Consider the following 89,335-nt stretch of genomic DNA (forward strand, 5'->3'; position numbering starts at 1 on the left):
ATTCCATTGTACTAAAGCCAGCTAGCCAAACGCCGTTATCCTCGTTGTTCATAGCAGAACTATTGCAGGAAGCAGGATTGCCGGCAGGAGCATTGAATGTGGTCACGGGTGGAGGAAGAGTGGTTGGAGACAAGTTGGTCAATGATTCTAGAGTAAGTATGATTACCTTTACTGGTAGTCCAAGAGTGGGGATAGGTATCCGCAATAAAGCAGGATTGAAACGAGTGACGTTGGAGCTAGGATCGAATGCGGCAGTTATTATTGACCGGGATGTAGACATCGATAAGATTATTTCTCGCTGTGTGACTGGAGCATTTTCAAACCAGGGACAGGTATGTATTTCTTTGCAAAGAGTTTATGCTCATGAAGAAGTCTATGATCGTTTTGTTGAAAAATTTATAGAAGCAACAAAACGATTAAGAATAGGTGATCCTCTTGATCCAGAAACAGATGTTTCAGCTTTAATTTCTCCGAATGATGTTGAAAGAACCGTCGATTGGATTCTGGAGGCAAAACAGGCCGGCGCCATTATAGCGACAGGCGGAAAATCAGAAGGTAATGTTCTTCACCCGACCGTCATATTAGACGCAGATACTCATTTAAAGGTATCTTGCCAAGAAGTGTTCGCGCCAATTGTTTTAATTAACAAGATTCAATCTATTGAAGAAGCAATTAATTTGGTCAATGATTCCAATTACGGTTTGCAAGCAGGAATTTATACTAACGATGTACGCACAGCACTGGATGCTGCAGAAAATTTACAAGTTGGTGGAGTTATGATCAATGATATTCCAACATTCCGCGTAGATAATATGCCGTACGGTGGAGTTAAAGAAAGTGGAACAGGCCGTGAAGGATTAAAATATGCGGTTGAAGAAATGACAGAAATGAAGCTAGTTGTATGGAACCGAAACTAGGTGCCCATAGTTTGAATGTAAAATAAGTTTGGTGGAGTACCCATTAAAGTATAAAAATAGAAGGCCCATTCCTGACAAATCAGAATAATGAAATTTTATTAGAATCACGAGTGGTCAGTCTGAAGGGGTCCATTGATATTGGAATGAGAATTTCTTAAAAAATATTAATGAAAAGAGGAGTTATGATGTCAAAAGAAAAAAAACAAAACTTATTTAAAGAAGTGATGGGTAATTATCCAACCGGAGTTACGATTTTGACAACTACTGACCGAGGGGGAAATCCTGTAGGGTTAACCGTGAATTCATTTGCTTCCGTCTCTCTAGACCCTCTCCTTGTTCTATGGTCAATAGATCACAAAGTATCTACAATCGAAGCCTTCACAGCTGGAGAAAAATTTGCTGTACATGTGCTAGCAGGAGATCAACAAGAATTATGTAAAACATTTTCTAGTAAAAATATCGACCGATTTAGTACATGTAAATGGAGCTTATCAAAGCATAAACTCCCAATTATTGATGGAGTGTTCGCTGTGCTTCAGTGCAAAACTTTTAATAAGATAGAGGCTGGTGATCATACTCTTTTAATTGGGGAAGTGATAGATATACAGATTGAAAAGAAAGATCCGATGTTATATCATAGAAGACATTTTGATTTCATTCCATCTGAATTTTATAAAGTTTCAAACTAAGAAAAAATAATAACTAGATTCCAAATTTATAAAGGTAATATCTGCCCCAGGAATAGTCTCTGTACGAGCTCCTTTTTATATGATTATGGAAAAGATTTTATCTATCATCGCATAACAGACTATCGAACTACGAGATTCTTCAAAAAATACAAGTGTTACGACCCTGTTTGGAGATTATCCTTTGTAGTTAACTTTCAACCATCCTTGGTTTTCCCCAGTAATGATAGGGAAGATATTTGGTGGATTTATGCTATTGTAATAGCCTATCGTTTGTCAGTACCGAAATCGCTTTGAGTTCGATAAGCTTGAGCAAGACTTAGAAGACAAAAATGTTAATTTTTGATAAGGATAAATAGACTTTTGAGGTGTAATTTGGTTAATACCAACAAATTGAAAATAAATATTTTGTTGCCATTTAATGATAATGCTAAATTATGCAAGGGAGAAGTTCGTCGGGTTATATAGTCAGAATTTTCTGGTATTTTGTAATTCCTGGGCAGAAGATTGGGCGAACTTCGCTAAAATTGCACTAATTAAAATAACAGGATTTTCATATAAGTTCTAGGAGGTAAATGTATGTCTAACGTAAATAAAGCATCTTCTTTTTCACCAGAAAAATTAAAAACTATGTTATACGACATGATGGTAATTAGAAGTTTTGAAGAAACAGTCGAAAAATTATTTCAACAAGGAAAAATTCATGGAACGATGCATTTATGTATTGGACAAGAAGCTACAGCGGTGGGAGCGTGTGTACCATTAACAGACAAAGATAAAATCACAAGTACTCACCGTGGACATGGTCATAGTCTTGCAAAAGGAACGAAAGTTAAGGGAATGATGGCTGAATTACTCGGAAAAGAAACAGGATATTGTAAAGGTAAGGGTGGCTCAATGCACATTGCTGACTTAGATGTTGGTAATTTAGGTGCGAATGGTATTGTTGCAGCTGGTTTACCTTTAGGAACAGGCGCAGCCTTAACGTCAAAAATGAAAGATTTAGGCTATGTCGTTGTATGTTTTTTCGGAGACGGTGCAACAAATGAAGGCGCATTCCATGAATCACTAAACTTAGCATCAATTTGGGACTTACCCATTGTTTTCTTCTGTGAAAATAATTTATACGGAATGTCAGGATCGATAAAAGAAATGACAAATATTGAAAACATCGCAGACCGTGGCATGGCATACGGTATTCCAAGTGAAACGATTAATGGCAACGATGTATTAGAAGTTGTGAATTCAACAGAAAAAGCAGTCGAAAGAGCAAGAAAAGGCGAAGGTCCAACTTTGATTGAAGCACACACGTATAGATGGAGAGGACATTCAAGAAGTGATGCGAGAAAGTATAGAACAAGAGACGAAGAAAAAGAATGGAAGAAAATGCGAGATCCAATCGCCCTATTTAAAAAACAACTAATTGAAGAAAACGTGATAACAGAAGAAGAATTTACCGAGTTGGATAAAAAAGTTCAAGCTGAAATGGATGAAGCAGTCGAATTTGCTGAGAATAGCAAGTCGCCAGGTTTAGAAACTTTAGAAACAGACATTTACGCATAGTGGAAAGGTGATGAATAAAGTGAGAGAAATTACTTATTTAGAAGCGATTAGAGAATCCATGAGTCAAGAGATGCGCAAAGATAATGATGTTTTTATTATGGGAGAAGATATCGGTATTTATGGAGGAGCTTTCGGATTAACAAATGGCATGATTGAAGAATTTGGTTCAGAACGAATAAGAATTACCCCTATTTCTGAGGCAGCTATCAGTGGATGTGCAGTCGGTGCAGCCATGACAGGTATGAGACCTATTTTAGAACTTCAGTTTTCGGATTTCGTTATGATTGCTACCGATAATATCGTTAATCAAGCTGCAAAAATGCGATATATGTTTGGGGGGAAAACGAGTGTTCCTGTTGTTATTAGGCTCCCAGGTGGTTCGGGTGCAGGATTTGCCGCACAGCATTCACAAAGTTTAGAAGCGTGGATGACGCATGTTCCTGGCTTGAAAGTGGTGCAGCCTTCAAATGCTTATGATGCAAAAGGTTTGATGAAAGCAGCGATTAAAGATGATAATCCTGTTTTGTTTTATGAGCATAAACTTCTTTACAATATTAAAGGAGAAGTGCCAGAAGAAGACTATGAAATTCCACTTGGTCAAGCAGATGTCAAAAAAGAAGGTACTGATATCACAATCGTAGCGACGGCTATCATGGTAAATAGAGCGCTTGAAGCAGCTGAAGAACTTGAAAAAGATGGTATTAACGTGGAAGTAATTGATCCTCGCACTTTAGTGCCATTAGATACAGAAACAATTTTAGAATCTGTTAAAAAAACAAGTCGAGTATTAGTTGTTTATGAAGCGGTTAAAAGGGGCGGATATGGCGCAGAAATTGCGAGTATGATTGTGGAAAGCGATGTCTTTGATTACTTAGATGCTCCAATTAGACGCCTTGGTGGAGTAGCTACGCCAATTCCATATAATCCAGAATTAGAAAAAGCAGCTGTACCACAGGTTAATGACATTGTTCAAGAGTGTAGAAAATTAATGAATAAGTAGGGAGGTGGCATAATGGCATCCGTAGTAGTAATGCCTAAATTGGGCGCAACAATGGAAGAAGGGACAATTGTCTCTTGGTTAGTTCAAATTGGAGAAATAGTAGAAGAAGGAGACCCTATTGCTGAAATTCAAACGGATAAAATAGTAATGGAGATTGAAGCAGAGACAACGGGTGTTTTACTAAAATCATTATACGATTCAGGCACAGTAGTAAGGGTGCATGAGGTAATTGCCTATTTAGGTGAAGAAGGAGAAAGTATAGAAGGCTTAGAAAAACAGTCACCAAGTGATTCTCATAAACCTGTTGAAGGGCAGAAACAAACGCAGACTGAAGATGAAACTATTTTAGAAGGATCGACAGTTAATGGTAATAATAAAATCAGAAGAACACCGGCTGCAAGAAAGCTTGCTGAAGATAATCAAATTAATTTAAGAGATGTTGAGGGATCAGGCCCGCTTAGGCGTATTCAAAAAATTGATGTTGAAAATTATTTAGAAAAGCAGGCTAAGAAAATCACACCATTAGCGAAGAAAATTGCTGATGATCAAGGTATCGAATATAACAATATTACGGGAACAGGTTCTCATGGGAAAATCGTTAAAGACGATCTTGTTCCATCAACTCCTGTAAGTGAAAAAGAGGAGAATTCAATAAGCAATCAAGTAATCAAACGAGTTCCATTTAAAGGCATGCGCAAAGTCATAGCGGAAAGAATTTCTAAGAGTGCCTATACATCTCCACATGTAACACTCTTATCAGAAATTGATATGACTAATTGTGTGTCTCTTCGTCAAGATTTATTGCCTGTTATTGAAAAAGCGGAAGGTTTAAGAATTTCTTTCAATGAAATTTTGATTAAAGCAACATCATTTGCTTTAAAGCAAAATCCAAGCATCAATATTTCAATAGAGGAAAAAGAGATTGTCTATCATTCGAATATAAATATCGGTATGGCTGTGGCAGTACGAGATGGCTTAGTCGTTCCAGTACTTAGAGATGTAGATCAAAAAGGGCTAGCTGCAATTACAAAGGAAGCTAAAAGGATTGGAAAACTTGCCCGCGAGGGAAAACTTTCTCCTGATGATATGCAGGGAAGCACATTTACAATCAGCAATTTAGGTATGTATGCCGTTGATGGATTCACACCGATTATTAATAGTCCAAATGCCGCTATTTTAGGCGTAGGACGTATACAAAAAAAACCAGTCATCGTGAATGACGAAGTAGCTGTTCGATCTATGATGAGCTTAAGCTTATCATTTGACCACCGAATTATTGACGGGGCCCCTGCAGCAGCATTCTTAACGGATTTAAAGGATGTACTAGAAAATCCATTCAAATTATTGATATAAGGTGGTGACGGTATGACATCGTATGATGTGGTAATTGTCGGTGGCGGTCCAGGAGGATATGTTGCCGCGCTTAAAGCTACGAAAAATGGTAAGCGAACAGCGCTTGTGGAAGCAGATTATTTAGGTGGTACATGTTTAAATAGAGGCTGTATTCCTTCCAAAACTTTATTGAAACATGCGGAAATTATCGAAGAAATTGAAAAAGCGAAAAACTGGGGAATCAAAACAGATAATCTGAGCTTTTCATTGAAAGACATGTTTGCACGAAAAGATAAAGTAATTAATACCCTGCGAAGTGGCATTGAACATTTATTAAGTACTGGGAAAATCGATGTCTACAATGGAGATGGCACCATTCATGCTGATAAAAAAGTAACTGTTCACACCGGAAAAGAGACGAAACAAATTACGGGTGAAAAGATTATTATTGCGACAGGCAGCCAACCTGTCGTGCCGCCAATTGATGGTCTTGATTCTGTGAGTTATCATACAACAGATACTATTTTTGATATCTCAGAGATACCTCAATCAATTGTAATTGTTGGTGGAGGTGTCATAGGAGTAGAATTTGCTAACATTTTTGCTAGTTTAAAAACAGAAGTCACTATTGTTGAACTTGGTGACAGAATTATCCCAACAGAAGATGAAGACGCTTCGAAAGCTTTACTCAAAAGTTTAAAGAAAAAAGGAATTAAAGTTTTAACGAAATACCAAGTGACATCTATTAAAGAAAGTAATAATGAAAAAACATTAAGTATTGTCTCCGGGCATGGTAAAACAGATACCCTCATAGCAGATGAAATTCTGCTATCTGTTGGCCGGAAACCTAATCTCTCTGCTGTTTCTGAACTGGATCTGAAAATGAACGGGAGACATATCGCAGTAAATGATTATCTAGAAACGAGCAAAAAAGATTATTTTGCTGTAGGTGATGTTATTGGGGGGCTGCAATTAGCACATGTTGCTAGCGCTGAAGGTTTAACAGCTGTTGAAAATTTAGATGAAGAAAAAGAAAAGATGAATTATAAAGTGATGCCTCGCTGCATTTATACAAATCCACAAGTCGCTAGTGTGGGGATGAGTGAAGCGGAACTGAAAGAAAAAGAAATTAAATATAAGGTAAATAAATATTCTTTTTCAGGTAATGGAAAAGCTTTGACAATGGGTGAAACAGAAGGATTTTCTAAAGTAATGATTGATGAGAAATATGGAGAAATATTAGGTGTTGTTATGGTAGGCGCTCATGTTACTGAAATGATTGGTCAATCCTCAGCTTATATGTATTTGGAAGGAACTGTTGATGAGCTTGCACAAATGGTACAACCTCATCCATCCCTCTCTGAGGTATTAATGGAATCTGCAAATGGACTTCTTGGAAAGGGGATTCATTCTTAACAAAGTTGAAATTACAGTTGTGGCTTTGAAAAAAATACATGATGTTTTGATGAATTAAGTAGCAATGAAATACTTGTCTCAACGATATTTTGATTAAACTATCTTATAAAAAGCAGACTTTCTAACGCCTCTTTGTCAGCTTATTTTCTTGCTGGAGTAGTGACAGGGTTCTTGTTCTAGGCGGAAATTTAAGTACAAAGCCATATAGAAGCAACCCTATAGTTTCGGTTCTTATGCTTCCCTATTAACTATATAAAATTCTTTCCAGCGGATTAAAGAAGGGAGGGAATCCTTTGAGGCAAAATGAATGCACGATTAAAGGAGTAGTTAGCAAGGGAAGACAAGTGGGGCGAACCCTAGGATTCCCAACAGCCAATCTTTACCTACAATCATGTTTTCCAATTCTTGATCTTGGTGTGTATGGAGTAAAAGTGTTCTGGAGGGGGAATCAGTATTATGGAGCCATGAACGTCGGATTTAGACCGACATTTGAGTATGGACATCACGTTAGTTATGAAATTCATCTCCTTGATTTCCATGAAGACCTTTATGATGAAGAATTAATCGTTGATGTCTGCTTTTATGTTCGACAAGAAAAGAAATTTTCCCACCTTAATGAATTGAAAGGGCAGCTTTATAATGATGTTGCTTATGTAAAAAAGCAATTTGGATTGATAGAAACGACTGATTTAAAGAATAATTTTGGAGGTAGGGTTGATACAGTTGAATGGCCGATACCGATTGGTCTTGATTGGCGTAAAAGATGAGATGGGACGTTTTGATAAGGTTGAAGGAGATGGCTCTATAAATAAAGAGCATTCTATTTATGTGAATAAATTTGACGAAGGCAGCGATACACGGAATACAAAAGGTCCTTCTTCTGGAACAAAGACGTAATCAAAACCACTTCGGTACCATTACTGAAACTTTGCTTTTTATGTTTTTGTTTTTTTAAATGACACTTGTTGCATTGATTTGTATTATAACCAATGGTCACTTCAGCAGATTCAACTCTAAGAGGAGGTAGCGCGGTCTACAGGTATAAAAATCTTACGTTAAGGTGATTTCAGACTCCCTTCAAACGGAATTCGAACGGGACAAAAATACCACTCAGATTGTTTAGCATGATATTTGCTAAATCAATTGAATGGACAACACTTTGTTGTTGTCGAATAAACTCTCGAGTATAGATAGGGGTTAGTATAATGTCAAAAACAGTAATCATGCCCAATCAAGGAAAAGACTATCGTGGAATAGGAGGGTTGGTGAAGCGTCTAGTACATCCAAGTACAGTGGGTTCTGAAAATCTTGCTGTATCGATTTGTTATTTAAATCCAGGGGAAGAAATTACCCGTCACAGCCATACTTATGAAGAAGCCTATTTTGTTCTTCAGGGAACAGGAAAAATGATTCTGGGTGAGGAGGAATTCAAGCTTGAACCTAACATGAGTGTTTATATCCCATCTGGTAAGGAGCACGCTCAGATCAACGATGGATCAGAGCCGCTTGTTGTTCTTTGCTCTTTAAGTCCAGCTCCAGATGTTTGGTAGTATAATAACTCCCATTTAGAGTTAATGGATAAAGATGAGAAAATCGCAATTGATTCAAGTAGAAACACGATCAGTCTGACATGAATTTGTTAACATTAAGATGATATCTGGAACTTGAGAATTAGTAAAGTAGTGAAGATGATGAAAGAAGATGGTTTAAATCAGGATGTTAATGTGTTGGCAGCTACTTATAGATATCTCCACGGTTTCCTATAGCCTGTATGTATATAATTTTCTCATCATGATTCAATATTGATGTTACAAAAAATGGGGATCGACCTCCAAATTGAGGTCGATCTCTTTAAATAAAATATACTTCTATTCGAGCAAAGTAGGTAGAAGCCTAACAATAAGTACTATGATTACCGAGGTAGCCATTCTGGAGGACTAGAACCGATTGGAACCAGAACGGTTTGATATTCCCCAGGAGTTTCTGACATTTCAACCTGATCGGTCACCTCCGAAATAAACGGCATGGAGTCTCAGAAGTAAATAAATCTGGTGCGATAAACTCAAGCTCCTCTGATGGTCCAGCATTTTTCTTTGCATTTAGCTTACCAAAAATACCTAATGTAAGAATCCGTAAGGATACATGATCTAAAGAAACTCGTACACGATAACTACCGCCTTCTTTTTTTTCCTTCCCTTTCTAATGCCATAAAGCCCCTACTTTATGTAACCGAGAGACAGCATAATCATTCACAATGGAAATAGGAGGTAATTTCGGATTAGCAGGTGAACCTTCAAGCGCGATTACACCTGTTACAAATCCAGCTCATATAAATCCACTAAAATGTAGGAGCATGTGGAGTGTTCCATCGTTGACAAAATAGGATTAAAACTAGTAAATTAGATTTATAAATCCAACTATATCATTCGGAATAGAGGTAATTTATAATGCTTCGTGTTGCAAATTCAGTTGCTGACTTAGTCGGTCAAACACCAATTGTTAAGTTAAATAGATTAGTAGATGAAACCAGTGCTGAGGTTTATTTAAAGCTTGAATATTTTAATCCTAGTAGCAGTGTAAAGGATCGTATCGCATTAGCAATGATTAAAGATGCAGAAGAAAAAGGTTTAATTACGCCTGGCGTAGATACAATTATTGAACCAACTAGTGGCAACACTGGAATCGGCCTTGCAATGATTGCGGCAGCAGAAGGTTACAAGGTGGTCATTGTTATGCCTGACACTATGAGTTCAGAAAGACGCAGACTTCTTAGTGCTTATGGTGCTGAACTTGTCTTAACTCCAGGGAAAGAAGGCATGAAAGGTGCTATTGCCAAAGCGGAAGAGCTTGTAAAAGAATACGGCTATTTCTTGCCCCAACAATTTAAAAACGAAGCTAATCCAGATATTCATAGTCGGACAACTGGCAAAGAAATTGTTGAACAAATGGACCAGTTAGACGCATTTGTTTCTGGAATCGGGTCGGGCGGTACAATTTCAGGTACAGGCAGTGTTCTCCGTGAAAAATATCCAAATATTAAAATTCTTGCCGTTGAACCAAAGGATTCACCAGTACTTTCAGGTGGGAAGCCAGGACTGCATAAACTTCAAGGGCTCGGTCCAGGTTTTATTCCTGATACCCTAAATACAAATATCTATGATGAAATTATTCAAGTAAGTACAAAACAAGCATATGAAGCTGCACGCCGGGCAGCAAGAGAAGAAGGTGTTTTTGGAGGAACTTCCTCTGGTGCAGCCATTCATGCTGCTATAGAAGTTGCGAAAAAGTTAGGGAAAGGTAAAAAGGTACTTGCAATCGTTCCAGATAATGGCGAACGTTATTTAAGCACATCCCTTTATCAATATGATGCTGAATAAACTCGCTCGAGGTATCGTCACCTAGGCGATGCCTTTTTTTTAATGTTTCATGTAGTAACGTAAAAAAAAGAGATATCCAGTTATGAGTTTACAATGATGAAATCTGTAGCATTTTCCATTAACGAAGAGTCTATTGCTAAACAAATTGCAGATGAATGTGGAGGTAATATTGTAGTCCGAAATGCTAAGTTTGAGGAAAATATTTGTCAAGTAGAAAGGTGAAGTCATTATATAAATCGCAAAAAGAAAAACTTATGGAAAATCTATTCCTTTAAGTAAACGATAAAATACTTCAGTTAAAAACACTTTAATATTTGAATAGCATGTAGAAAAAAACTTGTCGTCAGTAAGAGTAAAGAGTAAAGAGTAAAACATAAATTTTTGATAGTTAGTTTTTATCTTTTCTCTAATCTATAAAATAGGTTATTGATCTATCCCAATACAATTTTGTCTTTATTGTAGTTATATTTTTTTACCTAAGTATACAATAACGATTTAACGGGAAATGGGAGTATAAACATACATATTGCATATTATTCTATGCCTCACTTTATATATCAACCTCGCATGAAAAGAGTGAAAAAGTAGAATATTGTTTGCAAAAGAGAAATAGTGAAGGGGTTGATGTTTTATGCAAAATAATGTATATACCGAAATTAACTTAGTTAAAACAAACATATCTGATGAGATATTGGTTAAATTGTTTTTGGTTCAAATTCCTGAATGAAGTCAAAAAAGTAAAATCATTAAGAACATTGATCAGTCTTTACAAAAGAGTGATAAAGCAGCTTTTTTACGTTTAACAGAGGTACTTAAATCTGTACCTTAAGAAGAACTTTAATAATAGAAGAAACTCGTCAAAAAGAAGCCTTGGTATATAAGAATAAAGGATGCTTTTCCGTCTCATACATCTCCTACAAATGGGGGAAAGATACCTAATAGCACCTAATATGTAGTCAAACAAATACATAGAATAATATTCAAATAGATATTAGTCGGCAGAATAAAAAAAAAATAAAAGGAAGCCATTAACTACATGTTTGGCTTCCTTTTATTTTTTTCACTATTTTTCCTATTTTTTCTCTAAGTAATTATAAACAGGTTGTGCAATATTTAAAGTTAAATCCGTAAGGATATGGGATGCACCCACTACTTCTAAAACTGGTAAATCAGCAAGTGGAGCAAGAGCATGTTCAAACAATTGTAACCTTGCTGGCCCTGTCCATGCACCTTTAACTGTTACATCTGTGATTTGTGTTCTCACTAAGTCACAGACTCGAAATTGCCGGTCATACCCCATTACAGTCTTTACCATGAAATTTGGGCGACATATTTCTTCTAATGCCGTTTCTTTCGGTAACTCAATCTGTTTGTATCCCATCGTTGCCGTAGCAACACGAAGAGTTCCATAATCTAACGTTCCCACTAAAGTTTCATTGTCTTGATAAAGTTTAGGGTTTCCCCATTTCTTTGGATAGCTACTTAATTCGCGCCCACTTGCTATAGCAGGGAAGTTATTTACATACATTGAATGAATATAATCCCCATCTTCGTTGTTAAAACTCACCGGAATGACCTGCCCAGCTTCTGTGTATCCGCCTAATCCTGTTACATCATGCATATACATAAGCTCAAAACGGACAATCGGATTCTCTTCATCAATCTCCAATGGTTCTGGAACAGCCTCACGCAGTGCCTTTGGATCTGTACGATAATAAATGTTCAGATATTCCCGATCATTAAATTTGTAAAGAGGTGGTGATGGATAAGCAGGTGCTGTTAAAGGCGTATTTAGATTTTTGGATATGTTATTTACATCTATCTTCATGACTTTCTCCTCTAGTTCTATTTTAAAAAGTTTAATTAAGGTGAGAGAAATATAATAAAACCTCAATATCTCATAAATGCAGGTCCGGTTAAATCAGGCATCTTTATTATATAAAACCTTAAAAAGCTGATCTATAACATCCAAGGGTACGTTTCAGCATCCAACAAAGTTAATACCAAAGGAATCCCGACATATAGTAAACGGCTTCCTTTGGCTAATAGCATGTGAATTCACTTATTTGTGTAATTAAAATTTACTGATTCAAATTAGTGACCCATTCAGCTTTACCACTGCCACGAGGGACAAGAACAGTTTGATATTCTCCAGGAGTTTCTGACATTTCGACTTGCTCTGTGAGCCCTTGATATAAACCTAGTGGAGTCTCAGCTGTAAATAAATCCGGAGCGATGAACTCATGTTCCTCTGACGAACCAGCTGTTTCATTTACAAATCGCTTATCAAAGATCCCCATTGAAAGAAGCCATAAGGATATACGATCTAATGAAACGCGTACCCGATAACTACCACCTTCTTTTGCTCTTCTTTTAAGTGCTACTAAAGCACCAACTTCTAGTAACCAAGAGGCAGCATAGTCATTCACAACTCCAATCACAGGTAATTTAGGCTGTTCCGGTGAACCCTCCAGAGCCATTATACCTGTTACAGATCCAGCTGTTTGATCAAACCCATTACGGTTTGCCCAAGGACCTTCTGTACCATGTAAATTTACAGAACAATGAATAATGCCGGGGCGGATTTTAGCACAGTCTTCCGCTGATAATCCATAACGCTCAAGGAATCCCTCACGACGGTTTGCAAAGAAGATATCTGCTCCTTCCAATAATTCTTCCATTTTTTGTTTGCCTTCTACTTTGTCTAAGTCAAGCATAGTAGAACGCATGCCTACATTTGATGTCGCATAAATTAAATCATGCTCCCAATCTGTTGGGCGCCAAACGTTTAAAACATCTGTACCATGTAAAGCAAGAGAACGCCCAAATCCTGCTCCTGCAATAACATGACCAATTCCAAGAGCACGAATGCCTTCTAAAGGAGTCGATACATTTTTAGATAGGGGATGAAGATCACTCTCCCCAATTTTCTCAATTTGAATAAGAGGAAGTCTTGCTACATGTTCGTAAGCAGGTTCTTTCATAAATTCTTCAATTGTGCGAACCATTGGCATAACAATTCCCCGTTCAGCAGCAGCTTTTTCTAATTCTTCTGCATTCCACTGACGAATTGCGTTGGCGACAGCTTCACGATCTTCCGTACAATTCAAAAATTTTAATGTTTCATGCTTAACTCTTGGATAAGGATTAAGGGGCATTACCCATTTCCCATCTTTTGTTTGATAAAAGGTAAAATCAAACGGGTTATAAGGGTCGCTAGCTGCTCCAAGTGCAAATCCATTTATCTTTTCCCATTTTCTATCAAAAAAGGGAGATAGTCTTCGAAGTGCTTTACGTAAATCCATATGGATATCTTGCCCTTTTCCTCCACGCAATCTCCAAATATCGGCAACTGCAATTGACTTTGCTACTAGGGCTATTCCTGCCATTGATGCAAGATGTAATGGACTTGGGGCAATAGGATCTTGTCCATAAAAAGTCACTTTCCCTCCACTGTCTTCTATGGATAACCCAACATCTTTTAAAACTTGATTTAATTCATCATAGATATCAAAATTATCAAGACCTGCTAATCTATTCTTATTTGCTTTTAGGATAGATTCGGTAATGTTTTTTTCATTTGTATTTGTTGACATTGTAATCCCTTCCTTTGTTAACAGGTGTACAAGATTATTATTTAGTACTTTCACTTAGTGTACGAAGGATAGATAATTGTCGATGATCACGCTCTTTTTCAAGATTTTCTACTGATTTATTACCATAAGATGATATCGACAATTCAGATAAAGATTGAACCGTAGCCTCGTCTAAATGTGGCTTACCTAGGTCACCCCAAATTGCTTCCAATCCTGGGCCCAAATGTTTAAGGAAAGCTGGGAATCCTCCTTTTCCTCCTCCTAAGTGGAAAGTCAAGAATGGACCACCTGCTGCCCATCGGAGACCAATCGAACTTGTTACAATTTCGTCAAGATCCTTCATAGAAACAATGCCTTCTGATACTAAATGGATAGCCTCACGAATTAATGCTGATTGAAGACGGTTGGCTACAAATCCGGGGGTTTCCTTCTTCAATACAAGTGGGTTTTTCCCTAATGCTTTATAAAAATCAACAGCGTGCTCAATCGCATCAGCCGATGTATTTGTTCCAGGTACAATCTCGACGAGTGGGACAAGATGCGGTGGATTAAATGGATGTCCAATCAACATACGTTCTGGATGTACCATTTTTTTTGATATATCACTTGCTTTTAAACCAGAAGAAGATGAAAGTAACAATGCATCTTTACTCACAAATTTTTCAATTTGAGTATATAATTCTTGTTTAAATTCAATACGTTCAGGACCGTTTTCTTGTACCACTACAGCGCCATTCAGTGCACGTTCAAGGTCTTTTTCAATAATTAGCCGATCTGTAATACCCTCTGTTGGGAGTCCCAGATCACGTAACGTTGGGATAATTTGTTCTATTCCAGTAAGGACGACTTCTTCCAAATCAGGACGAACATCATTCACTTTAACCTCTAACCCTTTTGCAAGAAAATAAGCTGTCCAGGAAATACCAATAAGACCAGCTCCAATTACTGTAACTGAGTTGAATCTACGAGGATTCTCTATTAGTTGAGAACGTTTTGTTTGATTATTCATATTTTAAATCATTCCTTTCTTAACAAAAAGATTTGAGAATTATGTTGCTAAAACAACATATATCGTAAATAATTTTAGTAAGAAAGCATAGAAAGAACAAGAATCAAAAAAGCGTAATATGTTGCTTACACAACACCTTACTAAAAAACTGTTGCAAAACTGTAAATTTAATTTATGGAGGCTTATATGTTAAATAAGAAGGTTGATCCTCGGGTACAACGTACTCAAAATTTGTTGCGTGACGCTTTAATTGAGTTAATAGACGAGAAGGAGTATGAAAAAATTACGATACAAGATATTACTACTCGGGCAGTTGTTAACCGTGCAACTTTTTATCGTCACTATTTAGATAAAGATGATTTATTAAGTAAAAGTATAGATACGGTTCTTAAAAATATGTTTGGTGAGGCATCGAAATTTTTTAGTGTTAGCAAAGATGTTGATGAATTACAAAAATATGTGGCCTCCCATATTTTTGAGCATGTTGCAAGACATAAAAAATTTTTTCAGGTTATGCTACTTGGAAAAGGGATCCCTAATTTCATACAATATTTTAAAGGTTTTTTGTTTGAATTTTATGTTCATGCAATATCAGAAGCAAAATTAGAAGAGAATAAGCTCCCTGTTCCCAAAGAGATGGTTGTTAGTTATATTTCTGCTTCATATATCGGTGTTATTATTTGGTGGTTAGAAGGTGATATGGTAGATACTCCCTCCTTTATGACTAAACAAATGATTCACATTAATAAACAAGGTCCTATTCAATTGTTAAAAAAATTTCGAAATACCGAAGTTTAAAGATAGTCTCAACATTTAAGTGAATTTGTATTTACCTAAATATAATTGGAAGTCTTACTCTTATCCTTCTTTTGTTAGTGTATGTTAAGACAAAAATATTCAAAGTCTTATCTGCTTTTCAGGGATGGTAGGTCTTGTTCCCCGATTAAATACACAATTTATGTATTGTTGGATAGGCTCTTTCTATTCAAATATACGTAAAACTTGTCAAAAGAGCCTTTGCTTGTTAAAGCAAAGGCTCTGAGCTTTATTATTCTATATTCATTGCATAAACAGGGGAATGTTAGAATATTTAGCATGAATAGATCACATACAATTAGCTTATATTTTTTGCATTAGAACTTTCATGTAAATATTTACGTTTCTTTTGTCCGCTTATAGAAATCTTAGCAAGCAATAAGAAATGTGCAGAAATCAAAATTGCAATCAAAACAAAGTTTAAACTGAAACTATTTGTTGCCTCCATTATTTTGCTCGCAGCTGCTGGTCCAAATGCCATACCGACAAAATTCAATAGGTTATACAACCCAAGACCAACTCCAATTTTAGCTGGATTTAATGTTTTAGGTATAAAAGTGTTTATTGATACTTGAATCGCAGAATAGCTCATAAATGTTAAAATGACGGCGACTAAAATAATGATTAAATTTGTATTTGGTAGCAACCCTAAAGTCAGGAATCCAATGATCATGATGATGGACGCTACATAAATCATTTTGATATTCCCAAATGTCGGCACAATTTTCCCTGTGAAAAAGCTAGATACAATGCCAAACAAAGAAGCGACGAACAGTGCAATCCCTACTATAAAAGGGGATAGCTCATATTTTCTTCCTAATAACAGAGGAAGAAGCAACAGATTCGCACATAATGCAACATTAATAATAAAACCAACTGTTATTAAGCGAAGAAAGGGCTTGTTTTTAAATAATTCAATATCAATCAATGGATAGTTAGCTTTCGTTATTCGAGTCTTAAATAATAATAAGAAAACGAAGGAAAGAACAAAGAGCCAACTGTTAATATTTACTCCTAGTAAAATTGTCGCAATTAATGCAAATAATAAGACAGTCCCCATAAAGTCAAAGTGAAAAGGTTTATTTGAATGATGGATTTCTTCTTTTGGCATAAATTTTATCAATAAGCCTATCCCAATAACAGAAATAACCATGCTTAGAAATAAATAAGGCCAACCAAGTGTATTCGTAATGGCACCGCCAACTAGAGGTCCAATCCCAACAGCCAATGCGATGGAAGAACTAATCATCGCTAACGCACCAGGCTTTTTCTCTGGTGGAAATAATTTGGCTACTGCGATCATACCAAGTGCAATAAAGGCAGCTCCTCCACTTGCCTGTAAAAGTCTTGCGGAAATAACAATAGCATATGATTGATTGCTAAATCCGAGGATGGAACCGAGTATAAACAAAAGGATAGCAACGATTAAAAGTTTTTTGATACTAAAACGATCAGCTAGTTTTCCATACACCATTGAACCGATTCCAACAACCAGGGAATACCCCACTACAATCCAACTGACTTTTGAAGGGCTGATTGATAAATCTTTCGAAATGTCTGCGAGTGCTACATTAAATAAGACAGCATTCATGGGACCCAACAAAACGATAAAACACAATGTGATAATTAACCATTTAGAATGATTAACGTTTTCTTTATTCATAATTAACACCCCTAAAGTAAAATAGTTTTATGACTTTCAAACTATTGGTTAAAATTTAAGGTTTTTTGGCACTTATAATGTAGCCAAAAAACCAGGTAAGAATTCTTTAAACGTTTCCTCCTTTATACTAATTAACTTATGTTGACCGTCACGACCTACGTCGACTAAGTCAGCTTCAGCCAAAATTTTAAGATGATATGATGCATTAGATTTATTTGTTCCAATGGATTCTCCAATGTCACCACAAGAATTTCTATCTTTATTTTTTTGATGTTGAAGATAACGAATAATTTCTATTCGTTTCACTTCTGCCAGTGCTTTAAATATTTTTACACGTTTTTCATCTGATTGTACTTGTTTGATAGTCATGTGACTATCTTAATCTTGAGGTGTAGATTTGTCAAGCTTTAGAAAAATACATCTCGTTAATTAGTTGTACGAACTCAATCGAATGAGAGTCTGTTCAATCAAAAAGTTGGAAGCACGAATTAAATCGTATGAGATAACTTTAAAGATAATTAAAGACGAAAGACGCCTAGTGGGCACAGTACCAGCGTTCGTGTTACCAGGGCAAAGTAAACAGCAGAAAAGTAAGATAACATTATGCTAAGGACATTTGGTAATGCTTTCAGCAATATTTTACGGTAAACCTCAAAGTCAATGGTATCAATGAACATTATAGTTTTACAGTATCATTACAATAACTGTGGTTTTTGGAACAAAGTTATTATTTTACAGGATTTAAAGAGGTTACTATGCGGTTCATAGCAAGAACCCTGTCACTACCCGTAATTGGCGTATTTATATAGTTATACCCTGTTAAGAGGTCCGTTATCAAAAAGAGGAAGTGGATCGATTAGTTTATGAAAAACAATCTTTCCCTACTGGCATGAGTCCTAATGAGGTTGCAAAGAAATTGGGGTTATCTGTACAAAGTGTTTATAAGTATATACAAGATGGTTCAATAAAAGCTGAGGCTGTCCCTTATGGTGATAAGAGGACGATCTATGTCATATCTGAAACAGCATATGAGGAAGCCGCGGAATTACTGAAGCCATCTGAATCCCAACGCCCAAAACGATTTGAGTATTATCATCCTAGTCAAGATATCGTCTTATTTCAGAAATTCCATTCAAGCAAGGTGCCTGAAGCACGTGTTATACGGAATAAGGATAATGAATGGGGTTTTTACTTAGCCAATATTCAAAAATGGTTGCCATTTGATGAAGGGATAAGGGAGTATCAGTTAAAGCCAGTCTATCCTATTCATCAATCCACTTTTGAGTATAAAGGCTATGTAGAGCTGGAAATTCCGAAGGATACGGTTGTCCTTTATCCATTCCTGGACTATTTATATGAAACATGGGGAATGGAAAACATACGATTGAGGGAACAGGATAACACGATCCTACTCTTCATTCGAGCAGGGGAAAGACCATTAACGACAAAGGGTTTCTTTGCAGCTGATATCCTGCCATTTTTAATAAAAGGAGACATCTACAATGAAGAGGGTCACCTGATTTTTCGAAGTTCCTATCGAAAAACTAGTTTGGAATTACCTATTGATCTATTAGAAAGTATGACAGAGTTAGCTGAACAAGAAGGAATCAGTATGAGTAAGTGGGTAGAGCAAAAATTATCATCACTACTAAAGTGATTTTGATTGAGGAAAGCAGTTATTGGCTTCATTCAAATAACTATATATTATCGGAACTTAAGTTTTTTGTAATAACTCAAAGTCCGAGATGTAGATTTACGAGATATACAATAGGATATCTCTTAAAAGAAGTTAGTAGTCTATTATTAAAGGATGTTGAAATCTTTAAGAAAGGAGTAAAAAAGGGGAAAGGCGGTTCTCAGATATAAAAAGCAAAAGGAAAGAGAGCAAGGTATATGGGATCAGGAGAGTCAATAATACTCTACAAGTGGACAAGCTTTGTAATTTTGTATGTCGGAAAATTCATTATAATATAAGGGAATGTTTGGGAAATGGGAGTTTTTTATTTTTATGTCGTTGAAATTAAATTTTGCGATTGAGTAAAAGGGTTCAGATAAAATTGGGGTAAAAATATGTTTACGGAAAACGAAAGTCATGTTGCTTATTTTATGGTTTCTCACATTATCGTAAGGTTTTCTCTATTTTTCGTTTGATAACGTGCTATAATGTTATTGTCTTTTTTTTACATAGCTAAGGAGGACTTGGTATGGTTATAAGCTATGATAAGTTGTGGAAACTCTTGATTGACAAGAAAATGAATAAAACGGAGTTGAAGGAGCAGGCTGGGATTACTTACAATATATTAGCTCGCCTTGGAAAATGCCAACCTGTAAATCTAGAAAGCTTATATAAAATTTGCAAGTGCCTCGACTGCAACATTGGAGACATTATGGAATTTGAAATAGAATAAGCGATTTTGCGAAAAATAGGGTGAAGGGGCTGAGCTAATGGGAAAGAGAAATTTATCTGAAGAAGATATCAAAGCTAGATATATTACACCGGCAATCACTGGTGCAGGGTGGGACATAAATAAGCAAGTTCGACTTGAATACGCCTTTACGGCTGGTAGAATTATCCTTCGTGGAAATGTAACTGCCAGAGGAAAAAAGAAGAGAGCGGACTATGTACTTTTTTATAAAAATAACTTTCCTTTAGCAGTCATAGAAGCCAAAGATAATAATCATCCCGTAGGAGCAGGTTTGCAGCAAGGGATCGAATATGCGAAAGCACTGGACATATCCTATGTCTACGCTTCTAATGGAGATGCCTTTGTCGAGCAGAACTTGATTACTGGTGAAGTAAAAGAACTGAGACTTGAAGAATTTCCATCGCCAGAAGAATTATACCAAAGATATTTAATTGATAAAAATGTCAATGAGGCTGAAGAAAAGGTTATCTTAGAGCCTTATTATTATGTGCCTAATTATAAATCACCTAGATATTATCAAAGAGTCGCAATCAATCGAACAGTCGATGCGGTTGCCAAAGGACAAGACCGTGTGCTTCTAGTGAGTGCCACAGGTACCGGTAAGACCTATATGACTTTCCAAATTATATATAGGTTGTGGAAATCTGGTTTAAAGAAAAGGATCCTTTACTTAGCAGACCGCAATGTACTGGTTGATCAGACTATTTCCGGAGACTTCAAGCCTTTTAGCGGGAAGATGACAAAGGTGAAGAATAAAGATCTTGATAGTTCCTACGAGATTTATTTAGCTCTGTATCAGCAGCTTACTGGTGACGATGGAGAAGAGACGTTCCGTCAGTTCCAGCCGAACTTTTTTGATTTAATTGTGATCGATGAGTGCCACAGAGGGAGTGCAAAAGAAGAATCAGCATGGAGAAAGGTTCTAGATTATTTTTCATCGGCTACTCATATTGGTTGTACAGCAACACCAATCGAAACAAAAGAAGCTTCAAGCCAGACATACTTTGGTGAGCCTATTTATGAGTACTCTTTAAAACAAGGAATCAATGATGGCTTCTTGGCGCCTTATAAAGTCATCAGAATTGGTCTTGATAAAGATTTAGAAGGTTATCGACCGGAAGCAGGAAAGGTTGATAAATATGGCTATGAAATTGAGGATCGAGAGTACAATGCAAAAGATTTTGAACGATCTCTTGTGATTGATGATCGCACACGAGTTATAGCATCTAAAATTACAGAGTTCTTAAAGAAAACTGATCGCTTTAGTAAAACCATCGTATTCTGTGTGGACATTGAACACGCCGAGCGTATGAGACAAGCACTTATCAATGAGAATAAAGACTTGTATGCGGAAAATCATAAATACATCATGCGTATTACGGGGGATAATGATGAAGGAAAAGCCCAACTGGAACATTTTATTGATGAAGAAAGCCCTTATCCGGTTATAGCAGTAACCAGTAAGCTCATGACGACCGGTGTGGATGCGAAAATGTGTAAGTTGATTGTTTTGGAAAATAACATCAATAGCATGACCGAATTTAAGCAGATTATTGGTCGTGGCACAAGACTTCTTGAAGAATACGGTAAGACCTACTTTACCATTATGGACTTTCGTAACTCCAGCCGCCTCTTTGCTGACCCTGCCTTTGATGGCAGACCAGAAGTGGTTATTGACCTTGATGGGAATGATCCGGTGGATGAACCAGACCCACCGACAGATGGAGGAGAAGAAGGCACTGGAGAAGATACTGGGAATGATGGTGTCAAAGAAGATAATGGTGAGTATGGAACTGGAGACACACCACCTTTTAATGATGAGGGTGAGGATAAACCTCGCAAATATTATATAGGCGATGTTACTGTTCGAGTTCTTTCAGAGAGAGTCCAATATGTCGATAAGGATGGGAAGCTCATCACTGAAAGTCTGACTGACTACACAAAGAAAAATATCCTAGAGCAATATGCAAGGCTGGATGATTTCTTGAGAACTTGGACAGAAGCGGAGAAAAAACAAGCCATCATTGATGAATTACAAGACAGTGGTGTACTGCTAGATGCGGTCAGAGAAGAATTGGGCAAAACGGAGCTAGATGATTTTGATCTCATTTGTCACTTGGCTTACGATAAACCACCGCTGACAAAAAAAGAGAGAGCGGAGAATGTGAAGAAACGTCACTATCTGTACAATTACTCCGATGTTGCCCAGCAAGTCATTGAAGCACTGCTTGATAAGTATGCCAATGATGGTATTAAAGAGATCGAAGATACAAAAGTACTTCAACTAAAGGAATTTGCTAAGATTGGTAGTCCAATGAAAATAGTCAAAGCCTTTGGTGGAAAAGAAGCCTATCTAAAGGCAGTAAAAGAACTAGAGAATGAAATTTATTACGCATAAGTAAAACAAACAATAGTAGACAAGGCAGGTATAATTTATGGCGATTAGTAATTTTGTAAAGAGAATTCAAGATGTTATGCGAAATGACTCGGGTGTTAATGGAGATGCCCAGAGAATTGAGCAAATCGTGTGGATTCTTTTCTTGAAAATATATGATGCAAAGGAAGAAGCATGGGAGCTCTATGATGACAATTATAAGTCCATCATTCCGGAAGGTTTAAAATGGAGAGATTGGGCGGTTGATCTAAAAGACGGTGAGGCACTGACCGGTGATTCTTTACTGGATTTTGTAAATAACAAACTGTTTCCTACCCTTAAGAATTTAGAAATTGATGAAGAAACACCGATGAGTCAAATCATCGTAAAATCAGCTTTTGAAGATGCCAACAACTATCAAAAAGATGGAGTACTACTTCGTCAAGTAGTTAATATAATTGATGAGATCGACTTTACAGAATATAAAGAGCGCCATGAATTCGGTACAATCTATGAATCGTTTCTTAAAGACTTACAAAGTGCAGGAAATGCCGGTGAGTTCTATACGCCTAGAGCTGTCACAGACTTTATGGTAGAAGTGGTTAAACCGGTATTAGGAGAAAAAATCGGAGACTTCGCCTGTGGTACCGGGGGCTTCTTGACATCTGCTTTATCTGCACTGGATAAACAAGTTGGTAACTCTCTTGAAAATAGACAAATCTATAACAAGTCTGTGTATGGAATTGAAAAGAAAGCATTGCCACATATGCTATGTGTGACCAATATGCTGATTCATGATATAGATGATCCGAATATCCTTCATGGCAATGCTCTAGAGATAGATTATAAAGAACTTCGTAAAATGGAGCCGTTTGATGTAGTTTTGATGAATCCACCTTATGGGGGAAGTGAGAAAGAAAGCGTCAAAGTCAACTTTCCAATGGAATTGAGAAGTTCTGAAACAGCTGATTTATTTATGAATGTGATCATGTATCGACTTAAGAAAAATGGCCGAGCAGCAGTTATCATTCCAGAAGGCTTCCTCTTTGGAACTGATAATGCCAAATTCAATATCAAGAAGAAATTATTCAGTGAATTTAATCTTCACACTGTTGTAAGGATGCCAAATAGTGTATTCGCACCATATACATCTATTAGAACGAATATCTTGTTCTTCGACAATACAGAACCGACAAAAGAAACATGGTTCTATCGTGTGGATATGCCTGAAGGTTATAAAAACTTCTCCAAGACTAGACCGATGAAGTTGGAACACTTCAATGAAGCTCTCGCTTGGTGGAATAACAGAGAAGAAATTGAAGTTGATGGTTTCCCTAAAGCGAAGAAATATCCAATCAGTGAGATTGAAGAAAAAAGCTACAACATTGATTTATGTGGCTTTCCTCAAGAGGAAGAAGTAATCTTGGATCCAATGGACTTAATTCAAGAGTATCAAGAAAAGAGAGCTTCTCTTAATGCTGAAATTGACTATGTTCTTGAACAGATTACTTCTAAGCTTGGAGGTAATTAAATGAATGCACAAGACTTAAAGAATAGTATACTTCAATTGGCAATACAGGGAAAACTCGTCCAACAGAGAGAAAAAGAAGGTGCTGCCAAGGAACTTATTAAGATGATTAAGGTAGAAAAAGAGCAGCTGATAAATGAAGGAAAGATAAGAAGAGAAAAGCCATTTCCTAAAATTAATGAAGACGAAATTCCTTTTGATGTTCCAGAAAATTGGGAGTGGGTAAGATTTGGGGACTTAGGAAGTTATAAAAAAGGACCTTTTGGGAGTGCTTTAACTAAGTCAATGTTTGTTCCAAAGGGAACTGATACTGTAAAAGTATATGAGCAAAAAAATGCTATTCAAAAAAGTGTTGATTTAGGTGATTATTATATAACTCGTGAATATTTTGAATCTAAAATGAAAGGATTTGAATTATTACCGGGTGATATAATAGTCAGTTGTGCTGGTACGATTGGGGAAACTTATGTAATGCCCACTGATTTTGAGCAAGGCATTATTAATCAAGCTCTTATGCAGATGAAATTAATGCCTAGTGTATATGTAGAATATTTTTTGTTATATTTTGATTTTATATTAAAAAAGACGGCTAGAAAAAGCAGTAAAGGTTCAGCTATAAAAAACATACCTCCATTTCAGGAGTTAAAGAATTATGTAGTTCCCCTTCCGCCTCTTGAAGAACAAAAACGTATCGTAGCAAAGATAGAAGAACTAATGCCTTATGTGGAGAAATACGATAAAGCCTATTTTGAGGTCGAGGAGCTGAATAAGAAGTTCCCGGAGGATATGCAAAAATCTATTTTGCAATATGCGATCCAAGGTAAGCTAGTAGAACAGCGAAAAGAAGAGGGTACTGCTGAAGAACTTTATCAGCAGATTCAAGAACAAAAAGAAAAGCTGATAAAAGAAGGCAAGATAAAGAAGACAAAGAATCTTCCTGAAATCACAGAGGATGAGATCCTATTTGATATACCAGAGAATTGGAAATGGGCAAGGTTTTCTGAAGTGATAGATGTTCGAGACGGAACCCATGACACCCCAGCCTATGTATCAAATGGTTACCCATTAATTACTGGAAAAGATTTTTATAATGGTTATTTTGAATTATCAAAAACCCAGTATGTTTCAGAGAATGATTATAAAGAAATAAGTAAACGATCAAATGTTGAAGTAGGAGACATTCTTTTTTCAATGATTGGTGGGAATATTGGAAGTATGATTTTAATTGAACCTCAGAACTATTTTGAGATGGCAATTAAGAATGTCGCTTTATTCAAACAGTATACTCCTAATATGATTATGTCGAAATATCTGATGTATTATCTTAAAAGTCAAGTTTCAAGAATGAAAGCCAATGCAAGTGGTGGTGCACAAGCTTTCGTTTCATTGACTGTATTGCGAAGTTATCTACTTCCACTTCCACCACTGGATGAACAAAAACGAATTGTGGAGAAGATTGAAGAACTACTACCTTACACTGAAAAACTGGTCAAATAGAACAATTGTGTTACCCTAGGGGAGGTCTAATCTTTACACTTTTCAATATGACGACCGCGTCCGGCCAACCACGCGAAAAATCGCATAATTCGATAGGGGGGTACCCCTAAAACGCCTAAATAAAGCCGCATAGCCGTGTAAACCTTGATATTAAAGGGTTTACGGGTTATGTGGTATTTTTATTTCTTCAAAAAGTATAGGTTTTAGCTAAAAAAATGTCGGTTAAAGTCTTGATTTAAGACTGTTTTTAGCCAATATGAAACTAGAAGGCAATAGTTGTTAATGACTCTTTGAATTTTAATACTAGAAAAGCACTTTAAAAAATTACTTAAGGAAATAGTGTAGTTTTGTGGTTGCAAAGGAGAAAAATTTAGTATAATTGTGGAAAATTCGAGAATAACAGAGGGATGGGTTTATGGATGCTGCAGAGAAAATATATATAAAAATTACTAATGAAATAAGTAATCATGCAGATAGATTCAATATTAATTTGGCAAAGGGTGAGCTTTGGTATAGAGGGGAAGCAAGAATGTATGATACCACGCCTTCCACGTTTATGAGGCAACTTCCTATGGGTGGCCCAGAGAGTAGTGAATTAATGATTGGTACATACATAATGATGTATGAAAGCTGGATTTACGAAAAATTTAGCAAGGAACTGTTAGATAAGTTCCCAACATTACACGAAAGCTTAACAAAAAATGGTTGGGATATTGTATATTACATGCAACATTATGGGATTCCAACTAGATTTATTGATTGGACTGAAGACCTAAACACTGCATTGTTTTTCGCTACTGAAAAGGCCAATACAACAAATGATGATTCAGTCCTTTGGTTATTTACTCCATACGAAATGAACAAATTAATGTACGGTGAAGAATGGTTAAAGCATCCTGCCGAGGATAAAACTTATCGAGATTTCGTATATGCAAAAATGCATGGTTTAGAACAAAAGATAGGTGCAGCAATTAGCCCACATGGACTGAAAAGTTTTGCCACAAGGGACATTGAAAGGTTATATAGTCAGTACGGACATTTTGTATTTATCCCAAAAGATTATAGAGATATGCGTGCTTATATTGATAAGATAAGCTTAGAGTTTCCCTCTTCAAAGGATAAACTTCTGTCCAAAATCATAATTCCAAATTCAAAAGCTAGGTTAGTTAACGATTATTTAACAAGTATAGGATGTGATAAAAGCAATTATAAACTGGATAAAGAACCATTTATCAACCCATCTGACTATACTTTCGAAAGTCTTTTGGAGACAATGAATAAGAAGTAATCAGATTTGATCAAGGATCTAGGATTAATGCAATTTAAAAAATGGAGTAACATTACAAAGAGAGTATGGAGAATATCACGGTCAAGTAATTCAAATGGATAATAAGTTCGTAATAAGCATTATTTGGAATGAAGAAACAAGGGTAACTGTAAGAGAAATAGAAATTATCGATTGGCGTAAGGAATTTAGTGGGGACAGTAATGATAATCATTTGGAAGTGTTAAAACAACTATTAGCAAAGAAGTAAGCAACGATGAATTGAAATAATAAAGTATCCTGCTGCAGAGAGCAGTGAACGAAAAAGCATCTACCTGTTTTGTGAAAATATACGAGAGAGTAGGTGCTTTTAATTTATGTAAAATAGGGATTTAACAAAAGTTTAAAATATCCTGTAGATTGGAAAAGGAGGTAAATATGAAGGGAGAAAACTTAAGTAAATTATCTGATCATAAATTTAAGAAAGGAATAATTGTTTCTCCGGCCAACGATTCTTTTGGAGATACTCTAAAATTTAATTCATGGACTAAAGAAAGGCTTCCAGAATATTTATGGTTAGGATTAATTTTAAATTATTATGGAAGAGATAAAGGATTAAAAAAAGGAGAAAGCATTCTTTATCATATTGCAAATATTAACGTGGACATTACACAGCCAAAATTATCAATGATATTTAGCTTGTCGAAAGAGAAACAGGATGAGATATATAAAATTATATGTAACTTCATTAATCCTAGTATTTTGTCCCCTCTGACTATATTATATCGAGGAGAACAACATAAAGTCTTTAATCATTACTTTTATGATAACAGTCAAACAGTAGAGGATAGAATTTCAACGTTAAGAAGTTCAGTAAAGATGTTTTATAATCACCAATCTAACGATACAACGGATCTAAGATACTTATCTATTTGCCTGCCCCTTTTTAAAGGAATGGTTCGTTTATCAGAAGGAGTTGGCATGACTATAGAATCTATTAAGAACTATAGTAAAACGGATCACGAAGATGAAAGAATGAGGTTTTATAGGCCATCAATAAGGAGTTTCGAAGTTATTGATATGGAAGAGAATGACGATGAATTTATTTCTTATTTTTGGAGAGAACTTGGTCTATGTACTGATTGTTCCCCACTGTATATTGATCACCCTGAACATGTGTATGATATACAGGAGTTTTTTTATGATACAAAGAAAGTATTTGAAAATATTACCCTACTTAATAAAGAGAAACTAATTGAAGATCCAAAATTTAATGTGCTAATGGGTTCTACATGCTATATTCTTAAATTGACTGGTGAAGTAATAAACAATGAGCTAAAGGACTCAATTTTAGGACGCCTTGCATTTAGAACTATACTAGAGGTTTTTATTATGATGAAATATCTTATCATAAAAGAAGCTAGTCAAGATGATATATTTCAAGGATATCAATTATATGGAATTGGAAAATATAAACACATTCTACTTCGTGTTCGTGAAAGTAGTATTGAGAGAGAAAGCCATATAGCAGTACCAATTGTAGAAACAATAGTTAATGAACCTATGTGGGAGGAATTTGTGAATATTGATGTTCGTTTTTTTGATCAGCAAAATATTAAGAAGAAGTTTGAAGAAGTAAATGAAAAGGAATTATACGAAATATATTATGAATACACGACAAATTACGCTCATGGTTTTTGGGGGGCTATTAGAGAAAGCTCTATGTTAATTTGCGATAACCCACTACATAAATACCATACGGTTGCAGATTTTAATTTTTATCAGAAATTACCAAGTGTGATTTACGATATATTAAAAATATTAAAAAAACACATTGAGCTCTTATCTGAAGTCTATGAATTTCCAAAATGGTATAAAGTAAAATATAAGGATTTAGTATATGGCAAATGATGTATTAAAAATAATACAAATAGAATATAACCAATTATTAAATAAATTACTACCAGACATCGATAATAATGCACCAGTGGAACCAAGTAAAATACTAAGAATAATTGATGAAGTGAAACTTTTTTGGTATAAAAGGTTACCATTAGTTGAGTTTGAGATTGAGAATTGGGCTCGAGCAAAAGAGTGTTTATTACTTTCAGGTGCAATTTATCTGAATGTTAAAGATAATGAGCATTATTTTTTCACTCTTTTTGGTGATTACCATGTTGTTGATGACCCATTAATAAAATTGGAAGGTTTTTTTAGATATTCAGATGTTAAGCTTTTAGATAAAAATTTAATAGATATCTTTAAAAGAGCTTACTTTGATACTCTTGAAGTAACCAAAAACCATTCAAATTTAATACACATCCTTCCTATTAAAGAACTGGTATTAAAATATTACAATGACAATAATGAGTTAATAAATAAGTTCTATTGGAAGTTTGTTTCCATTATTCTAAATTCCGAAGTGAAAAATACATCAGAGTTTTTTGATAAATTTAGGGCGTTATCGGATATTGAGAAAGAACTTGATGAATTTATATTGAGCAATTTAATTTTTATAGATACAAATGATTCGAAGTTAAGTTTAGAAGATAGATGTAATAGATATAAAAAAGAATATCAACAATTTGAAGAGTTAACAAACCTCGAAATTTTTAATGTAGCAACTTATTCATATGTTGCTCAAACTATAGACATATTATTAATCTCTTCTTTTTTAGGATTTACACCATACATAAGAAACGATATAGCCTTTAGATACTTTTTATTATTGAAGGATACATTTATTGGAGACGATGAAATTAGGAAAGTTGTAGAAAAGAGTATCGTTTTATACATTGCATATAAATCGGTACATTTAACAAGACTAACAAAATATAATTTTGATGAATTTATTGATCGAGTAAAGAATGAGAACCTTATGTTTAGTATTTTTGAAAGATTAAAAAGTAATGAAATTGAAGTGATTTACAGTGAAGTAGAACCAACAAGGAAAATAATAGATGAAGAGATAAATAAGTTACTTTAAGAAATATTATGTGTTTATAAAAATGAACCATCGTCGGTAAAAAGGAGCTTTTTCGTGGGTATAGAGTATTCAATCCAATCGAAGCTCCTTCTGTATATGTTATCCAGCGTTAAGGTGAATCGAATCATGAATGGAAAGGATTTTATAGATCTAGAAGGCTAACAGAATGAGAAACTTGTGTAAATAAACAACAAATTTTAATATTTGAAAAAGGTTATCTTAATGAATCACCTTGGCAAGATGGCAAGTAGTGCGAGTATGTCCTTCAGTATTTGTCCTCGGGCTTGTCCTCGTCATTATTAAAATTTATTTAAATGTATTTCAGGTGAAATTTTAAAATGGTTGATATGCAGGGGTTTTAAAAACCCTATTTACTTCTATTATAAATCCAAATGAATGGGCGGCATGATGTAATCATCGCCTAGAACCCTTGGTATATATGGGTTTGTAAGGTGGAGATTAGTGAAATGCTAACTTTTTGCTAACTTTTAGTTTTTGAAACAACTTTATTTCAACAATTAGAGGAGACCTTTCGTAAGTTCACTGAACTTATGGGAGGTCTTTTCTTTGATATTTTTTGTCATATGAGAGTAAATGTTCATCGTCGTGTTTATATCGGAATGCCCCAATCTTTCTTGAATCTCTTTTACGCCTGCCCCAGCTTCAATGAGAAGTGATGTATGAGTATGTCTAAACTGTGGGGGGTAATATGCTTGTCTACGTCCATATGCTTCAATAGACGCTGTAAACGCAATACCATTTGCTTCATAACCCGTGGATTACCGATATTTTCAGAAAAATGAAATCTTGATCCTCATATACTAACCGTTGTTTCATTTTCAATTCCATCTGCTCACGCTTGTTTGCTTTGAATAAGGCGACAAGTCCATCGTCAATCATGATTGTACGGATTGACTTTTTTGTTTTTGGGGTTAGGAGTTGATAACCTGTACTTTTGTTATTTGGATTATAGTATGTTTTGATATTCTTATTGTTTTCTTAGTAAGGTCCAGGTCTGTCCATTTTAATGTTAACATTTCTCCTAAACGAATACCGGTATATGCCAAAGTAGCAAAACATAGATAGTCTAGATATAATCCATGTTCTTTTGTGATACGTAGAAAGGTTTTCAGTTCATTTAGCTCAAGAAACTTTTCCTTAACCTCGTCTCTTCGATATCCTCAACAATCAAATGCTTTTTTGGCATGACAAAGCCATAGGTTGGATTTGTCTTTATCAAGTCTTGCCTGATAGCATGCTTGAAGATTATGTTTCCCGTCGTATGGATACTATCAATATAGTTATGGCTAAATTCCTTATTTAGTTCGTTGATTCGTCATTGATACATATGCTTTGTAATCTTAAGAAGGGGTAGGTGCCCCCATGTTGATACAAGATGCTTCATAGCTATCCTACGAGAGTCTATTCGGTAATCGCGATAATCTCTAAAAAAGGATTCCACTTTTTCTTCCGGAGTTTCAATACTTTCAATTAATTTTATGAGTTCTTGTTTATTCATTATGTTCCCCCTTATTTAATTTTAGCACCTTATTTGTTAGTGAAATCAATCTTTTGAATGTGCGTTCCTTAAGATATACCTCTTATAACTAAAGATCAAACAGATACTATAATTACAAACAATAGTATTCCTGTACCAAGTGATATTTGGAGTAGTTTTGGATGCCTATCGCGAGGTTTTGGAAGGCTCAGTGACACTAGCAAACCTTCATCTATCTACCGATAAGTGGCTCGTATTCAATCCGATAGGTCTATCATTGGACCTCCGGATGCACCCACCAACAATATCAAACGTATGTAATATATATTGGGACAAATGTCGTGCTTTGGAGAATAGTTGTCAACAAGCAGAAACTGACTTTGACTCATACCACAGACCCTAAACTAAAAGATTTAGCAAAGGTGAACGGGAGCATTATAAAAGCCAGTTAGATATAGCTAATCAGGATTGGATTGTCAGAGATTGCAAGGCAGGAAAGGAAATAGCTGCAATTACCGAAAGTTCCTTAAATGATAAGTACACCGAGTCAGTAGATAGGATGATCAAACAACTTTAGTAACTCGTAGCCTTAAATTTGATAACTCATTCACCCGGATGCCGCTTCCTATGAAGATAAAGATACATTCCTAAACAGTTTGGATCCGTTTTTTGATAACCGAGACTGATCCCGTTTGAATTAGTAGCATCAGAAGACAAGATCTCTGTAAACAATCATATTAAGCAGAAAAATTATAATTTATAGAATTTTCAAAAAAATAAATTGACGTTTTTCTGTTAACTATCTACAATATAATTAAAACTTGTATGGTACATGGTAGAAGTCTTTTATTTTTTGTGGTTTCAAAGCTAGAAATAAATGATCATTATAGTTTCAGGCTATACGGTTAGGAATTTTTAGTGAAATCTACCATGGTACATGGTAGATAAAGGAGGGAACATGTGTAACAAAACCAACTGAAAAAGAATTAAAGAGTTGTTTACTGTAAAGAAAGTTATGGAAGGCCTTACGGCAGGTTTACTAGCGGATAAAGGAATGTTAAGGAAATTAACGAAATTCAGAAAGTAGTAGCATCTATAGAGATAGCCGTCCAAACATCAAATCACAGGCTATATGTCGAAGTAAATAATATATTCATAAAGCCACACTTGAAAGGCCTGACAACTCTGAATTTTACACTATTTGCTTAATTTACTCCTTAAGCAGATACCATATAGCGGGTATGTTTATACAAGCATTGAGGTACCTAATCGCCTTGAAATTCACTTAAGGAACACCATGCAATCTTAGCATCTATGTAAAAGGGGACCGTGATGAAGCCGAGAAGGCCATGGGTGAGCATGTAAGAGCAAATAGAAGGAAACTTAAAACATGAATTGCCAAAAAGCTTTACCAAAAATCACAGAATGAGGAAAGGGTTAATAATTTTCTATAAATTGTCAGGTGTATTGAAGAATTTTACAAAATTTGAGAAGAAATCCTTCGAACTAACCAAAATTGTAATTGTGTACGACAAGATAGGGGACGGAGGACCTGACCACCTCCAGGTCACGGTTAGCGGCACTAATGAATCACTTGAACATGGATAAAAGCCATCTGGTTGACTTTTTCTTTGGGTGGAATGGTGGCCTAGGCATTTACGTTAAAATATACAGAAAAATTGGAAGCGTTAACAATTCTGAATACAGTTGCTAATCGGAGCTGTAGAGAAAGTTACAGATAAGAAATATTCAGATTATAAATCTTTATAACATTCAGCTTTAATAGGGAGGGTTTTAAATGAGTGTAGAAATTTTGTCAATAATAGTTCTTATAGTTATGTTTATTATTGCCTCGATTTTTCCAATTAATCTTGGAATATTTGGATTCGTCGCAGCTTTTATTGTGGGTAACCTTATCAGCGGACTTGAAATAGAAGAAATCTTTAGTGGCTTTCCAGCAAGCCTGTTCGTTATTCTTGCAGGGGTTACTTATTTGTTCTCAATAGCTCAGACCAACGGGACTATTGACTTGATTACTCAATCAGGTCTACGTTTGGTCAGAGGTAACATTGGTCTTGTTCCATGGATAATGTTTATTCTAAGTACTTTACTGACTAGTGTTGGTGCACATGGAGTTGCTTCTGTCGCGGTTTTCGCTCCGATTGCGTTAAGATTGGCAGCTCAAAACAACATTAATCCCCTAATGATGGGAATAATGGTTACTCAGGGAGCATTTGCAGGTTCTTATTCACCTATAAATCCTGTAGGGGTTGTAGTTAACGGTGTTTTGCAATCACGGGACTTGCCTACCGCACCAGGGTTACTCTACCTAAATGCTCTTATCTTTAGTGTAGTGTTTGCGGGGATTATATTTGTTATTTTTGGTGGAGTTCGATTATTGAAAAAACAGCTCAATCGTGATGTACCGCATACTTCAGAAATAGCAACTACATTGGAAGAGAATACAGATATACAGGAAGTAACCAAGATTACCTGGTATAAAGGAGCTACGCTTGCAGGTATAGTTCTTATGGTCATCTTTACACTTGTGTTCGACGCAAACATTGGTTTTGCTGCGTTTACAGTAGGTTTAGTGTTGGCCTTATTTTCTCCTAGAGAGCAATCTGGAGTACTTGCGCGTATGCCATGGGCTGTTATCCTAATGATATCGGGAATCGTGACTTATGTGGGAGTAATGGAAAAGATCGGTACCACTGAATACTTAACTCATTTAATAGAAAAAGTAGGTAACCCTATGATCGCGGCACTCGCAGCGTCATATATAGGTGGAGTAATCTCGGCCTTTGCCTCGACTACAGGTATCTTAGCGGCTATACTTCCGATGGCGGCTCCTATCCTACAAGATCCTACAATATCGGCTATTGGCGTAATTACAGCAATCTGCATTGCTTCTGCCATTGTTGATTTAAGTCCTTTCTCTACAAATGGGGCATTATTACTTGCGAATGTCCAAGGCGTAAAAGAGCGTGTGTTTTTCCGACAGATATTAATCTTTTCAATAGTTATTATCGCTACTGCACCGGGAATTGCATGGCTTGTATTTGTTTTAATTGGAATACCATAATTTCTTAACTGTCAGTAGAATTTGGAGTTATCTGGTTTCCTGCTTGGGGATCGAGAATAATCAGGCCATATTTAGGGGTTGTACGAGCTTAAAAGTATAACTCCGGTGACAGATTTTCCAGAGCACTATGATGTCCCTTTTAGGGGGAAGGCGAAGGTTGATAGTATATATAGATATGATTTAAAAAAATAGCTGGATTTGAGGACCTGGTGAATAGAGTTGTCATTAAGTGGGACGGGGTTGGCTCGGGATGGTGCATCAAATTTGATACATACAATAATGAGGTGGTTCAAGTACTACCTAAAGGATATGTACGAGACTTCCCGGGTTATTTAGAAATCAATTTATCTTTTCGTGAACTACAAGGGATAGTTAAAGATCCTAATGCTAATGCCATTTGGCATAAAATACTTTCTTCGGTTGGTGCTGTCTATCTTATTGTAGATACAAAGGATGGGAAACAATATGTAGGGTCTGCTTCCGGAAAAGAGGGCTTACTCGGAAGGTGGAAAGAATACGCGATTAATGGTCACGGAAATAATATAAAGTTAAAAGAGCTCATTGATGCTGGCCCTCAGCGAATTCATACTTTCAAATACACGATCCTTCAAACGTTACCAAAAACATTAACGAAAGAGGAAGTCCTTAGAGAAGAGATTAAATTCAAAGAAAAACTTGGTTCCAGAGCCTATAGGTTAAATTTAAATTAAATAAAAAAAAGCTGACCGATACAGGTCAGCTTTTTCCTTACTCTAAATTGTTTTTAATTAAAAGATTACAGCTAAAATGAACCAAATGATCATCAACAATTGAATCAATATTTTGGCTAAGCTGCCACCTAAAAAGCCTATAATGGTAGCAAATCCAACTTTAGTAGCCTTCATCATATCTTTATGTATGATTAATTCCGTAACAAGGACCGCTAAAAATGGAACAAGAATAATTCCAAAAGGAGGGAAAACAAATGAACCAACAATCGTAGCAATAGCTGCTATTGTCTCGGATGTTTTCGAACCTCCATATTTCTTAACAAAGTAACTGTTCGCAATAATATCGGCCGCGATTAATACACCGCTTAACACCACCATACTGATCCAGAACCATAAAGATAACGCATCCGAATTAATGAGAAATTGATAAACTGCAAATCCACCCCATATGGCCACAACCGAAGGGATGATAGGATAGACAATTCCTACAAAACTTAAAGCGAACAAGAGAATAGTTAATCCCCACCATAAAATATCCAATAAAACTCCACCTTTTCATACTTACGTATCATTTATCTACTAAATTATATTTCTATCTAGGGACAATAACAAATTTATTCTTTTTTTGTATATAAAAAGAAGCAGACTTAAGACTTCACTTTTTATATACAAAAGCACTGTTATGATAAAAAGTATAATTTCATTAAATGCTCAAAACGAATATAAATACTAGCACTAAAGGTAGGGGTGCAAATTTTAACATTTTAAAATAAGAGCATTTCTTTGTAATGAGAAATGCTTTTTATTTTTGTCAAAATTAAAAGGATATAATAATAACAATAATAATATAATTAAAAACGATATGATTTTATTGCAAAACAATAAATCATGTGTTAAAGTCATTTTATTATTAAATCAGTGAGGTGCTTTAAATGAATTTTAAACAAGGTTCAACCTCTTTCTTAAAGGTAATTATTTTTCTGATTGGAATTGCGATGCTTGCTTTATGTATCTATTGGTTGCCTGAGATAGCCATTAAAGATGCAAAGGTACATCCAGATACGGCTTATTTCCTAATCCCCTTTTTAGTATGTGCATATGGATTCTGTATTACGTTTTCTGTGGCGTTGTATCAAGCATTTAAACTACTAACCTCTATCGAAAAAAACAATGCTTTCTCTGAATTATCCCTTAAATCTTTGAAGGTTATAAAAAAATGTGCTTTTACAGTCATTCTCCTCATTTTGTTAGGAATAGTAAGCTTAAAGGTACTTGCTAAAATCACAGGAGACGACCCAGCAGGTCCTATATCACTAAGTCTAATGGGTATTTTAGCAACAAGTATCATCGCAGCCATTGTGGATGCACTTCAAAAGCCATTAAAAAATGTCCCAGATATTAAGTCAAAAATGAATGATTAACGGATATGTAAGACTTTGGATTGTCTGCCAGGTGATTTTTGGAGTACAAAAGCGACGAAGACACTCAATAAAAACAGACACAACTAATTTATTTAACTACGGGGACGATAGCTCAATGAACCGCCTTTTCACCAAGGCGGTTTTCTTATGGTCAAATATCAACATTAGAATTTAACATAGCCTTTAATAAAGAAATTCTAAATGAGTTTTAATCAAACCATTTTTCTTAATTTTTTTTCAAAACGGATTCGTTTTACCCGTAAAAAAAGTAATAGAGTGTGCAATTTTTAATTGAACTTTATTTTAAAGTAAACTTTAGATAAATAGAGTGTTTTGTTAAGGTTTTTGAGAATTGTGAAGAAATGGACTTAAACTATAATAGGGGGGCGGCACTCAAATTGGGAGCCGTCTTTTTACTATCGCTGCGATTGCGGCTGTAAAATAAGTGGCACCAGAAAATGTATATATTGATTTAAAAATGGAATTACCTTAAAATAAAAATCAAAGATTACCTTTTCAGGATATCGAATCTTTCTAACTTTAGCAAAGAGTGGAAGGATTCCATGAAAGGCATTGTCGTTAGCAGCTCCTTTACGGGACTGCTAACGACAATGCCTTTTTCTTTAACTAAGTCTAATTATAAGAAATACAAAACATTTCGAATAAAATGAATGAATGTTTTCCAATGTTATTTGAATAGTTTGGAACAAGGTAATTTCAATGAACTAGGAGGTCCTATAATATGGATTTTGATACAAGTGTAAACTCATTAGTTAACATTAAAGTAATTGGAATCGGCGGTGGAGGAAATAACGCCGTTAACCGTATGATCGAGCATGGAGTTAAAGGTGTAGAATTTATTGCTGTTAATACAGATGCACAATCTCTTAATTTATCAAAAGCAGAAGTCAAGATACAAATCGGTGCAACATTAACAAGAGGTTTAGGATCAGGGGCAAATCCAGAAGTAGGCAAAAAGGCAGTTATAGAAAGCAAAGAGCAGATCCAAGAAGCATTAAAAGGTACAGACATGGTATTCGTTACAGCTGGAATGGGCGGCGGTATAGGAACGGGTGCTGCTCCTGCTATTGCTCAAATTGCCCGTGAGCTTGATATATTAACCATTGGCGTTGTAACACTACCGTTTGCGTTTGAGGGCCATAAGCGTGCAACACAAGCAGCAGGCGGAATCGTCTCAATGAAGAAATCAGTGGACACATTAATAGTTATTCCAAACGATCGTTTATTGAAGACTTTACATAAAAATACACCCATGCTTGAAGCATTTCGTGAAGCGGATAATGTTCTTCGCGAAAGTATCCAAGGTATATCGGATTTAATTGCTGTACCAGGTTTAATCAACCTTGATTTTGCTGACGTGAAAACAATCATGTCCAATAAAGGGTCTGCCTTAATAGGCATTGGCAGAGCAACAGGTAAAAATCGCGCTGTGGAAGCTGCAAAGAAAGCAATTTCCAGTCCATTACTTAACACTTCGATTAACGGAGCCCAAGGTGTGCTAATGAAACTTACAGGCGCCAATATAAGTTTATATGAAGTACAAGAGGCAGCCAATTTTGTTACTTCTGCGGCAGACTCAGAGTTTAATATGATTTTCGGTTCTGTTATTGACGAAAACTTAAAAGATGAAATTATAGTAATTATCATTGCTACTGGCTTGAATGATCAGGAGATTCTATCATTAAAAATGTCTGCCCGTCCTTCAAAAGCAGAAATGGAAAAAACACTGTCACCAGAGTTCTGATACAAAAATTTCACGAAGGGAGCCGTTTAGGCTTCCTTTTGTACGTTCTGTTTTTAGCTCCTTAATTAATCGTATGCTGTTAAGGATGACAAGAATCGTACTTCCTTTTTTACTGTTCACTCATTGAAAATGGTACTAAGTTAATGATGTGGTAGAAAAAAATTTAGAAAGGTTAAGTTTATCAAATACATTAGTTTTTGATAAGGAGTTTTCCTGTTTGTAAAATCAGTGTTTTATCCCTTCACAATGGTGGCAGTTCTATTTTTTATAAACATGAAGAAATTTTAAGATTAAGTTTATCTTTTTTTAAGAATTTTTTAAATGGAAGTTTATAATTGGGTACTAACATAATAGAAGTAGTAACTAAGTTCATTGAGTGGATCTGAGACTTTTTCATTCCAGTTTATAGCAAAAATAATAATGAATGATAGGCAGGTGAATTTGATGTGGAGGTGGCTAACAATAGGATAGTTATTGGTGGCATTATCCTCCTTCAGGGATGCATCTCAGATTAAGATGCAGAACCAAATGCACAGGAAACTGAAATAAGGGTAAAAATAGGTGTGAATGAACAATTAATTCAAGCTGCAGTACACAAGGAAACAGAAACAATAAAGAGATTGATTGAGGAAGGTGTCGATATAAATACAAAGGACTAAGAAGGTCAAACTGCTACTATGATCGCAACTTATAATAATGATATCGAAACCACTAAAGTCTTGATTAAAGCGGGGACGGATGTGAACATTCCGGATAGAAATAATGTAACTCATTTGCATGCACGTGAGAAAGAGTTTAAAGAGATTGAACAAATTTTGTTAAAACCAGGAGCAGAATAGTTAGATTGTATAAGCCTCCAAGTAAAATTAATACCGTATTACTGCTTAAATATTAAAAAAATTTAAAATATACCACAATAAAAAATGAGGAGACCATAAAATGAACAAAAAAGCAAAAGCAATAACATCAATCCTGCTTGGATTCACATTAGTTTTAACCGGTTACAGCGGAGCTAACGCCCAAGAAAATCATAGTAACCATTGGCAAAAACGTGTTATTAAAGAGACTAAAAAGGAACATAAGTTAACCAAAGGACAGGCAATGGCCTACATTCTTAGCAGCACAGATTGGCAAGGTACTAGAGTGTATGACAAACATCATAATGACTTAACAAAAGAGAATGCAAACTTTATTGGTCTTGCGAAATATGATATGAAAACAGGACATTATGAATTTTTTGATGCAAAGACTGGGAAAAGTCGTGACGATAAGGGAACATTCTTTATCACTAATGATGGAAAGAAGAGAATATTAATTTCGGAATCAATGAATTATCAAGCTGTTGTTGACATGACAAAACTAAATAAACATGTTTTTACTTATAAAAGAATGGGGAAAGATGCCAAAGGCAACGATGTAGAGGTATTCGTTGAGCATGTTCCTTACAAAGAAAAAGAGCTTTCTTTTACTGATCCGGACAAGCAGTTGAACACTACTACCGGAGATATTGTTAAAGACGTTGATGGAGATAAAATTTTAGGCAGCACCCTTTGGCACGGAACAAAGGTATTAGACGAAGATGGCAATGATGTAACAAAGTATAATACGATGTTTATAAGTCTGGCAAAATTTGATGACAAGACTAATAAATATGAATTTTTCAATGTTGAAACAGGAAAAAGTCGCGGTGATTATGGCTACTTCGATATTGTACACGAAAATAAAATAAGAGCCCATGTTTCAATTGGAAATAATAAGTATGGTGCTGCTCTTGAACTTACCGAACTTAATAAAAATAAATTTACGTATAAAAGAACGGGTAAAGACAAAGATGGCAAGGACATAACTGTATTCGTTGAACATGAATCTTATAAAGGCGATTTTAAACCGAAATTTAGTTTTAAGTAAGATTGACTTGTCGTCAAGAAGGGAATGGATTTTTCCATTCCCTTTTTGATTTTCATTAACAAGGAATGAAACAACAAGAGCTTCTTTTTCGACATTAAAAGTGAGAAATCAAGTGAAATGATTGGATTAGTTCAGAAGATAGTGAGGTTTTTTTCTTAAACTTATTCATTAAAGTGCAAATTAACATGATTTAATGTGAGCTATTGAAGAGAATGGGTATTCTTGACATAAGAAAGATCCATTCTCTTCATATGTACACGGGATTAATATTTTTTGGTTGGTTTGTCAGACATCCTTCTTTAAGATTCTAAAGATCTTTAAGGCTATTTGAATGCGGAGCAGTTCTTCCGAATGTTTCAAGTCAGTGTTTAATATTTCCTTAATTCTCTCAATTCTATAGATAAGAGTGTTTCGATGAATAAACATTGCTTTGGAGGTTTCGGTTAAATTTAGATTATTAATAAAATAATTTTCTAACGTGGTCATATAACCTGTACCATGTATTTTATCATGATCATAGATATTCCCAAGGCATTTTTCAAAGAAATCTTCCAATGCAGCATCCTTGATATTTGAATCCAAAAGGTGGTAAACAGAATAATCCTCAAAATGAGAGACTTCATTTTTTTCATTAACCTGCTGCATCAATCGAATCACTTCATTAGCCTCTGTAAAACTTTTATGCAGTGACTTTATTGTTCTATACTGTTTACCGATACCAATTAAAAAAGATGTTTCTTTAACCTTTCTAACAAGTGAATCATGTAATTCAGTTGCAAATAGCTTTGCTTCACTTATAGAAACGGACGGCCTATCCTCATTTTTTCCAATCAAAATAATAATTCGATTATTTCTATGAAAGCACGTGAATTCTCCATTAGCCTTATACGAAGAGTCATAAATGATTTCCTCACATTTTTTTGCTGTGTTGTCCATTCTATATTTCCCAACGATTATGTCTTCATTTTTATTAACTTCTTTTGGTTCGATATGAATGACAATGCTGTAATACATATAATTTGGATTTAATCCATGCAAATCACAAAGAGTTTGAAGGGTATCATTTGATGTGATTTTTCCAGAAATCAGATCATCAAAGAAGTCATTTTTAATTCTCCATTTAACTTCTTCAATTTCCTTCGCTTTGACCATTTCCAGTGCCATTATGGTGGAAGCCTGCTCTAAAATAATGTAATCAAATTCATTCAGTTCACGGACTGTTTGCCAAACCACTATATAACCATATATATCTTTCGATACGACAATAGGTAGGATTCTGCTTTTTATTTCCATTCCATCTATATGATGGATCCTTTTAATGGACCTCTTCATTTCACTTAAAGCTTGAGGAATGGATCCAATGAACTCCCTCTTAAAAACAGTCCTGTTTTTTATTAAATCAAGGCAGTATTCAAGAGGGAACTTGTTTTCCATATGTTCTGTGTAGTGTAATAATTTCCAATCCTTATCAACGATAATGATGGGATTATTAATTGTTTCAGATAACATGGAAGAAATTTTTTCAATGCCTCCGCCTTCAAGTGTAATTCTAAAAAATAGATTATGCATGTCTAAGGTTTTTCTATTTAATAAATCGTATCTCCCTGATGCTTTTTCATTAATTATTGATATTACTTTTGATAGTGTGTAACTAAATGGCAGCTCTAACAGTGGCAAACCATATTTGTTTGCTTGATCAATCATATTCTGCGGAATTTTATCAAAGTATCGTTTCATTTTAATGACAAGTCCAGCACAGTTAATTTCTGAAATCTCCTTGATAATTCTGTTTTGGAGTTCTTCATTATCTTTATATATATAACCTGTTGATAGCAGTAGTTCATTTGGAGAAAGCCAGTCAAAGGCATCAGGATTTTCAATAATATTTACGATGGAAATTTCTTTGTTTAGGCCATTTTCTCCAGCTACGATCTTTAGACCATCGATGGCCTTTATCTCCAATAAGTCTTTAACTGTTAGCAATCCTTTTCACTCCTAGACATAATTTAAACACAATTATTCGTATAAGATGCACAAATGATATGATAGCTTTTTAGTTTGATTAAACGATGCCCCTTTTATGCATTACAACTAAAATGAACATGCAAGGATTGTTATTTCTAAAGGAAGTGAAAATTTTACTTGTATGAGTAACCAATGGAAGTGCGGTGATAATAAGGTCTTCATAACTTTAAGAAGCAAAATTAGATTGGTTGCTATTTTAGTCTTATTATACAAAAAATGCTTTACTATACCCATTATTATTGTATTAACTTCATGCAATAAATCAATCTAATGAAATATTTCCAGATCTTTTTAAGCATCAGGGGTGACTCTTGTGGAATTTGCAATATCGGGAGATTATCATTTCATTCAGCGAATTAAACATGCGAAGCTAAGTGGCTATGTTCATAGTACATTTAAAAGGACATTCAATATTCAATGTGTAGAGAATGGAGAATTATATACCATTGCATGCAGGGAAATGGATAATGGACCCAATACACTTATTATAGATGTGATTAGTTTTGAAAGAATGGATATAAAAGTGAATGATATCGTTCATGTTGAAAATGGAATTTTATCGGTTAAAGACAAAATAGTTATAACCATTGATAAAGCTGAAATTTGGGAATGTGTATTACCGCTATATCCTAGAGAGACGGACAATTTAAAAGTAAATTTAGCGAAAATGAAGCATTACATAGACATTTTTGGCAAGGGCGGAGGAATTAAAAAAAATGAAATTTCCAAAGGCCCATATGAAGATGAAATATATAAAATTCTTAATGAACGAACGAACTTGCTTTTAAATGAGCTGAATAATAAAGAAATGTCCAATCCAATACAACATGCAGTTTCACTAATAGGTCTTGGACCAGGGTTAACTCCATCTGGTGATGATTTTCTTGTTGGATTATTTACTATTTTAAATATCAGAAATAGTCCTTGCTTTTCCCATCAATCATTTTGTGAAGACGTGGTAAAAATGGCGAAAACCTTAACGAATGATATAAGCTATATGGCTCTGAAAAAAGCATCCATTGGAAACGTAAGAGAGTCTATCATTTATTTAGTAGAGTCTTTGTTAAATAGAAAAGAAGAGGATTTGCTTTTTTCTCTAAATGAAGTATTAAAAATCGGCTCCTCATCAGGTACAGATTTAGCTCTAGGAATTGTCTCAGGATTGGAAGCCAATTTAAATCAGGAGGTAAATTATGCGAATAAAGACTTTGATTAAGCCAAACACATATTTCGATTCCGTTTCTTTAATGTCTCTATCAACAAAAGCGAATCAAGTTGAAGGTGTAGAGCAGGCCGTTATCGCAATGGGGACTGAAATGAATAAAGAAGTCATGAGAAACGTTGGTTTAATGACCTCGGAAGTGGAAGAGGCAAAAACAAGTGATTTGATTATCGTTGTGAAAGCGACAACTGATGAAGCGTGCGAAAACGCTTTCGCAAATATTGAAGATTTATTTACGAAAAAGAATTCTTCAAAAGGGAAGAGCGAGGTTATCTATTCGACGATTCCTTCCGCTACAAAGAATATTCCGGAATCAAATCTAGCGGTCATTGCAGTAAATGGAGCCTATGCACCTAGAGAAGCGAGAAAAGCTCTAGAAAATAATCTCCATGTCATGCTATTTAGCGACAATGTAAGCATTGAAGATGAAATTGAATTAAAGAAATTGGCTCATGAAAAAGGCTTGTTAATGATGGGTCCTGATTGTGGAACAGCCATTATTGGCAATGTTGCGTTATGCTTTGCCAATGCAGTGAGAAAAGGTAACATCGGAATCGTTGGAGCATCAGGAACTGGAAGCCAAGAAGTCAGTGTCCGCATTCATGAATTCGGAGGTGGAATTTCGCAGCTGATCGGAATAGGCGGCAGAGATCTTAGTGAAGAAGTTGGCGGAATCATGATGCAAGATGGCATCATGGCACTCGAAGAAGATGAAGCTACAAAGGTTATCGTGCTAGTTTCCAAACCACCGGCCTCGACTGTAGAAGAGAAAGTGCTTGCTCAAATTAAACAATGTAAAAAACCTGTTGTTGTTTGGTTTGTTGGTGGGGATGAAGAAAAAGTATTAGAAGCTGGCGGCCATTTTGCAAAAATGTCAAAAGAGGCTGCTCTAAAGGCAGTGCTATTAGCTGGTGCTGATGAAAGCAAGTTAAATAAACGTGCATTAAATATCCCGTTAATTGAAGAAGTCCGTACAAAATTAAAGCCTGAACAAAAATATATTCGCGGATTATTTAGTGGCGGTACACTTTGTGATGAAGCAATGCATGCAGCATTGGATAAATTCGAAAAAGTTTACAGCAATATTCAAAGAGATCCTGAATATCGCTTAAAAGATAGAAATGTCAGCCAAGAGCATACATTTATTGATTTCGGTGATGATGAATTTACACAAGGTAAACCACACCCAATGATTGATCCGTCTACCCGAATTGCTAGATTTATAAAAGAGGCAAAGGATCCGTCGGTTGGTGTCATCGTAATGGATTTTGTTTTAGGATATGGAGCTCATGAGGATCCGGTAGGTGCAATGCTTCCTGCCATCATTGAAGCTAAGCAATTGGCTGAAGAAGAAGGAAGGCATTTAGAAATTATCGGATATGTCCTTGGAACAGAATTAGATAGCCAAGATATCGATGATCAAGTGAATAAATTAATAGCTGCAGGTGTAACACATGCCAGCAGCAGTCAAAATGCTGGTCTTTTGGCTAGAGAGTTTGTAGTGAAAGGGGAATAGTCATGAGTAAAATCAATGAACTTTTTAATAGTAAACTTAATGTCATTAACGTAGGAATTGAGTCTTTTAAAGATGATATGTTAAAGCAAAATGCAAATGTAACTCATTTAGAGTGGGTTCCTCCTGGCGGGGGGAAATCGGAAATAATTGCTGCGCTAGATAAATTGGAAGATCCTGTAATGACAGAAAAAATTGAAGCGGCAAACAAGGAAGCGGTAGAAAGAATCATTCAATCACAACCTGTATTAATTGGCTTTGATCAAGCAATTAACGTTGTTCCAGGTATGACAAAAAAAACGATACTTCACGCGGGACCGCCTATCACTTGGGGAAAAATGAATGGTCCGATGAAGGGAGCGGTTACAGGGGCACTCGTATTTGAAGGGTTAGCTAAGGACTTGGAGGAAGCAGCCGAACTTGCTGCATCTGGAGAAATTATTTTCTCACCATGTCACGAGCACAACTGTGTAGGTTCAATGGCAGGGGTCACTTCGGCTTCAATGTTCATGCACATTGTAGAGAACAAGACATATGGAAACATTGCATATACAAATTTAAGTGAGCAGCTTTCAAAAATCTTAAGGATGGGTGCAAATGATCAAAGCGTTATTGATCGATTGATTTGGATGCGCGATGTATTAGGTCCTATGTTAAGAGATGCAATGAAGCTTAATCCAAATGGAATTGATTTACGTTTAATGCTCGCACAAGCTCTTCATATGGGAGATGAGTGTCATAATCGGAACGTCGCGGGAACAACTCTTTTAATTCAAGCAATAACTCCGTATATTTTACAAACAGATTTCACCACAGAGCAGAAGAAAAAGGTATTTGAATTTGTAGCTAGCAGTGACTATTTCTCTGGTCCAACTTGGATGGCCCTTGCAAAATGTGCACTTGATGCTGCACACGGTATTAAAAACAGTACGATCGTGACAACTATGGCCCGTAATGGAGTAGAATTTGGCATCCGTATAAGCGGCATAGGTGGGAACACATGGTTTACTGGGCCAGCACAAAAAGTAGTGGGACCTATGTTTGCAGGTTACAAACCAGAAGATTCTGGACTTGATATTGGAGATAGTGCGATTACTGAGACATATGGGATTGGCGGTTTTGCAATGGCAACAGCTCCGGCAATTATTGCACTTGTAGGAGGAACTATAGACGAAGCAATCAGCTACTCCACTAAAATGAAAGAAATCACAACAGCAGAGAATCCAAATGTAACAATTCCCTTGCTTGATTTCATGGGAATCCCAACAGGAATTGATGTTCGAAAAGTAATTCAAACAGGCACTATGCCAATTATCAATACGGCGATTGCACATAAAGAAGCTGGAATTGGAATGATTGGTGCGGGTATTACTCATCCGCCAGTTGAAGCATTTGAAAAAGCACTTCTTGCGCTTAGCGAAAGCATTCAGTAAAGCGATCCAAATGACCCATATAGCTGTTGCTGGTACGGTCAGGACGAGCATAAAAATCCATAATTCACATTATTACTCATTTTTAGGTGCACTGTAATAAACCAAAAGAAGAAAAGCTTCCTAAAATCAAAGAAAAGTAAATTCGAAATTGAAGGGTATATTTCTGTGAAAATTGTTTCTTCGCAGGATAAGTGGGCTAAGAGTTTTTTGAAAAAAATGACATCGTGTAAAGGAGAGTACCATTATGGATGATCAATCCTTAAATATGAAACTTATTTATGCGAGTGAACGAGGAGATATTGAAGAAATTGAACAGCTATTAACTAACGGCGCCAGCGTAGATTATAAAGATAGAGATGGCCGTACGGCTTTAATGGCAGCGACACAAAAAAATCAAATTGAAACAGTAAAATTGTTGCTTGAAGCTGATAGTGACGTAAACACGAGGGATATTACCCAATTAACTCCATTTATTTGCTCTGGAGCAAACGGGTTTAATGAAATAATAAACATGATGCTGAGGTATGGTGCGGACATAAATATAGTAAATCGATTTGGCGGCACAGCATTATTACCATCTAGCGAAAAAGGATACTTAAAAACTGTCCAAATTTGTTTAGATGCTGGGGTTCCTGTAAATCATGTTAACAATTTAGGGTGGTCAGCCCTTCTCGAGGCAGTTATTTTGGGGAATGGAGGAAGATTATACTCTATCATCATAGAAATACTTGTTGATGCTGGTGCAGATGTTCATTTGGCTGATCGAGTTGGTAAGTCATCCGTTCAGCATGCTAAAGAATTAAATCAGCAAAAGGTTTTAAAAATCCTAAAAAAAGAATATCAAGAGAACAATGCACATATCAAAACAGCAAAAGCACTTTATAAAGGAAATCATTATGAACAGGCAATTACCGTGATCAATCAAGGCCTTGCCATCGACAATAATAATCTTGATCTATATTTCATTAAAGGACTTTGTTTGCAGGAATTAAAAAGGTATGAGGATGCACTTGGAGAATACAAAAAGGCATTGGCACTTGATCCGAATGACCTTGACTTTTATTTCTACACTGCTAATTGCTTAAGGCTGATGAAGAAACCTGAGGAAGCTCTTGCTGAATATGAAAAGGCTTGTGAGTTGGATCATAGAGAGACGTTCTACCGTTACCATAAATCAAATTACCTGAGAGAACTTGGCAGGCATGAAGAGGCTGTTATTGAAATGGATAAGCTTTTAACGCTTCAGCCGCATCGATACGATTTTTCATTTCATAAAGCAAACAGCTTAAGATCATTAGGTAAACATGAAGAAGCGATTAAAGCTATTGAGAATGCAATCGTAAAGGACCCGAACAATCCTTTATATCAATTGCATAAAAATCAATCTCTTAAATTACTTAAAAAAAACGCAAACAAATATAAGGCAGGGGAATAAGATAGTGGAGAAACTAGTCATAGTTGCTATCGGAGGAAACTCATTGGTAAGAGATAATGGACGTGACACGATTCAAGATCAATTTGAATCTGTGTGCGAAACTGCAGTAAATATTGCAGATATGGTTCAAGAGGGCTACAACGTTGCCGTGACACATGGAAACGGACCACAGGTAGGGTTTGGACTAAGAAGATCTGAAATTGCGGGTAAAGTAGCGGGGATGGCGCCAGTGCCGCTTGTAAATTGTGTAGCTGATACACAAGGCGGTATTGGATATCAAATTCATCAGGCTTTGATGAATGAATTTGCGAAAAGGGGCATAAACAAAAAAGTGGCAACCTTGATTACACAGGTGGAGGTCAGCATTGATGATCCAAATTTTAAGAATCCGATAAAACCTGTAGGGTCTTTCTTTACAAAAGAGCAAGCTGAAGAAATGAAAAATGAACATCCAGATTGGATTTTTGTTGAAGACTCTCAAAGAGGATATCGTAGAGTTGTTCCTTCCCCTAAACCAATTGATATTGTTGAAAAAGAGGCCATTAAGTCATTGATTGAAGATGGCTATGTAGTTATCGCTGTGGGTGGCGGAGGAATACCGGTATTTAAAACTGGAAATAACACATACGAAGGTATAGACGCAGTTATTGATAAGGATTTTGCTACTAGTCTACTAGCTGAACAGATAAATGCAGAGACATTGATCATTACGACGGGTGTTTCAAAAGTTTTCATCAACTTTGGTAAGCCTGATCAGCAGGCACTTGAGAATATTACCGTTGAGGAAACAAAACAATATGTCCTTGAAAATCATTTCCCTCCTGGAAGTATGCTACCAAAAATTGAGGCAAGTCTTAACTTTTTAGAAAATAATGGTACTAGAGTTATTATAACAAACCCAGAAAGCTTGAAAGATGCCATCAAAGAAAAAGCAGGAACCCATATTATAAAGATTGATAGTACCTGCAACACCGTAAACATGTAATAAAGAAAATGAAAGCGCGTTTAATAAATAATCAAGGTTGAGGATTGAGATAAGGGTGATAATTTATGGTGGCGTTTCCATAAGGTAAAAAGAAAAAAATCTTTTGTCATATATATAAAATGATAACCGGTACTATATCGATAGTGCCGGATTTTGACATTTCACAGATAAAGAAATTACTGAATAATGAAAAAAACAATGTTATACACCATTCAATGGTTTATCTATTTACTATCTAACCCGATAGCTCTGTCAATTTTTACAGAAAATGTATTTTGCCTTTCAGAAACTGAAATTACCGACCTAATGCAAAGAACTTTTTTTATAGTTGGGTTTAGTTCTTTTATCCAAGCAAAATTTGGACACTATACCCAAGTGCAAATGGTCCTGCCGGTTCTTGGGTAATTATCTTTGTCATTTATTCAAGTGTTGTGTTGGAATGCAGCATGGAAATTCAACGATACAGGCATTACGACCCTTTGAAGCTGGCTTATTATTGCTACTTCTTGGAGTCACATAGTGATTCCCAATTGTAACAGGTTCGTTTCTCTTTATCGTAGCTATTTTGTTAATGTGATGGTTGAAGAAAATGACGTTTCGGGTCAATTTGAAAACGTAAGTATTATTCTTTCCATTCTTGTGTTCATCCTTATCATTTTGCTTAGGTCAAGGGGAAAGGGTTTGTTGAAAAATTATGCAATTTTAATAGATATTTTATTTGATGTCCATTAAAGCCTTTATATGTTTAGTTTCATTTTAAGAAATTCTATCACCTGATTTAGAGCATTTTGAACGAAGGGGTTATGAAAATCCTTGTCAAAAAAATGCTCACCATTCGGAATCGTAATTAACTTCGTTTCTATCCCTTCTTTTATAAGGGCAGCTCGCATAAAAACGGATTGTTCATAGGGAACATCCATATCGTTAGTTCCGTGCAATAAAAATGTTGGCGGGTAATCTATCGTAATATTGTGAATGGGGCAAAGCTTAAGAATCTCCTCCCTATTTACTGATGGATTAATCCCTGTTACTGTTTCAATCCATTCACCTGTCTGTCTTGCATATAAATAGAGGAGAAAGCGCTGTTCAACAGTTCCATTTGTCATAATTTGATCAGAAATAAACTTCATGGCGATTCCTTTAGGGATAAGACTTTTCTGGCAATAGAAATTGCTTGGATCTGTTGCCCACTTTGCACTAATATCACCGTATCCATAAAAGGAGACAATTGCACACGGTTTTCGTTTGAATGTTCCTGTACAAAGTGCAAGAAAACCACCTGCAGAACTCCCCACTACCGCTATTCTTTTTGGGTTGATTGAAAAATGTTTAGGTCCTTCATTCTCTAACCAATGAAGTGCATCTTGGACGTCTTCAAGGATATCTGACAATTTCGATTCAGGAGCTAGCCGATAGTCGATAGAAAACAGTGAAAATCCATTACTTGTGTAAAGGTTGATCATTTCTTCAGAAAGGTCGTCTCTAGATCCCAAGAGTAAGCCGCCGCCATGAATATAGACGATAACCTGAGCATTATCGCGGTTAGAATCATAGAAATTGGCCTGAATTGAAAAGAGGCTATTTTTTTTATATATCACTGAATGTTTCATTATTGTAGTCCCGCCCGTCAGAGGATTAATTTTTTAGATGATTTTTGTACCCGTAATGATAAACAGTATACCAAAATGAACAGAGCAGATCATTAAATCCCCCGTATAGTAACTATCATTTTTTGAACTGAAATTATTGTACATCATGCACAATTAAAACCGATTCTTTTTGTGATGGATATACGAGGCTGATTATTTAGAAATTACTTAATATTAAGATTATAGCTTTGAATATCAAGACAGGAGATACCTGCATGGATAGCAAGAATAGATATCAGATATTGTTTAACAAGATCAATCAATACAATACGGGTGAAAAGGGTATTACCAGGATTGCCTATACAAATGAAGAGCAGACTTGTACACATGCTTTTATGCGTATGTGCAAAGCGGAAAATTTAGATATTCGAATGGACCAATGTGGGAATGTTATTGCCAGAAGAGAAGGAAGAATGAAAGAGCTACCGCCAGTTGTAATGGGTTCTCATTTGGATACCGTTTATCAGGGTGGAAAATATGATGGTGTTGTTGGTGTTACAGCTGCACTTGAAGTAATCAAACGTCTGAATGAGAAACGCATTGTGACGGATCACCCTATTGAAATTATTTCATTTGCCTGTGAAGAATCAGCTCGTTTTGGTGTATCCACTGTTGGCAGTAAAGCGATGGCGGGACTAATAGAAAAGGAGAAATACAGACATTTAAAAGATCGTGATGGAATAACGATGGAAAAAGCGTTTTCCCTTTGTGCTTTTGATTTAAATAATATTGATGAAGCAAGTAGAGTAAACGAAAAGTTTAAAGCCTTTTTTGAATTACATGTTGAACAGGGGCCGGTATTGAAGAATAATAACAAAAAGATTGGGATTGTCACTGGTATCGCTGCACCCGTAAGATTTCATGTGAAAATTATAGGGAAAGCATCACATTCTGGAACGACCCCTATGAATATGAGAAAAGACGCTCTTCTTGGTGCCGCTGAGATTATTGTGGCGATTGAGAAGGCGGCAAAATGTGAACTGGAATATGAAACAGTAGCTACTGTCGGTGTTATCGACATTCACTCTGGAGCAATGAACGTAGTACCCGGTGAGGTGGAAATTAAAATCGACATACGGTCTACTTCCATAGAGTCAAGACAGCGGGTGGTAACACATTTATTCGATACAATATTACTCGTAATAAGGCAACGACAGGTTGAGATTGTTAGTGAAGAAATCAGTTCAGAGAAGCCAGTCCTTCTTTCAAAAGAGCTGAGTATTTCTCTTGAAAATATTTGTAAAAAAAAATACCTTTCTTATCAATTTATGCAAAGCGGAGCTGGGCATGATGCTATGAACATGGCAAAACTTTGCCCTGTGGGACTTATTTTTGTTCCTTCAGAAGACGGACTTAGTCACCATCCCAACGAGTTTACTGAACTTGATGATATTTTAAATGGAATTGATGTTTTAGAGGAGGCAGTTCTGCTCTATTCAAAATTAGTATAAACCACTAAAAAATCCTAATGTCAACGATGTTGAAAGTAACGGCTAAATGTCTTTTTATCAAATAAAAAGAAGTTGTTAATGCATGATTATAGTTATATGAAGTATAAAATCCTTCATTATAGAAGGATTTTACACTTGATTAAGTAGAAGTTTTCTAAACTTTCCCTTGTCAGAGAAATGACTGGAGATGTAACCCCTTTCTCGTTTTCGTTGTGGCAAGGAGAGCAAAAAGAATAGATGTTTTATGAGAAGAAGGAGAGTTAAAAAATGAGCTCAACTTTTTGGCTAACAAACGCTTTATTAGAAAGTGGTTACCAACTTGACAATGGCGTCATAACAGGTACAAAGGCAGAGTGTTCCCATTTATTGATTAAGGATGGGAAAATAGCAAAGATTGTATCTTCTATTGAAAGCATTACAGACAATTTACCAAAAAAAGATGCGAAACGGTTGTTGGTCCTTCCTTCTTTTATAGAAAAACATTGTCACCTCGACAAGACCTATCTTGGAGAACCATGGCGGGCGGTGATTCCGGCCGATACTGTCGTGGATTGTAGCGAAATGGAAAAACGCATCCTGCATTCATTGCCGACAACCACCCAGGAACGGGCGGAAACGATGCTAGGCATCTTAGTCGGTAACGGCTCCACTCATGTACGGACGCATGTGGATCTTTATCCGGAGATCGGACTTCGAAATTTGGAAGCAGTAAAGCAAGCATTAGATCGCTTTTCTGGAAAACTTACTCATGAGATTGTAGCTTTTCCGCAGCACGGACTCTTGCGTTCTCAATCGAAATCTCTTATTCGTGAAGCCCTCCGACAGGGAGCTGGTTTGGTAGGAGGAGTTGATCCGGCGACGGTGGATGGCGATATTGAAGCGTCTTTGGTTGAGATGATGGACCTGGCAGTTGAAGCAAACGTAGGGGTCGATTTGCATCTCCATGATGAGGATTATTTAGGCATCTTTACCATGAATCGATTGGCAGCGCTTACAGTCGAAGCAGGCTGGCAGGGACGGGTGGCAATCAGTCATGCATTCGCACTTGGCGAAATTCCTGACGATGAAGCCAAGGAAGTTGCGTCAATGCTGGCGGAAGCGGGTATTACGATTGTTACCGCTTTGCAGCACAGTGAAACGATGCCACCAATCCAGATTCTGCATGAAAATGGAGTAACGGTTGCGGTAGGCTGCGATAATATTTTTGATTCCTGGAGACCGTTTGGTAATGGGGATGTATTGGAACGGGCGTGCCGATTAACGGAACGATTCAATCTGAGAAACGAATATTCGCTGAGTCAAGCGCTTGGTACGATCACCGGTGGGAAAACTCCGCTAGATAAAGCAGGCAAACGGGTATGGCCCCAACCGGGGGAGGAAGCTAACATGGTCCTGGTGGATGCTAGTTGCTCAGCGGAAGCTGTGGCGCGTCGTACCAAGAGGAATGCGGTAATTTTTCAAGGAAATATAGTTGCAGGAGGATTGGAAAATGATTGATTTATTGCTGGTTCATGGTGTTGTGATCACAATGGATGAACAGCGGCGCATCCTAAAGGACGGGGCTGTTGCCATTCACAATGGACGAATTATAGAAGTTCAGGATACTGAGGTACTGTTTGGCAAATATGAAGCCAAAAGAGTCATCGACTGCAAGCATCATTGCGTGTTGCCAGGTTTTATCGACGCACACGGCCATGGAGGACATTCCATGTTCAAAACGGTCGCGATGGAGGATCCTAGCTTATGGATGCCGATTATGACCGAGACCTACAAGCATTATGTAACCGACGACTTCTGGTATTACGAAGGGAAACTGAGTGCGCTCGAACGGCTCCGGGCAGGCGTCACGACCGGTGTTTGTGTTTTGGGCTCCATGCCTAGATCGGATGAACCGATTTTTGCACTTAACCATGCCAAAGCCTATGCAGAAGTGGGTATACGAGAAATCGTCGCTACCGGTCCTTGCAATCCGCCTTGGCCACATCCGTTCAGCCGCTGGATTGATGGAAAGCGTGTGACCAATGAAGTTACCTATGAGAAAGTGCTGCAAGGAGCGGAGGCTGTGATTGAAGCATTGAATCACTCCCATGATGATCGCATACGTACCTTTATTACCCCTTTCGTAATTGTTACTTCGGTCGACCCGTCATATCCGACACCAGCTGATATGCTGTACGGACTGACCGACCATGATCGCTATCAGTCGAAACGGATACGTGAGATTGCACGTAAATATAACACCCGTATTCACTCCGATGCTTTTGGCGGAATGATTCATCTGGCTTTTCAGGACAAAGAAAATGCACTATTAGGACCAGACGTGCACCTACAGCACTGCCGTGGCATTTCGTTTGATGAGGCACGCATTCTTGCTGAAACAGGAACCAATGTCAGCACGTCAGCAAGCTTTGGGCAGGTAAATGCCCGAACACCGGTAACAGAGCTAATCGAGATGGGGGTAACGGTTGCCATTAGCACCGATGGTACCTCGCCGTGTACAAGCTTTGACATGTTCCAGGCCATGCGCAAAACGCAAATGTACCATCAAGCCGCATTAAAAGACGAATCTTATCTCCCTTCAGGAAAATTACTGGAAATGGTCACCATAGATGCAGCTCGGTGCGTGGGATGGGCTGATGAACTGGGCTCACTCGAACCGGGAAAAAAGGCGGATATCATCACAGTAGACATGAATTCGCCGCATCTCGCTCCAGAGTTAATGTATGTCCATCGCCTTGTGCACCAAGCTGTGGCAAGCGATGTAGACAATGTGATTGTCAATGGCCAACTCGTACTGGAGAACCGGCAAGTTCTTCATGTCGATGAAAAACAATCACTGGCCGAAGCACTCTCGGAAGCGGAACAAACAATCAAGAGGGCCGGTCTGGAAAAATATACTCAGCAGTCAAAATATTTCTGGGGTCATGCACGTGGATATAGTGAAGGAAAGCGGTATGAAAACTAATATGGACAAAGCATACTGGTTAGTTAATGTCCGTTTAGAAAGCGGCTATCGTTATGAAGAAGATCGGATAACAGGTACGGAGACGGAAATATACCATCTCAAAATCAGGGATGGACAAATTGTCCAGATTGTGTCGGCTGATATTCCTCCAAATGACGGACTGCAGCAGATGAATGCAAAGAGATTGCTGTTTTTACCTGCATTCCGTGATATGCACATTCACATTGATAAAACCTATTATAGCGGCCCCTGGAAAGCATGTTCTCCCTGTGACAGCCTAGCCTCCGTTCTAAAAGAGGAAGAGGAGCTTTTGCCTAAACTTTTGCCCACTGCCCAATCGCGTGCAGAAAAACTGTTGGGTCTGCTCCTGTCGAACGGGACAACGAAGGTACGGACGCATTGCAACATCGACCCAATTATCGGGTTGAAAAATCTCGAAGCAACCCTGCAAGCAGTTGAAAACTATGCAGGTAAACAGTCCCATGAAATTGTCGCCTTTCCTCAACACGGTATCTTGCGAAGTAACGTTGCAGGCCCCGTTCGTGAAGCGCTTCGCATGGGCGCAACACATATTGGAGGCGTTGATCCGGCTTCTATCGATCTCAACATTGAAAAATCCCTTAGCACTATCATGGAGTTAGCTGTAGAAGCTAACGTTGGTGTGGACATCCATATCCATGATCCAGGACACCTAGGAACCTTCACATTTAAACGGCTGGCAGCGTTGACCGAGGAGGCCAAATGGCAAGGGCGCGTTACCATCAGTCATGGTTTTGGCCTGGCAGATGTGCGGCCACAGGAGCAAGCTGAATTGGCAGAGCTATTTGCATCCCTTGGCATCTCTATAACGACATATGTGCCGATTCACCGTACAACCATCCCAATTCCGTTGCTAAAAGAAAAAGGTGTGAGGGTATCGCTTGGAGATGACAGCATTGTCGACCACTGGTCTGTATTTGGTCAAGGCGACACCCTAGAACGTGCAGGTCGATTGGCAGAGAGATTTCGTTGGAGCGATGAGCGTGCATTAGCAGAAACACTTGGTTTTATCACAGGTGGAGTAATCCCGCTGAACAAAAAAGGCGAGCGAATCTGGCCACAAGTGGGCAACGAAGCAAGCGGCGTATTGGTCGCTGCACATTGTTCGGCAGAGGCGGTAGCACGCCGTGCCAAGCGACATGCGGTTCTGTTCAAAGGGAACGTCGTTTATGGATTAATTCCCTAAAAGTGTAAAATGTTTGCAGCCATCCCTTTGATCCTATGGGATGGCTGAGGCAGGCAGTGAATTCTATGATAAAAGTTGAATGCAAAAGGAGGAATTATTCGTAATATGGCCCATTTAAAGGAAAATCCGCATCCACAGGTAAATCCACAGTCAAAAAAGAAAAAGACCAAGGAACTCAACGTATATGTTTTACTGTTAACGATTCTTATAATCGCGGCATGCGCTACCTATCTCATTCCTGCCGGCGAGTATGACAAGTCGGTAGTGAATGGGCGCAATGTTGTAGTCCCCGGTACTTATCATACGATTGAATCAACACCTATCAGTTTGATGGACCTCATCAGTTCGATTCATACAGGTATGGAAGAAGCATCCTCTATTATATTTTTTGTTCTTATAATAGGCGGAACATTCGGCATATTAATGTCTACTGGGGCTATTGATGCATTAATTTATAATCTCTCCCGAAAACTGGCTCGTAAGGAAAAATGGTTGATCCCGGTCATGATGATGTTTTTTGCCTTATGTGGCGCCTTGATAGGCATGGCGGAAGAGACACTTGCTTATATAGGAATTCTGATCCCGATTGCAATCGCTCTCGGTTTTGACGTCATTACAGGGACGGCTATCGTGTTGGTTGGCGCGTCCGTAGGGTTTACAACAGCTATTTTGAATCCGTTTACAGTAGGTATTGCGCAGGGAATTGCCGAATTGCCTCCTTTCTCTGGAATCGGCTATCGAATCGTCTTATTTATTGTCATGTACTTGGTATCAGTCTGGTATATTCAACGTTATGCAATGAAAGTAAAACGTGATCCATCATACGGTTATTATGCAGAAGGAAAATTTGAAGCAACAACGGATGCGTCTAAACTAAAGCTGGAAACCAGGCACAAGCTTGTTCTGTTCGCTTTTCTCGTGAATTTTGTAGTTCTTGTTTACGGTGTAATCAAGTATGAATGGTACATTACTGAAATTTCCGGTTTGTTTACTCTGCTTGGCATTGTGATCGCTCTTCTGGGAAAGCTCCCTGCCAATCAGACAGTCAGCGCATTCATGAAGGGTGCTGGGGGACTTTTGTCAGGTGCACTGATCATTGGAGTAGCCAGGGCAATTGTCGTCGTATTAACTGAAGGGCATATAATTGATACTTTTCTGTACCACGCTTCATCGTCAATTCAACAATTTCCGCCCATGTTAAGTGCGATAGGCATGTATGTACTGCAAACCTTCCTTCACTTTATTGTTCCTTCCGGTAGCGGGCAAGCAGCGTTGACGATGCCGATTATGGCACCTCTTGCTGATCTAGTGGGAGTGACACGGCAAACCGCTGTGTTGAGCTTCTCCATGGGGGATGGCATAGGGAATATCATTTTCCCTACCAACGGCGTTCTGATGGCTGCGCTTGCGATTGCAGGAATCCCTTGGATTCGTTGGATCAAGTGGATATGGCCGCTAATTTTGATCCAATTCTGTATCGGTGCATTTTCTGTCTTATTGGCTCAAATCTTTAAATATGGGCCATTTTAAAGAACGGGATACTGGGGTTCCTTACATGATAGTCTAAATCATTTTTGGAACAACGCAAAGAAATTTGTTTAATGCAGGCTTTTGCAAAAGTGTTAGGTTTTCATACAAATGGACAAGCTCCTTTTAATGATAACGGAACTCAGCAGTGCCCTAAAATTGGGGATCCTGCAAACCTTACATTAGTTGAGCATCCTGTTAAGCGGAAGCGGGTGCCAGAGTATCGAATCGTCCTGCTTTTATCTATAAAGGGAACATTGTAGCAGGTACTTTACCATTAACAGAATTCATCTTATTTTCTTGACAGAGATTTAACTTGATACGCTGCACGACTAATTGAAAATCGTGTGGCGTAACTGTAAACACACAGATAATTATCTAAAGATATAAGAAAGGATGAAGAAACGATGCAAAAGATTTATCTTCTTTTATTAATTCCTATTTTGTGCATATTCGGAACCCCAATATTTGCAAATAAGGTTACACCCTACATTTTAGGTTTACCCTTTTTCATGTTTTTTGCTTGTTTATCTGTATTGGTAACTTCTCTTACTCTACTTATCATCAATAAATTTGATCATGCAGCAAAGGAGGATTTAGAATAGTGATTTCTTTATTTATTATTGGACTGTTTCTTTTATTCTCTCTATGGCTAGGCATTAAAGCTAGAAAAGGGAAAGATATGGATTTGGAACAATGGGCTGTCGGAGGACGCGGATTTGGAACTGTTTTTGTATTTTTATTATTGGCTGGAGAGACATATACGACGTTTACCTTTTTAGGTGGTAGCGGTATGGCGTACGGTATTGGTGGCCCCGTTATGTTTATTCTGGTATATGGAGCACTGGGAAATATTATCGGTTATTGGGTGTTACCTAGTATTTGGAAGTATGCAAAAGAAAATCGATTAGTCTCACAAACAGACTATTTTGTAAGTAAATATAATAGTAAAGGATTGGGCCTATTGGTAGCGGTTGTTTCGGTTGCTGCCATGATCCCGTATTTGATAATGCAGTTGAAAGGTCTCGGAATTATTGTGTCGGAAGCTTCCTATGGCCGTATCTCTCCTAGTATATCCGTTTGGGTATCAATGGCCACTCTTGTTATCTATGTAATGATATCAGGCATTCACGGTTCAGCATGGACAGCCGTTATAAAGGACTTCATGATTTTGGGGATTGTTGTATTTTTAGGTTTATATTTGCCTCTCCATTACTTTGGAGGATTACAAGAAATGTTTCAAACTATTGAAAGCGCTAAACCGGGTTTTCTGGTTTTACCTTCCGAAGGAATGAGCTCCACTTGGTTTATTTCAACCACTATTCTGCTTTCTTTAGGTTTCTATATGTATCCACACTCGTTTAGTGCTATTTATTCGTCTAAAGATGCGAATGCGGTACGTAAAAATGTCAGTATTCAGCCTCTATACTCATTAGTTTTAGTTTTTGTCTTCTTTGTGGGGTTTGCAGCCATATTGAAAGTTCCTGGTTTAAAAGGGGAAAATGTTGATTTAGCATTATTCCGATTATCTTTACAGACATTTGATCCTTGGGTAGTTGGTTTAATTGGAGCAGCTGGATTGTTAACAGCCCTAGTACCGGGATCAATGATGTTAATGGCCATTTCCACTTTAATTGCCAAGAATATTTATAAAGAGGTAGCCCCTTCTGCGGATAATCGAAAAGTAATGATGGTGGCAAGGTGGATCGTTCCTTTTATAGGGTTAGCCGCCGTATGGTTCACTCTTTACGGGACAAATACGATCGCTTCTCTAATCATCATAGGTTCTAGTTTAATCACTCAATTAATACCCTCTGTATTTTTGAGTTTGCCTAAAAAACCTTTACTTACAACACAAGGTTCATTTGCAGGAATTGTGACTGGCATAACAATCGTTTCCTATCTTACCTTTACAGGGACAACAATCGGATCACTATTTCCTTTTTTCCCTCAAGTATTGAAGGACATTAATATCGGATTAATTGCATTAATGTTAAATGTGATTGTTTCCCTAGCCGTTAGTCTTATTCAAAATAAAACGATGGACAATGCCAAACCAATTGAAAAAAATTATCGAGTGTCTTAATGAAGTCCTGGCAAATTGGATTAGGGATACCGCCAGTGGACCAGAGACATAATTTCGAAGAAACGACTAGTCGAAGAATTAAATCATATTGGAATCATGATCCAACTAATAGTCAAATTTTTGTAACAAAAAAAGGTTCTTTCAAAGTGAACATATCGATGTCCTAACTAAGGTTTGCGGGAAATTAAAAGAGTAAATGAAACTGCACAGAGGGGGGATGGTGAGTGATGTCTAAAAAATCATTAAATGGCCAATTAATCTTGTCATTTACGATTGTTTTATCGCTTGCCATCCTTTTGTTTGGGATAGTGCAGTTTTTGCAGGTTGCCTCATTAATAAATGAAAACAAGAACCAGCAGAAGCAGGCAACACAATATTTAACGGCGAATGTATTTAACTTTGTCGATAAGCATAAGAAGGTTGTTGAAACCATAGCATTTTATATTACTAAGCAAGGTGAAATTAGTGATGCTGAAACTGAGAAATTATTATTAGCTGTAAAGTCGCAAAATCCCGGTTTCTTGAACATGTATATTGCCGACTCTGATGGAACTGCCAGAGTGTTTTACCCGCTCTATAATGATAAGGGTGAAGCGAATGTGGGAGTCAATTTCCTTGACCGTGATTACTATAAAGAGCTGATGAAAAAAAAAGAAACCGTTATTTCTCCTGTTTTTAAAGGAAGAGGAGGGACGAAAAATCCTCTGGTTGCGATTGCTTCTCCTATTTTTAACAAAGAGGGCGAGTTGAGTGGGTACGTTCTAGGGGCGATTAATTTAAATGAATTTAGCAATGAGCTGTTAAAAAAGAGTTATGGACAGCAAACTTCACCAGTCGTATTAGATCAGAATAATACGATTGTCGTTCATAAAAATGAAAAACTTAGGATAAATATGACGCAACTAACAAATAAGGACATTGGTATTCTAGCTAGTTCAAAAAATGATGGTTACTTTTATTCGAATCTCACAAAAATGAAAGAATATATTACCTATGCACAAATACAGGAGCTTAAATGGAAGGTTTGGATCAGCAGGCCTGCTGAGGAAGTAACGAATGAGTATTTAGCAACCTTGTTTAAAATGGGGACCCTTCTATTTATAGCAATCATTGTCATTGCCATCATCAGTTATTTTTTAGCCAATAATTTTGGAAATCAATTGAAGCAATTGGTTAAATATGTGCAGCAGACCGTTTTAGAGAATCATACAACTGACTCAAAGATGTATGAACAAATCATAAAAGGACCGCAAGAGATTGCTGTTGTTGCCGAAAAGTTCCAAATTTTAGCCAATACGGTGCAGCAAAAACGGAAGCAATTGCTTGATCTAAATGAAGATTTGGAGAAACGGATTATTGAACGAACGAAAAGTCTGCAGAAATCAAACAATGAATTATTAGCCATCAATAAGTTTATCGGTTCCATTACGAAAACCGAAAATGTAAGCCGTTTTATCCAAAGCTTTTTAAAGGAAATTGAGCCGATTATTCCATTTCCACTTCATTTTCTTTTTAAAAATCAGTCTGTTTCGACTGAGAGGATCCTTCATGATATCAATATTAATGAATACTTGGCTACACAAACAAAAGGTGAAACATGGCATATTGAACCTATTTATTTAGATCAGGCTCAAAGTGGATTTTTAATAGTGGATCTAATGGAAAAGGAATCCATTTCAGAGGGAGACCAAAGATTTTTAAAAATGCTGGCGAACTCATTTAGTATTATGATCCATAACAAAGTGTTATTTGACCAGTATCGAATTAAGCATGCGGAATTGAATGCCGTTTTAGAGAGTATGTCAGAAGGAATTGTTCTCGTTAATAATGAGAATAAAGTGATTTATTTTAATAGCTTTATCACAAGACTGTTAGGGAAAGAGACTGCTGGACTGCACCCGTTTGCGGAAGAACATTTGCTAAGACTGATCGAGTCTCTTGGTGATTATAATGAGCAAGAATTTTCCGATTTTCTAGATGAAAGCAGTGACAATATGAAGTTCCGTTTAAGGCTCCCGAATAGAATCGAAAAAACTTACTTCATTTGGAAATTCAATGTACAGCATGAAAATGAAAGGTTTGGAAAGGGTTATGTGATTCGGGACATCACGACAGAGGAGGAAATTGATTTTCTAAAAAGCAATCTTATTTCGATTGCTTCGCATGAATTTAAAACACCGATAACAACTATTAAAGGGAGTATTGAAACGCTTTTGCGTGCTGATGCCTCATGGGAGGAAGAGTTTAAAAGGGAATTGCTGGTGGGTGTACATGAGGATATTAATAGAATTCAAGAGTTAGTTAATGATTGGTTGGATATTTCGAAGATTGAATCGGGTTCGATGACATTAGTGAAAGAAAGTGTGTCGCTTCAGAGAATAATTAAGCAGGTGATAAATCAGATTCCGGAAGGCAGTGCTGATATTCAATTTATAAAACCTGCTGTTGGGGAGGTGCCTATTGTATTTGTTGATAAAAGCAGGATTCGCCAAGTGCTGGTGAACTTGATGACCAATGCGATCCGCTATAATGATCAGGCCCATAAACAGATTGTGATTTCCTATTTAATTGAAAAAAACCAAGTCCATCTTTCTGTTAAAGACAATGGAATAGGAATCCAGGAGAGGTTTTATGAAAAGATATTTGATCGCTTCTACCGGGTGGAAAGTACAGCAACTAGAAGAACTGGTGGAACGGGCCTGGGGCTATCGATCTCGAAAGGAATTATTGAGGCCCATGCTGGCAAAATCTTTGTTGAGAGCCAGTTGGGCAAAGGGAGCACATTTACGATTACACTGCCGATTAAATAGAGTGGGAGGGGATAGCTTGAAACATAAAATGGTTATTGTGGATGATGAACCGAAAATTATTAGGTTTATTAAAGCAAATTTACTATCTTTAGGCTATGAGGTGGAATCATTTTTAAGTGGTGCACAGTTATTGGAGAATTTTGACTTGCACCAGCCGGACTTAATTTTATTAGATGTGATGATGCCGGAAATTGATGGCTTTGAAGTTCTCGAGCGAATTAGAAAATTTTCCGATACTCCTGTCATTCTTTTAACAGCCCGCAGTAATGCCCATGATAAAGTTTACGGATTAAACCTCGGAGCAGATGATTATTTAACAAAACCGTTCTCGCTTGAGGAATTGTTTGCCCGGGTTAATGCCGTTTTAAGAAGGACAAAACCAGGTGTTCAAGAGTTTTGCCTGCTCTCAGAGATTGTTTGTGAATCCTTAAAGATTAATCTTGGACAAAAGCGTGTCTGGATTGGGAACGAAGAAATAAAGGTGACCAATATCGAATTTGCGATTTTGGAAATGTTGGCGGTTAATGTCGACAAAGTAGTCGCACATGAACAAATCTTGACCTCTGTCTGGGGAGCAGAGTATCGGGATGATGTTGAATATTTGAGGGTTGCGATTGCCAGAATCAGAAGGAAAATGAAAAAAGGCGGGAATCTGGATAAGCTGATTGTGACGTATCCAGGTCTCGGTTATATGTTGAAATCAAAGCTTGAATAAAAGGGAAAGACTGTCTCGAGTGAGGCGGTCTTTTTTTGATGATTTTTAATGTTTTTTTAATGTTCTGCCGCTATTTTTAATTCGATTGTTATGCCCGGAATTGTATAGTTTAAGTGTAAATAAAACGCTTACAAAGGGAGGGGGTTATGGAAACCTTCATAAAGATGACTAATCAGATTACATCCTTTTTTTTCGGTTTTCTTACGGGATTGTCTTGGCTAGCAAAACCACTTGGGCATTTTTGCTGATTCGAATTTAACAGGCATACCGTGGGCTTAGAGTCCCGCAGCAATCTTTTTTGGATTTATTTCCGATACGTTTGGAAAAAGAAAACGCCTGATTTTAAAATTAGTCCCCATTGCCGTTTTATCAATTTCCTTTGTCTTTTTTTTTGATAACAAAGCCGTATTGATTATCACTATTATTGTTGCGGTTTACCGGAAGCTGGCAAGGGACCCTGTATTGATTTCACAGTTAGCGAATAACGTTTCCGAAAAATTCCACATGACGATGTTTAATATTAATAATATTATCGGCATAGTTTTCTCCATCCTTGCATTCCTATATTGGCGGCTATTTGGCAGATCAAACGGGGAGCATGGAATCGGGTTTTATTTTAGCAATTTAATTTATCCTCTTCGTAACAGCGACGGTGTTTACGATTGACAAGGCATTGGTCAGTAGCACAGCGGTTGTAAACAGATGAATCACATGTTAGGAGGTAGTAATATGTCGCAAAGTGCATTAAAAACGAATGGCCAGACGGATACCAAAAAAGGCATTCAGTATTGGTGGAAAATAGTTGCCGTTATGTTTTTAGGCTGGGTATTCATTTACGCAACCCGCACAATTTTAAACCCGGTCATGCCGAATATTGCGAACGAGTTTAGTTTAAGCAATGCACAGCTCGGTTTGATCAACAGTGTTTTCTTCCTTACCTATGCTTTTGCCCAGGTTCCATCGGGGTCGCTCGGAGACAAATTTGGCAGAAAGTATATCTTAGTTCCAGGTTTTATTCTATTCGGTCTTTTCACGGGTCTTACCGGGCTGGCAATGAGTTTTGCTTTTTTTATGTTTGCACGTGCAATCGCAGGACTAGGTCAAGGAACATTCTACGGTCCATGTTACGCGATTGCCGCTGATTCCATTCCACAGCAAAATCGCACAATGGGAACAGCTATTATTAATAGCGGTATGGCGATTGGAACTTCTTTGGGGTATATCACATCGAGCTACTTAACACTTGAGCGTGGAGTAAGCTGGGAGATTCCTTTTTATATCATGACGATTCCAACCGTTCTTGTAGGGTTCCTAATTTGGTTCACCGTTAAGGAAAAAAGACGGAAGCCTGTTAACGAACCCTCTGTTGCTGCAAGTGCACCAGTAGAAAAGGTGAAAATCAGTGAAATTCTAAGGAATCGAAATATAATTTGCACGTTTATTATGTCGTTCTGTTCCTTATACGGATTCTTTATGATTTTGACCTGGCTACCTCAATTTTTACAAACGGAACGCGGCTTTGCCGGTAGTGAAGTAGGCTTTATCTCTTCGTTAATTCCTTGGGCATCGATTCCAGGTGCGTTGTTATTCGGTTACTTAACAGACAAAATTGGTAGAGCAAAGCCGTTAATCTTTTTATTAGTTCCAATAGCTGCGATTTCGATCTTTGCCGTTGTTTACATTAAGAGCATTCCATTGATGGTCATTGCACTTATCGTTTATGGATTGACTGGTAAATTGGCGCTTGATCCAGTGTTGATTTCATTCGTTTCGAAAAACGCTCCTCAGCAAGGCTACAGTACAGTATTCAGTTTGTTTAACTTTGTTGGAATGTCCTCTTCGATTTTAGCGCCATATATTACCGGATATTTAACCGACACAACAGGCAGCATGCAGACTGGATTCTTTTTAGCCATGATTCTATTGGTAGTTGGTTTTGTCGCAATGCTGTTTGCAAAAGAAGATCGCACCAAGAAAACGGCTGCGTAAATTGCTTCATCCATAGCTCTCAGCAAGCTGGTCAGATGAAAAATTATAGATAAAGAGGTGTAACAAAATATGCTTCATACCATTATCAAGGAAAATTCGTATCAAGACTCTGTTAACTTAATGCTTTTAACCAACAGGCTTTCCGCAATGGAAGGCGTAAATAAAATCTCTGTCATGATGGGTACACCTGCGAACCTTGACATTTTTAAAAATACTGGACTTTATACAATCGAATTGGAAGAGGCAAAGCCAAATGATATGTGTATTGTTGTTCATGCTGATTCTGAAGAAACTGTGGGGAGAGTTCTGGATGAACTTGATAGTTTCTTGAAAAATCAGGCAGTCAGCAGCAGTGCGAAGGAATTTGAAACGGTCCGCACCTGGGATCGAGCAATGAAAACATTGTCAGGTGCAAATGTGGCAATTATCTCTGTTCCTGGCCAATACGCAGCAGAAGAAGCAGAAAAAGCCCTGAACAACGGACTGCATGCCTTTTTATTTAGCGATAATGTCTCCATAGAGGATGAGCTACGTTTGAAAAAGCTTGCCCATGAAAAAGGTCTGTTGGTAATGGGTCCTGACTGCGGTACCGGAATCGCTTCAGGGATTCCGTTAGCGTTTGCCAATGTTGTAACTGAAGGAAATATCGGAATTGTTGGCGCATCCGGTACTGGAATACAAGAGGTAACGACGATTATTGACCGGCTTGGCGGCGGCGTGAGCCATGCGATTGGTACAGGGGGACGTGATTTATCCAATTCGATTGGTGCAATTACAATGATGGATAGCATTCGTGCTTTAGAGAATCATAGCGGCACCAAGGTGATTACAATTATTTCGAAGCAACCAGCAAAAGAAGTTAGAAATCAGGTGGTTGAATTACTGCGCAGTGTCTCGAAACCAGTGGTCGCTCTTTTTATGGAGGAAAAGCCTGCAGAGCAGGAAGGCCATGTCATCTATGCAGGGACTCTTGAAGAAACAGCTGTCTTATCCGTTCAGTTGGCAAATGGAAATGAACTGACAGGCCTAATTTCGGAAAATAGCACTTCGCTTCCAGCTGTTGAACTTAAAGCTAAACAAACAGCGATTAAGGGACTATTTTCCGGAGGAACTCTTGCCGCAGAAGCAGCTATGTTTATTAGCGAGGCATTAGGACTGCGAGGCTTAATCCATGAAGAAGGCTATTTATTGAAGGTGAATGGCCATGAAGTAATTGACCTTGGTGATGACAAATATACACAAGGAAAGCCACACCCAATGATCGATCCTGAAACAAGAATTCAGTTTATCCAAGAGGCAGCAAAGGATGAAGGTACCGCTATTATCTTATTGGATGTTGTTCTTGGGTACGGATCTCATGACGATATGGCGGGTGCTCTTTTACCAGCCATAGTGGCTGCGCAGGACGAAGCGGCTGCAAGCGGAAGAAACCTTTATTTTGTTGCCACTGTTTGCGGAACTGAGAAAGACCCGCAAGACTATCAGGAGCAAAAGACAAAGCTTGAAAGTGCCGGAGTAATTGTAAGAGAAAGCAATGTTCAAGCCATAAAAACAACTTTAAAACTATTAAATATTGAGGTTCCAGGAACAAAACGAGCATTTCATCCAGTGGGAGCATTAGAAAATAAAGAATCGTTACTTGTTTCAGAGCAAATTAGCAAGCTAGTAAATGAAAAGCCTGCAATCGTGAACGTCGGTCTAAAGAAGTTTACTCAGGCAGTTACAAATCATGGCGGCCAAGTGGTGCAATTTGATTGGAGACCTACTGCTGGCGGTAATGAAAGAATGCGTAAAATTTTAGCATTATTGAAATAAATTTGAGGACAATTGATTCTAATTAGGAGGAAAAGACATGTATAAAACAATTGATGAAGCGAATAAAGCAGTGCTAAGCAAAATCATAGGATCAGCTCCATTTTTAGTGGATGTTGTTCCAGCTAAAACAGTTATCGATGAATTAAATGGCAAAGTTTTACTTCATGCTGGCCCGCCGATTAAATATGAAGAAATGACCGGCCCGATGCAGGGGTCTTGTGTAGGGGCGATTCTTTTTGAAGGATGGGCGCAAACAGAAGAGGAAGCATTTGTAATGTTAAAAGCAGGCGAAATTCAATTTATTCCATGCCATCATGTGAATGCAGTCGGGCCAATGGGAGGGATTACATCAGCCAACATGCCTGTCCTTGTTGTCGAAAACCGATCAGAAGGAAACCGCGCGTATTGCACGATGAATGAGGGAATCGGTAAGGTACTTCGCTTTGGCGCATACTCTGAAGAGGTTGTAACACGCCTTAAATGGATGCGTGATGTGTTAGGACCTGTTCTTTCCAAAGCTTTAAAACTAACGGAAGAGGGACTCAATCTGAATGTTATGATTGCCAAGGCTGTAACGATGGGGGACGAATTCCATCAACGGAACATTGCAGCATCCCTTATTTTCTTAAAAGAAGTAAGTCCATTTATTTTGCAGGCAGATGTGGACGAAAAAAAACGCCTAGAGGTTATTCAGTTTTTAGCTAACACCGATCAATTTTTCCTAAATGTTGCAATGGCCACTTGTAAAGCAATTCTTGATGGTGCGAGAACGATCCAAGAGGGTACCGTTGTAACGGCAATGACTAGAAATGGGAAAGAGTTTGGGATTCGCATCAGCGGAATGGGTGACGAATGGTTCACAGCTCCGGTTAATACCCCTCAAGGCTTGTTCTTTACAGGCTACAGTCAGGAAGATGCCAACCCAGATATCGGGGACAGCGCGATTACCGAAGCATTTGGTGTCGGAGGCATGGCAATGATTGCAGCACCTGGAGTTACTCGCTTCGTCGGGGCAGGCGGATTTGACAGCGCGTTAAATACAAGCAATGAAATGATGGAAATCTGTATTGATCAAAATTCAAACTTCACCGTCCCAACTTGGGATTTCCAAGGTATCTGCCTCGGAATTGATGCCCGTAAAGTAGTAGAAACTAGCATAACACCAGTCATTAACACAGGGATTGCACACAAAAAAGCCGGCGTTGGTCAAGTTGGAGCTGGAACAGTTCGTGCACCGCTAGCATGCTTCGAAAAAGCAATTGAAGCCTATGCGAAAAAGCATGTTTTGATTTAAAGTGCCTGTCACCAACGTGCTAAAACAAGTTTATTACGGAGAGGAGTACCACCAATGTATTCCTCTCCTTCTAAAAAAGCATGCAAAAGGAACGGTTCATAGTACTTTCCAGAACGGCTTTAATATCAAAATGGGTGATTCGATTATTTTTATTGGAAATAAAAATAATGGACAGATCCCCTTTGGTATTCATATTAGCGATGAGGATGCTTGTTTTGTTTTAAAACAAATGATGGGCCACGCACCTGTCTATTGGGAAGAAGAATCGCAAAGACTACATTTCCCTTTAAGCAGCATTGAATTATCCTTAGTCGGTGGTTCGGAATATTCCAATCGACTTGTCCATAAAACGACTAAAATCAATCATTTAGAGAATAATTTGGTTTGTTTACTAGAAACTTTGCTCAATAACGATAACCAGAGCGGGCTAGACGTAAATGTTGAACATTTGATTGAAGCTTACGCTGGAGTTGCACCAGCAGAAAATATCGAAAAACAGTTGCTGCAGTTAATGGATGCAGTTTTTAGCAGGGAAAGCACGACGATTAAATTTAGCCTCGAATTTTTCTTAGGCCGCGGCAAAGGATTAACACCTTCAGGGGATGATTTACTGATTGGTCTACTTTCAGTCGACGCTATCGCTGACTTTTTTTCAGCTGATTTTCGGCGGGAACTAAAAAGCATTCTGTTGAACAATATCATCACCACAGATGTAAGCAGAGAATTTTTATTGTATGCATTGCGAAATGAATACAGTTCGCTCGTGAAGGAAGCGGCTGAAGCTGCCTTTTTTAGCCATAGCATTGAATTTGAATCAAAGTTATTTAAACTGCTTTCAACCGGGCACAGTTCCGGCTTTGATACTGCATTCGGCATGTTCATTGGACTATTGTCCTTAAGGAGGAAGATTTCTATATGAAAAAAGTTGTCATAGCATTGGGCGGAAATGCGATTTTGCAGCCAAAACAAAAAGCCACTTATGAAAACCAGCTAAATAATATTCGTAAAAGCTGTGAGGTGATTGCGAAAATCATCCAGAATGGCAATCAGGTGATTATTACCCATGGGAATGGCCCTCAGGTAGGAAATATTTTGCGGCAAAATGAGGAAGCGAAGGAGGTCGTTCCGCCATTTCCTTTAGATGTGTGCAGCTCTGAAACTCAGGGCTTCATTGGCTATATGATGGAGATGTCATTAAGAAATGAACTAAAGAAGCTTGGAATAAAGAAATCCGTAGTAACTCTGCTCACGGCTGTGGAGGTATCACCTGAAGATCCAGCTTTTAAAAATCCTACAAAGCCTATTGGTGTATTTTACAGCCAGAAAGAAGCAGAGAAATTAGCAGCGGAAAAAAATTGGGTCGTTAAGGAAGATGCCGGAAGAGGATGGCGACGGGTCGTTCCATCGCCAATGCCGAAATCAATTATTGGGACTGAAGTGATTAAATCGTTAACAGAGGCAGGAAAAATTGTCATTGCTTCTGGTGGAGGCGGCATTCCGGTGGTGAAACATGATGATGGGCAGACGGTCGGGATTGAAGCCGTAATTGACAAGGATCGAAGCGGATTTAAGCTCGCACAGGAAGTCGAGGCAGATGTATTTATGATCCTAACCGATGTCGATAACGTTTTTGTCAATTATGGAAAGCCAACCCAAAAAGCGATAGAAACCATCTCTTTAGACGAAATGAAGCGTTATGACGCTGAAGGACAATTCAGCGCCGGCAGCATGGGCCCTAAAGTAGAATCCGCCATAGCATTCGCCGAATTCGGAGGCACATCCATCATCTGCTCCCTTGACAAAGCCGACTCGGCACTAAAAGGAGAACTTGGAACAAGAATTGTAAACAAAGAAATAATGAGAAAATCATCATAAGAACATTCGATCCAGTCACTGCTCGTGTACATTTGTCGATGCATAGTGGATAGTAGGTTTTCCTAGTTAATCAATTGTTTTATTGAATTGAAAAATCGTGGCTTTTGTTCGCTTGGCAGTGCATCGCCATAAGGATGGAAGTCCCTAACATAAGTTGAAATGTTTAGCTTGAGTAGTGCAAGTTGGGATAAATTATTGGCCAACTGAGCATATCTAATCTTATTTACAAATGATTTTTATTCGAAAAATTTCGGGGTTATTTGCGAGATAATTGAGGGAATTGAAAAAAACTTTGTGAAAAGTATCCAGTATCAGGGGTTTGGCAAGATTGTGGAAGTAGTAAAGAGAGAGATTTTCCCCCTTCCTAATTAATATTTTTAAAGGGTGAAGTAGTGGGAAAACATTATTATTGGGAATAAGCCTATTCGAGAACAACTCTCGAGTAGGTTTATTTATTTTTTTAAAAAACGCCTTTACTTATGGTATGGTTCACCCTAGTGTATCTAAATGATGTTTTTATTTTTCCTTTATTAAACTATAAATTGAACAATTTTTGTTTGATATCCTTTTGTTTATTTTTCGGAGGTGTAAGGTCTTTGGGAATTAGCGATGTATACGTTTCCCCGTCGAGTCTTTCCGCTAACTCTTTTTTAGCATGATCAAGTAATTCTGGGTTTTCAAGAGCCGAAATAGCGGTACATGCCATTGCCTTTCCAGCTAATAACATGGCATCATGGGCGTAGCTTTCTTTACCTTGCGCGACAGCCTGCCAAGTATGAAATGGTGTTCCAAACGCCCAGGTGGAAGTAACGCATTGTGCGGTTGGAACATTCCTGCTAACATCGGCAAAATCTGTAGACCCCCCCCATAAATGTTTCTTTTTCAGAAAAAAGGAACGATAAAGTCAGTAATAGGTCGTTCTGCTAATTGGGACGCTCCTTGTTTTCCAACTTGTAAAGCTGCCGCACGCTTTTCCTCGTCAGTCAACGATTCATAGATTGTTTTTGCATAGTTTATATCCTGTTCAGTAGCAAGAGGAGCTCCTAATTCCTGCATATATTGGTGCATCACTTTTTCAAGGATTTTAAAGGTTTTAGAGGATAAAGAAAGAGATTTCATCTGTCACCCTTTTCTTATCTAAAGAACACTTTTAAATAGGCTTTTCCTCATTTTAATCAATAGTTTGATTAATATAGTTGCTCCCAATACATTACGTCTATTCCCGATTCTAATACTCAGGACCCTAATCATTATTAGAGGCACTTTGTAGTAAGGTCTTAGCAATTATTACAGGTATTTAGCTACATTTATTTGGCCTTACAAGTAATAGAAGCATAGAGGTATCTTAAATTTTCATTTCTACACGCATACATAAAGAGAAGACTGAAAATCTTCTCTTTTTTCATTTAATCCTTTTCACGATAATTGGTTCTTCTCTCACCCAGCTTTTTAGCAGCCTTTTTGGCCTTCTCCTGTTCAGGGTTTGTATAGAGGGCAGCCGTTGTGGTCGACGTATGACCCAGTTGAGTCATCAGCAAATGAATGTCTCCTGATTGTTCCATTAAATTCGTCCCATAGGTATGCATCAGTTTGTGTGGGGACATGGATTTATTGGATTTAAAGGCCTTCATGTATTTCTTTACTAAAGCCTCGATGGCGCGGTTGGAAAGAGGGGTGGCTCCATCATTCACCCTAGTCAAGAATACATAGGCCGTATCATCGTTTGATCCCCTATAACGTTCCGATCGCACAGCTAGGTAATCTTTTATGTCCTGCATGGACGGAGGAGAGACTGCCACTACATCCTTTTTTCCACCCTTACGTAAAACGTGTATCTGATTTTCCTCGAAATCCAAGTCTCGCAGCCTCAAGTTAGATAGCTCATATACTCGGATGCCACTTCCTAAGAAGAGAGATAAGATTGCAAAATCACGTTCCTTATCCCTTTTAAAGTATATGAGTTTTCTGGACTTTTCGGGTAACTCCTTTTCATAGTCATGCTTCACGAATTCAAGAAACCGAGCATCCTCATCATTGTGGAAAATCTTTGTCGATATTCTGGAAGCACGAGCCCCCAATGTTTCTTTCACTTTATTCACTTCAATTTTCAACATGACATTTCAATAGAAGTAAGGTTCGCCATCTTCATTTTCTGTCTGGGTCGTTAAATACTTGCAAAATAACTTTCCAGATAATATATCATCATTATACTTTAAGCTATCTCGGGAAAAGTTCTCAAGTACTTCCCGTTCAAGAGCTTTAGACGAATTATTTTTCTTTTTCAATAGAATGATCTCATTTACACAGTTACTTATAAAATATCCGTATTAAATGAAGAACTATTCCATATTTTCGAGAATGTGGGAATTTATTCCTTGAACCGTTGCGATTACAATTCGAAACAAGTAAGGTATGATTGGGTATATAGATTATGTACGATTATAAAAAGAAACAACTATGAATTTAAATCGTATATTTTAGCATGTAGGAGGAAATACGTTGAGCAGCTTTATTGTCATGCAAGGCAGTACATATCAAGAAGAAAAACAATTAGGGATCATCTGGTCTCCTCAAATAGACAAATCAGGCATGGTACCTCACTCATGGAAAAGGATGCAAGAGGTCAAAAGTGGCAATCGAATCTTTCATTATGTAAAAGGGTTCATTGTCGCAATTAGTGTAGTCAAAGAAGGCTGTAAAGAGGGTAGCAAGCCACAAACGATGCAAAATCATGATAGATGGAACGATGAAGGATATCTGGTTTCGACTGAATACCGTGAGCTAGAAGTACCACTGAATGTACGCGATCATTTTGATGAAATTGTCCGGTACCTACCTATTAAGTATTCAGCATTCCAAGTGGACGGAAGTGGCAATCAAGGCTACTTATATCCTTGTAATGAGGAGCTTTCTCTTAAACTATTAGAATGTATCAGTGTGCTCAACATTTATAAATTAGATGAAGATCAATTAGAACTTTCTGTTGATGAAGTCATTGAAAAAGAGCGTAACCCATTACTAACCATCATTGCCGAAACTGAATCAGAGGCCAAAATGAAAATCCGACGCGGCCAGCAAAAATTTAGAAAGAGCTTAATGCCACTCTGGAATAATGAATGCCCGCTATGTGGCATTGGAATGGAAGTCCTTCTAAGAGCAAGTCACGCTAAACCATGGAAGGACAGCTCAGATCAGGAGCGACTAGATCCATACAACGGAGTACTATTATGCTGCAACCATGATGCGCTGTATGACAAAGGCTTGATTTCGTTTGACGGTCAAGGTAGACTGCATATCTCTAAGCAGATTCCTGAAGAAGAGTATGTTCTGTACGGTTTGGCAAAAAACGTAAAAATCCCCGTTCATCCTGAAAATAAGCTTTATTTTAAGTGGCATAAGAAGAATGTATTTGTGGAGAATAATAGAGTTTAATATCTTATTTTGAAGTAAAGGGGATAGATCCACATGCCAATACCCATTAAGCTAACACCGTTTTATCATGTCGAGGTTAACTCCTCGGCTTTTTCTATAGGTTTTGGAATGATTTTCGCCACGATGGCATCTTAGGTGAATGAAGCAGTTGGTAAATCTAAAACGAAAAGTTACAAAGTCACTGTTTGTTTAATTTTGTAAAAGGAAAGTTGTAATATATTTCATGTGAATTGCGGCTCTATTGTTAAAAGCCATTAAATGCCTATCAACCTTTGTGCCACTCCAACATTTAATAAAGAAACAAGAATTATTATGAATAGGAATGATGGGGAATGGCAAAAAGAAACCGAGGAAAATCAATCAGTAACTTGCCTTCAAATGGCAGAGGGACATGCCCACTGTGTGAAAGAACAGGAGTAAAGCTTCTCTACCCGCACAAAACTGAAACAAACCAAACCATCAAAGTCTGCAAAAACTGCCGCCATAAATAAAAATCTCATAGTATAAAAAATCACATTCAGCAATTTACCGTAAAAATGAAACCATGGAAATGGAAGCTATTACTATGGTAAAAGCGCTACAAGCAAGTAACAACCGTACAGAAGCAGAATCAGCTATGGCGAAGGAGAACCTTTACTTTGGCTCGCCTGCAGAGAGATATTCTCGAGCTTGCGATAACAGATTTAATCGAGAAATATAGTAAATAAAAAACGCCAACATCCAATGGGTGCTGGCGTTACATCTATACGGTAATTCTACAGCAGATAGGAAAGGGACAGGTTGCCTATCATCGTTCTGATGTTACGAATATTGAAAATATACGTTCACTGGTACTGTTTACTCGAGAAAGCTTTGGGTCAATTGACATTTTGGTTAATAATGCAGGTGGTCCTCCTGGAGGGAATTTTGAACAGATTTCTGATGAAGATTGGCAGAAATCCTTCGAATTGAACCTCCTTAGCTATATTCGAATTATTCGAGAAGTGCTCCCGGATATGAAGAAGGGAGGCGGAAGAATTATTAATATTGCTTCCACCTCTATTAAACAGCCGATTCCAGAGCTCATTCTTTCTAACACAATCCGTTTGGGAATCGTTGGTCTTACGAAAACTCTTTCTGTAGAATTGGCCCCTTATAATATTTTATTTAATACGGTTGCGCCGGGCAGAATTGCAACAGAAAGAACGGACCATCTTGATCAGATAAATGCTGATAGACAGGGGATTTCCCGAGAAGCAGCAGCAGAACAGTCGAAAAAGACCATTCCTCTGGAACGGTATGGCACACCTGAAGAATTTGCAAAAGTCGTAACCTTTCTTGTATCAGAGGCAAGCACATATATTACGGGTAGCTCTGTACTTGTCGATGGTGAGATGGTTACATCCATTTGGTTAAGTGTCCAATGGCAGCTTTTATCGAGGGGGAAAGGACAAAATCTATTTAAGCACCTTATTAATACTTTATCAAAGATAAATCAAGTAAGAGGACTGCCCATACACAGAATTCGCTTCTGGTGTAAAAAGCTTAAACTGATGGTAAGTAATCTAGCAATTTAAGGCATTTAGCTTAAAAGTAATGTATGCATATAAGCCTGATTATTTGTAATTGCTCGATATTTGTTTCAAAAAGGGATTATAAAATAATTTAAATTTTTAATTCTGTCTCAAAATTTAAGAATACTCGTTACAATGAGATTCAATAAAAAAGCCTCTAAGGCAATGAACTTAGAGGTTTATTCTGAATACAACTGGTCCTGGACAATCGTTTCAGAGATCAAAATAAGGAGTATCTATATTATACGCTTAACAAGTGTGAATGTTCTGTGAATGGCATGTGTAAGATGTGTACTTTTTTTTAATTTTTTTATTCTGTCTCACTACAACAAGATTACTTGTGATTTTGAGACGGGATTTTTTGTGTATTGTTAACTTCCTATAATTTATCTTATGTAAACTAGATAAATTGTAAACTAAGTTTATCTATAACTATTTTCCCTCACCTCAATGGTATCACCTTTCCATGTCGCTCATTTGCTGGAATATATTCAATACTTCAACTTTCACGTAAATTCCCCCTCATTTAGAAGTGTTAACTTTTATTAGACCCAATCTACAAGGAGCACCTTCTTAAAGGTATTATAGATTAATCTAGATTAATCTTTTCATACTCATTAAATTCTCAGTATAGATATGATTCTCACCCCCAAAAAGGTCGGAATCAGTATTGCAAAGAGTTTATTGGGGAATTAATCAACAAAATATAGCTCTCTACTTAAAATTATCTAATCTAGAGTAGATTTCCTTAAGGTTATGAGGAGAAAGTTGGAGTTGATCTGGAGAATGTGTCTCCAAGACATGGTGCTTTTCAGCACTCAACATTTTTTCTATTTAATCAGTATCATACTTTAAGATCATATATCCAATTGTCCATCATTAATGTAGCTGACATATGTGCTCCAAGGGTTGTAGTTCCGCAAATATCTTTAATGGAGATTAACTTGGTAATCACGATAATACGTATCTAATACTGTAGCTAATACAAACCAATCCGTGAAGACTACTCCAATTATCAAATGTTTAATATCCAGACTTTTGAGCATTAAATCGAGGCTTGATTCATAGAAGCCGCTGTATCGGTATTTATCAATAATGATGTCATTTTTGTGAGGTTTTATCTCATCTATAATTTCAATAGAATTCATATCAAGTGATAATAGATAGGTTCCCCTTGTTTATTCAACGGTTCATTTTTGCTAGGCCAGTAGCATCTCCCCAGCTTATATGTCGAGTGTAAATAACAGGTATCCATTGTTGACGTCATGTATGATCAAGAGTCATCGCATTTTGCACAATGTCATTCATACCAACAACATTTGATTTACCATTTTCTTTTTGAAGATTGATCAATAGAAGAGCTATTTTTTTCATATCCAATGTAGCTCACTCCTAAATTTCCTTTCCTCTTTTCAACTTTAACTTCAGTTATATTATTTCATTCAAAATTGCATGGTACATGATAGTTGATTATCTACCATGTACAATGCAAGTCTTCGGAAAAATGAATATGTTGTAAAATGTAACCACTGTCTTCTTTAAATATGGGGCAAAATGGGGATTAGCAGATATAAAATTAGTTGTTTTTTCGGTTCAGCTTCATAGCAAATGAATGCATATCCGATCGGAATAAACCTTTATAGTATTCGACCAAATTACCCTTGGAATCAAAAATCATTCGTTCTGTAATCAACACGCACATCATTTCGTTCAAACCTAAATGTTCAGCATCTTCTTTAGATGGAAAGCCGCATGTAATAATTTGTTCCGCTTCATTAAAGTTAATGTTTAGATTCCCTTCGAGCGCATCATACAATACTGTTGTACTTAAATTGAATTTCGTCAATTCTTTTCCTAGTTCCAAAGAATAATAATGCATTTCAATCGCTATGGGGACATCCCCCCGTAACCTCAGCCTTTTAATATGGTAAGATTCATCTTCAAAACCATTTGCATCTGCAATATTTTCAGGGGTCAATACACGGCCATGATCAAGTAATTTAATCCTCATGCTTTTAGTAGTTTCAGTGAAATTTATCATCTGAAGCCATTCCTGTACAGGTTTTAGGGATACGAACGTTCCCTTGCCATGCCTTTTTTCCAATATCCCTCCACGAACTAGGATGGAAACAGCTTCCCGTACAGTGCTCCTGCTGACAGAATACATGTCCATGAGTTCCCTTTCACTTGGGATTTTATCCTTATAATAACCTTCCAAAATCTGATCTTCCAAAATGGTTTTTAATTGAGCGTGTAATGGGATTGGATTTTCAAAGTCTAACTCCATAAAATTCCCTCCAAACAGACGATCTTTTAGTGAACAAAAAGCCCCCTTCATCGTTTGACAAAGGAAGCTTTATTCTATTTCCTGAAATAATAGAAGTAACTGGATTGAAACATGACTTGACTACTTAACTTCAAAAGAATCAACTATGCCAATAATCGCTGCATCGATTGGAGAATTTTTTTCATTCGTCAACTTTTGTGCAGGTAAGCCTTGTGTGATAATAACCGTTTCACCTACACCTGCTCCAATTCGATCCATGGCAATAACAATATTCCCTACTGATTCTTTCAACGAATTTAACGGCTGAACAATCAATAATTTAACATTTTCCATTCCTTTTTCTTTTTGAGTTGTCCAAACACTTCCTATAACTTTTCCTAAAAGCATCTTATACTTCCTTTTTAACAAACAGGACATTTAGTTTATTAGCTTTAATCAAATCCTTTGCCAAAGGAGAAATGATGGTCCCCTTCTGAAGGTAAATGGTATCATTCGGGCTATAGGATTTTGATTCAAACCAGTCAGTCGTAAGTAACTTTTTGGTGTAGGACAAATGATCGCCTTTAGAATGATTTTCTTCCAATGGCTCTTGTTTATTTTGGCCATTCACTTCCAGCTCTTTACAAAGTTTATTGATGATTACATCAGCTAAATCCTTTTGCGGTAAAAACGTTATGCCAAGCTCACTCATTTGCTTTATATACTCATCAAACCGTTTACGATATGGAGTTGGTAAAGAGATGGCTTTTAAACAACTACGATCCGATCGTTTAATCCCTGGTACATCTTCGCCAACTAATATGAATTTTTGCAACATGCTCGCTGAGAAAATGATTTCTGACTTAATTGATCCTTTTAATCCAGTAGCAACCCTTGCCGCATTATCCAAATCAATTTCAGGAATAATGATCCCATCATACCCTTTTGGGATCTCCATTGCCGATGGAGCATATTCATCAGCCGCAATCACTTTCGTAGCCCCGCTCGATTCAACCTGTTGCATGCCTATCCAAGATGATGTTTCACCATCTAAAAATAAAGTATCAAAAGCTATATTTGCATTTTTCAATTTAATAAACTGATCTGTAAATGGCTCATGTGCTGAGCTATCACAAAAGACAAATAAAACTTTTCCGTTATTTTCTTTTTCCTTCTGCACTTGAATAGATTGTAAAACTTCACGTACAACCGATTCTACCATTGAACGAATTTCGATCCTCCTCACCTTCCTTTTTGTGATAGGAATTCCCCATTTTTCCCAACAACTTTTAAATAGTCACCTGTTTTCAAACCTGCTGCATTTCCTTCATCTAGATCAACGTGGAAATCCAGTTTATATCTCGGAGCTACTCGAACAATAACATCCAAGAAAATGATAGAGCGCTCGCCTATTGATTGAAGAAGTAAACCATCTCCATGCTTAACGTCAAAATGTTGAGCATCCTCAGGTGACATATGCACATGACTCTTTGCTATAATCACTCCTTTATGGAGAGCTATACAGCCTTTTGGTCCAATTAGCGTCAAGCCTGGCGTATCATCGATTGAACCTGATAACCGTATGGGCGGATGGATTCCCAATTGAAATCCATCCGTTTTAGATATTTCTACTTGAGTATCTTCCCTTACCGGTCCAAGGATTCGGACATTTGGGATCATCCCTTTTGGCCCCAGTAAAGTGACTTGTTCCTTTGCAGCAAATTGTCCTGGTTGTGACAATTCCCGTATGGGAGTTAGTTCGTAATTATTTCCAAACAGTATTTCAACATCGTGTGATGATAAATGAATATGCCTATTTGAAACACCCACAGGAATCATTAAATTATGCATGTCCTTTTCATTTGACGCCAAGGAATGTTTAATATGGTGCTGATTTCCAATGACAACTTTTCTGTCTCTTAAGAAATCAGCCGCCGCAGGAGTTAGTCTATCGTCCCCAATAGGATATGGATTTGGAATCCCGGTTTTCAACATCCGTCTTAATTTGGATTCCGTTATAATTGCCATAAGCTACTGTTTATCCTTCCAACTTCGGAAGAATAAGTTCAATATCAGAATGAGGACGTGGAATGACATGAACGGAAATCAGTTCTCCTATATTTTCAGCTGCTGCGGCTCCTGCGTCTACAGATGCTTTAACCGCTCCAACATCCCCCCGCACCATAACTGTTACTAAGCCTCCACCTGCATGTACTTTACCAATTAACTTTACATTTGCAGCTTTTGACATGGCATCAGCGGCCTCTATTGCACCTACCAACCCTTTTGTTTCGATCATTCCTAATGCTCCCATTTCTATGCTCATTGTTTATGCCTCCCCATTTATAAGTTATATTTTCAGTTCTTGCAGGACGCTTTTTACGATATCCATAACTTCCGATCTTGAAATTGTTTTCTCTGTTTCCTCTTTTCGAGCATGAACATTGTCTGATTCTTGTTCATTAGACATTTCACGAACCCCAAAAGCAATTCGTTTGATATTCAATAGATGCTCTGGACCGATGTTGTCCGACGATACATTGTTTCCATATGTTCCACAACCAAGTGTCATTGATGGTGTAATCCCTGTCGTGGCACCTATTCCGCCAAATGTTGTTCCGGAATTGACTACAACTCGTGATACTTTTTGTTCCAACCCTATCTTTTCAATAATTTGTTTGTTTTCAGAATGAATCCCAAGCGTATGGCCAAGTCCGCCTACTTTAAGTAATTCATTACATACATGACTAGCTTCCTGCCAATCCTCAACAGTATAATAAGCTAAAATTGGTGATAACTTTTCTACTGAAAAAGGATAAGACTTTCCGATATTCGATTCTTCTGCGATCAATACCTTAATCCCATCTGAAACGAAAATCCCTGCCATATTGGCTAATGTTTGTGGGGATTTGCCCACTATTCCAGGATTTAACCTCCCGTTGACCATGATGATTTCCTCTATTTTTTTCTTTTCATAATCATCCAGGAAATAAGCCCCTTCATTTTCCAACTCTTTTTTCACTTTTCTTTTTATACTTTTTTCTACAATGATCGCTTGTTCAGATGCACAGATGGTCCCATAATCAAATGTTTTACTTTGCACGATTTGTTTAACGGCTTTTTCTACATTTGCACTGGAATGAATAAAAACTGGAACATTTCCAGGTCCTACCCCATATGCAGGTTTACCTGAACTGTAAGCAACCTTAACCATATCTGTACCACCAGTAGCTAAAATAAGATCCGTTAACTTATGATTAATTAACTCATGTGCCGAAGAAAGGGTCGGATTAGTAATGCTTGAAATGATTCCTTTTGGTGCATTTGCCTCCTCTGCAGCTTCTTGCAGAATTCTCACCGTTTCATTTGTACATTTTGCAGCAGTTGGATGTGGACTAAATACGATGGCATTTCTGGACTTTAATGAGATAAGTGCTTTAAAGATCGCTGTTGAAGTAGGGTTAGTGGACGGGACTATCCCCGCTATTACGCCCACCGGTTCAGCTACTTCCCACACTTGTTTTTCTTCATTACGAGAAATGATCCCTACTGTCTTTTTATCTTTCATTGATTCAAATATATCTCTAGCGGAAAATAAATTTTTTGTCCGCTTATCCTCTATCTTTCCATATCCCGTTTCACTAACAGCCATCGCTGCAAGCCTTCCAGCTTCCTTTGTAGCAGCTTGAGCCATACTCTGAACAATTTGATCAACTTGGTCTTGAGACATTTTTTCAATTTTTTGCTGTGCTAACTTTGCTTGTTCAAGAAGCTGTCTTGCTTCTTGAATCGATTCAAGATCTTTATCCAACATCATCATTTATCCCCACCTTTCCCATTCTGAAGTGCATTTACATATTTTATTAATTCCTCTTTTTTCGCAGTTGTAATTTCTTGGGGAGATAGAGGGAAGCCACTTAAAGAATTGGCAAGCTTTCTTAACTCTTGGGTGCTTTTTTTATGAAGTTCTTTTACATTTTCATCGTCTTTTTCATCACTAGCTATGGTATCTGGCTGTTCAACTCGCTGGATTGCTTTTTCACTTTTGACAGCTTTTTTTTCTTCTTCAAGCTTTGGAAAGAGCATTTTGATAACATGATCATCCGGTCGCGCTAAAACATGTGAATAACGGAATATTCCGACTTTTTTAGCCGCTTCTTCTCCTACAATAACAGCCGATTGTACGGAAGAAACATCACCCACTATATAAATAGTAACAATCCCTGCATCTGCCCCTTGATAGGTAGTGATTTTTACATCAGCTGCTTTCGAAGCGGCATCTGCAGCAGCAATCATTGCGGGAAAGCCAATAGTTTCAACCAGACCTAATGCGTAGGCATTTTCCACCAATCATTTTCACCTCTCCGCCTCTTTGATTCCCGATAATAGGAAAACTCCTCATATTGGTTGAAAGAATATTTCTTCTTTTGTAAAAGGATCGAATCTTATTTATAAAATTTAATCGCCATTAGCTAGGCGCAAATTAATTTTTGGAATTAACTGATCTAAGTCCCCGATACTATCAATAACATAATGAGCACCAGCTTTTTTAAATCTTTCTGCCACTACTTCCAGTTTTTCCGCTAAAATTTCTGGATCTAGAGCATTTACTTCTTCTTCCTTCAACCCTAATTCACTGCTGCCTCTTAATATGCCTACACTCCAAGAACCCGAGTTAATACCTTCTTTAATATCACTCACTGTATCTCCGACTTTAATAAAATGCTTCATAGGATAGACTCCTAAATTCATGGCATTTTGATAAATCATCCACGGAAACGGCCGTCCAGCAGGCACATCATCCGGCGTTACTAGCAAATCTGGAGCGTAACCCCTTTTTTTCGCTCCTGCCGCAACAATTTCCATCATTTCAGCTGTATATCCAGTGGTAGAACCAATCTTTATCCCTTTTCTTCTCAGACGTTCAACTAATTCAATAGCCCCCGGTATTGGATTACAATAGTTAGGGAGTATCGAAAACAGCATAGGTTCAAAATCTGCATATAGAGCATCGACATCTTTATCTTCAGGCAAATTACCATACTTACTTTTCCATAATTCTGCGATTCGGTCCATATCGCACATTTTTCGAATATGATCCCACTTTAAAAGGCCCATTGGTGCTCGTGCTTCCTCATCTAACACTTCTATTCCTCTTTTTTTAAATACCTCTTTGAACACCTCTAGTGGTGCAAAGCAACCATAATCAACAGTTGTTCCTGCCCAGTCAAAAATAACCGCCTCAATTTGGGGAGAATGATTATTCAAAACGCCAACCTCCTTCTTCGACAACATCATTGGTATTTCTCCTATTTAAGTGAATGGGAGTTTTATTGTCAATATTATTAAAAGATGTGGTTCTATATTTCTATTTTTCTATCTTTTTAAATTGGCTCTATACGGTAGTTTCTTCTACACTCACATCAACAACCTCAATTTCTTCATGAACATGAATGCCTCTTTTCTTTAGTTCATCAAAAATCATTGTCGGCTCAAATGCTTCTTCCGGAATTAACACCCCTGTTTGCTTCACCAAACCTTTAGCGATAATCTCAGTAGCTATCGCCATTGGGATTCCTACATTTCGAGTATAAGCTCTTAGCTTTTCCCATCCCTTAACGGATCCATCACTAGAGGGGTGCGTATGGTATAAAACATGACGCTTTTTAACACCATCTTTTATCCCGACTACTTCAACATGGAGAGAATACCCGTATAATTCAGTTTCTTGCCCTGCTTTTGACTGAAGCAAGTAATCACCAATAATATCCATAAGGCCTATTTCTTTTTCATTCACCACCACTTTAGGATTTGCGATGATTCCGTAGTCATATAGCGAACGAACTAACTGCATATTTTGTTTAGGCCAAGTACCCCTGACTTCGATTAGTTGTACGCCCTTATATGAAAGCGCTTTAGCTAGTGTGCGTGTTTCAGAATGGGGGATAATATATTGAACGGTTTCACCATACGGCTCAGGCAGTTTGATGTTTCTGGGCCTTGCAAATGGAGCAACTTGCACAAACTCACCGTTTTCAAAAACGATTCTTCCTGGAAGGTCTGGATCGTACTCATAAGTAGTTGTTTCTGTAATTGATTTTGAGAAGGCGATCGGCCTAAAAGACCCGTGGCTTACTCTAATGGATTCAATTTCTTCCAATTGATTGGCAGCGTGCATGGCCATCATTTGAGTTACACCTGGGGTCATCCCAAAGCCTGGAACCGCAGTTCTGTTGTTGCTTTTGAAAATTTCAGAAAATTCATCTTCTGCACCAAATCCATTTAAATTGATTCCATGACATCCCGCTTCTGCAATACATGCCGTAGAAATACCATTTAATGTGATGGTAGTGCCATCCATTACTATATCGTAGCCCCTCATCTGCTCAACTGTTTCATCATGATTCATAACATTTACTTTCACGAAGTTCACACGAGGGTCGTTTAGTTCGTTAACTAATTCTTTCCCTAATGCTTCATTGAAATCACCAATTGTAATTTCATCAAATTCGGAATACTCGACTAGATCAAGAACAGCTTCTCTACAGATTCTTCCAGCTCCACCTAAACAGAATACTTTCATTGGCAACACCTTCTTTTTTAAAATATTCACTCAATTATGAGTTAATTAAAGTTTACCACATCAATGTTGTTTTGTCCTGTTTTTACTTGTTTTTTATTTGTTTTTATTTGTTTTTATTTTTTATTTTGTTTTCACTTTGTTCTAATTCATCATTTCCCTTTATTTATTCTAATGATAAAGATCTTCTCAAGCAGCCATGTGGAACACCAAAATAAAAGGATAAATAAATAAAAAGCCAAGTTCTCTAATCTCAAGAACTGGCTTTCTATTTTATATAACTATTTTAATTTATTATTTTAACCTTCCTGCACATCCTTACGACTTGGTATTCTATGCTGCATTTTTTTCCTTTCCTGTGATTTTGCTTGTCGATGTTCAATGTTGTTACTAATTTTTGTTAAAATAAAAGTAATGAAAACAGCCGCACATACAAGCCCATAAAAGCCAGCACCAATTCCAATACCTACACCTCCAGCAAAAAACACCATAGCGGCAGATGTTAACCCTTGTACCCTAAGTCCGTCTTTTAAAATAAGACCAGCCCCTAAAAAACCCAGGCCAGAAACAATTTGTGCAGAAAGCCTCATAGGATCCATTCTAATATTTATATTTGAATGACTGAAAACGTCAACGCTGTAAATTGAAACAAGAGTGATTAAAGTGCAAGATACAGAAACATAAGTAAATGTTTTTAATCCAGCTGGTTTGTTTTTAGCACTCCTATCCCAACCGATAAACATTCCTAGCAGTGCACTGATTACTAGCCTTAAATAAATTTCTATATTTTGCAAAAAATGTTCTTCGTAAAGTACAACTAAATACTCCATTTGCTGATCCCCCTTCATAGGCAAAAAATTCGCCTATATTACTGAGAGATTTTCTTGTTATTATTTTTCATCTATTGTAGTGTCTGCAACCAACCATTTTACATTGTTTTCTCTCAGTGGTGTTTCCCAATCACTTGGATGTTGTCTGTCGGATATCACCATACTTATATCTTGAAGATCCGCCATTTTATAATGGGTGCGTTTTCCTACCTTGGAATGATCAATTAATAATATAGACTTTTCTGATTGCGCGATTAGTTTCTTTGCTACCATACCTTTTGAAAAGTCATAGCTGGTTATTCCACTTTTTATAGAAAGACCATCTGCCGATATAAAAAACTTATCAATGTAGAGTCCATCCAGCATCTGTAATGTGAAAGGCCCAGATACTCTATGATGAGAAGTGTTGATCTCTCCACCTAACATGATAATTTTTCCTGAAAAAATATTTTGATGGTTTAAATCAATGAGAACAGAGAGGGAATTTATAGAAGTGGTATAAATAGTCAAGTTTTTCTTTTTCCGCAGATTTTTTGCCAATTGCAATGGTGTGCTCCCATCATCAATGGCTATTACATCGTTGTCATTAATAAGATTAACTGCTATTTCTCCGATTCTTCTTTTTTCATCAGAATGTATGATCTCTCTTTCATCAGTGGAAGGTTCCCCATTAAAAAATGAATTTTCAATAGCCCCACCATAGACTTTTTTTAACTTTTCTTCTTGATGTAATTCATCTAGGTATTTCCGAATGGTTTCAGTTGAAACCTTTAATATGCCCGATAGATCCTTAACCGTAACTTTTCCGCTAACCTCTAATAATTCTAGAATTTTTCTCTTTCTTTCTTCTCCAGCTAATGACAAGACTTTCACCCCAAAATTAGTATTTCCATCATTGTTTCATAAGTTTGATTAAATTACTATTCTAACCGGGATTTCCAATATCCGTTAAAAATAAATCCAATCTATAAAAAAAAGTATAAGAAACAATGATGGAAGATACAAGCATTCTAAGGAAAGACTTAGTTTTTAAATGCAGGTTTCTGCCAATAGCTGCTTTGCTCAATCGCAAGTAATAATGCTTCCATATCACTTTGATGTACATTTCCGATGTTACCAATTCTAAACGTATTTAAATTGGTGACTTTTCCTGGATAAATTACGAATCCTTTTCCTTTTAATTTTTTGTAAAATTCAGTAAACTCAAATTCCTTATCTTGCGGATAATAGAAAGGCGTAATAAATGGTGACTGTAATTCATCGGGAAGCAACGGTTCGAAATTAAGCTTCTTCATTCCTTCTACAAGGATCCTTTGGTTATTTCTATATCTTTCTGCTCTTCTCTTTATTCCACCTTCTTCAGCTAATTCTTTTAATGCCTGTGCAAATGCTCGAACTACATGAGTAGGAGAAGTGAATCGCCACTTACCATTATCATTTTCCATCGTTATCCACTGATCATAAAGATCCAGTGATAGAGACCTTGCGTTTGACTTGCATTTTGCAAACTCTTCAATTTTGACGATGGCAAAACCAAAACCAGGTACGCCCTCGATACACTTATTTGCACTACTAATGAGAAAATCAATGTTTAGTGTATCTATATCCATTTCAATGCCACCGAAGCTGCTCATCGCGTCTACAATAAAAATCTTGTTATGTTTTTTGACAATTTTACTTACTTTTTCAATAGGGTTTAGCATACCGGTTGTCGTTTCACAATGAACAATAGCAACATGAGTTATCTCTTGATCATTCTCCAATGTTTTATTTAACTCATTCAGGTCTGGATGATTAACCTCCCCACTATCCAATACAACCGTATTGATCCCAAGGATACCCGATATTTTTGCTATCCTATTTCCATATGCTCCGTTGGCTAGCACTAGTAATTTCCCGCTTTTTGGAATCACGGTTCCAATTACAGATTCCACACTAAAAGTCCCACTTCCCTGCATCAAAACAGCTGAGTACTTATCCTTTGTATTAGTTGCTAGTTGTACAATCGTCTTCCTAATATCTTGAACAATATTATTATAGTCATCATCCCATGTACACCAATCCTTCATCATTGCTAATTTAACCGTTTCAGTTGTAGTTAATGGACCAGGAGTTAGTAATAAATAAGGATTGTTTGTAATATCTTTAACATTCATTTTAATTCCACCTTTTTAAAGTTTTTTTATTTTTGTAAATTTCCTATTTGTTTGGATCTATAAAGAATCAATTGAAATATACAAAAAACAGACATTCTTCAATTCTTAACTATTTTGTCCGCTAAATAAGATTGATCTTTTGTAGATGCACTATTTTCACGTTCGCTCATCGTTTTCAGTAAAACTACACAAATTAGTGATAAAACACCAAGTAACATGAGGTAGATTGCAGCAGGAAGCCACGAACCATTAAACTTTGCAATAAGCCAAGTAGCAATTAATGGTGCTGTACCTCCGAAAAGGGCGGCACCTAGTTGATAGCCTACAGAAATTCCTGTATAACGAATTTCTGCTTTAAACATTTCAGAGAATAAAGTGCCCATAACAGAAGTGATGATAGACCAAAGACCATATCCGATCATTACCGCGACGGTTAGCAAAAGTACTGATTTCTTAGAGAGTAAAAGGAAGTATGGTATCGAGAAGATAATTACCCCTAACGTCCCACCTATAAATATACTTTTCCTTCCAATTCGGTCAGATAATTTACCAATAAGGGGAATCATAAAGAGAGAAACTAGTGTTCCGATCGTCACGGCATTTAATACCGGACTTTCCGGCATCTTTAATGTATTAGTTGCGTATGAAACCCCAAAAGTCGCAAACATATAGAAAGGAGCGGTCTCAATGGCTTTTGCACCTGTAATCAAAAGTACTTCTTTCCAATGGTATTTTAGAGTATCAGCAATCGGAAGTTTAGACACTTTGCCTTCATCTTTTGCCTTTTGAAAATCTGGGGTTTCCTCTAAACCATTCCGTATCCATAAACCGATTAAGACTAACGCCAAGCTTCCAACGAATGGAATACGCCAACCCCACGAAAGAAAAGCGGCATCTGGCAACAAGCTCACGAGAGATATGGTAGCGGTGGCAAGGATCATTCCTACAGCTGCTCCCATCATCGGAATACTTCCTGCAAAACCACGTTTTTCTTTTTCTGTGTATTCTACTGCAAGAAGGACTGCTCCTCCCCATTCACCCCCAACAGCGATTCCTTGAATCAACCTTAAAGTGACAAGCAAAACTGGTGCCCAAACCCCAATAGATTGGTAACCAGGTAATAAACCAATGAGGGCGGTACTCACACCCATGATTCCAAGGGTATATACTAATGACTTTTTTCTCCCAATTTTGTCTCCAATGTGGCTAAAAATAATACCTCCAAGCGGACGGAAGAAGTAAGGTATCCCAAAAGATGCTAATGCGATCAGTAAACCTACCGCTGGACTAAAATTCGGGAAGAAAAGTTTGTTGAAAACTAATGAAGCCACAGTTCCATACAACAAATAATCATAATATTCTATTGAACTACCAATCAAACTTGCAACCAAGGCTTTCCTTTTGACTTTTTTCGAGTGAACTATTACCGACATAAAAACCCCCCTTTTTTTAAAATTCCAAAGATGAAAGCGTTTTCTAATGTGTAAAATAACATATCACATTTTCTGACAATTGGGAATATTTTTTCTATATTTTTTTTTATTTAATTGGCACTAAGGTTTTATTATGTTGGTTTTTATTTGTTTTCTGAAATATATGTTGAAAGCTAAAAATTATAACTTCTTACTTGAGGGAGATAAATGAACCTCCACAGCAAGAATACATTTTATTCCAGAATCCTTTTTTGCGGTTGCAGGCCGTGGCTGCTGTTAAAAGTTTATTGATGGAACCTTTGTTCATTGGGTTATGTAATCCATAGGCAGTCAAGCCTATGGATGTTTTTATATAACAGAAAACGAGATTTCATTTACTTTGTACTAAATTAAAAAGCATACTCTTACTTAAAAAGGCTATTTACGAACCTTCACCACTTCGTTCGCGAATGGACGCATGTTAAAAGCGCTGAAGAAAAACAGATCAGCGCTTTTTTTATAATAAATACTTTTCTGGATGAAAACATAGGAAGCCCAAAACGATTTAAGATACACGGTGAACTAAAAAACAACTTTCAATTGTTCCAGTTCTTTTTTCAGTTCTCAAAGTATTAATTTAATCTTAAAATTTTTTAACCTAATTTCCTATATTTTAATAATAAATTTAATAAAATCATTATAGTAACATAAAAGTAAATTATATATTAGGAACAAAATGCAAATACAATTTTTAAGTTTGATAGATTTAGTGACATTTTGCAAAAACGATAGACACATCAAATCATCAAGTTACTATTTTCCCTAAAAGTAGTGAAGGTTCTTGAAACAGTGCAGTTGTACCAGTAAAAGTTGAGGAAGTTGGATGTGATAAAAATTTCATTTTAGCTAAGAAAGTTGATTTATTGGATAACCCCGAATCACTTAAAAATTAATCGATACATTTTGTTAGATGGAGCGCCGGATGCTGGGAAACTAGCACGTCCATGGCGTGGAGCAGGGGAAAAGCTAACGGGTGCGTTCGTATTATAAGGTTAGCCAGTTTTTACTGGTTGACCTTTTTTTAATAGAATCTATTATATCAGTAGCCAGGGTAGGACGTACGGGTGCGTGGGACTCGATCCCGTGAACTAAACTGTCCTCCCCCTACTTGTAGAAACATGTTTGAGGCTGGTTGGGACGTAGATCTCGTATAACAAGCGAAGCTATGACACTACATGGAGGACTAGGGGTACTG

72 protein-coding genes and 3 pseudogenes (1 of these 75 running past the window's edge) are annotated in these 89,335 nt (G+C 37.2%); 47 read left to right on the forward strand and 28 right to left on the reverse strand.

The window, feature by feature from the left end; genetic code table 11:
- The 10 genes from BW986_RS25240 to BW986_RS30995 all read left to right on the forward strand — a co-directional run.
- On the forward strand, window positions 1-917 hold the 3' portion of the coding sequence (locus BW986_RS25240) for an aldehyde dehydrogenase family protein (RefSeq protein WP_076371961.1). The gene continues 526 nt to the left of window position 1, outside the view; 917 of the gene's 1,443 nt are visible here — the last part of the coding sequence; the start codon falls outside the window, past its left edge; the stop codon is at window positions 915-917.
- Between the two features lie 185 nt (window positions 918-1,102).
- Window positions 1,103-1,606: a flavin reductase family protein gene (locus BW986_RS25245; protein ID WP_076371963.1), complete on the forward strand. Its 504-nt coding sequence runs from the start codon at window positions 1,103-1,105 to the stop codon at window positions 1,604-1,606.
- Between the two features lie 576 nt (window positions 1,607-2,182).
- Window positions 2,183-3,166 carry a thiamine pyrophosphate-dependent dehydrogenase E1 component subunit alpha gene (locus BW986_RS25250; protein WP_076371965.1) on the forward strand — a complete coding sequence of 328 codons (984 nt, stop codon included), beginning with the start codon at window positions 2,183-2,185 and terminating at the stop codon, window positions 3,164-3,166.
- Between the two features lie 19 nt (window positions 3,167-3,185).
- Window positions 3,186-4,166: an alpha-ketoacid dehydrogenase subunit beta gene (locus tag BW986_RS25255; protein WP_179086168.1), complete on the forward strand. Its 981-nt coding sequence runs from the start codon at window positions 3,186-3,188 to the stop codon at window positions 4,164-4,166.
- Window positions 4,167-4,178: 12 nt separating this feature from the next.
- Window positions 4,179-5,519 carry a dihydrolipoamide acetyltransferase family protein gene (locus tag BW986_RS25260; protein ID WP_076371969.1) on the forward strand — a complete coding sequence of 447 codons (1,341 nt, stop codon included), beginning with the start codon at window positions 4,179-4,181 and terminating at the stop codon, window positions 5,517-5,519.
- A gap of 12 nt (window positions 5,520-5,531) precedes the next feature.
- The gene (lpdA, locus tag BW986_RS25265) at window positions 5,532-6,914 is read left to right on the forward strand and encodes a dihydrolipoyl dehydrogenase (RefSeq protein WP_076371971.1); all 1,383 of its coding nucleotides are present in this window, start codon (window positions 5,532-5,534) and stop codon (window positions 6,912-6,914) included.
- Between the two features lie 293 nt (window positions 6,915-7,207).
- Window positions 7,208-7,681, forward strand: coding sequence for a riboflavin kinase (locus tag BW986_RS25270; protein WP_076371973.1), 474 nt, complete (start codon window positions 7,208-7,210; stop codon window positions 7,679-7,681).
- A 438-nt stretch (window positions 7,682-8,119) separates the two neighbouring features.
- On the forward strand, window positions 8,120-8,464 hold the full coding sequence (locus tag BW986_RS25275) for a cupin domain-containing protein (RefSeq protein ID WP_076371975.1): 345 nt from the start codon (window positions 8,120-8,122) through the stop codon (window positions 8,462-8,464).
- A gap of 897 nt (window positions 8,465-9,361) precedes the next feature.
- Window positions 9,362-10,291 (forward strand): cysteine synthase A, encoded by a 930-nt coding sequence (gene cysK / locus BW986_RS25280; protein ID WP_076371977.1) that lies wholly within the window; start codon window positions 9,362-9,364, stop codon window positions 10,289-10,291.
- Window positions 10,292-11,033: 742 nt separating this feature from the next.
- Entirely contained in the window at window positions 11,034-11,120 is an 87-nt protein-coding gene (locus tag BW986_RS30995; RefSeq protein WP_076372108.1) for an IDEAL domain-containing protein, read from the forward strand.
- Window positions 11,121-11,363: 243 nt separating this feature from the next.
- Here the strand turns inward: BW986_RS30995 and BW986_RS25290 are convergent, their stop codons facing one another.
- The 3 genes from BW986_RS25290 to BW986_RS25300 form a co-directional block, all read right to left on the reverse strand.
- Window positions 11,364-12,119 carry an acetoacetate decarboxylase gene (locus BW986_RS25290; RefSeq protein ID WP_076371979.1) on the reverse strand — a complete coding sequence of 252 codons (756 nt, stop codon included), beginning with the start codon at window positions 12,117-12,119 and terminating at the stop codon, window positions 11,364-11,366.
- A 253-nt stretch (window positions 12,120-12,372) separates the two neighbouring features.
- Entirely contained in the window at window positions 12,373-13,887 is a 1,515-nt protein-coding gene (locus BW986_RS25295) for a CoA transferase (RefSeq protein WP_076371981.1), read from the reverse strand.
- Window positions 13,888-13,924: 37 nt separating this feature from the next.
- The gene (locus BW986_RS25300) at window positions 13,925-14,896 is read right to left on the reverse strand and encodes a 3-hydroxyacyl-CoA dehydrogenase NAD-binding domain-containing protein (protein ID WP_076371983.1); all 972 of its coding nucleotides are present in this window, start codon (window positions 14,894-14,896) and stop codon (window positions 13,925-13,927) included.
- A gap of 186 nt (window positions 14,897-15,082) precedes the next feature.
- Here BW986_RS25300 and BW986_RS25305 point away from each other — a divergent pair, with 186 nt between their 5' ends.
- Window positions 15,083-15,694 carry a TetR/AcrR family transcriptional regulator gene (locus BW986_RS25305; RefSeq protein WP_076371985.1) on the forward strand — a complete coding sequence of 204 codons (612 nt, stop codon included), beginning with the start codon at window positions 15,083-15,085 and terminating at the stop codon, window positions 15,692-15,694.
- 316 nt (window positions 15,695-16,010) lie between these two features.
- Here BW986_RS25305 and BW986_RS25310 read toward each other — a convergent pair whose 3' ends face one another.
- On the reverse strand, window positions 16,011-17,375 hold the full coding sequence (locus tag BW986_RS25310; protein WP_076371987.1) for an MFS transporter: 1,365 nt from the start codon (window positions 17,373-17,375) through the stop codon (window positions 16,011-16,013).
- 72 nt (window positions 17,376-17,447) lie between these two features.
- Complete coding sequence (locus BW986_RS25315) at window positions 17,448-17,744, reverse strand: ArsR/SmtB family transcription factor (RefSeq protein ID WP_076371989.1); 297 nt, start codon at window positions 17,742-17,744, stop codon at window positions 17,448-17,450.
- Window positions 17,745-18,222: 478 nt separating this feature from the next.
- Between BW986_RS25315 and BW986_RS25320 the strand changes: the two genes are divergently transcribed.
- The 8 genes from BW986_RS25320 to BW986_RS25355 all read left to right on the forward strand — a co-directional run bounded on the left by BW986_RS25320 (window position 18,223) and on the right by BW986_RS25355 (window position 29,450).
- Entirely contained in the window at window positions 18,223-19,032 is an 810-nt protein-coding gene (locus BW986_RS25320) for a helix-turn-helix transcriptional regulator (RefSeq protein WP_081395798.1), read from the forward strand.
- Between the two features lie 547 nt (window positions 19,033-19,579).
- Window positions 19,580-19,783: a helix-turn-helix domain-containing protein gene (locus tag BW986_RS25325; RefSeq protein ID WP_076371991.1), complete on the forward strand. Its 204-nt coding sequence runs from the start codon at window positions 19,580-19,582 to the stop codon at window positions 19,781-19,783.
- Window positions 19,784-19,820: 37 nt separating this feature from the next.
- Window positions 19,821-22,199 (forward strand): EcoAI/FtnUII family type I restriction enzme subunit R, encoded by a 2,379-nt coding sequence (gene hsdR, locus BW986_RS25330; protein ID WP_076371993.1) that lies wholly within the window; start codon window positions 19,821-19,823, stop codon window positions 22,197-22,199.
- Between the two features lie 37 nt (window positions 22,200-22,236).
- The gene (locus BW986_RS25335; protein ID WP_076371995.1) at window positions 22,237-23,706 is read left to right on the forward strand and encodes a class I SAM-dependent DNA methyltransferase; all 1,470 of its coding nucleotides are present in this window, start codon (window positions 22,237-22,239) and stop codon (window positions 23,704-23,706) included.
- On the forward strand, window positions 23,707-25,200 hold the full coding sequence (locus tag BW986_RS25340; protein ID WP_076371997.1) for a restriction endonuclease subunit S: 1,494 nt from the start codon (window positions 23,707-23,709) through the stop codon (window positions 25,198-25,200). It abuts the gene before it with no gap.
- A gap of 415 nt (window positions 25,201-25,615) precedes the next feature.
- Window positions 25,616-26,488, forward strand: a complete 873-nt coding sequence (locus tag BW986_RS25345) for an FRG domain-containing protein (RefSeq protein ID WP_076371999.1) — start codon at window positions 25,616-25,618, stop codon at window positions 26,486-26,488.
- 414 nt (window positions 26,489-26,902) lie between these two features.
- Window positions 26,903-28,375, forward strand: coding sequence for a DUF5677 domain-containing protein (locus BW986_RS25350; RefSeq protein WP_076372001.1), 1,473 nt, complete (start codon window positions 26,903-26,905; stop codon window positions 28,373-28,375).
- Window positions 28,365-29,450: a hypothetical protein gene (locus BW986_RS25355; protein ID WP_076372003.1), complete on the forward strand. Its 1,086-nt coding sequence runs from the start codon at window positions 28,365-28,367 to the stop codon at window positions 29,448-29,450. The genes BW986_RS25350 and BW986_RS25355 overlap by 11 nt, the downstream gene beginning before the upstream one ends.
- A gap of 518 nt (window positions 29,451-29,968) precedes the next feature.
- Here BW986_RS25355 and BW986_RS31370 read toward each other — a convergent pair.
- From BW986_RS31370 to BW986_RS25370, 3 genes and pseudogenes are all read right to left on the reverse strand, one after another.
- Window positions 29,969-30,205 carry a tyrosine-type recombinase/integrase gene (locus BW986_RS31370; RefSeq protein WP_142244741.1) on the reverse strand — a complete coding sequence of 79 codons (237 nt, stop codon included), beginning with the start codon at window positions 30,203-30,205 and terminating at the stop codon, window positions 29,969-29,971.
- 177 nt (window positions 30,206-30,382) lie between these two features.
- Window positions 30,383-30,592, reverse strand: a pseudogene (locus BW986_RS31375) (tyrosine-type recombinase/integrase); the annotation flags it as partial.
- Window positions 30,593-30,786: 194 nt separating this feature from the next.
- A complete protein-coding gene (locus BW986_RS25370) occupies window positions 30,787-30,969 on the reverse strand; it encodes a hypothetical protein (RefSeq protein WP_076372007.1) in 183 nt (60 codons plus the stop codon).
- Window positions 30,970-32,746: 1,777 nt separating this feature from the next.
- Between BW986_RS25370 and BW986_RS25380 the strand changes: the two genes are divergently transcribed.
- On the forward strand, window positions 32,747-34,033 hold the full coding sequence (locus tag BW986_RS25380; RefSeq protein ID WP_076372011.1) for an SLC13 family permease: 1,287 nt from the start codon (window positions 32,747-32,749) through the stop codon (window positions 34,031-34,033).
- A 209-nt stretch (window positions 34,034-34,242) separates the two neighbouring features.
- Window positions 34,243-34,743, forward strand: a complete 501-nt coding sequence (locus tag BW986_RS25385) for a GIY-YIG nuclease family protein (RefSeq protein WP_076372013.1) — start codon at window positions 34,243-34,245, stop codon at window positions 34,741-34,743.
- 57 nt (window positions 34,744-34,800) lie between these two features.
- On the opposite strand, the gene BW986_RS25390 is transcribed toward BW986_RS25385, so the two are convergent.
- Window positions 34,801-35,283: a DUF456 domain-containing protein gene (locus BW986_RS25390; RefSeq protein WP_076372015.1), complete on the reverse strand. Its 483-nt coding sequence runs from the start codon at window positions 35,281-35,283 to the stop codon at window positions 34,801-34,803.
- Between the two features lie 392 nt (window positions 35,284-35,675).
- Here BW986_RS25390 and BW986_RS25395 point away from each other — a divergent pair, with 392 nt between their 5' ends.
- From BW986_RS25395 to BW986_RS25405, 4 genes and pseudogenes are all read left to right on the forward strand, one after another.
- Window positions 35,676-36,164, forward strand: a complete 489-nt coding sequence (locus BW986_RS25395; protein ID WP_076372017.1) for a DUF2975 domain-containing protein — start codon at window positions 35,676-35,678, stop codon at window positions 36,162-36,164.
- A 742-nt stretch (window positions 36,165-36,906) separates the two neighbouring features.
- A complete protein-coding gene (gene ftsZ, locus BW986_RS25400) occupies window positions 36,907-37,929 on the forward strand; it encodes a cell division protein FtsZ (protein ID WP_081395800.1) in 1,023 nt (340 codons plus the stop codon).
- Between the two features lie 674 nt (window positions 37,930-38,603).
- A pseudogene (locus BW986_RS29860) lies at window positions 38,604-38,768 on the forward strand (ankyrin repeat domain-containing protein); the annotation flags it as partial.
- Between the two features lie 100 nt (window positions 38,769-38,868).
- Window positions 38,869-39,837 carry a DUF4822 domain-containing protein gene (locus BW986_RS25405; protein WP_076372019.1) on the forward strand — a complete coding sequence of 323 codons (969 nt, stop codon included), beginning with the start codon at window positions 38,869-38,871 and terminating at the stop codon, window positions 39,835-39,837.
- 285 nt (window positions 39,838-40,122) lie between these two features.
- Here BW986_RS25405 and BW986_RS25410 read toward each other — a convergent pair whose 3' ends face one another.
- A complete protein-coding gene (locus BW986_RS25410) occupies window positions 40,123-41,820 on the reverse strand; it encodes a PucR family transcriptional regulator (RefSeq protein ID WP_076372021.1) in 1,698 nt (565 codons plus the stop codon).
- 355 nt (window positions 41,821-42,175) lie between these two features.
- Between BW986_RS25410 and BW986_RS25415 the strand changes: the two genes are divergently transcribed.
- From BW986_RS25415 to BW986_RS31380, 6 genes are all read left to right on the forward strand, one after another.
- Window positions 42,176-43,078 (forward strand): oxamate carbamoyltransferase subunit AllH family protein, encoded by a 903-nt coding sequence (locus BW986_RS25415; protein WP_076372023.1) that lies wholly within the window; start codon window positions 42,176-42,178, stop codon window positions 43,076-43,078.
- Window positions 43,056-44,600, forward strand: a complete 1,545-nt coding sequence (gene fdrA / locus BW986_RS25420; RefSeq protein WP_076372025.1) for an acyl-CoA synthetase FdrA — start codon at window positions 43,056-43,058, stop codon at window positions 44,598-44,600. Before BW986_RS25415 ends, fdrA (BW986_RS25420) begins: the two co-directional genes overlap by 23 nt.
- Before the next feature lie 2 nt (window positions 44,601-44,602).
- Window positions 44,603-46,030, forward strand: a complete 1,428-nt coding sequence (locus tag BW986_RS25425) for a YlbE family protein (RefSeq protein WP_076372027.1) — start codon at window positions 44,603-44,605, stop codon at window positions 46,028-46,030.
- A gap of 244 nt (window positions 46,031-46,274) precedes the next feature.
- Window positions 46,275-47,465 (forward strand): tetratricopeptide repeat protein, encoded by a 1,191-nt coding sequence (locus BW986_RS25430; RefSeq protein ID WP_076372029.1) that lies wholly within the window; start codon window positions 46,275-46,277, stop codon window positions 47,463-47,465.
- A 4-nt stretch (window positions 47,466-47,469) separates the two neighbouring features.
- On the forward strand, window positions 47,470-48,450 hold the full coding sequence (gene arcC / locus BW986_RS25435; protein WP_076372031.1) for a carbamate kinase: 981 nt from the start codon (window positions 47,470-47,472) through the stop codon (window positions 48,448-48,450).
- A gap of 198 nt (window positions 48,451-48,648) precedes the next feature.
- Entirely contained in the window at window positions 48,649-48,855 is a 207-nt protein-coding gene (locus BW986_RS31380; protein ID WP_397223115.1) for a purine/pyrimidine permease, read from the forward strand.
- Window positions 48,856-49,187: 332 nt separating this feature from the next.
- Here BW986_RS31380 and BW986_RS25445 read toward each other — a convergent pair whose 3' ends face one another.
- The gene (locus BW986_RS25445; protein WP_076372036.1) at window positions 49,188-50,060 is read right to left on the reverse strand and encodes an alpha/beta hydrolase; all 873 of its coding nucleotides are present in this window, start codon (window positions 50,058-50,060) and stop codon (window positions 49,188-49,190) included.
- A gap of 254 nt (window positions 50,061-50,314) precedes the next feature.
- Here BW986_RS25445 and BW986_RS25450 point away from each other — a divergent pair, with 254 nt between their 5' ends.
- The 14 genes from BW986_RS25450 to arcC (BW986_RS25520) all read left to right on the forward strand — a co-directional run bounded on the left by BW986_RS25450 (window position 50,315) and on the right by arcC (BW986_RS25520) (window position 69,851).
- Window positions 50,315-51,550 (forward strand): M20 family metallo-hydrolase, encoded by a 1,236-nt coding sequence (locus tag BW986_RS25450; RefSeq protein ID WP_076372038.1) that lies wholly within the window; start codon window positions 50,315-50,317, stop codon window positions 51,548-51,550.
- Between the two features lie 267 nt (window positions 51,551-51,817).
- Complete coding sequence (locus BW986_RS25455; RefSeq protein ID WP_076372040.1) at window positions 51,818-53,047, forward strand: amidohydrolase; 1,230 nt, start codon at window positions 51,818-51,820, stop codon at window positions 53,045-53,047.
- Window positions 53,040-54,515 carry an amidohydrolase family protein gene (locus BW986_RS25460; protein ID WP_076372042.1) on the forward strand — a complete coding sequence of 492 codons (1,476 nt, stop codon included), beginning with the start codon at window positions 53,040-53,042 and terminating at the stop codon, window positions 54,513-54,515. Before BW986_RS25455 ends, BW986_RS25460 begins: the two co-directional genes overlap by 8 nt.
- A 1-nt stretch (window position 54,516) precedes the next feature.
- Window positions 54,517-55,740, forward strand: a complete 1,224-nt coding sequence (locus BW986_RS25465) for an amidohydrolase family protein (RefSeq protein WP_076372112.1) — start codon at window positions 54,517-54,519, stop codon at window positions 55,738-55,740.
- Between the two features lie 105 nt (window positions 55,741-55,845).
- Window positions 55,846-57,270, forward strand: a complete 1,425-nt coding sequence (locus BW986_RS25470) for a YfcC family protein (RefSeq protein ID WP_076372044.1) — start codon at window positions 55,846-55,848, stop codon at window positions 57,268-57,270.
- Window positions 57,271-57,674: 404 nt separating this feature from the next.
- Complete coding sequence (locus tag BW986_RS25480; protein ID WP_076372048.1) at window positions 57,675-57,872, forward strand: DUF3311 domain-containing protein; 198 nt, start codon at window positions 57,675-57,677, stop codon at window positions 57,870-57,872.
- A complete protein-coding gene (locus BW986_RS25485; protein ID WP_076372050.1) occupies window positions 57,869-59,353 on the forward strand; it encodes a sodium:solute symporter family protein in 1,485 nt (494 codons plus the stop codon). Before BW986_RS25480 ends, BW986_RS25485 begins: the two co-directional genes overlap by 4 nt.
- Window positions 59,354-59,580: 227 nt before the next feature.
- Entirely contained in the window at window positions 59,581-62,163 is a 2,583-nt protein-coding gene (locus tag BW986_RS25490; protein WP_076372052.1) for a sensor histidine kinase, read from the forward strand.
- A 16-nt stretch (window positions 62,164-62,179) separates the two neighbouring features.
- Window positions 62,180-62,878 (forward strand): response regulator transcription factor, encoded by a 699-nt coding sequence (locus tag BW986_RS25495; RefSeq protein ID WP_260320985.1) that lies wholly within the window; start codon window positions 62,180-62,182, stop codon window positions 62,876-62,878.
- A 729-nt stretch (window positions 62,879-63,607) separates the two neighbouring features.
- Entirely contained in the window at window positions 63,608-64,867 is a 1,260-nt protein-coding gene (locus BW986_RS25500; RefSeq protein ID WP_076372054.1) for an MFS transporter, read from the forward strand.
- Window positions 64,868-64,936: 69 nt separating this feature from the next.
- Window positions 64,937-66,682, forward strand: a complete 1,746-nt coding sequence (fdrA, locus tag BW986_RS25505; protein WP_076372056.1) for an acyl-CoA synthetase FdrA — start codon at window positions 64,937-64,939, stop codon at window positions 66,680-66,682.
- A gap of 37 nt (window positions 66,683-66,719) precedes the next feature.
- Window positions 66,720-67,976 (forward strand): YlbE family protein, encoded by a 1,257-nt coding sequence (locus BW986_RS25510; protein ID WP_076372058.1) that lies wholly within the window; start codon window positions 66,720-66,722, stop codon window positions 67,974-67,976.
- Between the two features lie 16 nt (window positions 67,977-67,992).
- Window positions 67,993-68,895, forward strand: coding sequence for an oxamate carbamoyltransferase subunit AllH family protein (locus BW986_RS25515; protein WP_076372060.1), 903 nt, complete (start codon window positions 67,993-67,995; stop codon window positions 68,893-68,895).
- On the forward strand, window positions 68,892-69,851 hold the full coding sequence (gene arcC, locus BW986_RS25520; protein WP_076372062.1) for a carbamate kinase: 960 nt from the start codon (window positions 68,892-68,894) through the stop codon (window positions 69,849-69,851). Before BW986_RS25515 ends, arcC (BW986_RS25520) begins: the two co-directional genes overlap by 4 nt.
- 535 nt (window positions 69,852-70,386) lie before the next feature.
- On the opposite strand, the gene BW986_RS25525 is transcribed toward arcC (BW986_RS25520), so the two are convergent.
- From BW986_RS25525 to BW986_RS25535, 3 genes are all read right to left on the reverse strand, one after another.
- Window positions 70,387-70,557: an amidohydrolase gene (locus BW986_RS25525; RefSeq protein WP_142244738.1), complete on the reverse strand. Its 171-nt coding sequence runs from the start codon at window positions 70,555-70,557 to the stop codon at window positions 70,387-70,389.
- A 176-nt stretch (window positions 70,558-70,733) separates the two neighbouring features.
- On the reverse strand, window positions 70,734-70,970 hold the full coding sequence (locus BW986_RS25530; RefSeq protein WP_076372066.1) for a hypothetical protein: 237 nt from the start codon (window positions 70,968-70,970) through the stop codon (window positions 70,734-70,736).
- A 287-nt stretch (window positions 70,971-71,257) separates the two neighbouring features.
- On the reverse strand, window positions 71,258-71,941 hold the full coding sequence (locus BW986_RS25535; protein ID WP_179086170.1) for a tyrosine-type recombinase/integrase: 684 nt from the start codon (window positions 71,939-71,941) through the stop codon (window positions 71,258-71,260).
- Between the two features lie 409 nt (window positions 71,942-72,350).
- On the opposite strand from BW986_RS25535, the gene BW986_RS25540 reads away from it, so the two are divergent.
- Both BW986_RS25540 and BW986_RS25545 read left to right on the forward strand, forming a co-directional pair.
- Window positions 72,351-73,283 carry an HNH endonuclease gene (locus BW986_RS25540; protein ID WP_076372070.1) on the forward strand — a complete coding sequence of 311 codons (933 nt, stop codon included), beginning with the start codon at window positions 72,351-72,353 and terminating at the stop codon, window positions 73,281-73,283.
- Between the two features lie 755 nt (window positions 73,284-74,038).
- Window positions 74,039-74,671: pseudogene (locus BW986_RS25545) on the forward strand (SDR family oxidoreductase); the annotation flags it as partial.
- A 1,094-nt stretch (window positions 74,672-75,765) separates the two neighbouring features.
- On the opposite strand, the gene BW986_RS31000 reads toward BW986_RS25545, so the two are convergent.
- The 14 genes from BW986_RS31000 to BW986_RS25615 form a co-directional block, all read right to left on the reverse strand.
- The gene (locus tag BW986_RS31000; protein WP_260320988.1) at window positions 75,766-75,984 is read right to left on the reverse strand and encodes an isochorismatase family protein; all 219 of its coding nucleotides are present in this window, start codon (window positions 75,982-75,984) and stop codon (window positions 75,766-75,768) included.
- 428 nt (window positions 75,985-76,412) lie between these two features.
- Complete coding sequence (locus BW986_RS25555; RefSeq protein ID WP_076372072.1) at window positions 76,413-77,123, reverse strand: GntR family transcriptional regulator; 711 nt, start codon at window positions 77,121-77,123, stop codon at window positions 76,413-76,415.
- A gap of 120 nt (window positions 77,124-77,243) precedes the next feature.
- Window positions 77,244-77,510 (reverse strand): EutN/CcmL family microcompartment protein, encoded by a 267-nt coding sequence (locus tag BW986_RS25560; RefSeq protein ID WP_076372074.1) that lies wholly within the window; start codon window positions 77,508-77,510, stop codon window positions 77,244-77,246.
- 1 nt (window position 77,511) lies between these two features.
- Window positions 77,512-78,348, reverse strand: a complete 837-nt coding sequence (locus tag BW986_RS25565) for a hypothetical protein (RefSeq protein WP_311316576.1) — start codon at window positions 78,346-78,348, stop codon at window positions 77,512-77,514.
- Complete coding sequence (gene pduL / locus BW986_RS25570) at window positions 78,345-79,130, reverse strand: phosphate propanoyltransferase (RefSeq protein WP_076372076.1); 786 nt, start codon at window positions 79,128-79,130, stop codon at window positions 78,345-78,347. The genes BW986_RS25565 and pduL overlap by 4 nt, the downstream gene beginning before the upstream one ends.
- A 10-nt stretch (window positions 79,131-79,140) precedes the next feature.
- Complete coding sequence (locus tag BW986_RS25575; RefSeq protein WP_076372078.1) at window positions 79,141-79,428, reverse strand: BMC domain-containing protein; 288 nt, start codon at window positions 79,426-79,428, stop codon at window positions 79,141-79,143.
- Between the two features lie 24 nt (window positions 79,429-79,452).
- Window positions 79,453-80,919, reverse strand: coding sequence for an acetaldehyde dehydrogenase (acetylating) (locus BW986_RS25580; protein ID WP_076372118.1), 1,467 nt, complete (start codon window positions 80,917-80,919; stop codon window positions 79,453-79,455).
- Window positions 80,919-81,449 carry a BMC domain-containing protein gene (locus BW986_RS25585; RefSeq protein WP_260320990.1) on the reverse strand — a complete coding sequence of 177 codons (531 nt, stop codon included), beginning with the start codon at window positions 81,447-81,449 and terminating at the stop codon, window positions 80,919-80,921. Before BW986_RS25585 ends, BW986_RS25580 begins: the two co-directional genes overlap by 1 nt.
- Before the next feature lie 111 nt (window positions 81,450-81,560).
- A complete protein-coding gene (gene phnX, locus BW986_RS25590; protein WP_260320991.1) occupies window positions 81,561-82,370 on the reverse strand; it encodes a phosphonoacetaldehyde hydrolase in 810 nt (269 codons plus the stop codon).
- Window positions 82,371-82,497: 127 nt separating this feature from the next.
- Complete coding sequence (locus BW986_RS25595) at window positions 82,498-83,685, reverse strand: saccharopine dehydrogenase family protein (RefSeq protein ID WP_076372082.1); 1,188 nt, start codon at window positions 83,683-83,685, stop codon at window positions 82,498-82,500.
- Window positions 83,686-83,981: 296 nt separating this feature from the next.
- A complete protein-coding gene (locus BW986_RS25600) occupies window positions 83,982-84,512 on the reverse strand; it encodes an MgtC/SapB family protein (RefSeq protein WP_076372084.1) in 531 nt (176 codons plus the stop codon).
- A 60-nt stretch (window positions 84,513-84,572) separates the two neighbouring features.
- On the reverse strand, window positions 84,573-85,376 hold the full coding sequence (locus tag BW986_RS25605) for a DeoR/GlpR family DNA-binding transcription regulator (protein WP_076372086.1): 804 nt from the start codon (window positions 85,374-85,376) through the stop codon (window positions 84,573-84,575).
- Window positions 85,377-85,534: 158 nt separating this feature from the next.
- On the reverse strand, window positions 85,535-86,653 hold the full coding sequence (gene phnW / locus BW986_RS25610; protein ID WP_221408341.1) for a 2-aminoethylphosphonate--pyruvate transaminase: 1,119 nt from the start codon (window positions 86,651-86,653) through the stop codon (window positions 85,535-85,537).
- A gap of 113 nt (window positions 86,654-86,766) precedes the next feature.
- Window positions 86,767-88,101 (reverse strand): MFS transporter, encoded by a 1,335-nt coding sequence (locus tag BW986_RS25615; RefSeq protein WP_076372090.1) that lies wholly within the window; start codon window positions 88,099-88,101, stop codon window positions 86,767-86,769.
- Between the last annotated feature and the right edge of the window lie 1,234 nt (window positions 88,102-89,335).

This window comes from Peribacillus simplex, assembly GCF_900156045.1.
Lineage (GTDB): Bacteria > Bacillota > Bacilli > Bacillales > DSM-1321 > Peribacillus > Peribacillus simplex_D.

Bases quoted from the DNA above. Each gene is read 5' to 3' on its own strand.
- BW986_RS25245 (WP_076371963.1), top strand. From the start codon at position 1,103: ATGTCAAAAGAAAAAAAACAAAACTTATTTAAAGAAGTGATGGGTAAT.
- BW986_RS25250 (WP_076371965.1), top strand. From the start codon at position 2,183: ATGTCTAACGTAAATAAAGCATCTTCTTTTTCACCAGAAAAATTAAAA.
- BW986_RS25260 (WP_076371969.1), top strand. From the start codon at position 4,179: ATGGCATCCGTAGTAGTAATGCCTAAATTGGGCGCAACAATGGAAGAA.
- lpdA (WP_076371971.1), top strand. From the start codon at position 5,532: ATGACATCGTATGATGTGGTAATTGTCGGTGGCGGTCCAGGAGGATAT.
- BW986_RS25275 (WP_076371975.1), top strand. From the start codon at position 8,120: ATGTCAAAAACAGTAATCATGCCCAATCAAGGAAAAGACTATCGTGGA.
- cysK (WP_076371977.1), top strand. From the start codon at position 9,362: ATGCTTCGTGTTGCAAATTCAGTTGCTGACTTAGTCGGTCAAACACCA.
- BW986_RS25290 (WP_076371979.1), bottom strand. From the start codon at position 12,119: ATGAAGATAGATGTAAATAACATATCCAAAAATCTAAATACGCCTTTA.
- BW986_RS25295 (WP_076371981.1), bottom strand. From the start codon at position 13,887: ATGTCAACAAATACAAATGAAAAAAACATTACCGAATCTATCCTAAAA.
- BW986_RS25300 (WP_076371983.1), bottom strand. From the start codon at position 14,896: ATGAATAATCAAACAAAACGTTCTCAACTAATAGAGAATCCTCGTAGA.
- BW986_RS25305 (WP_076371985.1), top strand. From the start codon at position 15,083: ATGTTAAATAAGAAGGTTGATCCTCGGGTACAACGTACTCAAAATTTG.
- BW986_RS25310 (WP_076371987.1), bottom strand. From the start codon at position 17,375: ATGAATAAAGAAAACGTTAATCATTCTAAATGGTTAATTATCACATTG.
- BW986_RS25315 (WP_076371989.1), bottom strand. From the start codon at position 17,744: ATGACTATCAAACAAGTACAATCAGATGAAAAACGTGTAAAAATATTT.
- BW986_RS25325 (WP_076371991.1), top strand. From the start codon at position 19,580: ATGGTTATAAGCTATGATAAGTTGTGGAAACTCTTGATTGACAAGAAA.
- hsdR (WP_076371993.1), top strand. From the start codon at position 19,821: ATGGGAAAGAGAAATTTATCTGAAGAAGATATCAAAGCTAGATATATT.
- BW986_RS25335 (WP_076371995.1), top strand. From the start codon at position 22,237: ATGGCGATTAGTAATTTTGTAAAGAGAATTCAAGATGTTATGCGAAAT.
- BW986_RS25340 (WP_076371997.1), top strand. From the start codon at position 23,707: ATGAATGCACAAGACTTAAAGAATAGTATACTTCAATTGGCAATACAG.
- BW986_RS25345 (WP_076371999.1), top strand. From the start codon at position 25,616: ATGGATGCTGCAGAGAAAATATATATAAAAATTACTAATGAAATAAGT.
- BW986_RS25350 (WP_076372001.1), top strand. From the start codon at position 26,903: ATGAAGGGAGAAAACTTAAGTAAATTATCTGATCATAAATTTAAGAAA.
- BW986_RS25355 (WP_076372003.1), top strand. From the start codon at position 28,365: ATGGCAAATGATGTATTAAAAATAATACAAATAGAATATAACCAATTA.
- BW986_RS25370 (WP_076372007.1), bottom strand. From the start codon at position 30,969: ATGAATAAACAAGAACTCATAAAATTAATTGAAAGTATTGAAACTCCG.
- BW986_RS25380 (WP_076372011.1), top strand. From the start codon at position 32,747: ATGAGTGTAGAAATTTTGTCAATAATAGTTCTTATAGTTATGTTTATT.
- BW986_RS25395 (WP_076372017.1), top strand. From the start codon at position 35,676: ATGAATTTTAAACAAGGTTCAACCTCTTTCTTAAAGGTAATTATTTTT.
- ftsZ (WP_081395800.1), top strand. From the start codon at position 36,907: ATGGATTTTGATACAAGTGTAAACTCATTAGTTAACATTAAAGTAATT.
- BW986_RS25405 (WP_076372019.1), top strand. From the start codon at position 38,869: ATGAACAAAAAAGCAAAAGCAATAACATCAATCCTGCTTGGATTCACA.
- fdrA (WP_076372025.1), top strand. From the start codon at position 43,056: ATGCGAATAAAGACTTTGATTAAGCCAAACACATATTTCGATTCCGTT.
- BW986_RS25425 (WP_076372027.1), top strand. From the start codon at position 44,603: ATGAGTAAAATCAATGAACTTTTTAATAGTAAACTTAATGTCATTAAC.
- BW986_RS25430 (WP_076372029.1), top strand. From the start codon at position 46,275: ATGGATGATCAATCCTTAAATATGAAACTTATTTATGCGAGTGAACGA.
- BW986_RS31380 (WP_397223115.1), top strand. From the start codon at position 48,649: ATGTTATACACCATTCAATGGTTTATCTATTTACTATCTAACCCGATA.
- BW986_RS25445 (WP_076372036.1), bottom strand. From the start codon at position 50,060: ATGAAACATTCAGTGATATATAAAAAAAATAGCCTCTTTTCAATTCAG.
- BW986_RS25450 (WP_076372038.1), top strand. From the start codon at position 50,315: ATGGATAGCAAGAATAGATATCAGATATTGTTTAACAAGATCAATCAA.
- BW986_RS25455 (WP_076372040.1), top strand. From the start codon at position 51,818: ATGAGCTCAACTTTTTGGCTAACAAACGCTTTATTAGAAAGTGGTTAC.
- BW986_RS25460 (WP_076372042.1), top strand. From the start codon at position 53,040: ATGATTGATTTATTGCTGGTTCATGGTGTTGTGATCACAATGGATGAA.
- BW986_RS25465 (WP_076372112.1), top strand. From the start codon at position 54,517: ATGGACAAAGCATACTGGTTAGTTAATGTCCGTTTAGAAAGCGGCTAT.
- BW986_RS25470 (WP_076372044.1), top strand. From the start codon at position 55,846: ATGGCCCATTTAAAGGAAAATCCGCATCCACAGGTAAATCCACAGTCA.
- BW986_RS25480 (WP_076372048.1), top strand. From the start codon at position 57,675: ATGCAAAAGATTTATCTTCTTTTATTAATTCCTATTTTGTGCATATTC.
- BW986_RS25490 (WP_076372052.1), top strand. From the start codon at position 59,581: ATGTCTAAAAAATCATTAAATGGCCAATTAATCTTGTCATTTACGATT.
- BW986_RS25500 (WP_076372054.1), top strand. From the start codon at position 63,608: ATGTCGCAAAGTGCATTAAAAACGAATGGCCAGACGGATACCAAAAAA.
- fdrA (WP_076372056.1), top strand. From the start codon at position 64,937: ATGCTTCATACCATTATCAAGGAAAATTCGTATCAAGACTCTGTTAAC.
- BW986_RS25510 (WP_076372058.1), top strand. From the start codon at position 66,720: ATGTATAAAACAATTGATGAAGCGAATAAAGCAGTGCTAAGCAAAATC.
- arcC (WP_076372062.1), top strand. From the start codon at position 68,892: ATGAAAAAAGTTGTCATAGCATTGGGCGGAAATGCGATTTTGCAGCCA.
- BW986_RS25525 (WP_142244738.1), bottom strand. From the start codon at position 70,557: ATGGCATGTACCGCTATTTCGGCTCTTGAAAACCCAGAATTACTTGAT.
- BW986_RS25530 (WP_076372066.1), bottom strand. From the start codon at position 70,970: ATGAAATCTCTTTCTTTATCCTCTAAAACCTTTAAAATCCTTGAAAAA.
- BW986_RS31000 (WP_260320988.1), bottom strand. From the start codon at position 75,984: ATGAATTCTATTGAAATTATAGATGAGATAAAACCTCACAAAAATGAC.
- BW986_RS25555 (WP_076372072.1), bottom strand. From the start codon at position 77,123: ATGGAGTTAGACTTTGAAAATCCAATCCCATTACACGCTCAATTAAAA.
- BW986_RS25560 (WP_076372074.1), bottom strand. From the start codon at position 77,510: ATGCTTTTAGGAAAAGTTATAGGAAGTGTTTGGACAACTCAAAAAGAA.
- pduL (WP_076372076.1), bottom strand. From the start codon at position 79,130: ATGGCAATTATAACGGAATCCAAATTAAGACGGATGTTGAAAACCGGG.
- BW986_RS25575 (WP_076372078.1), bottom strand. From the start codon at position 79,428: ATGAGCATAGAAATGGGAGCATTAGGAATGATCGAAACAAAAGGGTTG.
- BW986_RS25580 (WP_076372118.1), bottom strand. From the start codon at position 80,919: ATGATGTTGGATAAAGATCTTGAATCGATTCAAGAAGCAAGACAGCTT.
- BW986_RS25595 (WP_076372082.1), bottom strand. From the start codon at position 83,685: ATGAAAGTATTCTGTTTAGGTGGAGCTGGAAGAATCTGTAGAGAAGCT.
- BW986_RS25600 (WP_076372084.1), bottom strand. From the start codon at position 84,512: ATGGAGTATTTAGTTGTACTTTACGAAGAACATTTTTTGCAAAATATA.
- BW986_RS25615 (WP_076372090.1), bottom strand. From the start codon at position 88,101: ATGTCGGTAATAGTTCACTCGAAAAAAGTCAAAAGGAAAGCCTTGGTT.